Genomic DNA, 114,280 nt, shown 5'->3' with positions numbered 1-114,280 from the left:
CCAGGGCACGTGGAACAACCACGCTCCCCGGCGCAAGCGCAAACTTTTGATGCACAAACAAGAGATCCTTAAGTTACACAGCAAGGTTAAAGAGGGCGGCTTGACGCTTGTCCCTTTGCAGCTCTACTTCTCCGATGGCAAGGCCAAGGTTGAGTTGGCACTGGCGAAGGGCAAGAAAGAGTATGACAAGCGTCAGACTCTGCGAGAGCGTCAAGACAAGCGTGAGTCCGACCGCGCCATCTCCTCCCGCAAGCAACTGGGCGACTAGAGCGGGAATAGTTCTTGTCAGTGGAGCGTTGTACACTTCACTTGCGCTGAAAATTTGCGCGTGCACGGTTCGTTACGAATCGTCTGAGTAACTCAATAGCGTGTGATGTGACGTGCTTGTCACTTTCTTCCGGGGGATGATCGGTTTCGACATTGCCTGCGAGCGAGAGAGAAGCGGGTCGAGGATGCAGGGATATCTCGTTAACGACATCTGCAAACAATAAGTGCAAAAACAAACCGCACTGACTTCGCCCTCGCTGCCTAAGCGAGTCTGAAGTCCGTCAGACCGAGGTAGATCCCGACTCGTGTCCTGACGTCATTTAGGGAACTAGCTACAGTGTTACGCCTGAGGGCACTGTGGGACTCAAACTCTGGCTGGGCCCGTCGACTTAGGTGCTGGTAATAAAGGTCGGGGCCGAGAAAACGATTCAATCAGCTACACCCGTAGAAGACTCACAATTTCAGTAATGGACGGGGGTTCAATTCCCCCCATCTCCACCATTTGTGACGCGGGTCACATCACACGTTATGCGAGTGCACTTTCGATGGCTTCGATGACCTCGGGGGCGTCGGGCTTCGTCGTGGGACGGAAGCGCTTGATTTTGCCACTGGGCAACACCAAGAATTTCTCGAAGTTCCAGATGACGGGTCCGGCCTTGCCGCTCGCATCCTTGGCCTTGACGAGCTCCTTGTACAGGGGGTGGCGCGCGCGGCCGTTTACCTTGGCTTTCTCGAGCATGGGAAAAGTGACCCCCCATGTCGTGGAGCAATACTCGGCGATGTCGTCGCTGGTCTTCAGCTCCTGAAGAAACTGATTGGAGGGCACCCCCAGTACGGTGAAGCCGCGGTCGGCGTACTTCTTTTGCAGGGCTTCTAGGGCCTCGTACTGAGGTGAGAGCCCGCACCGCGAGGCAACGTTCACCACAAGGGTGGCCTTGCCGGAAAATTCTCCGAACGTTGTCGAGCGGCCATCCAGTGTTGTTACAGAAATCTCGTTCACAGTCATGCGCCGATGTTAGCGGAGCTGGCTGGGAGTAGAGCTAGATCGATTTGATTATGCGCTTGATGTGCGAGGCGACGATCGTCTTCTCGAGCACGCCGAGCCCACGAGTGTCTTCGTCCTTGCGTAGGCTTTGCCCGGCGACCCAGATCGCAACCCCCAACGTCGAGAAACCAACGCTGGCGGTCAAGTCAACCAGGTTGTGGTCTTTCAGGAGTTGAGCGCGGGGCAGTTCACCGATCTCATAAACGGTGTCGCTGACCTTCTTCTTCTTGACGTCGCTGATGAGGCTATAAAGTCGCGCCATGTTTATTTCGGTGAGGTCGGTCATGAGAGTGCCGTAGCGGGTCGTGACGAGCTCCGTCACCTCAAGAGATGCCGTGGGGAAGTTGAGGCAGCTACCCCACCCGCCCATAGTCTTGTAGGACTCAATGAATCCCTCCATCCAAGCACGAAGGCGGTCCTCGGGGGTACGCTTTGCGGCCTTGATGGTTTTCCACAGACCGACAATGTGGTGTTGATAGACAATGCCCGCGGCTTCTGCCAAAAGCTCATCGCGGCTACCGAAGTGGAAGTTCACGAGGCTGTACGAAACCTCCAGAACGTCGCAGACGGCAATGGCGTTGAAGCTTGACGTTCCTACTCGGCTGACGTCGTCGATGGTGACGTACACCATTTTCTGCCGATTTGACGGATTGGGATTATCGCTGAACTTCAGCCAAAAATCGGCATCGAGCTTGCGGTCTGCGGGCGCCTGAGCGTCAACGGCGGGCCGAGTTTTTGACAACCGCGATACGTTTTTTTCCCCATTGATATCCATTTAGCCCACCCTATGGCTTATTCCGTCGAACGTCTTGGAGGTTATCGGTGGGGGGCAGATCGTTATCCGTTTTAGTTATTCGGGAACATAAAGTGTTCCAAAATCCACAAAGGGGGAAACGGGAGTGCGCGCTCGAGGCTTAGTCTTCGGTAATGAGCACGTTTGCAAGCAGTATCCGGTCGCACCTTCTCGAGACGTTTTCTGGCGACAGTAAAGGTACGCCGTACTGGGTTGCCAATATTGAAAAAGGAAATGATGAGGGGTTCTTCGGCCCGGGCTCTGCCGCGTGGGCCGTTCATGGCGGAATGCCGACAATGGTCGCTGGAATCCGAGCGCTGCTCATGCAGACGCTTCATCCGGGCGCGATGGCCGGAGTTCACGACTGGTCTCGCTACAAAGAAGACCCCCTCGGGCGCCTGGCCGGCACAATTCAGTGGCTGATCACTGTTACGTTCGGCGACCGTGCGCTAGCCGAGTATGAGTCGGGACGGGTTTCAAAATTCCATGAAAGAGTTCACGGCATTTACACAGATTCATGGGGCAAAGAACGCCCATATTCCGCGGGGGACCCCGAACTGCTCGAATGGGTGCATGTGGTTTTCACGGATGCATTCCTCGGCTGTCACGAAGTGTGGGGTGATCCCATTCCCGGCGGTGCCGATCAATATGTGCGCGAATGGGCCAAGGCTGGGGATCTCGTTGGGGTGGCCAACCCTCCGCGGTCTGAAAACGAGTTGCGCGAAGCCCTGCACCGCTTCAACGCCGCGGGCATTCTGAAACACGACGAACGCGTGGAAGAAACTATTGCTTTCCTGCGCAATCCACCTTTACGCAAAACGATGATGCCGTTCTATCGCATCATGTTTGCCGGCGCCGTGGCGTCGATCCCGAAGGAGTATCGCGACATCCTGGGCCTAAAAAAATCGCGGTGGCCCGCCATCTGGGCCACGGGAGCAATTCTGCGTCTGCTGCGATGGCTACTCGGTCCGTCATCGACTTCGGAAGATGCCGCGCGGGTCCGACTTGCCCGCCTTGCTACGACGTCGGACTTGTAAAGGGGTCGTACGACTGGGCATTAGACGTTGCCCCACCATCGATGGACAGCACCGTTCCCAAAATGAAGGAAGCCTTATCCGAGGCAAGGAACAGGACTGCCTCCGCTACCTCTTCGGGCGTCCCAAAACGGTTCAGGGGCTGCGGGGCGATGAGACTGGCTTGAGCCTCCGGCGGCAGCGTGAGCACCATCGGCGTCGCAATGGCCCCGGGAGCAATGGCATTGATACGGATGCCCATGTTGGCATACTCGCCGGCCGCCGTCTTTGTGAGGCCCACGACGGCGTGCTTGGCAGCAACATAGGGGCCGGCCATCGGCGTTCCAACGAGCCCGGCTTCGGAAGCCGTGTTCACGATTGCGCCGCCCCCGTGCTCCTTCATGTACAAAATCTCGTATTTCATGGCGAGCCAGACGCCCTTGAGGTCAATGGAAATGATGCGATCGAAGGCAGATTCTTCAACGTCGGCTGTGAAGCCGGTGGTAAGGACGCCCGCGTTATTGAAGGCAAAGTCAAGACTGCCAAATGCAGCAACGGTGGCGGCAACGAGGGCTTCGGCATCGGAAGCCTGAGCCACGTCGGTCGGAACAAAGATCGCTGTTCCGCCGGCGGCCTCGATGAGGGCCACCGTTTCCAGCGCTTGCGAACGCATGGCCGCGATGTCGGCCACAACAACCTTGGCGCCTTCGCGCGCGAAGGCAATTGCGGTGGCGCGACCAATGCCGCCGGCTGCGCCTGAAACGAGGCCAGCTTTTCCGTCAAATGAACCCAAGATGAATGTCTTCCTATTTCTTGAGAGCGTCGAGAACGATGTGGTGGAGAATGCCGTTGGTGGCCAGCGCCGAACCATGCCAGCAGTCCGGGTGACCCTCAACGGAGGTGAAGGTGCCGCCCGCTTCGCGCACGATGGGCATCAGCGCCGCCATGTCATAGGGCTTGAGATCAAACTCGCCCGCAACATCCAGAATGCCTTCGGCCACCATCATGTACGACCACATGTCGCCGTAAGCGCGGGTGCGCCACACTCGGCGGGAGAACCCAACCAGTTCATCGAGGTAACCGGCCTGATCCCATTGCTGCAGGCTGTTGTAACTGATGGAGGCGTCGGCCAACTCGTTGACGGCCGAAACGTGTAGGCGGCGTGGTTCGGAATCCGCGGACATGGGTTCTCCTAACAGGCCTGCCAGCGCATCCGGAATCGCAACCTGGGAAAGGGCATCGCGCGACTCATCGACCCACGCACCATTCCCTTTGGTGGCCCACCAGCGCTTACCCAAGGCGGGAGCACTCACGACACCGACAACAGGCTCGCCATCCACTGCCAGGGCGATGAGCGTGGCCCACACGGGGACGCCGCGCAGAAAGTTTGAGGTGCCGTCAATGGGGTCAATGATCCACTGACGATGGGGGTGATCGGATGCTCCCACGGGATGGTCCGCGACGCGGCCTGGTTGCTCCCCGAACTCCTCACCCAACATGAAGTCATCGCCACGCTCGGCGGCCAACATGTCGATAATGACCTGTTCTACAGCGCGATCGGCATCGGTAACAGGGGTCTTGTCGGGCTTGGTCATCACCTCAAGGTCGAGGGAGAGAAAACGGTCACGCGTAATCGCATCGGCCGCATCAGCAAGCCGAAGGGCGAGCTCGAGATCGTCATTTAGAGAGAAGTTTGTTTGAGGCACGGTCTAACGATAGTCAGTTGCCGACCCCGGGGGTGGGGGTCGGCGTCGTTCGAGGAAAGAGGATCAGAACCAAGATCAGGCCCAAGGCCCCGCCCGCAATTTCAGCCGCGATGAAACCGGGAACGGATGCGGGGGAGATGCCGGCAAAAGTGTCGCTGAACATGCGGCCCACTGCAATTGCGGGGTTGGCAAACGCCGTGGAGCTGGTGAACCAGTAGGCGGCACCGATGTAGGAGCCGACGGCGATGGGGGCGATGTGTGAGCGCCCCGTGCGGGCCAACGAAAAGATGAGGAGCACGAGCCCGGCGGTAGCAACGACTTCGCCAATGAGGAAGGCTGGATCCTGGCGATCCTTGGTGCTGAAAATGATGGGATCTAGGCCAAACATGACGTTGGCGAGCATGGCCCCAGAAATGCAGCCCAGAAATTGCGCGGGAATGTACCCGGCGACATCGCGCCAAGATCGGTGCCCGAGAGTGGCATCCGCAATAGAGACGATTGGGTTGAAATGCGAGCCGCTCACGGTGGAAAACATGAGGATGAGAACAGCCAGGCCGAGGGCCGTCGCGATCGAGTTTTCGAGCAGTTGCAGACCCGTGTCGTTGGGCGATAGTTGGCCCGCCATGATACCGGATCCGACAACGACGAGGGTCAATAGCGCACTCCCCAGAAGCTCGGCAAGGAGTCGTCGGGGGTACTCCGGGGAGAGTCGGCTAGCGAGGGGGACCGGGGCAACGGATGTCATATGTATGAGAGTGCCACAACTTGGTTAACGATTCGCGTCGCACAAGGCCCGGATGCTATCGTTTCCTGTTGGTGAAAAAGAAGTTTTTGACCATTCGCACCTCTAGCTCAATCGGCAGAGCAACTGACTCTTAATCAGTGGGTTCCGGGTTCAAGTCCCGGGGGGTGCACACCAAAAAGTCTCGACCATTAGCGGAACTCGCCTTCTTGCAAAGTGGTCGGGGCTTTTTGCTTTTTCTCTTCGTGATGCCATGGTTTTCCCGAGGTTTTCCTTGAGGTTCGCCGGTCAAGCGAATGAATTGCGATAGCCGTAATACTGTAGAGCTACATGGGGGGAGACCGTGTGGCGCAACAGGAAAAATTGCTGACGGTTCAAGCGGCAGCAGGGCAACGCATCGAAGAGGTTTTTCGCGCGCTCGAGACCGAGGCAAAAGGGCTCACGGCCGCAGAAGCCTCGGGTCGACTTGCTCAGTGGGGGCCCAATTCCATTCGTTCCCATCACGCCAATGCGTGGAGTGTTCTTGCTCGGCAGCTCAAGAATCCGATCCTGCTGCTGCTATTTGTAACGGCGGGGGTCTCGCTCTTTTTCGGTGACGTTGGCAATTCCATTGTCATCGGCGTCATTCTGCTTCTCAGTGTGGGACTTGGTTTTTACAACGACTATCGGGCCGAGCGTGCGGCCGAAGACTTGCATTCGCGGGTGAGTCATCGGGCAACAGTTCTGCGCGACGGTGCTGCGTGTGACATCGATGTCGTAAACATCGTCGTGGGTGATGTTGTGCGGGTGGGCCTGGGGGCGGTCGTGCCGGCGGATCTGCGCCTCATCACGGCGACGAACCTACAGTGTGACGAAAGTATTCTGACCGGCGAGTCTCTTCCATCGGAGAAAGACCCCGCCGCGGTGGCGGCAACCGACCTCGCCGAACAAACGTCCTGCCTCTTTATGGGCACCGTCGTGCAAGCCGGCACCGGGGAGGGCGTCGTCATCGCCACGGGCACGCGAACCGTTTTCGGGGACATCGCCGTCGGCCTGGGAACTCGTCAGCCCGAAACGGATTTTCAACGGGGCCTTCGCCGGTTTTCATTTTTTCTCCTCCAGGTTGCTCTCGGGCTCACGACGCTGGTTTTTGTGGCCAATCTGCTCCTCCAACGCCCACTTCTCGATTCGCTATTGTTCTCACTGGCGATTGCCATCGGCATGACCCCGCAACTGTTGCCAGCGGTGGTCAGTACGGGTCTCGCCGCGGGATCCTCCCGACTGGCGCGCAAGCGAGTTCTGGTCAAGAGACTGGCCGCCATCGAAGACCTGGGTGACATGAACGTTTTGGTGACCGATAAGACGGGCACCTTGACCGAGGGACATATTGATTTTGTGCGGGCCGTGAGTTTCTCGGTCGGCACCCCAGGCGGCCTGAGCGAGGCCGAAATTATTCGTCTTGGCATGCTGGCGAGCGAAGCAGATTACGCACACAGTGGGAATCAACAGGCCGGTCTTAGTGTGTTGGATGCCGCCCTCTGGTCTTCGTTGGACGCCCAGAAACTGCTTCCTCTGGCAGCAACACGGCTGGGGCTCATCCCGTTCGATCATGACCGACGCCGAACCACCGTTCTCGTTCGGGATTCCCCCGGCGATGGCGTGATTATTTCCAAGGGCGCCCCCGAAGATGTTTTTACCGTCTGCACAGACCTCACGCCGGGCCAGCGGGCGGCCGTCGATGAACAGTTTTCCTTTGGGGCGAGGGTTATCGCGGTGGCAACGCGGCACGTTTCGCCGCAGACCCAAATGCTGTATCCCGTCGATGAGGCGGGCCTCACACTGCAGGGCATTTTGGTTTTCCACGATCCGCCCAAACTCTCGGCCAAGAAGTCCTTGGCGCGCTTGGCCGCGTTGGGCGTGACCGTCAAGATTGCCACGGGAGACAATCATCTGGTGGCCGAAAAGGTCTTCGCCGATCTAGGGTTGACGGCGACCGGCACCCTCCTGGGCCGGGACATTGATGCCCTGGACGACGACGCTCTTACGGCGGCCGCCGAGGAATCAAATATCTTTGCGCGGGTCTCGCCTGAACAAAAAGCTCGCATCATTCGACTCTTACGAAAAGATGGCCGGGCTGTGGGTTTTCTTGGCGATGGCGTGAACGATGCTCTCGCGCTTCATGCGGCTGACGTGGGAATCTCCGTGCATACCGCGGTGGATGTCGCCAAAGATGCCGCGGATGTCGTGTTGCTTGATAAGGACCTCGATGTCCTGGCCACCGGAGTCAACGAAGGCCGCCGCATCTTTGCCAACACCATGAAGTACGTGCTGATGGGCACTTCCGGGGACTTCGGGAACATGTTTAGCGCTGCCATCGGTTCGGTCGTTCTCAACTTCTTGCCGATGCTGCCGGGACAGATTCTTTTGAACGACCTGTTATATGACTCCAGCCAGCTCGCAATCCCCGGGGACAACGTCGACCCGGAGCAGCTGCATCGGCCCTCGCACTGGAACATTCAGTTCATTAGGCGATTTATGTTTGCCTTTGGCCCGTTGAGCTCCATTTTTGACTTTGCAACGTTTGCTCTCATGCTGTTTGTCTTTCATGCGGGGGAGAGCGAATTTCAGGCGGGTTGGTTTATGGAATCCCTCGCGACCGAGACCCTGATCATCTTTGCCGTTCGCACGCGGCGGGTCCCTTTCTTCAAGAGTCGTCCCTCCGCTGGGCTGACGGCAGCCGTCTTCGGCATCGTCGCCATTGGCTGCTACCTGCCGTATTCCCCGCTCGCGGGCGTCTTGGGTTTCAGCCCTGTGCCGGCGCCGTTCTTTCTCGCCTTGGTCGGCATGACGGTGCTCTATCTGCTCATTGTGGAGACTCTGAAGAAGCGTTTCTTTAGACGGAAGATTCCTGTGGTCCAGCCGCGCCATCGTGGGCGTGCGACGCGGGTGGCGCGCCGGGCATCGCGCTTCAGCGTTGGTGCGCCGGTGAAATGGCTAGAGCCCACCAACGCCCAGAAGTGATCCCACAAGATAGGTCGCGGCGACAGCGATGGCGCCAAAGATTAGCTGACGCAGGGCATTACGCCACCACGATTTGCGGGTAAAACGAGCCGCTAGTGCGCCGGCGACGAGGAGACCTACGCCACCAACGGCAAGGCCAATTGGGAGCGAGTCAAGACCGAGCGCATAGGGAATCAGTGGCACAGCGGCGCCAACGGCAAACATCGCGAAGGAAGACACTGCGGCAATCCATGGAGATGGTTGTGAGTTGGGGTCCAGTCCCAACTCGCGCGTGATGTGAATACGGGCGGCAAGTTCAACGTTTTGGTGCACCTCACGAGCAGCATAGCGGGCGGTAGCCTGCGTCATTCCCATTTCCATGAAGGACATGACGAGTTCGTTTTCTTCACCCTCAGGGTTACGGGCCAACGCAGCTCGCTCGACGGCAAGCTCCGAATCGACCTGCTCATTTTGGGTCTTGACTGACGTGTATTCACCCAGCGCCATCGAGAAGGCACCAGCAACAAGCCCAGCTACTCCGGTTATAACAATGGTCGGGCCCGAGGCTCCCGCAGCACCGATACCGGCAATCAGGGCAATGTTGGAGACGAGCCCATCCATTGCGCCAAAGACGGATGCTCGAAGCCATCCACCGGACACATCAGGGTGGGAATGGTCGTAATCATGGGGATCCGCGCCATTTTGGCTGGATTCAGTATTCTTCTTCGTCACGAGAAGTCGTCGTCGGCATTTTCGAGGCGTGCTTGTTCAGCTTCCTCATTGGCGCGTATGACAGCACCTACGGCCAGTGCTACCGAAATCGCCCAGCCAATCCACATCAAGATCACTCGCCAGTCACGCGGGCCACGAATGGTCTCTCGCAGAGCCGCGACGCCACCAAAAATAGCGCCGAGAACACTCGCGTTGAACAAAAACTTGCGCATGGGGCTCCTTCGGTCGACTCAACGTTACCGGAGGATCGTCACATTTAGGCCTCGGGGGTCAACTCGCCCCAGGGGAGCTCATCCAGCTCGTCGAATTCGCCAAAGTTGTGGGCCGCTGCTATCGGCGGAACGGCCAAGTGAAGGCGGGCAAACTCGAGCGTTTCCACCAGGAGCGCCAAACGTTCGGCCTCCGACTTCGCTTTGCGCGTGTTGACCTCCGCGACAACGTGGCCTTTCCAGCCGATAGCCGCGAGATGTTGCAAGACCTCAGCCACGGGCTGCTTGCCGTAGCCAGGGAGCAGGTGTTCGTCGAAAATGCGGTTGTCGCTGCCGGTAGCTGAGCCATCGCACAGGTGCACGTGGCGCAACCGCGCGCCATAGTCCAGCGCTAAGTCAAGCGCGTCGTGGCCCGAAAGAGCGGCATGCGAGAAGTCGAGTGTGATTGAATCGCAGTCCAACTCACGTGGGTCAGGCCCCGGAGCGTAAGCCTGCATCTGGGAGGAGCGAATCTTCCACGGGAACATGTTCTCCACCGCGATTTCGACGCCGGTAGCCGCCGTTGTTTGGCGCACGATGTCGAGAAAGCGCTCCGCGTAGCCTGACTGCCACCTAAAGGGTGGGTGTACCACAACGGTCGTGGCACCCACGTTGGCGGCGAGCTCGGCGGCACGCTCCAGTTTCACTTGGGGGTCGCGACCCCACACGAAGTGAGTCAGCAGAAGAACGGGGGCGTGAATCGAGAGGATAGGCATGCCATACGCCTCCGAGAGCTGACGCAACCCAGCGGCGCTTTGCGTCACGGACTCACGAGTGACCATGACCTCGACGCCGTCATAACCTGCTTTGGCCGCAAAACGAAACCCATCCTCACAGGAGAGGGGATATACGCATGAGGCGCTCATACCAATTCTTATCATTTGGGATTTATCGTAGTGACGATAACTGAACGTTGGGTGGAAGTGAGATGCACGTTCGGCAACGTCATAGACTTAGGTTTATGCCTGAATTCGACATGAAACCGCGCAGTCGCGACGTAACTGACGGTATTGAGAAGGCCGCCTCGCGCGGCATGTTGCGTGCCGTCGGAATGGGAGATGCCGACTGGGCAAAACCCCAGATTGGTGTCGCTTCCAGCTGGAACGAGATCACCCCCTGCAACTTGAGCCTGGATCGCCTCGCTCAAGCCTGCAAAGAGGGCGTGCACTCCGGTGGCGGATACCCCCTCCAATTCGGCACCGTCTCTGTGTCCGACGGCATCGCCATGGGCCACGAAGGAATGCACTTCTCTCTGGTTTCGCGGGAAGTCATTGCCGACTCCGTTGAGGTTGTCATGCAGGCCGAGCGTCTCGACGGTTCCGTTCTCTTGGCCGGTTGTGACAAGTCACTTCCCGGCATGTTGATGGCCGCGGCCCGTCTCGACCTCGCCTCCGTCTTTCTCTACGCCGGTTCGATTGCACCGGGCTGGGTTCGCCTGAGTGATGGCACCGAGAAGACCGTCACGATCATCGACGCGTTCGAAGCCATTGGTGCCTGCAAGGCCGGCACGATGAGCGAAGCCGATCTCGATCTCATTGAACGCGCTATTTGCCCCGGTGAGGGTGCCTGTGGCGGAATGTACACCGCCAACACCATGGCTTCTGTTGCCGAGGCACTCGGAATGAGCCTGCCCGGCTCGGCCGCTCCCGCTTCTGCTGACCGTCGCCGGGACTACTTCGCTCACCGTTCTGGTGAGGCTGTGGTCAATATGATCCGCCTCGGCATCACCGCGCGGGACATCATGACGAAGAAGGCTTTCGAGAACGCTATTGCGGTTGTTATGGCCTTCGGTGGTTCCACCAATGCCGTTCTTCACCTTCTGGCAATTGCCCGCGAGGCGGAAGTCGATTTAACCCTGGCGGACTTCAACCGCATCGCCGACAAGGTTCCCCACTTGGGTGACCTCAAGCCGTTCGGTCAGTTCGTCATGAGCGACGTTGACCGCGTCGGTGGCGTACCCGTAGTGATGAAGGCTCTGCTGGATGCCGGCCTGATGCACGGTGACGCGCTTACCGTCACCGGAAAGACGCTTGCTGAGAACCTCGCCGACTTAAGCCTTCCGGGGCTCGATGGAACGGTTATCCGCACAATGGATAACCCCATTCACGCCACCGGAGGTATCTCCGTTCTGCACGGATCTCTTGCTCCAGAGGGTGCCGTTGTGAAGACCGCTGGGTTCGATCTTGAGGTGTTTGAAGGCCCCGCGCGGGTCTTCGAACGCGAGCGTGCCGCCATGGACGCCCTCACCGAAGGCACAATTCTGGCCGGCGATGTCATCGTTATTCGCTACGAAGGCCCTAAAGGTGGTCCGGGAATGCGCGAGATGCTCGCCATCACGGCGGCCATCAAGGGCGCGGGACTGGGGAAAGATGTTCTACTATTAACTGATGGCCGTTTCTCAGGCGGCACAACCGGACTGTGTATTGGCCATCTAGCTCCCGAGGCTGTTGACGGTGGACCCGTCGCCCTCGTGCGCGATGGTGATCTCATACGGGTCGATATCGCAGCTCGAACTATTGACTTACTCGTTGATGATGCCGAGCTCGAAGCCCGCCGTGTTGGTTGGGCTCCGCTTCCTCCGCGCTACACCCGTGGCGTTCTAGCGAAGTACGCCAAGTTGGTGCACTCCGCTTCTGAGGGTGCGATTACGGGCTAACGCCCCCGCTCACTTTTCGCCTCCAGCAAGGGAATTCTTGTGGCTTCAGAATCAGTCCCCACGTCCACGTTGGCTTCGGCCACCCATGCCGACTCCGGCGCCCCCGAGGTTATCTCGGGTGCCGCCGCCGTGGTGCGCACGCTCGAACTTCTCGGGGTGACCGACGTGTTCGGCCTGCCCGGCGGCGCCATTTTGCCGGTCTATGACCCCCTGATGGACTCCAAGAAGCTGCGCCACATTTTGGTGCGCCACGAACAAGGCGCCGGTCACGCTGCTGAGGGGTACGCATCGGCCAGTGGTCGCGTTGGTGTCTGTATCGCCACAAGTGGCCCCGGGGCCACCAACTTGGTGACGGCTATTGCCGACGCCTACATGGACTCCGTACCGATCCTGGCCATCACCGGTCAGGTCTTCAGTCACCTGATGGGAACGGATGCTTTTCAGGAGGCGGACATCGTGGGAATCACGATGCCCATCACCAAGCACTCCTTTCTGGTGACAAAAGCCGAAGATATTCCTGCCACCATTGCGGCTGCGTACCACGTGTGCTCCACTGGTCGCCCCGGGCCCGTCCTGGTCGACATCACCAAAGACGCTCAGCAGGCGATGGCCCCGTTCATCTGGCCTCCCGTGATGGATCTGCCCGGCTATCGCCCCGTCACCAAGGCGCACGGCAAGCAGATTCAGGCCGCCGCCGAACTCATTATTGAAGCCAAGCAGCCCGTGTTCTACGTGGGCGGTGGCATCGTTCGGGCCGGAGCCTCGGCCGAGCTGCTCGCATTGGCCGAAGCCATCGGTGCTCCCGTTGTCACGACCTTGATGGCGCGCGGAGCTTTTCCCGACTCCCACATCCAGAATCTTGGTATGCCCGGTATGCACGGCACCGTTCCCGCCGTGTTGGCCCTGCAAGACGCCGACCTGCTCATCACACTCGGCGCGCGCTTCGATGACCGTGTGACCGGCAAGGCTGAACTCTTTGCCCCCAATGCCAAGGTCATTCACGTGGACATCGACCCCGCCGAGATCGGCAAGATTCGTCAGGTCGAAGTTCCCATCGTGGGCGACGCCAAAGATGTTCTGCCCGACCTGCTCGCCGCGTACGCGGAGCTGGCCAACGGTAAGAAGCTTGAGATCAGCGAATGGTGGGCCACGCTCAACGGTCTGCGCGAGGAATACCCTCTGGGTTACACCGAGCCGGCCGACGGATTGCTGTCGCCTCAGTACGTTATCTCGCGCATTGGTGAGATCAGTGGCCCCGAAGCGGTCTACGCCTCGGGCGTTGGTCAACACCAAATGTGGTCTGCTCAGTTCATCAAATACGAGCGCCCCAACGCGTGGCTGAACTCCGGTGGCGCGGGCACCATGGGCTACTCGGTTCCCGCCGCCATGGGTGCCAAGGTGTCGCAGCCAGATCGCACCGTATGGGCCATTGATGGTGACGGATGCTTCCAGATGACCAACCAGGAGTTGGCCACCTGCACGCTGAATAACATCCCCATTAAGGTCGCCATCATCAACAATTCCTCGCTGGGCATGGTTCGCCAGTGGCAGACCCTGTTCTACGACGGCCGCCACTCGAACACCGACCTGAACACCGGTCACGACACCGTTCGCGTGCCCGACTTCGTGAAGTTGGCCGATGCGTATGGTGCCCTAGGCATCCGTGTCACCAAAAAATCTGAAGTCGATGCCGCCATCAAGCTGGCCATTGAGACCAACGATCGTCCCGTCGTTATTGACTTCGTAGTCAGCGCGGATGCGATGGTGTGGCCCATGGTGCCGCAGGGTGTCAGCAACAGTTACGTTCAATATGCCAAGGACCACGCCCCCACGTGGGACACGGACGAGTAGAGGAGTCGCCATCATGAGCACACACGTTCTGAGCCTCCTCGTTGAGGACAAACCAGGCCTTTTGACCCGTGTTGCCGGGCTTTTTGCGCGCCGCGGATTCAACATTGAGTCCCTCGCCGTAGGCCACAGCGAAATTGACGGCCTCTCGCGCATCACCATCGTGGTCGATGTCGACATTCTTCCGCTCGAGCAGATCACCAAGCAGCTCAACAAGCTGATCAACGTGATCAAAATTGTCGAACTCGATCAGACGCAGTCCGTTCAGCGTGAGCACCTTCTGATCAAGGTGCGCGTGGATAACGCCTCGCGCTCGCAGGTACTCGAAGCGGTCACGTTGTTCCGCGCTCGCGTGGTCGATGTGGCCACGGATGCCGTAGTGATCGAGGTCACCGGCGACTCCGGCAAGGTCAACGCGTTGCTGCGCGTGCTCGAGCCCTACGGCATCAAAGAGATTGCCCAGTCGGGCCTTCTGGCCATCGGTCGTGGCAGCAAGTCCATCACCGAACGAGTTTTCAAGAACTAAGACCCTTCCGGCACCACCCATCACAAGGAGAAATACACAGTGACTGAAATTCACTACGACAAAGACGCCGACCTTTCCCTCATCCAGGGCAAGAAAGTTGCCGTTATCGGCTACGGCTCGCAGGGCCACGCCCACGCGCTGAACCTTCGCGACTCGGGTGTCGAGGTCGTTGTCGGCCTGAAGGCTGGCTCCACGTCCATCGCCAAGGCAGAAGAGGCCGGCTTTAAGGTTCTCTCCACCGCGGAGGCCGCAGCCTGGGGTGACGTCATCGTCATCTTGGCTCCCGACCAGTTCCAACGCCACCTATACGCCGACGATGTTGCCCCCAACCTGGCGGCCGGCAAGACGCTTGTCTTCGGACACGGCTTCAACATTCGCTTCGGCTACATCACGGCTCCCTCGGGCGTAGACGTTATTCTCGTTGCGCCCAAGGGCCCGGGTCACACCGTTCGTCGCGAGTTCGAGGCAGGCCGTGGCGTTCCCGTCATCGTTGCTGTCGAGCAGGATGCTTCCGGTCACGCGTGGGATCTCGCGTGGTCGTACTCCAAGGCAATCGGTGGCCTTCGCGCCGGCGGCATCAAGACCACGTTCACCGAGGAGACCGAGACCGACTTGTTCGGCGAGCAGGCCGTTCTTTGTGGTGGCACCTCGCAGCTCGTTCAGTACGGCTTCGAGACCCTTATCGAGGCTGGCTACCAGCCCGAGATCGCCTATTTCGAGGTTCTTCACGAGCTCAAGCTCATCGTTGACCTCATGTGGGAGGGTGGCATCGCCAAGCAGCGTTGGTCCGTCTCTGATACCGCTGAGTACGGAGACTACGTTTCTGGCCCCCGCGTCATCGACCCCAGTGTCAAAGAGAACATGAAGGCTGTTTTGGCTGACATCCAGTCGGGTGCCTTTGCCAAGCGTTTCATTGATGACCAGGATGCTGGTGGCCCCGAGTTCATCGCACTGCGCGAGAAGGGTGCCGCACACCCCATTGAGGAAACCGGCAAGAAGCTTCGCGCTCTCTTCGCTTGGAAGCAGCAGGACGCCGACTACACCGATGGTTCGGCTGCTCGCTAGCACCTCCGCAATTTAGATAACGACGAAGGGGATGCGCCAAGCGCGTTCGAATGATCGATAACGACGAAGAAGCCCTTGCCTGGGCAGGCGATAATGATGAGCGCCTGACCACAGGGTCAACGTCGAAATCTCCCGTTCGAAAGCGCCGCGCATCCCCTTCGGCGTCCCCTGACACCACCCCTACGTCCCCTGCCGCTGCTGAGACGGTAGCTGAGAGGCAAGCCGTCGAGCAATCGTGGTCGCCGAGTGAAAATGTCGCGGCGAAGATTGACGAAGATGGCCCGGGCGGGCTCTCTTCGCGCGAGGGAATCGTGCTGGGAGTGCTGGGCGGCATTTACCTGCTGTTCAGCGCCGCGTGGATCGTGACGGCGTTGCGCAACCCCGTGCAGATTGCCGACCCCCTCGGGTCGATCACGTTCATTGCGGGACTCTGGATGGCGGCCCTTGCCCCGGCAGCCTGGTTCGCGGCCACGCTTGTGTATGGCCGCCGCCGCTCGTTCCTGTGGCGCTTCATATTGCTGACTGTGGGAGCGATTCTCGTTATCCCTTGGCCGTACTTCTCGTGGGCATCGTGAAGCGCTCGGTGGGCGGCTGGGTTATCGTCACCGTCTTTGCCTTGCTCTTTGCCGATGATGTATGGGAAGCCCTCGGCAATTTCATTGGCATCAATTATCAACGCTTGGCCTTAGGGCTAGACCTGACCGGATGGGGGTGGGCGTTCCTTCTCTTCGGCATTTTCGTTCCCGTGATTCTGTTCTTCCTCGTGTTGTTCGTTACGAGAAAGATGCCAGCTTGGCGGTCCCTGCCCGTCTTTATCGTGGCTGTCATGATTTCGGCCGTGATCGCTTTAGACATCACTTTGGCGGTCCCGTACACCCTCATTCTGGGGTAAATGGGCCAAAGCCCTCCGGTAGACTGGGGTCTTCCCCCGTGCGCCAAGTTTGCCTTCGGCGCCTGCCTTTTAGCCCAAGAATGCCCACGAAGGATTCATTTCACGTGACCAAGCCTGTCGTCCTCATAGCTGAAGAGCTTTCACCCGCCACCGTAGATGCCCTGGGCCCTGATTTTGACGTTCGTATCGTCGATGGCACAGACCGGCCCGCACTGCTCGAAGCTCTCCACACCGCTCACGCCATTCTCGTTCGCAGTGCGACGAAGGTAGACGAAGAAGCCATTGCGGCAGCTCCTCACCTGAAGGTCATCGCCCGCGCGGGTGTGGGCCTCGACAACGTAGACATCAAGGCGGCTACGGCTGCCGGTGTCATGGTCGTGAACGCGCCCACCTCCAACATCATTTCGGCGGCGGAGTTGACTATCGGCCATATTTTGAGCTTGTCTCGTTACATTCCTCAGGCACATGCGGCGTTGGCCCAGGGACAATGGAAGCGGTCTTCCTTCACCGGGACCGAGATCTTCGAGAAGACCATCGGCATCATCGGTTTGGGGCGCATTGGCGCGCTCATTGCCGCCCGCATGCAGGCTTTCGACACCAAGATTGTCGCTTTCGATCCCTACGTAACGTCGGCACGCGCACAGCAGCTGGGCGTTCAGCTCTTGAGCCTCGACGAGTTACTCGAGCAAAGCGACTTCATCACCATTCACATGCCCAAGACGCCCGAAACCACGGGCATGATCAGCACCGAGCAACTTGCCAAGATGAAATCCACGGCATACATCGTCAACGTTGCTCGCGGTGGCCTCATTGACGAAGATGCTCTGCACCACGCACTCGTCAACAACGTCATCGCCGGCGCCGGTCTCGACGTGTTCGTCAACGAGCCTCCCACGGGTTCGCCGCTCTTGGGCCTGGCCAACATTGTGGTCACACCGCACCTCGGCGCCTCGACCGATGAGGCGCAGGAGAAGGCGGGGGTCTCGGTTGCCAAGTCGGTTCGCCTGGCTCTGGGGGGTGAGCTCGTTCCCGATGCGGTGAACGTTGCCGGTGGTGTCATTGATCCTTACGTGCGCCCCGCTATTCCCTTGTTCGAGAAGCTCGGTCAGGTGTTCTCCGGGCTTGCCCACGCGAGCCCCCTCACCTCCGTGGACGTTGAAGTTCGCGGCGAGATCACACAGTACGACGTAAAGGTTCTTCGCCTCGCTGCTCTCAAGGGCATCTTCACCAACATCGTGAGCGAGACGGTGTCCTACGTTAATGCGCCCCTGCTCGCCGAACAGCGCGGCATCGAAGTGCGCATGATTTCAGAGGAAGAGTCGCCCGAGTACCGCACGGTTCTCACTCTCCGCGGTGCATTGAGCGACGGCTCGCAGGTTTCGGTTTCGGGCACGCTGGTCGGAACAAAGCAGATCCAAAAGATCGTCGAGATCAACGGCTACGAAGTGGATGTGCCCATCGACGACCACCTCATTGTCATGCAGTACATCGACCGCCCGGGCATTGTCGCCATCTATGGCAAAGAGTTCGGCGACGCGAAGATCAACATTGCGGGAATGCAGATTTCACGCCAGGCAGAGGGCGGAAAGGCGTTGAGTGTCTTAACCGTTGACTCTCCCGTTCCTCCAGCACTGCTGGAGAAGTTGCGTGTGGCCATTGACGCCGACGTGATGCTCGAAGTGGACATTACGGAGCTTTAACGCCGGTTCGGGAGGGAATCGCCGTGAGGGTCTCCAAAAGGGCGATGATCCCCTCAAGGTCCGGTTGGTGCGCGGTGGCGGCGGTGTCAAAGGTGGCAGCCGGATGGGGGTCGTCAGTCGGGAAGAAGGCCGCACCATAGTAGAGGCCGTCGCTGATCAGCATTATCGTGCGTGTCAGCACCGGGTCGCCGACGGTCTCCAGCACCGCTTCATACCACGCCTCGTTCGCGGCGCGCAGTGCCTGTCGTGCCCGGGAGTTCGAGGCCTGCGCCAAGCGGGAGACGGCGACGAGCGCACGGTCCAAGGTGTTGCCGGTAGTGGGTGAAGTGCGAATGAGGTGGGCTACAGGCCCCGCCTCCGACGAGTGGATCTCTGCGACATCCAGTGCCACCATCATCTCGAGGCGGGCCAGGAGGCCGTCGATGAGCACCTCCTTTGAGCCGAAGTGGTAAAGCAAACCGCCCTTGGAGATTCCGGCTGAACCTGCCACAGCCTCGAGCGTCGCCGCACGTTCGCCGCTCTCGCCAAGGAGCGCCTCGAACGCGTCAAGAATGCGTTCACGTGTGCTGGTGGCTGGTGTCTTTTCGTTGTCAGTCATACGTATTAATCCGTCCCTCACGTCTCGTAGTCCGGAAGGCTATAGTATTACTGTACCAGCCGGACGGTATAGTGAGAAATGTGCGGTAGCTTCCGCGCTCCAACGCTGAACAAACATCGATAACAATGGCAATCCGTAAAACCGTGAACAACGACAACCAATCCGCCGGAACATCCCCGACGGTCGACGGGCGCGCCCGTGTCAAGCAGTGGCTTGCGCTCGTTATGCTGATGCTTCCCGTGCTCCTCGTCGCGGTGGACAACACCGTGCTGAGCTTTGCACTGCCCGTCATCTCCGAGTCCCTCACGCCCAACGCCGCCGCCCAGCTGTGGATCGTCGACGCCTACCCGCTCGTACTTGCGGGCCTCCTGGTCGCTATGGGGAGCTTTGGCGACCGCTGGGGGCGCAAACGGATGCTTCTGATCGGCGCGACCGGGTTCGGCCTCGTCTCCATCGGCGCGGCCTTCGTGCCCAATGCCGAGATGTTGATCTTGGCCCGCGTCGGACTCGGCTTCTTCGGTGCCATGTTGATGCCGTCTACCCTGTCGCTGCTGCGCTCAATCTTCCCCAATCGGGAGCAGCGCCGGCTTGCCATCGCGATCTGGGCTTCGGGCTTCTCGGCGGGCGCCGCCCTCGGCCCGATCGTCGGCGGTATTCTGCTCGAGCAATTCGGGTGGGGCTCCGTGTTTCTTATCGCTGTGCCTGTCCTGCTTCCATTGCTCATCTTCGCGCCGTTTCTGATTCCCGAGTCCAAGGACCCGAACCCCGGAAAGGTCGACCCGGTGAGCATCGTGCTCTCGATGGTGACCCTGGTTCCGCTCGTCTTTGCGATAAAGCAGTTCGCTACTGAGGGATTCCAGCCAGTCGAGCTCGTGCTCGTGGCCACCGGAGTTGTTGCTGGTGTGGTCTTCGTGCGCCGTCAGCTGAGTCGGGATAACCCGATGCTCGACATGCGGTTGTTCGAGAACAGCGTCTTTAGTGGTGCGGTCCTGATCAACCTCGTCAGCGTGTTCTCGCTCGTCGGCTTCCTGTTTTTTGCCTCTCAGCACTTGCAACTCGTGCTTGATCTGAGTCCGATTGACGCCGCGTTCGCTCTGGTTCCCGGCCTGATCGTGATGGTCATCTCCGGACTTGGCGTGGTGCGCGTCGTACGTTACATTCGACCCGGCTTTGTCGTCGCCACGGGCTTGGCCTTCGGCGGCACGGGATATTTCATCGTCATGATCACCGGGCAAAATGCTTCTGCTCTCACCCTGGCGATAGCGTTCGCCGTTCTCGGACTTGGCATTGGAGCGGCGGAGACCATCTCGAACGACCTCATCATTGCGGCCGTGCCTCCTGCCAAGGCCGGGGCCGCATCCGGGGTGTCGGAAACCTCGTACGAACTCGGTGCGGTGCTCGGTACCGCGGTGCTGGGCTCGATTCTCACGGCGAGCTACTCGTCGCACATTCGGATCCCGGACGGCATCAGCGCCGAACAGGCGGATGCCGCTTCCCAAACCCTTGGCGGCGCAGTATCCGTCGCACGCAGCCTGGGAGAGCCTCTTGGAACGGAGCTGCTCGAGTCGGCACGTCATGCGTTCGACAGCGGGGTGGTGCTGACCAGTGGCATTGGCTTCATCCTGATGGTGTTGGCTGTGGGCTTGGCTCTGTTCACGCTTCGCCGGGAACGCCCTTAAAATCAACGCGCAAGCGCACTGCTGGTTCGCCGGTAACCTAGAAGCATTGCCATAACCTTCCAACGCAGGAGCGCCATGTCACGCACGATCACACTTGCTGTTATTCCCGGAGACGGGATTGGCCCTGAGGTTGTCACCGAGGCCATAAAGGTTCTTGATGCGGTCGCGGTGGGAGCGAATCTCACCGTCGCGAAGACCACATACCATTTAGGGGCTGCACGCTACCTCGAAACCGGTGATGTTCTGAGTGACGAAGACTTGGCGTCAATCTCCACCAACGACGCCATTCTGTTGGGTGCTGTCGGGGGAGCCCCGGGTGATTCTCGAATCCCTGCCGGCATTATTGAACGTGGGCTTCTGCTGAAACTGCGCTTCAGCCTCGATCAGTTCGTGAACCTGCGCCCGACGAGGGTTTTCCCTGGTGTCGTCAGCCCTCTGGCCCATCCTGGTGATGTCGACTTCATTGTGGTGCGTGAAGGTACTGAGGGTCCTTACGTTGGTAACGGCGGTGTACTTCGTCAGGGAACATCTGCTGAAATTGCCAACGAGCTTTCGATTAACACGGCTTATGGCGTCGAGCGTGTAGTGCGTTATGCCTTCGAGTTGGCAGCCAAGCGCGACCGCAAGCTCCTCACCCTCGTGCACAAGACCAACGTTCTGGTCAACGCGGGATCCCTTTGGAGTCGCATCGTTGACGCCGTGGCTGCTGAGTATCCCCAGGTCACGGTCAATTACTTGCACGTGGATGCCGCGACGATCTTCTTCGTGACGAATCCTTCTCGTTTCGATGTGATCGTGACAGACAACCTCTTTGGTGACATCCTCACCGACCTGGCTGCCGCGATCAGTGGTGGTATTGGCCTCGCTGCCAGCGGCAACATCAACCCGACAAACACGTTTCCTTCAATGTTTGAGCCGGTCCACGGATCGGCGCCTGACATTGCCGGACAACAAAAAGCTGACCCTACGGCGGCCATTTTGTCGGTCGCGCTATTGCTGGAACACTTTGGCTACACGGAGGCAGCAGCGGTTGTCAACGCGGCTGTGACGGAAGACCTCGCCGCGCGGGGGGCTTCGGTTCGTAGCACGAGCCAGATTGGTGATGCGATTGTCGCCCGCCTCTCCTCGTTCGGCCAATAGCCGTGATAGTGCCCGCCAGGGATACTGCGAACCGCCCACTTCGCGACAGAATAGACCTACCGTTTTTCTTTTGTAAGGATTGCTCATGACCGTCACGGAAACCACGTCTTACCCCCTGCGCTTCTCGCTGACCCCGTCGCCTGCGGCGCGGGCCGAAGCCGAGCGCGAGGAGATTCTTGCCGACCCCGGTTTTGGCAAGCATTTCACTGACCACATGGTCTCCATCGACTGGACCACGGCCGCCGGCTGGCACGATGCGCAGGTCATTCCGTATGGTCCGTTGATGCTCGATCCCGCGGCATCCGTGTTGCACTACGCACAAGAAATCTTTGAGGGTCTCAAGGTCTACCGTCACGCCGACGGCTCCCTTCACACCTTTCGTCCCGAAGCTAATGCGCGCCGCTTGCAGCGTTCCGCCCAGCGTTTGGCGTTGCCTGAGCTTTCGGTTGAGGACTTCATCGAGTCGCTTCGTCGCCTCGTCGCTGTGGATGGCCAGTGGGTGCCCTCGGCCCCCGAGACGAGCTTGTATATTCGCCCGTTCATGATCGCCAATGAGAGTTTCTTAGGGGTACGCGCGGCCCACAAGGTGGGGTACTACGTCATCGCGAGCCCCGCCGGAGCGTACTTCGCCGCGGGTGTTGCTCCCGTGAAAATCTGGCTCTCCACGGAGTATTCCCGTGCCGGACGCGGCGGAACAGGTGCCGCCAAATGTGGCGGAAACTATGCTTCCTCGCTCCTTCCCCAGGTTGAAGCATACGAAAACGGCTGCGCCCAGGTGCTCTTTCTTGATGCTGAGACAGGTTCGCACGTTGACGAGCTTGGTGGCATGAATATCTTCTTCGTGCACAAAGACGGACATCTCTCTACGCCTGCACTCACGGGAACAATTCTTGAAGGCATCACGCGTCAATCCATCATTACGTTGGCGAAAGACCGCGGCCTCACGGTTGACGAAACGACCATCACGATGGACGACTGGCGCGACGGTATTGAGTCTGGCGACATCACCGAGGTCTTTGCCTGCGGCACGGCCGCCGTCATCACCCCTATCAGCCAACTGCTCGGTTCTGAGATCAGCATTGGCAACCCCGACGCTCCGGCCGGAGAGCTCACCATGAGCCTGCGTCGCGAGCTCACCGACATTCAGTACGGCCGCACCCCCGACCGTCACGGATGGCTAACGAGACTGGACGCATGACGACGATCTACCCCTATTCCACGGCAACCGGAACCGACGTTCGCGTTCGCTTCTGCCCTTCGCCTACCGGAACCCCCCACGTAGGACTCGTGCGCACCGCCTTGTTCAACTGGGCGTATGCGCGTCACACAGGCGGGAAGTTCATCTTCCGCATCGAAGACACTGATCAGGCGAGGGACTCTGAAGAGAGCTTTTTGCAGCTTGTGGACGCCATGGACTGGCTCGGCCTGGACTGGGACGAGGGCATCAACGTGGGCGGCCCCCACGAGCCCTACCGTCAGTCACAGCGCCTCGACATCTACGCCGGCATTGTTACAAGGTTGAAGGAGAGCGGCCACCTCTACGAGAGCTTCTCGACAGGTGACGAGATCGAAGCCCGCAATGTTGCCGCCGGGCGCGACCCCAAGGTCGGGTACGACAACTTCGATCGTGACTTGAGCGAGGAACAGAAGGTCGCGTACCGCGCCGAGGGCCGCGAGCCTGCCTTGCGCCTGCGCGTGCTCGATGAGGACATCACGTTTGATGACCTCGTTCGGGGCGAAATCACTTTTCCTGCCGGTTCCTTTCCGGACTTCGTGGTTGTGCGCCCCAACGGTCAACCGCTGTACACGCTGGTGAACCCCATCGATGACGCGATCATGCAGGTCACCCACGTCTTGCGTGGCGAAGACCTGTTGTCGTCGACGCCCCGCCAGATTGCGCTCTATCACGCGATGATTGACGTGGGAATTGCCACCCACATCCCGCGCTTCGGGCACCTGCCCTACGTCATGGGGGAGGGAAACAAGAAGCTCTCGAAGCGTGACCCCGAGTCGAACCTGTTCCTGCATCGCGAGCGCGGTTTCATCCCCGAGGGACTCATCAACTACCTCTCGCTGCTCGGCTGGTCGCTCACCCACGACCGGGATATCTTCACGGTGGCCGAGATGATCGAAGCTTTCGACGTGGTCGACGTGAACCCCAACCCCGCGCGCTTTGACCTCAAAAAAGCTGAGGCACTCAACGGTGACCACATTCGCATGCTCACCCCCGAGGATTTGGTCTCGCGCCTCACGCCGCAGCTGGCCACAGCCGGTTTGGTGTCGTCTCCGATAACGGATGCCCAGCTTGCCATTTTGGTGCAGGCCGCCCCCCTCGTGCAGACCCGCATGCAGGTTCTCGGCGAGGCCCCTGCCCTGCTCGAGTTCTTGTTTACGCCTATCGATGCAATTACCTATGCGGATGATGCCCTCAAGACGCTCCCCGAGAACGCGGGCGAGATTGTCGCGGCTGGTGTTGCGGCCCTCGAGCTCGTGCCTGTGGCGGAGTTTACGCACGACGTCATTCAAGAGGCTTTGAACTACGCCCTTGTCGAGGTTCTCGAGCTCAAGCCCCGCATCGCCTTTGGGCCTTTGCGCGTCGCTCTCTCCGGGCGCCGCATCTCCCCACCGCTCTTTGAGTCGATGGAGATTTTGGGCAAGGCCGAGACGATTGCTCGTCTCGTTCGCTTCGCTCAGCGGCCGTAAGCAGTGCATCATTGGCTCGGTTTGTTTAGGCCGTCTCTCGTGCGTTAAGCTTGGGAGTCGGTCAGGGCTGCGTTTTTGACCTGTGGGGTATGGTGTAATTGGCAACACGGATGATTCTGGTTCATTTGTTCTTGGTTCGAGTCCAGGTACCCCAGCAAAATAAAAACCCCCGGTTTACCGGGGGTTTTTGCTGTCTCGGTAGACTGTATCGATGATGTTTAGCAACAGATTTCATTCGAGCACCGCGATTGTCATCGCCGTCGCGGCCTCGCTCGCCCTCACGTCATGCGATTCCTCCCCGAAGACAAAGTATGTTGCCGCCAGTGGCGAGCAGGTCACGGTCGACTGGGTTGACTACCCGGGACAGGCCGGAGTCTCCGCCGCCGAAGTGCTCTTGGCACCCTCCGTGGAGGCAACCCGGACTCAATCTGCGGCCATTCTAGGTGAAATCGAGTCCAGACTGACGGCCGAGTTTGGTCTGGTTTGGGAAAATGGCCCCCGCGGGGACGGCCAGCGCATCGAGGGCGATTTCTATCCCGGTGGCGGCAACGGTTACGGTGGAAAATCCCTTTATGTCACTTTCAACTCGGTGCCCCGGGAGAGTCTCACTATCCCTACGAGCGCGGCAGACTGGCATCGCATCATGGAGGTCATTGGTGATGTCACTCGTGCATATGGAATGGGCGCACTGAAGGTTGATGGCCTCGACACCGAGCTCACCGCGGAGGATATTCAGCTCTACGGTACTGATAACCATGACGAATTCTGGCAATGGTCGGGAACGGCCTACGGGCAATCGCAGTGGGTTTCTGCGGGCCTGATCGATGTGGAGCGCGACGCGTCGAGGAAAGCACTCAGCGACATGGGCGGCAGCGTGGATTACGGGTGGAACACTCGTTCCATCACTATCTCCTATGGTGCGACAGTCCTGCCGGCCGCCGATCGGGCATCCTTCATCGAACGCGTGACGCCCTTTGCCGGGCTCTCGCAGCCCAAACCAACGGACTCCGATTGAGAGTTACCCTTCGGGTGCACCCACAGGGAGAAAATCGACCCTGGACAGATGTCAGCTCCTGATGACGCATCGTAAATCCATTCGCCTCTACTGTGGACACATGAGGATTAACGCATTTTCGGATGTCTGCTTGCGTGTGGTTATGCTGTTGGCGGCATCCCCCACAGGTGCACTGATGACGTCCCGAGCGATATCCGATGCCATCGCGACGCCCTATAACCACGTGAGTAAGGCCATCATTCGACTGCGCGAGCTCGGGCTCATTGAGGTTGCGCGCGGCCGCCTCGGAGGGGTGTGGATCAGTGCCGAGGGGCGCCGGGCCACGGTCGGCTGGCTCCTGCGTCAACTGGACACTCGCCTCGATCTTGCCGCCTGCGAAACTCCTACCGGCCCGTGCCCGCTGCTTGAGGGATGCGGGGTGCGGGGTGCTTTGCGTCGGGCACGAGAAGCGTTTTATACCGAACTTGACAACGTCGTGATTGCTGACCAGCTGCATACCCAGCTAGCGACACGGATCTTTGACTAGGCGCAAAGATTTAACTTGCATATGAAATGCTAGTATAAAGAGATCACACGACACCACTAAGGAGTCAGCATGCTCTCGACCCAATCCCTCCCGCTCATTGAAGCCACACTTCCTCTCATGGTGGAGCGTATGCCCGCGATTGCACGGAACTTCTACCGCCGAATGTTCGCAGCCCACCCCGAACTCTTCGACGGGCTATTCAGCCGCTCAAACCAGAAGAACGGCTCCCAGCAGCAGGCGCTTGCCGGCAGCATCGTCGCCTTCGCGACGCACCTAGCGGCCAACGTGGAGACGATCCCGGAGGCCATGCTCTCCCGCATTGCGCACAAGCACGTCTCCCTCGCCATCCGCCCCGAGCAGTATGACGTCGTTTACAAGTACCTCTTCGAGGCGATCGCGGACGAGCTCAGCGACGTGATTACGACGGAGATTGCCGGGGCCTGGACTGAGGTCTATTGGCTCATGGCACACGCGTTGATTAAGCTTGAGAGTGGACTATATTCTGCCGCGGCAAGCGATCGCCCATTAGCACCTTGGATCGTGGTGGGCAAAGACGCCGCAGGAACAGACGCGGTGACCTTCACTCTAGAGCCGGCAGATGACACCCCCGTTACGCCTTCTCTGCCGGGCCAATATGTGAGCGTCACAGTAGAGATGCCGGACGGTGTTCATCAGGTGCGGCAGTACTCCTTGTCCGCTGGCGCCGGAACTGGCACACGCGTGTTTACGACAAGGCTCGATGTGGACGGCGAGGTTTCTCCTGCCCTGCACCGCGACGTGCAGATCGGCGACCAGCTCATTCTCTCCAACCCGTGTGGGGATGTCATTCTCAGCGCGGGCGACCACCCCCTCGTGCTGGCTTCGGCTGGCATCGGGTGCACACCGAGTGCCTCGATTCTGCGGTCTCTTGTTGACCAGGGTTCCACACGCGAGGTGCTCGTACTGCATGCCGAGAGCACCCTCGAACGTTGGGCGCTGCGGGACCAGATGCGCGAGGATATCGCCCAGCTCGAGGCAGCCGAACTCGAACTGTGGCTCGAAGCGCCAAGCGACGGCGACGAGGCACATGACGGCTTCATGTCGCTTGCCGCCGTGACAATCCCTGACAACGCGTCGGTTTATCTCTGTGGTCCATTGCCGTTCATGCGCAGCCTCAGGTCTCAGGCGCTGGAATCCGGGGTACCTGCCGACCGCATCCACTACGAGGTGTTCGGACCCGACCTCTGGCTTGCCAGCGCTTAAGCATATCGACAGCCCTTCCGGAGGTATACGCAGGATCCACGCCATAATCGACACGTGACCTTATATCGGCGCCACATTGTCGTGGCCATCAACCCCCACGCTGCCTTTGGCAAGAATCAGGCGTTCGGTGACCGTGTTGTAACCGTCCTGCGCGAAGCGGGCTACGACGTGACGGCCCTGCGAGAGAAAGACTATGACGACCTCGTTCACGTGACGAAACGCGCCATCGCGGGGTTGCCAACGGCGGGGGAGCGGGCACCGAATCCCGCCAACGCCCTCGTTGTGGTGGGCGGTGACGGCATGGTGAGCCTCGGGGTGAACCTGATCGCCCAGACGAGCATCCCGTTGGCGATTGTGCCCAGCGGCACGGGTAACGACGTGGCCCGCGGACTGGGGATTCCGGTGGGGGATCTTGAGGCAAGCCTCCGTCATCTACTGGCCTCCTTGATGGCGCCAGCTCGTGCCATCGATCTCGGCCGCATAACGTGCGGGGAGAAGACGACATTCTTTGCGTCGATTCTTTCGGCGGGGTTCGATGCCACCGTGAACGAGCGCGCGAACCAGATGACCTGGCCGCGAGGCAAGAGTCGCTACACGCTGGCCCTCCTGCTGGAGCTTGTCGGTTTGCAACCGGTTAAATATTCTCTCGTCGTGGACGGCGTTGCCTCTACCGTGAGCGCCAATCTCATTTCGGTTGCCAATAACACGTCCATGGGCGGCGGCATGTTGGTAGCTCCGGATGCGAGCCTCACCGATGGTCTGCTCGATGTCTTCGTGCTGCAACCCGTCAGTTGGCTTCGATTTTTGAGGCTGTTCCCTCGTGTCTTCGCGGGAACGCATGTGAGCGAGCCCGAAGTTCGTTTCACGCGTGGAAAACGAATCCGCCTGGAGGCTCTCGGTATTGTGACCTATGCCGACGGGGAGCGCGTAGGCCCTCTGCCGGTCGAAGTTGAGGTTGTTCCTGGGGCTGCCCTTATTTTGTACTGACGCCGAATTTTGCTGCGGCAGAATTTCTTTTTTCACGCATCGAGGCGCGCTCGATTAGGTCACCTATCTGAGCCTGTGGCATAGTAGATAAGTCGCAGACGGCCCCATCGTATAGCGGCCTAGTACCTCGCCCTCTCACGGCGGTAACACGGGTTCGAATCCCGTTGGGGTCACCACAAATATCAAAAACCCTCAGCTTTTGCCGGGGGTTTTTGCTTTAGGCTAAAACGATATGGATAACGCGCTCCCCCTCTGGTTCGAGGTCACCTCCCTCATCGTCCTCACGCTCATTCTGGTGGTGGATATCCTCATCATTTTCAAGCGTCCTCACATTCCTTCAATGCTGGAATCTGGGCTCTGGGTGGGCTTCTACGCGGCCCTCGCGCTCGTCTTCGGTGGGTTGATGTTCGCCATTGGCGACGCCCAACACGCCGCAGAATTCTATGCCGGCTGGCTCACCGAATACAGCCTGAGCATCGACAACCTGTTCGTTTTCGTCATCATCATGGCGCGGTTCTCGGTTCCTCGTAAGTACCAGCAGGAGGTGCTCATGGTGGGCATTATCATGGCACTCATTTTGCGCGGAATCTTCATTTTGCTGGGTGCCGCTCTCATCGAGAACTTCAGCTGGGTCTTCTACATCTTCGGCGCATTCCTTCTCTACACCGCCTGGCATCAGGCCTTCCGGTCGCACGAAGACGAAGAAGAGACCGAAGGCAAACTCATTGCCTGGCTCCGCGGTCGCGTCACCATGTCACCCGAGTTCGATGGGGCAAAGATCCGCACGACGCATAACGGCAAGCGCATGTTCACCCCCATGCTCGTTGTCTTCGTGGCTATCGCGGTCACGGATGTCATCTTTGCCTTCGACTCCATTCCTGCCATCTTTGGCATCACGCAGAGCCCGTTCATAGTGTTCGCGGCCAATATTTTTGCTTTGATGGGCTTGCGACAGCTGTACTTCTTACTCGGCGGCCTTCTGCAACGCCTCGAGTATCTCAAGTATGGAATCGCGTTTATTCTGGCGTTCATCGGCGTGAAGCTTGTGGCTCATGCCATGCATGAAAACGAGCTGCCCTTCATCAACGGCGGTCAGCACATCGAGTGGGCTCCCGACATCAGCACCGTGGCCTCATTGATTGTCATCGTTGCCTCGATGGCGGTGGCGACCATTGCGAGCCTGATCAAGGCAAAGGTCACTCCTGTCGTTGCAACCCCCGCCGAAGATGAGTTCATCTCCGAAACGGACGACACCTCCACGAAGTAGAATGACGGATACGCTTTCGTCGATATTGAGGTTTACGCATGGGATCATCCACGCAACCGGTGCCCGCACCGCGCACGCTGGCCGAGAAAGTTTGGGACGACCATCTGGTCGTCAAAGGTGAAGACGGTTCACCCGATCTGCTCTACATTGACCTGCACCTTGTGCACGAGGTCACCAGTCCACAAGCCTTTGACGGTCTGCGCGTTGCCGGGCGCCCCGTGCGTCGCCTTGACCTGACGATTGCAACAGAAGACCACAACACGCCGACGCAAAACATTGATCGGCCCATTGCTGACCCCACCAGTCGCATTCAGATTGAAACGTTGCGCACCAACGCGGCCGAGTTCGGTATGCGCCTGCACTCCCTCGGTGATCTCGAGCAGGGCATCGTGCACGTCGTGGGCCCGCAGCTGGGACTAACCATGCCGGGGATCACGGTTGTCTGCGGCGACTCGCACACCTCGACGCACGGTGCGTTTGGCGCCATGGCGTTCGGCATTGGCACCAGTGAGGTCGAGCACGTTCTCGCCACGCAGACCTTGCCGCTGAAGGCGTTCAAGACCATGGCTATCACCGTTGACGGAACGCTGCGTTCCGGCGTCACGGCCAAAGACATTATCTTGGCCGTCATCGCCCAGATTGGTGCCAGTGGCGGCCAAGGTTACGTGCTCGAGTTCCGCGGTTCGGCCATTCGCGCTCTTTCCATGGAGGGGCGCATGACGGTCTGCAACATGTCGATCGAGGCTGGTGCGCGTGCGGGCATGATTGCCCCGGATGAGACGACCTACGCGTACCTGAAGGGTCGCGATCACGCGCCCGAAGGTGTCGATTGGGATGACGCTGTTGCCTACTGGAACACGCTGCCCACCGACGAGGGTGCTGTCTTTGACGCCGAGGTATTCCTCGACGCGAATACGCTGGATCCCTTCGTTACCTGGGGTACGAACCCGGGCCAGGGTGTCTCGCTGAGCGATTCTGTTCCCAACCCCGCGGAAATTGCTGATGCGAACGATCGGGCCGCCGCTGAGCGTGCCTTGCAATACATGGACCTCGTTGCCGGAACCCCGATGAAAGAGATTCCCGTGGACGCGGTCTTCATGGGATCGTGCACCAACAGCCGCATCGAAGACTTGCGCGCGTTCGCATCCGTTATCAAGGGACACACAAAAGCCGAGGGCGTTCGCGTCATGGTGGTGCCCGGTTCTGCGCGCGTGCGTATCGAGGCTGAGGCCGAGGGGCTTCACACCATCATCGAGGAGTTCGGTGCCGAATGGCGCTTCGCCGGATGCTCGATGTGCTTAGGAATGAACCCCGACCAGTTGGCCCCGGGCGAGCGTTGTGCCTCCACCAGCAACCGCAATTTCGAAGGGCGCCAAGGCAAAGGTGGTCGCACCCACTTGGTTTCGCCGCTCGTCGCCGCCGCCACCGCCATTCGGGGCACGCTGTCGAGCCCGGCAGATTTGGAAGGCTAGAACCATGGAAAAATTTACGACGGTCACGGGCGTTGGCGTGCCTCTGCGCCGCAGTGCTGTTGATACCGACCAGATCATTCCCGCGGTGTTTTTGAAGCGCGTTACCAAGACCGGTTTCGAGGATGCGTTGTTCGCCAATTGGCGCCAGGATCCCACTTTTGTCTTGAACGATGACGCCTATGCAGGCGCTCGCGTCTTGGTTGCCGGCCCGAACTTTGGTACGGGCTCCTCGCGGGAACACGCCGTGTGGGCGCTGCGGGACTACGGTTTCGACGCTGTATTGTCGCCCAAATTTGGGGACATATTTCGGGGCAACTCGGGAAAACAGGGCCTGGTAACCGGTCAGATCTCTGAGGCCGACTGCGAGTTGTTGTGGAGCGCCATGGAGTCGCAGCCGGGCATCGAACTCACGGTTGATCTGATTGAGCGTCACGCCGTTCTGGGCGACCTCGTCGTGCCTTTTGACATTGATGACTACGTGCGCTGGCGCCTCCTTGAGGGTCTTGATGACATTGCCCTCACCCTGCGCAACGAGCAGGCTATTACCGACTTTGAGGCAAGCCGCGCATCCTGGCTGCCCAAGACATTACCCGTGAGGCACGCATGAACCCGCTCGCCCAGGACGCCCGCGCCGCCGGAGCCCGCGTTGGGCTTACCGGCGACACCATCACGATCAACGGCGGTCAGCCGCTCAAGGGGCGAATCGAGGTTAAAGGGGCCAAGAATTTGGTCACTAAGGCCATGGTTGCCGCACTGCTAGGCGAAACCCCGAGCATTTTGCGGGATGTCCCCGACATCAGCGATGTTCGCGTTGTGCGCGGCCTTCTTGAGGTTCACGGTGTCAAGGTCGCCCTGGGCGCCGAACCCGGTGAACTGATTCTCGACCCGAAAGACGTCGAGTCGGCTCACATGGTCGACATTGATGCGCACGCAGGTTCCAGCCGCATCCCGATTCTGTTTTGTGGCCCTCTGCTGCATCGTCTCGGCGAAGCATTCATCCCTGATTTGGGCGGATGCCGCATCGGCGATCGCCCCATCGATTTTCACCTCGAGGTCTTAGCCAAGTTCGGTGCCGTCATCGAGAAGCTCCCGTCGGGGATTCGCATGACCGCTCCCGAAGGACTGGTTGGCACCAAGATTGAGCTTCCCTATCCCAGCGTCGGCGCCACGGAGCAGGTTCTGCTCACCGCTGTACGCGCGACGGGCAAGACCGAGCTGACCGGCGCCGCCATTGAGCCCGAGATCATGGATCTTATTAACATCCTGCAAAAAATGGGTGCCATCATTTCGGTGGATACCGACCGGGTTATTCGCATTGAGGGTGTGGACAGCCTCACGGGGTACACCCACCGCGCCCTCTTCGACCGCAATGAAGCCGCCAGCTGGGCTGCTGCGGCTTTGGCCACGAACGGCGATATCTTCGTCGGGGGAGCCCGTCAACCTGAAATGTTGACGTTCCTCAACGTTTTCCGCAAGGTGGGGGGCGCCTTTGATATTCATGACGATGGCATTCGGTTCTATCATCCTGGTGGCGAGTTGAGTCCGGTTGTTATCGAGACGGATGTTCACCCCGGCTTCATGACGGACTGGCAACAGCCCCTCGTGGTCGCGCTCACCCAGGCGCACGGTGTTTCGATCGTTCACGAGACGGTGTACGAGCAGCGCTTCGGTTTTGTCGAGGCATTGATCGACATGGGGGCCAACATTCAGTTGCAGAGTGACTGCCTGGGATCGCATCCGTGCCGTTTCGGTCAACGTAACTTTGTTCATTCGGCCATCATCTCGGGGCCAACAACGTTGCATGCCGCCGACATCGTCGTGCCGGATCTGCGCGGGGGCTTCAGCCACCTCATTGCCGCGCTGTCGGCCGAAGGCACGTCTCGCGTAAGCAACGTGGGCATCATCAGCCGTGGCTACGGTGACTTCATCACCAAGTTGCGCCAGTTGGGCGCCAACTTCGTGGTCGAGGGCGAGTAACCCAACGTGACAGAACGGAGTCGGCCCTCCGTCTTTTGGATCCTCGCCGGCATTGCTCTCCCGCTCGTGGCGGTTATCGCGAAGTTTCGTTTCTACGACCCCGAAAAGATGCCACGTACGGGCTCCGTGATTATTGCGCCCAACCACTTTTCCAACATTGACCCTGTGCTGGTCGGCTCGGCCGTCTGGTATCTCGGACGCCTGCCGCGTTTTTTGGCGAAGGCGAGCATTCTGCGTGTGCCGATCCTCGGTTGGCTTTTGCGCAGATCGGGACAGATTCCGGTGGAACGTGGCGGTGTTTCTCGCAGCGTCGAGTCGTTGAAGGCGGCGGCCGAGATGGTTTCTCACGGGCGCGCGCTCATCGTGTATCCGGAGGGGTCCCTTACGCGTGACCCCGACCTGTGGCCCATGCGGGGAAAGACGGGCGCGGTGCGCTTGGCGCTGGAATACGATCTTCCTGTCGTTCCCGTGGCGCACTGGGGGACCCAAGATGTGATGCCCCGGTATTCCAACAAGATCTCATTTTTTCCGCGTCACACCATTCATATCAAGATCGGTGACCCGGTCGACCTTTCGGCTTTTACTGGCAGGCCGTTGACAAATGCAATTTTGGTGGGTGCTACGGCGGTCGTGATGGACGCGATCACGCATTTACTGGAAGACTTACGTGGTGAGAAGGCTCCGGAGATTCGCTGGAATCCTGCCGACCATAATCAAAATGAAACGGGAAAATTTTGAGTAGGAAAGTGGTCGCACCGGCGGCCCGCCGTGTTGCCGTGATCGGCGCGGGTAGCTGGGGCACCACGTTTGCGAAGATTCTGGCCGACGGTGGCAGCAACGTCACCCTGTGGGCCAGACGCGAAGAGCTCACCAACGAGATCAACGCCACGCACCGTAACAGCGATTACTTGCGCGGTATCGCGTTGCCCAAGAATGTAAAAGCGACCTCCAACATGGCGGATGCCATCGTGGGCGCCGAACAGATTTACTTTTGCGTTCCCGCCCAAACCCTTCGCGAGAACCTCGTCACCGCAGCGCCGTTCGTCACCGATGGGCAGATTGTCGTCAGCTTGATGAAGGGTGTCGAGAAACGAACTGGCCAGCGCATGAGCGAGGTCATTGCCGAAGAGCTCCCCATTGACCCCCAGTACATTGCTGTGGTGAGTGGACCCAACTTGGCACTCGAGATTGCGAAGGAGCAACCCACGGCTGCTGTCGTCTCCAGCGAGAGCCTCGAAACGGCGAGCCTCGTGGCCACGGCGGCGACCAACCGGTATTTTCGGTGCTTCGTCAACACCGATGTTCCCGGGACCGAGTTTGGCGGAGTTCTGAAGAACCTCATTGCCGTAGCCGTCGGCATTGTCGATGGTGTGGGCTACGGGCACAACACCAAAGCATCCATCATTACGCGCGGCCTCGCCGAAATGACCGACTTTGCAGTGGCCTACGGTGCGCAGCCCGAAACTCTCGCGGGTCTTGCTGGCCTCGGGGACCTGATTGCGACGTGTGAGTCACCGCTCTCGCGCAACAACACGGCCGGTCGGCTTCTGGGCCAGGGCTACACATTGACCGACGTCATCAAGCAAATGAAACAGACGGCGGAGGGGCTCGCTTCGGTGGCACCCATTTTGTCGCTGGCTCACGCTCGGGGCGTCGACATGCCCATCGTGGAGCAAGTCAGCCAAGTGCTCGCCGGTACGCTCGATCCCAAAGACATTGCTCCGCACCTCACTACTGACTCCGACGAGCCGCAAGGCGAAAGGGCACTCGATGACAGCCAAACTTACGGTCGCGGTGCTTTTTGGGGGTCGTTCAAGCGAGCATTCCATCAGCTGCGCGACGGCTCGGGGAGTCCTTCAGGCAATTGATTCCAACGTCTATCACGTGATTCCCATCGGAATTACGCGCGACGGTGCTTTCACGCTTGCCAGCGCCAACCCCGATGATTACGTGTTGACCGCCGGCCAGCTGCCCGAGGTTGACGATAACGGCACGCGCATTCACTGGCCGGAGTCTGTGTCGTCTCGGGAGTTATGGGTTTCTGGCGATGGTGTCGACCGGTCACTTGGCTCGGTTGACATCGTATTCCCGATTTTGCATGGACCCTTTGGCGAAGATGGCACCATTCAGGGAATGCTTGAATTGTGTGGGTTGCCCTACGTTGGGTCGGGTGTTTTGGCCTCGAGCCTTGGCATGGACAAGCACTTCACAAAGCTCGTTCTGCAAGCCGCCGGTATTGCGGTTGCCCCCTGGCGCACCGTCAACCGGTTTGACTGGGGAAAGCGCCCTCAGGCCATCCGGGCGATGGCCGAGCAGATGACACTGCCGGTCTTCATCAAACCGGCCCGCGCGGGTTCCAGCGTTGGGGTCAGCAAAGTATCGCGCTGGGATAACTTTGCGGCGGCCATGGATGTTGCTTTCGCCGAGGATGACCACGTCCTCATCGAGGGCGGAGTAGTCGGCCGGGAGGTCGAGTGCGCCGTGCTGCAAGGGCGTCCGGGGGAGCCGACCCGCGCATCCGTTGCCGGAGAAATTGTTATTACGGGCCGCGAGTTCTATGACTTCGAGGCGAAGTACCTCGACGCCCCCGGTATCGAACTTGTCTGCCCCGCACCGCTTACTGTGGACGAGCTCGCCGAATTGCAACGCCTCTCGATTCGGGCGTTCGAGGCCATCGACGGGGCTGGCCTAGCCCGCGTCGACTTCTTTCTCACCGAGACCGGTTTTGTGTTGAACGAAATCAACACCATGCCCGGGTTCACCACGATTTCGATGTTCCCGAGGTGCTGGCAGGAATCAGGGCTGAACTACTCAGCGCTGATTGACGAACTCATCCAGGTTGCCCTGGCGCATCGAGGCTCTTAGGCGTCATGTAGGTGTGGGAGATCTTGTCGATCCACGCCAAGGCAACGGCGGAGATGATGAAGACCAGGTGAATCATGACCTGCCAGAACACACCTAAGGCCGTGTAGTTCGCGCCATCTTCCGAGGTTGATCCCTCGGCGGGCAAGTCATTTACCGCGATGAACGTTTTCAGCAAGTGGATCGAAGAGATCCCAATGATGGCCATCGCCAGCTTGACCTTGAGCACGTTGGCGTTCACGTGGGAGAGCCATTCCGGCTGATCCGGGTGTCCCTTGAGGTTGATTCTCGAAACGAAGGTTTCGTATCCGCCAATGATGACCATGATCAGCAAGTTTGAGATCATAACGACATCGATAAGCCCCAAGACCGAGAGCATGATGTCGATTTCGTTGACCTGAAGCCCGTGACCGGAGAAGAGTCCCCCGAGGACACCCTCGCCGAGGTGCCACAGTTCGGTCATAAAGACGACAACGTAGACAACCTGAGCAATGATAAGCCCGAGATAGAGGGGAGCCTGCAGCCAGCGGCTGAAGAAGATCATGAAACCCACGCCCTGAACCCACTTTGATTGTGAGCGGAAAATGCGGGTGGTGGGCTGGACGGGTGGCTCGGAAGTTAGGGTCACCTAACTTACGTTAGTGGCATTACACGCCGCGAAGCTGAGGAAATGCCCGGCTGCATTGCAGAGGGTTTTCCCTAGTCGGGGATATTAGCCGCTGTAGACGTCGATAGGGCTGAGGCACTGGCCAGAGACGGGCACGGTGGAAACCGCACCGCTCAGGTCAACGAGGGCCGTACTGCCGCTCACGGTATTCGAATCGATGGCGATCTGCACGGCGGGGTCGCGCCCAAATGTTGTGTAAGTGTAGAGCGGCTTGAGGGAGTCATCTTCGATCCAGTCAACATTGTTGATGGTGACGCAGGGCATGGTCGTGGGACCAGGTTTTGCGAGCCCGCAGGTGAGGAGAACGGCGGCGGGATCGCCCCACGCTCCGGTGGCTTGAGCATGCGTTTCCCGTTTCGCCTGATCGGCAACCTTATCCGGAAGGCGCACTGTGACGGCCGCGCAGGCGGGGCTATTCGCTTCGGGGGCCGGATCCATGGGAACAGCGGCAACGCAACCGGAGAGAGCGAAAACGGCAACAACGACGGAGGACATCAGGCCGGTTCGAGTGCGAAGTTTCATCGAGTTCAGGATACCGTGAGTGGGTGAGTGAACGAAGCGAGCCCGAGCTAACGCTGGCCGATCTGGGCGAATCGGAGATTCTCGCCCGCATTTTTCCCCGACTGCCGGAATCGTCGGCGACTCTGGTCGGGCCCGGTGACGACTCCGCCGTGATGAAAGCCCCCGATGGTCGGTTCGTCATCACCACCGACATGATGATTCAGGGTCCGGATTTTCGCCTCGAGTGGTCCTCCGGTCACGACCTCGGGGTAAAGGCAGCCGCCACGAACCTTGCGGATGTTGCCGCAATGGGCGCACGTCCCACCGGCATGGTGGTGTCGATTGCGGCGCCGGCCACCACATCCGTGACCTTTATGGAAGATATTGCCGATGGCCTGCGCGACGCGTGTCTCGAGTTAGCTCCAGGATGCGGGGTTGTCGGGGGAGACCTCAGCGTGTCGACCGTTCTCACCTTGAGTGTCACTGCTTTTGGCGATCTTGGCGGCCGTGAGCCCCTGCTGCGCTCCACGGCTCAGGTCGGCGACGTTATCGCCGTGGTGGGGCGCCTAGGGCTCGCCGGCATGGGTCTGGCCGCGCTGTTTGCGGGGGAACGGGCCAAGGCACGCGCCTCGGCACTGCAAGCTCAGCTGGCGCCGCTTCCACCGATTTCCCAGGGGGTCATTGGAGCGCTAGCGGGGGCTCATGCCGCCATGGACATTTCTGACTCTTTGGTCATGGATGCCGGGCGTATCGCGCGCGCGAGCAACGTAGTACTCAACCTCGACGAGCATGTGATTGATGATCTTTCGGGGCAACTCGCCATCGAGTTAGGAATCGACGCTGCGCGGGCGCGCCAAGCAATCCTGTTCGCCGGCGAGGACCACGCGCTGCTCATGACCTTTCCGGCATCCGTCACCCTGCCCGAGGGGTTCTTGGCAATCGGTTTCGTCGATGCGTGCGAGGAGGGTGAGAGCCCGCATGTCGCCCTCGGCGGAACCTCCATTTCAGAGAACGGCTGGAACCCCTACGCCGGGTGGAATGGCGAAACTTCGTAGATCGTCAGATGACGTCGGCAATGACGTTCTCGAGCCACCAGATGGTGGTCTCGCCGTGCTTCTTCTTGCGGTCAAGCTTGAGGCCGGCGGGCAGTGCTGGCGCGGGGGAGCGCGTGCTTCGTTCCAGGATGACGATTGCCTCGTCGTTGAGGGCGGGCACGAGGGCGGTGAGCGCCGTGGCGACTTCTTCCTCAGGCATGTCATAGGGCGGGTCGACGAACACGAGATCAAATCCGGAACTTGAAGAACCGCGGACCGACAGTGACGCGAGGTAGGAGCTCACAGCAATCACAGAGACGCCAATGGCCGCGGGGGTTAGGTTGCCGACCGTGCGCACCATCTCGGCATTGATGCGCAGGAGCTTTCCGGCTTGAATGCCTTTTTCGACCAGCACCACGCTGGAGGCACCGCGACTCAGTGCCTCGAGCCCCAAAGCTCCGGAACCGGCGTACAGGTCAAGAACGCGGGCGCCCTCGCACACGTCGCGGGAATCCAGCCCCGAGAAAATCGCTTCGCGCACCATGTCGCTGGTGGGCCGAGTGCCTTCGCGGGCAACCTTGAGTTCTCTGGAGCCGGCGAAGCCCGAAATGATGCGTGTCACAGTCGACCAGCCTACGCCGTGAGGGCTTAGGTAAACTTGCCTCATGCCTGCGACTGCTTCCGTTGCCTTCTCCGAAAAGCGTCCAGCCATCACTTTGGATTCTCCGCTGGAGGCCGTTCTGGGGTCGCGCTCGGCCGTATCCTTCAAGAAAGCTTTTGGCATGCTCACGGTGGGCGACCTGCTCGCGCATTACCCCCGCCGTTATGCCAGTCGGGGTGAGTTGACCGCCATCACCGACGTTCCCATCGACGAAAATGTCACTATCGTCGCCGAGGTTCTGGATGTGCGCGAACGCCCGATGCGCGCCCGCAAGGGGTCTCTGCTCGAAGTTCGCATTACGGATGGTCGTTCCGGCGGCATCATGACACTCACGTTCTTCAACCAGGCGTGGCGGGCAAAAGACCTCCGGCCCGGCGTGCGTGGAATCTTCGCGGGCAAAGTGGGGGCGTATCGGGGGGCGCTGCAGCTGGCGCATCCCGACTATGAACTGTTTGAAGATAACGGCGAGACCGGCGATCAGGATGCCCGCAAGTGGGCCTTGACCCCGATCGCCATTTACCCGGCCACGAGCACTCTCGCGAGTTGGCAAATAGGCAAGGCGGTGGCATTGGCGCTTGCCGCCCTCGCGGAGTTGCCTGAAGGATTGCCGGACCCCGTTCCCCAATCGGTGCGCACCAAACGCAAACTCCTCGGCTGGCTCGACGCGCTCACCAAGATTCACCAGCCCGAGACCGACGGCGACTGGCAAAAAGCGCAGGACACCCTCCGCTTTCACGAGGCCTTCGTCTTGCAGGTTGCTCTTCTTGACCAACGCGCGAAGTCTCAAATGCGGGACTCCACCCCTCGACCGCCCAAGACCGGCGGATATCTAGATCGTCTCGATGCCTCTCTGCCCTTCACTCTCACCCCCGACCAAGTCACCGTTGGTACCGAGATTGCGACGGATATTGCCCGTTCCGCACCCATGAATCGCCTCGTACAGGGAGAGGTTGGCAGTGGCAAGACGCTCGTTGCCCTGCGCGCGATGCTGCAGGTTGCCGACTCCGGTGGTCAGGCCGTTCTGCTGGCTCCCACCGAGGTGTTGGCCTCCCAGCACCTGCGTTCGATTACCAAGGCCCTCGGCCCCGACCTCGCGGCCACCCTCATGCCCACGCTCATCACCGGCCAGTTGCCCGTTGCCGCCAAACGTCAGGCCTTGCTGCGCACCGTTTCGGGGCAGTCCCGCATCATCATTGGCACTCATGCCTTGCTGAGCGCCAACGTTGAGTTCTTCGACCTGGGGCTCGTCGTCGTGGACGAGCAACATCGCTTCGGAGTTGAGCAACGTCAGTCGCTGCGCCTGAAGGGGAACAACATCACCCCGCACGTTCTCGTGCTCACCGCTACTCCCATCCCGCGCACGGTAGCCATGACGGTGTTTGGGGACCTCGACATCTCCACGATTGTCGGGCTGCCCGAGGGACGTGCGGGCATCACTTCGCACGCGGTGGCGCTCGCCGCGCATCCGGCCTGGTTATCAAGGGTTTGGGAACGGGTCGGCGAAGAGGTCGCGCTGGGGCGCCAAGTCTTCGTGGTGTGCCCGGCTATCGATTCTGCGGGTGTTCCCGAAGATGATGCTGAAGCGCTTCTCGACGACGCAAAAATGGTTGCCTCGGTGGAGTCGATCACGGTGCTGTTGCGCGAGCATCCGGTACTGGGGTCCAAGCGCATCGAGGCCCTCCACGGTCGCATGTCCAGTGAGGACAAGGAATCCGTGATGCAGGCCTTTGCCGCGGGCACCGTCGACATTGTCGTCGCGACCACGGTCATCGAAGTAGGCGTAGACGTTCCCAATGCTTCCACCATGGTGGTCATGGATGCCGATCGGTTCGGCGTCTCGCAGCTCCACCAGTTGCGCGGGCGGGTCGGTCGCGGATCTGTGCCGGGGCTTGCGCTCTTCGTGACCTACGCCGAAGAAGACACCCTCGCCCGCGAGCGGGTTGAGGCCGTGGCCGCGACCACGGACGGGTTTGAGCTGGCCCGCATCGACCTAGAACTGCGCCACGAGGGGGATGTCCTCGGCGTGAGTCAATCCGGTGCGCGCTCCTCGCTACGACTCCTGCGGGCTGCCCGCGATGGTGACCTGATCGCTGATGCGCGTGAGCTCGCCGCCGAAGTGTTGACGGACGACCCGCAACTTACAACGCACTCCGCGCTCGCCGAGGCTCTTCACCGCCGACTGAGCGAAGCCGAGCGTGACTTTCTCGATAAGAACTAACACGCCCCGCATGGTCGGATGAGAATTAACCTTTTTGGGCATCCGTTCGGCTCGTCATGTCCTGCTGGAAACAAACTTTGCGTAGTCTGGTGCCATGAACAGGATCGCCGTTGTCCCTGGATCGTTTGACCCCATCACGCTGGGCCATATCGATGTAATTGCCCGTGCCGCGCGACTGTTCGATGTGGTTCACGTCGTTGTCGTGCACAACCCCGGTAAGTCGGCGTTGTTGCCGATTGCGCAGCGAGTCACGCTGATTGAGAAAGCCATTGAGGACGCGGGACTCTCCAGCAACATCGTGGTCGCATCCTGGAGTATGGGCCTTCTCGTGGATTACTGCACGGAGGTCGGTTCCCACATTCTGGTTAAAGGGGTGCGCAGCCAGCTGGACCTCACCTATGAGACTCCGATGGCGTTGGTGAACCGCAATCTCACGGGTCTCGAGACACTTTTCATGCTGCCGGACCCCGGTCAGGCCCACGTTTCGAGTTCGCTCGTTCGTCAGGTTGCCGCTTTGGGCGGGGATGTTCGACCCTACGTTCCGCACGTGGTTGCCGAGTATCTGCAAGCCAACCAATAGTTTTTTTCACCAACGCGTGCGGCCCGTACACTTGATAAGTGGTTAAATTTGTCAACACTGTTTATAAGGTCCCCATTTTCGACCTCATGCACCGTCCCGGTGAGCACCGCGAACTGTCGTTAGAAATCGCCGTTCCCGAACGCCTTGGGGAGAGTCTTGTGGCCGTTATGCCCGGTGCCGACATGGACGTTGAGGTGCGTCTTGAAGTTCTTCACGATGGCATCCTGGTCAGTGGATCCGTGGATGTTGTGGCCGAAGGGGAGTGCGGAAGGTGCCTCACCGAGATGACGCTGCCGCTTCAAGTCGAATTTGCCGAGCTTTTCGCGTACTCTGTAGACGAAGCTTTTGATTATGAAGTTCACGATGACCACGTGGATCTTGAACCTCTGATTAGAGATGCGGTTGTGCTTGCACTTCCGTTCCAGCCGGTTTGCCGGCCAGACTGCGCCGGACTTGATCCTGAGAACGGCGAGCGTTTGGCTGAACGGTCGGATTCCGAGCTCGAAGAGCGCCTGGACCCCCGTTGGTCTGCGCTTGGACAGTTCCAAGCTTCCACAGACACCGGTGACGACGTCACCGCCAAGAAGTAGATAAGCACAGAGAAGAGATAGCCATGGCTGTTCCCAAACGCAAAATGTCGCGGGCCTCAACCCGCATGCGCCGCGCCCAGTGGAAGGCCACGCCTCCCACCCTCGTGAAGGCCATTGACTCCAACGGCAAAGTAACCTACAGCCTGCCTCACCGCGCCAAGGTTGTCGAAGATTCCGCTGGCACGCCATTGTTCATGGAATACAAGGGCCGTAAGGTTGCTGACGTTTAGTCCTTTGACTATTCGTTACCCCCTCCCTTTTTTCAGTTACTGACGGTTATTCGTCGTGTCTGGTTCTCCCTCCGCGTCGCCTTCGGCTTCGCAACGCCCATCGGCTTCGCAAACGTCGACGCATTCTTCTTCTGCTGTCGATATCGCCGCAATGCTGGGCGTCACGATTGGTGAAAAGTTGTGTGAGCTCGCGCTCACTCACCGCTCGTTCGCGTACGAAAATGGAGGGATCGCCCACAACGAGCGCCTCGAGTTTCTCGGGGACTCCATCTTGGGGCAGGCCGTCACGGTCATGCTTTTCACCGAGAATCCAACCCTCGAAGAGGGTGAGCTGGCCAAGCGCCGCGCCGCCCTCGTCTCCACGACGGCCCTAGCCGAAATTGCCCGCCGTATTGGATTGGGGCAGTTCATTCGGCTCGGCAACGGTGAAGTACTGACCGGTGGCCGCGACAAAGATTCCATTCTGGCCGACACGATGGAGGCACTGATCGGGGCTACTTACGTCTCCAACGGTGCCGATGCTGCGACCGAGCTCGTCTTAAGGCTCGTTCGCCCGCTGCTCGCCGATGCTCACCGCTTTGGTGCCGCTATGGACCCGAAGACGAGTCTTCAGGAACGTGTCGCAAAACTGGGACCAGATGCTCCTACTTATGCCGTTGTCGCCGATGGTCCCGATCACGCGCGTGTCTTCACCGCCACGGTAACCGTGGGCACCCTTGTTTCGGCCGAAGGTGTCGGCACGAGCAAAAAGCACGCCGAGATGGCCGCGGCACTGACCGCCTGGACCATGCTCGACAATGCCTGAACTCCCCGAAGTCGAAGTCGTTCGCTTAGGGCTAGAGCCGGCCCTGGTGGGGTCGACCATTCAATCGGTCTCTGTTTTTGAGCCACGTTCGTTAAAGCGTCACGATGCACGCCGGGGTGACTTCGTCGCCATGCTGGAGGGTCGAACTGTTCTCTCGGCAGAGCGCCGCGGAAAGTTTTTGTGGTTTCCGCTCGATTCGGCGGGTTCAGCGGGTTCGGCGGGTTCAGCGCTTGGCCAGCACTCAGGTGACGCTCTCGTGGCCCACCTCGGCATGAGCGGCCAGGTGCTGTTGCGCGCTCCGGATGCCGCTCCAGACCGGCATTTGCGCATTCAATATCAGGTGAAGCATCCGGTTCTGGGCGAGCTGGCCATCAACTTTGTGGACCAGCGCATCTTTGGGTCAATGGCGGTCGATGAACTCGTCACCCAAGGCATTGGGATAGGTAACGTGCAGGTTCTCGTTCCGTCGCAGGCCGCTCACATTGCCCTCGATCCGGTCGATCCTACCTTTGACGACGACGCTTTCATCGCGCGCCTGCGCACAAAATCCACAGGAATCAAGCGAGCCCTGCTCGACCAAACTCTGCTCAGCGGAATTGGCAATATTTACGCCGATGAAGCGTTGTGGGCGGCGCGGCTGCACTTTGACCGGGCATCCGACACGCTTTCGGTGAAGCAAGCGCGAACTCTACTGGCTGAGGTTCGCCAGGTGCTGATGAAAGCTCTTGCTGAGGGGGGAACGAGCTTCGATGCCCAATATGTGAATGTCAACGGCGAATCTGGATACTTCTCCCATAGCCTGAACGCCTACGGACAGCAGGGGAAGCCGTGCCCGCGGTGCGGAACGGAAATGCGGCGCGTCAGCTTCATGAACCGCGGATCGCACTTCTGCACCCGCTGCCAAAAGCCCTAGTTTCAGGGTTTGAGAGAGCGGGTACTCCAGCGGCCGTGCGCGTAGTCGACGGCGATGGGGCGCTTGAAGGTGGTGGAAATGTTCTCCGTGGTCAAGACGGTAGCCGCCGGGCCGCTGGCGATGATGCGTCCGTGAAACATGAGAGCGGCATGGGTTGTCGATGTTGGCAGTTCCCCGAGGTGGTGCGTGATCATCACGGTCGCCAGGAGTGGGTTCTCTGCCGTGAGACCGGCGAGGAGGTCGAGCACCTGCTCACGGGCTCCGAGGTCAAGGCCGGCAGCCGGCTCATCCAGAAGCAACAACGCGGGCGGTATCAATAGTGCCCGTGCCAACAGAAGCCGAGCGAGTTCGCCCTGCGAGAGTTTCATCCACTTCGTGTCGGCCATCTCGCGCAGCCCAAACCTCTCCAATTGACTCTTTGCCTGCGCTAACTCGACGGCAGTGGGCACCCAGCGCATAGGCGTCTCGAGGGAATTTGTGAACCCCGTCAACACAATTTCCAGGGCGGTCAGGGGCCACTCAAGCTGGTGATGGTTCGTGACGTACCCGATTTTGCGACGCAGCTCAGCCTTGTCGACCGCGCCGAGGCGTTGACCAAAGACGTAGGCTTCACCGCGGGTGGGCATGGTGACCGTGGCGCAGATGCTGAGCAGTGTGGATTTTCCCGCACCATTTGGGCCGATCACCGCCCACTGCTCGCCCGGTTGAACCGCGAAGTTGACGCCGTCGAGGGTGGGGCGTCCTTGACGAATAATGCTGACATCTTCCAGGGTAATCACGGCGGGGTCCTTGTCTTAGCGTGATGCTTCGGGCGGGATGCTACGAGCGGGACGATTCGGCGCGCAGCTTGCGGGTCACGATGTGGGCTTGTTCGACGAGGAGCTGGCCGAGCTCGGACTGACGCTCGGGCTTGAAACGGGAGTCGATTCCCGTGAGACTCAAGGCCCAGGCGGGGCGGCCAGCGGCATCAAAGATAGCGGCGCCCATTCCCCAACTGCCTTCGACCAAGAGTCCCGGGTTGAGGGCGTAACCATTTTTTCGGGTGTGACGGATGCGTTCCCACACCTTTTCACGGCTGTGCTCTTCACCGAATCGAGGCACCAGTGAGTTCCCGGCCCGGTCTTCGGCGATGCCATTGCGATCACCCATATTGCGCAGGTGCGCCTCGATTTCGTCGTCGGGGAGGAAAGCCAAGATGGCCAGACCTGCCGAGGCCACGCCCAAGGGGAACCGGATGCCCTCGGTGAGCACGTGAGAACGAACGGGAAAACTTCCTTCTTCGCGGAGGAGACAGACCGTCTCATTGCCGCGACGAACGGAAAGAAAGGCGCTTTCTCCGGTGAGCTCGGCGAGCGTGGCGACACTCTGACGGGCGATATCGGTGACGTCGAATCGCTGGGCCGCCAGTGAGCCGAGCAGGTAAATTTCGGGTCCTAAGAACCATCGCGAGGTAACGGTGTCGAAATCCAGCAGGCCCTCCTGGGTGAGAGCGGTCAACAGGCGGTGGGCGGTGGGGCGAGTCAGCCCTGCGGCTCGTGCCACTTCCGTTGCCCCCACGCCGTCACTTTTTTTGCCCACGATACGCAAGAGTTTCGCGACCCGCGAGACGACTTGTGTGCCGGGCACAGTTACGGCGTTCATATTTTGTCCATATGTTGAGCATATGGGGCAGGGGCGTCCACGCTGTGTATTTCTGACGTGAATTTACGAATTTCCTTTGTGGCCAATTATTTACAGCGTTAGATTCAAAGAAATTCTCCGGGGTACCGCGCGAAGGAGGTCATTTCGAATGCTGACAAAGGAATCCGATGTCCAAAATATGGTCAACAGCCGCAGAAGCTCTGCGTGACATTGTTTTTGATGGTGCAACGATTGCCGTGGGCGGTTTTGGCCTGAGTGGTAATCCCAGCGACCTCATCGAGGCATTACGCGATTCGGGCGCGAAAGATTTGACGATTGTCTCGAACAACATGGGCGTTGACGGCAAAGGTCTCGGCATCCTGCTGGAGAATCGTCAGGTCAGCAAGGTTCTGGCGTCCTACGTCGGCGAAAATAAGCTCTTCGCGCGTCAGTATCTTGATAAGGAACTTGAAGTCGAGTTCGTTCCGCAAGGAACCCTCGCTGAGCGGATGCGTGCTGGTGGTTCGGGGATCCCGGGCTTCTACACAAAGACCGGGGTCGGTACGCCCATTGCCGAGGGCAAAGAACACATGGACTTTGACGGCGAAACCTACGTTTTGGAGCGCGGAATTGTGGCCGATATTGCTCTCGTGCATGCCTACCAGGGCGACTCCGCCGGTAACTTGATCTACCGCCACACGGCCCGAAATTTTAATCCGCTGGTCGCTCAGTGTGGCCGCCTGACGATTGCCGAGGCCGAGCACATAGTGGAGAGTGCCTTCATCGACCCCAACATCATCGTCACCCCCGGAATTTTCATCCAGCGCCTCATCCCGGCCAAGGCTCGGGAAAAAGAAATCGAACAGCGCACCGTTCGCTCCCGCACCGTTTTTTCCGACGCATTGACTGACTCTCCGCTCGTAGCGGCAAACTAGGAAGGGACTCATCATGCCTTGGACTCGCGATCAGATGGCCGCCATTGCGGCATCCGAAATCAAAGACGGCGAATACGTCAACCTCGGAATTGGTATTCCCACGCTCGTGGCAAATCACATTCCCGAAGGCGTCAACGTTACGTTGCAGAGTGAAAATGGACTTCTCGGTATGGGCCCATTTCCTTTCGACGGTGACGAAGACGCGGATCTCATCAACGCCGGCAAACAGACCGTCACGTTGATGCCGGGCGGAAGCTTCTTTGACTCCGCAATGTCATTTGGCATGATTCGTGGGGGCCACGTTGCGCTGGCCGTTTTGGGCGCCATGCAGGTCTCCGCCAAGGGGGACCTCGCCAACTGGACGATTCCCGGCAAGCTCGTAAAAGGGATGGGAGGCGCCATGGACTTGGTGGCGGGAACGCCGCGCGTCATCGTTCTCACCGAGCATGTTGCCAAGGACGAGAGCCACAAAATCGTGATGGAGTGCGACCTGCCGTTGACTGGTGCCCGCGTCGTGGACCGCATTATCAGTGACCTGGCCGTCTTCGATGTCAGCGAGAATGGTCTTGTCCTGCGCGCCCTCGCCCCCGGGGTCACCGAGGCCGAAATTGCCGCAAAAACGGGAGCACCCTTTTCCATTGACCTTGATTCAGCCATCGTAGGAGCAAATTCATGAGCGCCGCCGCCACGTCCACTCTGATCGTGGGTTATGCCCGCACGCCGTTCGTGAAGTTCAACGGCTCACTGTCGGGCGTTCCGGCAACGGCACTGGGAGCGCACGCCATCACGGCGGCTCTCGCCCGCGCAGGGGTTGCCCCTGAAGAGGTCGACAACGTCTATGCCGGTCAAGTGCTGCAGGGCGGTGCAGGGCAAAACCCCGCCCGTCAGTCCGCGGTGGGTGCCGGAATTCCACTGAAGGTGCCCGCTCTCACACTGAACGCCGTATGCCTGTCGGGCATTGAAGCTATCGTGGCGGGGGTGCGCCTCATCGAATCCGGTGAGGCCGATATCGTCGTTGTCGTGGGGCAAGAGTCGATGTCGCTTGCACCTCACGTGTGGTCGGGCTCGCGTGTTGGCAAGAAGTATGGCGCCATCGAGTTTCTCGACACGGTCGAACATGACGGCCTGACGGATGCCTTCGAGAAGCGTTCCATGGGTGCCTCCACGGAGGACTACATCGTGCCTCTCGGGATTAGCCGGATCGACCAAGACGAGGTCGCGGCCGCTTCTCACGCTCGTCTTGCAGCTTCGCAAGCTTTTCTCGAAGACGAAATTGAGCCGTACGTCCTGACGACCCGTTCGGGCTCGGTTTCCATCGCGACTGATGACGGTGTACGGCCGGAAACTACCGTGGAATCTCTCGCAAAGTTGCGCCCGGCCTTTAGCCCCGACGGCACCATCACGGCGGGTAATGCGTCGCAAATAACAGATGGCGCTGCTGCCGTCGTGCTCATGAGCGATGCCGCGGCTACCGCCCGCGGCATCAGCGGAATTGCCCGCGTGCTGTCGCACGCTTTCGTGGCTGGCCCCGATTACTCCCTTCACGCGCAGCCGGCCAACGCCATCAACGCGGCTTTGGCGAAGACCACTGTGACCGTTGGCGAGCTTGCCGCCGTCGAAATCAATGAGGCGTTTGCTGCCGTGGCCGTGCAGTCGACTCGGATTTTGGGCGTAGACCCCGCCATCGTCAATGCGCACGGGGGTGCCATTGCCATGGGACATCCCATTGGCGCCTCGGGCGCTCGTATCGTGGGCCACCTTGCGCGGCGACTCGCGGCCGCGGGATCGGGTTCGATCGGTGCTGCCGGAATCTGCGGTGGTGGTGGGCAGGGCTCTGCCGTCGTGCTTCAGGCCCTTTAGCTCTCCCGCATTCACGCTAATAGACGGGGGGCAAAGCCGTTGCATTTTTGTTGATGCTGACGGGGTCGACGTGAGGGGGTATCCTCAAACACACGAAGGAGACCAACAATGTCGTACGTCTGCAACGCAATTTGGATTGCTAAGCCCGGAAGCGAACACATTGTTGCCGAGGCCCTCGCTCACCTTTCTGAACTGTCTCGTGCCGAGGAGGGCAACCTCTACTTTCAGGTCTATCAAGACCCAGCCGAACACGGCACCTTCAGAATCTTCGAAATTTACACGGATCAAGACGCATTTCGTGTTCACGGTGAATCGAAACATTTTGCCACGTGGGGGAAGAACTACGGTATTCCGGCCTTGTTAGATCGCCACCGTGACTTTTACGAGACGCTTGATTTTTAGGCTGCCTGTGCCTTCGTGCCCTTGAAGAATGCATGGGGTCAAGGTCATTGACCGGGTAATCACCGTTGGCGCTGAAGACTTTCAAACAGGTCGGCTCCGCGCACGTCGAGGCGCACGCCCCCTCGACGAACACCGAGTCGCAAAAACACGATACCGAGGGCGATACCCACGAGAAGCGCGAGCCACCCCCAAAACAGTTGGCCGGTAATGAGCTGGGTGACGAGGAGGGCGATTTCGGGCAGTACGAGCAGCGACAAAATGCCCCACGTGGCGAACGTCGAGACCATTGCGGAGAAACCCCCGCCCGGCCGCGAAGCGAATGGGTTCTCTCCCGGCGCAGGCACGGGCATGACGATGGTGGCGGAGGTCACGCTCGAGAGCCCGAAGCCACTCAGTAACAGGCCGATCGAGAGCCCCAGAATGGCCGGCAGGAGAGCCCACGTTCCGGCAAACGCGATGGGCACGATCACGCTGAGGAGTGTGATCGGCACCGCGAACACACTAATGGCGACAATACGGCCTCTGCGATCGTCGATCCCGCGAATGCCTGAGGCGAGGTGAGCGGCGAATGCAGTGCTGTCGTAGGACACGTCGCTGAAGATTGCGAGCGAGAGGGTGAGAGCCAGGAACGGGCCGATCGCGATTAAAAAGTTGGTTGAATCGAAGAGGATGCTGTAGAACACCATGAGTGCCGGCGCGATGAGCAGCGAGGTGAGTTGTCGCCCGTAGCGAGGGTCACGCATCCAATAGGTGAGGCAACGGGCGGCGACAGCGCCTGCCGGAGTGCCAGGCATTCGGGCAAAGAGGCCAAGTTTGCCTGCTCTTGCTCCTGCGCCTGTGTGCCGATTAGTCGAGTGTGGGGGAGTAACCAGCACGGCTGCGAGGTTGTGGCGCCACAGCAAAGTCGCCGCGACGAGGGTCGCGACGGCGATGAGAAATTTCGCTCCGGCTGTAATTCCGTTACCAGCCGCGAGTTCGGCGGGCACTGCCCATACGGCGCCAAGCGGAGTCCACGACAAAACCTCGGCATAGCTTGCGAGCGTTGAAAAAGAGGCGGTGCCGAACCCGGTCGTGAGGGTGCCAATAATCGGGCCAGACAGCAACAACAACACGAGGGCGACGAGGCCGATCACTTCGCGGAACCGGCGGCCAGAGAAGAACACCGTGGCGAGGCTGACAACCATCCGCGATCCTACGACGCAGGTCGCCGCGGCGACAACCGCGCAAGCCATCGCGGCGAGGGCGAGAAGCGGATACTGCCACCAGGTCCCGATCGTGGCGAGCGACAGCAGTAACGTCATGATTCCCGGCACCCCGAGCACGCCGCTGACAAACAGTCCAAGCAAAAGCTGATTCAAAGGAATCGGGAACGTGCGAAGCTTATCCGGAGCGAGGGTCACATCGATGCCTGAGGCGAGCAGCGGTATGAGAATCCAGCCGAGCACGAGGATCGATCCACCAAGGACGGTGACCGTGCGGATGAGGTCGACGGGCGCCCGACTCAAGAAAAAGAGTCCGGCACCCCCGGAGGCAAGTAGGCCAAGGCCATAGACGCCACCAAAGATCACGGCGACGAGCTGCCACGGGCTACGCAACAGGGTGTTCTTGAGAACGAGCAGACGAAGTTTTAGGAGATGCGCAACCATTCCGGGCCCTCCGAATGGTGGCGCCCGCCAACCAGTTCTACGAAACGGTCTTCTAAGGACGCGCCTGCGCGCACTTCGTCGATGGTGCCCGCGGCCAGCACTCGTCCGGCCGCTATCACTGCGACGTGATCACACATCCGTTGCACGAGGTCCATGGCGTGGCTGGAAACGATCACCGTACCGCCGCTCTTCACATAGCCGGCGAGGATATCGCGAATGTTTGCCGCTGACACGGGATCAACGGATTCGAAGGGTTCGTCGAGTACAAGTAGCCGCGGGGCGTGCACGAGCGCACAAGCGAGGGCGATTTTCTTGGTCATGCCAGCCGAATAGTCCACCACAAGGGTTCCTGCAGCTACCTCGAGGTCGAGCAGCCGCAGTAGGTCGGCAACGCGCACTGCCACAGTGGGGCGATCCATGCCAGACAGCAGGCCTGAATAGGTGACAAGCTGTTCCCCGGTGAGGCGATCAAAAAGACGCACACCGTCGGCGAGGACGCCTACGAGGCGTTTAGCCTCGAGCGGGTGCTCCCACACGTCGACGCCCTGAATGCGGATCGTACCGGAGTCGGGGCGCATGAGTCCGGTGGACATCGAAAGCGTCGTCGTTTTGCCCGCACCGTTGGGGCCCACGAGGCCGTAAAACGAGCCAACGGGAACGTCGAGGTCAATGCTGTCGACAGCCACGAGGTCACCGAAACGCTTGCTGAGGCCGCGGATGGACAACGCAGGCTGACGTGGCCAAGCCTCATCCGACTTGAGCCCCGTCCAAGACGATTCCGGCTCGATTCCGGTAAAATCTGGAATCGACATTAGCCTCCGAGGGGTCTGTATTACCGTAGTGTGCCCGCCTACAACTGGACTGCGAGCACCATTTCACCCTACTCCCGGGATGCCGGTTCACTCAACCTCTGGGTGGACAGCTGACCGAAAGGGTTCACACGAGTACTGTGTAAATCATGGGTGAGAGCACCAAGATAACGGGGAGCACGGAGGGCGCGAGCGAAGCCGCAGGCGGGCCCAGCGTCACGTCGCGTGCGCTGTCGGTGTTGGCTGCCTTTGAGGATGCCCCCGGGTCGCTTTCTGTTTCACGCATTGCCCAGAAGTCAGGACTTCCCCTTTCTACCGCCTATCGCCTAGTTGGCGAACTAGAAGAATGGGGTGGCCTGCGCAAGGGGTCCGACGGCAAGTATCAGATCGGGTTTCGCATTTGGGAGCTCGGGCAACTTGCAGGTCGCAGGTTGCGCGATCGCGCGCATCCGTTTTTGCAAGATCTCTTTGACTTGACCCGCGAAAACGTGCACCTTGCCATTCGAGAAGGTACGCAATCCCTCTACGTTGACAAGCTCTATGGCTCACGAAAGTTGCCCGTGGTCTCCCGCGTCGGTGGACGCTTGCCTTTGCACGCCACCGCTGTTGGTCGCGTTATGTTGGCCGCCCAACCTGGGTGGTTCATCGATGCGTATCTCGAGGGCGAGCTGGAGAAGCCGACACCGATGACGGTCACGAACCCCGTCATTTTGCGACAACTCTTCGAAGAAATTGGGCAACAGGGATACGCCGTCACGATTGAACAAATGCGTCCCGGCGCCCTCTCGGTGGCTGTTCCGATTGTGTTTAACGAGACGACGGTCGCCTCTGTTGGTTTGGTCTTCGAATCGAATCGGTACCGAGAGGTCAGCCGTTTCTTGCCGATGCTCACCGGAACAGCGCACCGCATCGAGGGCGCCATGGTAGGGCTCTCGGCACGAATGTTGCTCTAGCTCGCCAGAATTGGACCCGACGTTCCCGGGCGCAAGACGTCATTTCCGCAGGCTAAAAAATCGTGACTAAAGTCGTTCTCATTGAATGAGAAAACTATTTTGGCTTCGAACGTAGCGGGATGAAACTAAGAGAACTCGATCTCGTTCAAGGAGGAACTCGATGAGTTCTACAACGCAACAGGCCCCGGCAACCCCCGACTATCACGGCTTTGAGCCCTTCAAGCTCACTGACCCTTTTGGCGCGTACCAGGAGCTTCGAGAAGAAGCCCCCGTCATGTTCGATGACCGGATTGGCTACTTCGTCGTCTCGCGCTACGCAGACATCAAGGAGACGTTCGACAACTGGGAGGCCTTTTCCTCGGCTAACGCTCAGGCGCCCGTCAAGCCACTGTGTGCAGCAGCCAAGAAGGTCATGGATGACGGTGGTTTCACCACTTACTCCGGTCTGTCGGCTCGCGTTCCACCCGAGCACACTCGCATTCGCGCCGTGGCCACGAAGGCCTTCACGCCCCGTCGATACAAGGTCCTCGAGCCTTTTATCCGTGAAAACACGAACATTCTTTTGGATGCCATGATTGCCAAGGGTTCACCAGCCGACATCTTGAGTGATGTCGCTTATGACCTCCCCACCATCACGATTTTCACCCTCATCGGGGTCCCAACCGACATGATCGGCGAAGTCAAAGAATGGGGCGGAAGCCGCGCCACCCTGACGTGGGGTGACCTCACCGATGACGAGCAGATTCCGCACGCTCACAACATGGTCAACTACTGGAACTACTGCGTGAAGCTCGTCACCGACGCCAAGATCACGCCGGGAGACAATCTCGTTACCGACTTGGTGAACCTGCAAGCGGCCGGCGATGAGATCACGGATCACGAGATTGCCTCGTTCCTCTACAGCCTTCTTTTTGCGGGCCACGAGACCACGACCACGCTGATCTCCAACGCGGTTCGGGTTCTGCTGGAAAACCCTGCCTCCTACGCAGCCATCACCGAAGACCCCACGAAGATCAACGGGGCGATTGACGAGATTCTGCGCGTCAGTGGCAGCATTTTTGCGTGGCGCCGCACCGCCGTCGTCGATGCCGAAATCGCTGGCGTTGCCATTCCTCAAGGGTCAAACGTGCTGCTTCTTATGGGCTCGGCCAACCGCGATGCTTCGATCTTTCCCGATCCTGACACCTTCGACATTGCGCGAGAGAATGCCCGCAACCACCTCTCGTTCGGCTTCGGTATCCACTACTGCATCGGAAACATGCTCGGCAAGCTGCAGACCCGCGTTGCCTTGGAAGAAATCACCAAGCGCCTTCCTCAGTTGCAGCTCGCTCCCGGGGCCCCCATCACCTTTGGTGACAATCTTTCTTTCCGCGTCCCGACCGCTGTGCCGGTCCAGTGGAACAACTAGGAGTAATTGATATGACAACATCTCTCTTCACGTTTGCCTTTGACAGCGCTGAAAAACCGGAGCACGATCGCCTCGGCGGCAAGTGCACTTCTCTGGCCATCATGACCAGCGCGGGCGCTCCTGTCCCTCCCGGTTTTGCCGTGACCACGGATGCCTTTAACGCTGTCATGAACCAGACCACGCTGCGCGAGCACATCATTACGATCCTCGATGGTCTCGACATGGATGACGTGGACGAGGTTGATAAGCGGGCCACCCACATCCGGGAATTGATTCTGACGCAGTCGGTACCCGATGACGTTCGGGAGGCCACGGCCGCCGCGTACCAAGCTTTGATGAGCCTGTGCGGGGGAGAAGTTCCCGTAGCCGTTCGCTCCAGCGCAACAGCTGAGGACCTTCCTGACGCCAGCTTCGCCGGTCAGCAGGACACCTACCTTTGGATCACGGGCGAGCACAACGTTCACGAGAAGATTCGTGAGTGCTGGGCCAGCCTGTACACGGCCCGCGCCATCACTTATCGCATGGCCAACAACATCTCCGACGAAGGCCTCTCCATGGCCGTCGCCGTGCAGAAGATGGTTAACTCCCGCACCTCGGGGGTCGCCATGACAATCGATCCCGGCAACGGCGACCGTTCGAAGATTGTCATTGACTCCAGCTGGGGCTTGGGCGAACTCGTGGTTTCCGGCGAGGTCACCCCCGACAACTTCGTGGTCGACAAGATCATGCTGTCGGTCGTCAACCGCATCATCTCCGACAAGCACGAGGAACTGGTTCCCACCACCCACGGCACGGTCGAACGCCGCGAGATCGAAGCCGAGCGCCGCAACTCCTCGAGCCTGAGTGACGACGAAATCATCGCCGTAGCCAAGCTCGCCAAGAGTGCTGAGAAGCACTACGGCTGCGTTCAGGATGTCGAGTGGGCTATCGACGCCGACTTGCCCGATGGGCACAACGTTCTCCTCCTGCAGAGCCGTCCCGAGACGGTCTGGTCGCAGAAGGCCTCGGCCGTCAGTTTCGTTTCCGCAGGTTCTGGCATTGAGGCCATCACGAAATCTTTGATGACTCAGGTCAACCGCTAAATCTCCCCCGCACAACCCGTTCTACAACCTGCACAACAACTTGCACGACAACCTGCAACATTAATCGCACAACAACTCACATCCAACCAATGAAAGGCTCTGCAATGACGCAAAGCGTTGTAAAGAAAAGTTTCCCTTCGCCCTATGACACGACTGCTCCGAAAGGCGCCGAAGGTTGGCAGGATCTCTACCCTTATAACCTGGTCTTCCAGGACAACCTTCGGGAGAAGGAAGATGAGAAGTTCTGGTTCTGCGACAGCCAGCACTGGCCCAACGTCTTCAAGCCCTTCGAGGTGATTGGTGTCGAGTTCGCGAGCCGTTGCCTCGGCGCGTACAACACGCGTCACTACATCATTCCTCCCGCCAACGGCATCGACTTCCGTATCCACAACGGGTACAACTACTTCAGCCCCGTTGCTGTTTCTCCCGAGCTGATCGGTGACCGCGTTCCTCACTTCATGGAGCGCGCCGGTTATTATTTCCAGAACTGGACCACTCTGCTGGAGAACTGGAAGAAGAAAGTTCTCGCCAACATCGAAGAGATGGATGCCATCAACTTTGAGGTTCTGCCCGACATGGTGTCGATGGATGACATCACCGGCGGTGTCGGCATGGACCCCAGCGTCAAGATGTTCGAAGACTATGACCGCCTCATCCAGCTCGCGTACCGCAACTGGGAGCACCACTTCGAGTTCTTGAACCTCGGCTACGTTGCCTACCTTGACTTCTTTGGTTTCTGCAAGGAGGCCTTCCCCGGCATCCCCGACCTCGCCATCGCCAAGATGGTCACCGGCGTTGACTCGGTCCTCTTCCGTCCCGACGACGAGCTCAAGCACCTCGCCGAGTTAGCTGTCAAGCTCGATCTCACGGCAATCTTTGCCGCTAAGACCAGTGCCGCTGGCGTTCTCGGTTCGCTCGCGGGCACGACGGCCGGAGCCCAGTGGATCGCCGCATGGGAGACCGCTCAGGAGCCGTGGTTCAACTACACCTCCGGCAACGGATTCTACGGAACTGACGTTTACTGGCGTGACAGCCTGGACCTGCCTATGGGCTACATCCAGGACTATGTTGTTCGTGCCGCTCGCGGTGAGCAACTGCACCGCCCCAAGGATGCCCTCATCGTGGAGCGTGACCGGATCGTCGGCGAATATTCCGAGATCCTCGAAGGCGAAGCACTGGAAACCTTCCAGGGCAAGCTCGGCTTGGCTCGTGTGGTCTACCCCTACGTTGAAGACCACAACTTCTACATTGAGCACTGGACCATGGGCGTCTTCTGGCGCAAGATCCGTCAGCTCTCCCACCTCTTGCACAACGAGGGCTTCTGGGAAAACGCCGATGACATCTTGTACCTGTCGCGCGACGAGGTTCGCCCGGTTCTCTTCGACTATGCCAACGCCTGGGGTGTCGGCACCGACCCCATTGGTCCCACGTACTGGCCCAAGGAGATTGCCCGTCGTACGGCAATCGTGACGGCACTCGAGACGGCTCGTCCGGCTCCTGCGTTCAACACACCTCCCGAGGTCATCAGTGAGCCCTTCACCCTCATGCTCTGGGGAATCACCACCGAGCAGGTTCAGCAGTGGTTGGGTGTCGATGGCGGAGATGACACGCTTCTCAAGGGAATGGCTGCGTCGGGCGGTGTGGTCGAGGGTCTGGCCCGCGTCATCACGCATGCCAGTCAGTTGAGCGAGTTGCAGCAGGGTGAAATCTTGGTCGCCACCGTCACGGCTCCCAGCTGGGGTCCCGTCTTTGGCAAGATTGTCGCTACGGTCACCGACATCGGTGGAATGATGAGCCATGCGGCCATCGTCTGCCGTGAGTACGGCCTCCCCGCCGTTACCGGAACCGGTAAAGCATCCACCGTTATCAAGACCGGCATGAAGCTGCGTGTTGACGGCACCCAAGGAACCGTGAAGATCCTCGACTAGAGGATTTCTCACCAGGAGAAACCACAATGAGTAACGCATCCCGCTCCCCGCTGAACTATCTTGGCCGCGACGTCACCGACCGTATTCCGGCCCGTGACAAGGTGCCTGGAATGATCACGATGGGGGAGCGGGATGCGCTCATTTGGCAACTCGCCACACCGTACCTGCAAACCCGCGACAACGATGCGCACACCCTCTACTCCTATGGAATCGCTCGGTCGCTTTTGACCCGTATTCCGGGAGCCGACGAGAACATCGTGTTACCGGCCATTATTTTGCATGACACCGGATGGTCGACCATCGATGAGAACGAGGCCTTCCAGGCCATCGCTCCCGACCGCGATGGAAGCCTGCACCATGTGGTCATCAAGCACGAAAAAGAGGGCGCACGCATCGCTCGCGAGGTGCTGACGGAGGCCGGAATCCCCGAGGAAGACATCGTGGAAATCTGCGCCATCATCGACGGTCACGACACCCGCCTCACCTCCATCAGTCTGAATGATTCGTTGGTGAAAGATTCCGACAAGATTTGGCGTGTCTCGCCCCACGGCGTCGACGTGGCTATGCCGCGCTTTGGTCTGGACCGTGAAGAGTCCGTGCGCATCAATGGCTTTCGCGCCTATGAGGACCTGTTCACCGACGAGGGCAAGGCGATGTCGTTGGCCCTGATGTCGATTGAATGCATGAACATGAGTAGCCAGATGGCTCATTGCTACGTACGAGAGGAGATCTAAATGTCACCCAACACTCTTGATGACAAGGTCGTTATTGTCACCGGCGCGGCGGGTGGCCTTGGTCGCGCGTTCGCCCTCGGCTTTGGCCAAGCTGGCGCCAAGGTGGTCGTTGCCGACATTGACTCGGTGGGGGCCCAAGAAACGGTGGCTATTTTGACCAATCATGACATCCCGGCTATTGCCGTCACGGTCAATGTGACAGATCCCACCTCGACTCAGGCTATGGCAAATGCTGCTCTGGTTGAGTTTGGGCGAATTGACGTACTGGTAAACAATGCGGCTATCTATGCCACTCTCAAGCGCACTGCATTCACGGAGATTGACCCCAACGAGTGGGATAGGGTCATGGCCGTCAACGTGAAGGGGGCGTGGCTCTGCTCCGCTGCCGTCTACCCGAAAATGACCGAGGGTGGGCGCGTCATCAACATCGCCTCCGCCACCGTTTTCAGCGGTTCACCGCTGTGGATGCACTACGTTGCCTCCAAAGGCGCCGTCATCGCGATGACGCGGGTGATGGCCCGCGAAATGGGGGCGAAGAATGTCACTGTCAACGTGATTGCTCCCGGATTCACCCTCACCGAAGCGAGCCTCGCCTTGATGGATGACGCGGCTAGCTACGGCGTTGACCGCGGTGCCCTCAAGCGTGCGAGCCAGCCCGAAGACATCGTCGGAACAGCACTTTTCCTCGCGGGTGATGGCGCCGGCTACATGACCGGCCAGACACTCGTCGTCGACGGCGGCAAACAGTTCATCTAGTTCCTCGATCCGAACCCCCGCACGCTTCACTGAGAACGCATTATTCGCAAGGAGACATCGCATGCCTGAAATCACGTATATCTCACCCGATGGCACGACCACGACCCTGGACGCCCGCGTGGGCGACTCCGTCATGGAAACGGCCGTCAAGAACGGTGTCACCGGCATTGTTGCCGAGTGTGGTGGCGCGTGCGCCTGCGCGACGTGCCATGTCTACGTTGACGGTGCCTTCATGGATGCCGTGGGTGAGGCCGGAGACCTCGAAGACGACATGCTCGATGGAACGGCCTCGGAGCGCACGCCCCACAGCCGACTCTCGTGCCAGATCAAGATGCGCGATGACCTCAATGGTTTGACCGTCCGTATCGCACCCAAGCAGGTCTGATTATGAGTCACGAGAGCATCCTCATCGTTGGTGCCGGCCAAGCCGGTATGCAGATTGCCGTAACGCTTCGGGAAGATGGCTACGAGGGGGAGCTCACCATCGTCGGTGAGGAACCCCACGGTCCTTACCAACGTCCACCCCTGTCCAAGGCCTACCTTGCCGGCGACGCCGACGTGGAGTCTCTGGAACTTCGTTCGCCCTCGTTCTACGTCGAGCGTGGCATTGTTGTCATTACCGACGAAAAAGTCGAAGAGATCTCTTTTGAAGGTCCGTCTGCCGACGACCGCGGAGTAGCGGTCACCTCCACCGGTCGCGAACTGCACTTCACCGGTCTGGCCTTGGCCCCCGGTTCGACTCCCCGACGCTTGCCACTCCCCGGCGCCGACTTCGGTGGCGTGTTGTACCTGCGCGACTTGGCCGATGCCGACGAGCTGAAGAGCCGATGGTCCACTGCCCAGAACGTGGTGGTTGTCGGCGGTGGCTTTATCGGTCTTGAGGTTGCTGCCGGTGCCCGCAAGGCCGGCAAGACGGTTACCGTTCTCGAAGCCGCCGATCGCCTCATTGCCCGCGCGGTCTCCACCGAGACCAGCGAGTTCTTCCGTCAGGCGCATGAACGTCGGGGTACCTCGGTTCGCCTTGCTGCCCAGCTCTCGCAGTTTGTGGGCGATGGGGATCAGGTCACCGGTGTTCAGCTGGCGGATGGCGAGGTGATTCCGGCCGACATCGTTCTCGTGGGAATCGGTGTCATCGCCCGCGGCGAACTGGCCGAAAAATTGGGCCTTGAGGTCATCAACGGCGCCATCGTGGTCGATGAATTCGCTCGCACGAGCGACCACCGCGTCGTCGCCTCCGGCGATGCTGTCCTGTTGCCTCATCCTCTCGGCGGGGGCACTCAGGTTCGCCTCGAATCCGTACAGAACGCGGTTGATCAGTCGCGCATCGCGGCCGCCAGCCTGCTCGGAAAATCCGAGCGGTACCGCGCGGTACCGTGGTTCTGGTCTGACCAAGCTGACCTGAAGCTCCAAATCGCGGGGCTCTCAACGGGCTACGACCAGACCGTTGTGCGTGGTAACCCCGATGACGAGAAGTTCTCCGTTCTGTATTTTCGGGAGGGCCGCTTGATTGCCATTGACACGGTCAATGACGCTCCCGACTATATGGCCGTGCGCCGTGCGCTGGGGGATGGCCAGACCATCGATCCCGCTACCGCTGCCGACACATCCGTGAAGCTCAAATCCCTCGTTATCGACGCCTAGGAGAAATCCATGAAGTACGAATACTCCATCGCCGACGTTCCCACTATCGGTAACGGCCAGCTGGCCAAGGGCACCTGGGAAAACCTCGATGCCCTCTGGCGCGCCGCCGAGCCCTATACGCGCGTGCGGGCCAACGACGTTCACCTGCCCCTGTCACTGCATTACGCGGAGTTGTTGCTCGATCAGCACCCCGAGGCCGACCCCCTCGTGACCCGCATTGCCATCCTGTTGCATGACACCGGATGGGCGCGCGTCGACGAGAAAAAGATCATGACCGAGGGGTTTCAGAGTGTGGATTGGCGCGTGAGTGACATTCGCGTGCAGCACGAGATTGAGGGCTGCAACATTGCCCGCGAGCTGCTGCCGACACTCGGCTACGACGATGCGCTGATCACCAAAGTGACGGACATCATCGACGGACATGACACCGATCCGAACCACAACAGCATCGAGGATGCGCTCGTGCGCGATGCCGACCGTCTGTGGCGGTTTGCGCCCACCGGTCTGGCGTTCTCGGCGCTCTGGTTCAACAAGACACCCAACCAGATTCGCCACCAGCTCGAGGACCAGGTCTACCCCGAGCTCATCACGGAGGCCGCTCAGAAGATGGCTCAGGCCGAGCTCGGCTTCAGCATCAAGCTGCTGCAACTCGACGTTCTCTTAACGCCGCATCTTTTTCGTCAGACATCTTTACTTTAAACACCTCGTTCAACCCGCCCGGAGGCAACGTTATGACCGCACTTGAGGCATATCACGACGACATATTTGTTGGCGGCGAATGGATCCGTTCCACTTCGGGTACGTTCATTGATGTCGTCAATCCAGCTACGGAGGAGATCTGGGGTCGCGTTCCCGAGGCGAACGAACGCGACGTAGATGTTGCCGTCCAGGCCGCCCATCGCGCCTTCCGCGGCAACGGCTGGAGCGATATTGGTGCCGCAGGGCGCGCCGCCATCATGCTGCGCTTTGCCGATGAGCTCACCGCCCGTGGCGAGGAGATGGCCCGCTACATCACGACCGAAAACGGAACCCCGATCACGGAGACGTCCTCGGCTGCCTCTCACTCGGCCGGTATCCTGCGGTATTTCGCCAGCTTGGCCGACTACGTTGACCAAGAAGATCACCGCCCGTTCCCCGGCAACTCAGGCAACTACACGATTGTGCGCCGAGAACCCCGCGGTGTGGCCGCGCTGATTGCGCCGTGGAACTTTCCGCTGACCCTCGTGATGGTCAAGCTCGCGCCCGCGCTTATCGCCGGCTGCACGGTCGTCATCAAGCCGGCCTCGGAGACGCCGCTAGACCTTCGCGTTCTCATGGATGCCGCCAACGCTGCCGGGATTCCGCCGGGGGTCATCAACTTGATCACGGGATCGCGCATCGCTGGAGGGCTACTGGTGACGCATCCGTTGGTCGCCAAGGTAGCTTTCACCGGCTCAACCGAAGCTGGCCAGATCATTGCCGAACAGTGTGGACGCCTCTTGCGTCCGGTCACCCTCGAGCTCGGGGGCAAGTCCGCCAGCATCATCTTGCCCGATGCCAACCTCGCCGACTTTGCTGCCATCCTGAACCGCACGTGCTTGCGTAACACTGGCCAAACCTGTTACAACTCGACCCGCATTCTGGCACCGCACTCGATCTATCAGGATGTTGTGGATGCCGTTGCTGCCACGGTGTCGATGACCAACATTGGTGATCCCTTCGATCCGAGTACCGTCTATGGGCCGTCGGCATCCGCTCGCCAGCGAGACACCGTGGAGCGTTATATTCAGATTGGCAAAGACGAGGGCGCCCTCGTTGCTGCCGGGGGTGGCGGTCGCCCCGCGCACCTCGACCGCGGATTCTTCGTGACGCCAACCGTCTTCGCGAACGTAGACAACACCATGCGGATCGCTCAGGAGGAGATCTTCGGCCCCGTGCTCGTCGTCATTCCCTTCGAGGACGAAGAGGATGCCATCCGCATCGCCAACGAATCACGTTTCGGCTTGGGCGGCTCGATCTTCACCGCCAATCCCGACCACGGGGTGGAGGTTGCCGCGCGCATCGAAACCGGATCGGTCGGAATCAACTTCTACGGCTCCAACCTCACGGCGCCGTTTGGTGGCTGGAAGGACAGTGGCATCGGAATGGAATACGGCCCTGAGGGTGTCGCGGCCTACCTTCGATTGAAGTCCATCCACCGCACGGCTTAGCTCCAGTCGACCTTAATGTCGAGCTCACCCGCGAATTTGCGCAGGTGACGTTCTAGGACATCCTTGATGCGTTCCAGGGAGGCGTCATCGACACCCTCGGCGACGAGGTCAAGGGTTGATGCTTGGGGTGTGATGGAGCCGAGGCCACCCGCAATGTGAGCGATCCATCCGTTATCCACCGTATCAACGGTCACCTTGTGCCCAATGTGTGACGCCAGTTGCTTGCCATAGCGAGCGGGGCGATCGATCGTGACGTTCGCGGTTTGACGAAACGATTGCTGAGTCATGGCCTGAACCTCCGTAGGGGAACCGTTTCGGTTCTGAAGGCTAGCTTGCCGCATGAGGGCCGAGAGAAGGAAATCCCCGCTGCCGGCCCCGTTCGCGAACTAGCTGTTGATGACCTGAGGGATGCCGAGGGCTTTGAGGCCTTCGACGCCGAACTCCAGCCCGTAACCAGACTGCTTGGCACCACCGAAAGGAACCATGGGATTCACGCCACCGTGGGAGTTGATCCACACCGTTCCCGCTTCAATGCGTGCAGCGACTTCGAGCGCCTTCGAGCGGTCCGCCGACCACACTGAGGCACCGAGGCCAACGTCGACACCATTCGCCATGGCGATCGCATCTTCGATGTTGCTGTACCGAATGATGGGCAGAGCGGGGCCAAATTGTTCCTCTTGAACGAGAGGGTTGTCGTTCGGCACATCAGCGACCAACGTGGTGGGGTAGAAGTAGCCGGGCTGGCTGGTGTCGGGGTTTCCGCCGAGAACAACACGGCCGCCCCCCTTGCGAGCCGATTCCACGAGGCGGGCGACGACGTCATACTGCTGCTTGTTCTGCAAGGGGCCGAGAACGTTATCTTCGTTCGTTCCCTCGCCCATCGGCATGGCGCCGGCGATTGCGGTCAGCTCGGCAACGACCTCGTCGAACACGGAATCGTGAACGTAGAGACGCTTGAGGCACGCGCAAGTCTGGCCCGTGTTAATGAAGGCACCCCAGAACAGTCCCTCGGCGATGGCTTTGGGGTCAACATCGGGAAGCACGATGCCGGCATCATTCCCGCCGAGTTCGAGGGTGAGGCGTTTGACGGTATCCGCAGAGTTGCGGATGATTGCCTTGCCCGTGGCGGTCGACCCCGTAAACATAACCTTGCCAATGGACGGATGTGACGACAGCGCAGCCCCGATTTCGCGGTCACCGGAGATAACCGTGACCAGCCCTGCGGGGAGGACGGTGTTCATGACGGCGACCAGCGCGAGAACGCTCAGGGGCGTGTATTCCGAAGGCTTTGCAACAACAGCGTTGCCCATGCGAATCGAGGGAGCAATCTGCCACATGGCAATCATCATGGGCCAGTTCCAGGGACTGATGGCACCAACGACCCCAATCGGGCGGTAGGTCATCTCGGAACGACCGTTCTCATCTTCGACGAGCAGCTCTGTTTCGAGCGGCGTCGAGGCGGCGACCCGAAGCCAGGCGCTGGCACCTCCGACCTCAAAGCGAGCATTGGGACCATTGAGTGGCTTTCCCTGTTCGCGGCTGAGCAGCTGAGCGAGGGCTTCGGCGTTGGCATCGATCGCGTCGGCGACCTTCAGCATGACCTCGCTGCGGGCAACGTGGCCCAGTGCAGCCCAGCCCTGTTGGGCTTCCTGGGCAGCCGAAACGGCCTTCTCCAGATCATCGACGGTGTGCACGGGGGCAAGCCCGACAACGGCGCCGGTTGCGGGGTTGAGAATTTCGCGTGATTTGCCCGTGGGCGCAATCGCGGCAAGCAAGCTCTCTAGGGTGTCCATTGGTTCTCCTCATTGAGTTAACGCGTTGTAAAAAAATATCCCAACACGCCTGCTGCCGTGCCGAACGTGCGCGCACGGGGCTTGCATCGTGGCGCATAGTTTTGGGGACCAGCGACGGGGGTCAAAAGGCTCGTCAGCCCTCGTTGCTGGAGGTGGCTGTGGTCCCGCCGTCCACGGCAATCAGAGCACCGGTGACGAAACTTGACTCGTCTGACAAAAGGAAGCGAACCACTTGCGCCACTTCTTCGGGCGTGCCCAGACGACGCATAGGAGAGGAGCCAGCAGCTGCAATTCGAGCAGCCTCGTGCTTTTCAACGCCGGGCATCAGGGTGGCCGCGATGTCCTGCAACATGCGGGTATTAATCATTCCTGGTGTAACAGCATTCACGCGGATGTTGTTCTTAGCTTCCTCCGCTGCGGCCGTGCGAACCAGACCGGCGACACCGTGCTTGGAGGCGTTATAGGCAATTGTGTTGGCCAGCCCCAGGGAGCTGGCGATAGAGCCGGTGCACACGATCGAACCGCCTGTGGGCTGCGAGCGCATGGCTGTGATGACGTGCCGAAGTCCCAAGAAGACACCGGTGAGGTTCACGGCGATGACGGTGGCCCAGTCCTCGTCGGAAAGATCTGCCGCGGGACCAATTTTGCCCTCGATGCCGGCGTTATTAAAAAAGCCGTCGATGGTGCCGAATTCCGTGATTGCGGCATCCACGTACTTCTGAACATCGGCAGATTTTGTCACATCTGCGAGCACGACGAGACCCTTGCCTCCGGCAGCCTCGACGCGATCCAAGGTGGCGTGAGCGCTGGCTTCATGGAAGTCGACGATCACGACGTTGGCGCCGGCTTCAGCCACCTTCACGGCGGTAGCGCCACCGATGCCGCCTCCGCCACCAGTGATGACGATGTTCTTGCCTGACAGGTCAACAGTCATGAGTCTCTCTTTTCTTGTGTTCGGCGCAGTGTTAGTTGGCGTGCAGGTTCAGCATGCCGGCATCGACAATCGTCGTGCCGCCATCGACGACAAGAGTGGCGCCATTTACGTAAGCGGCCTCTTCGGAGAGCAGCCACGCAATGGGCTTAGCCTGCTCGTCGGGGGTTGAGGCCCGCTGTTGGGGCACGAACTTGAGCAGTTCACTGAAGACACCCTCGACTGTCGTGTTCTTGGCCTTCGCCGCCTCAGCGAATTCTTGCTGGGCCATCTCCGTCAGAATCCATCCAGGACACACGACGTTGGCTCGCACACCATCTGCGGCGTAGTCGAAGGCAATGTTCTGGATGAGGGCGATGAGGGCGGCCTTTGAGGAGCCGTAGGCCGCCAAGCCATGACCGCTCCGCAGGCCGGCGATCGAACTCACGCCAACGATGTTTCCCTTGGTTGTGACAACGTGAGGGAGGGCGAACTTAGCGAGCATAAAGTTGGCCGTGAGGTTAATGTTGACGGTTTGGTTCCAGTCGTCGATGCTCAGATCGGCCACTTTGCCGTTGGTGACAATGCCGGCATTGAGAACCAGGTTGTCAATCTTTCCAAACTTCGCCACCGTGGCATCGATGAGGTTGCGGGCGCCTTCTTCGGTGGCGACATCACCCACGACCACGAGAGCATTCGTGTCGGCGGCCACCTCGGCGAGGGGCGCTTCTCGTCTTCCGGCAATCACAACGTTGTGACCCCGTTCGGCGAGGAGTCGGGCCAGTGCAGCACCGACACCGGTGCCGCCGCCCGTAATGATTGTTACTTTTTTGTCAATGCTTGTCATGGTGAATCCCTTGCTATTTTGTGAGAGTAAAGCCGGGGTAGCCGCGGGTTGCGATGTCCATAAGTTCTTCCTCGTACGGAGCAACGCCGCCCATGTAGACAACATTGCTGCGGGGTTTACCGGCGATATTGGCACCGGAGTACCATGCCGTGGAATACCTCATGAGGGTTGAATCGGAAAGCTCAGCGACGTGGTCGTCCCAACGTTTTTCAGCCTCAGGTGTTGCCTCGAAAACGGTGACACCTTCCTTGTCCAGGAAGGCCAGCATGTTCGTGATCCATTCCACGTGCTGCTCGATCGATAGCACAACGTTGCTCAGAGGACCGGGACTACCGGGGCCCGCGACGACAAAGCTGTTGGGAAAACCAGAAACGGCCAGGCCCAAATAACACGACGGCGCAGCGCCCCACTTGTCGGAGAGTGTGATGCCGTTTCTTCCCGTAATGTCGATTCGACGAAGCGCCCCCGTTACGGCGTCGAAGCCGGTGGCCAGAATCACGGTGTCAACCTCATACGTGCCTGCCGTTGTCTCGAATCCATCGACGGTAAACCGAATAAGGTTCTCTTCCCGCATGTCGATCAGCGTCACGTTCTTACGGTTATAGGCCTCGTAATAGTCGGTATCGATGCACAGGCGCCGTGTCGTGATGTAGTGATCGGGCATGAGCTTTTCGGCCAGTTTTGGGTCGCTGACGCGTTCCCGAATCTTCTCGCGCGCAAAGTCTGCGGCCGCCTTGTTGGCCGACGGGTCGGCAACGATGTCGTTGAACGTCGAAGCGAACCTCATGGGACTGCCGTAGGTGTAGGTTCTTTCCAGCTCGGCCCGCGCTTGTTCCGGCGTCAAATCGGAGAAATTCTTGTTGATGCTCTCGGTGACACAGCCCAGCATGGATGCCCGCGCATCCGCCCGATATTGGGAATAGTTCTGTTTAATCCAGGCCATGCGCGTTGGTTCAAGGGGCTTATTGTGGGCCGGCAGCGAGAAACTTGGAGTGCGCTGGAGCACATACAGCTGCTCTGCCTGCTTTGCCACGACAGAAATTACCTGAATTCCGGAGGAGCCCGTACCAACGACAGCAACCCGCTTCCCGGCGAAATCCACGTCCTCGTGAGGCCACGTCGCAGTATTGAGCACCCGCCCAGTGAAGTCTTCAAGCCCGGGAAAATCGGGAATCTTGGGAGCCGAAAGTATGCCTGTGGCCCACACGATGTATCGGGTTTCGACGACAGTGCCCGACTCTGTCGTGACGATCCACCGTGATGTCTTATCGTTCCACGTGGCCGCAGAAACAGTCGTGTTGAATCGATAAAGCTTCGTCACGTCCAGCTTGTCGGCGGCCCAATCGAGGTATCGCAGAATCTCTGGCTGGGAGGGGAACTTTTCGGTCCACGTCCACTCTTGCTGGAGGGCGGGGGAGAAAGAGTAGGAGTAGTCAACGCTTTCGACATCGCACCGCAGGCCGGGGTAGCGATTCCAGTACCACGTTCCTCCGACGCCGCCACCGCGTTCCATCGCGATGAGAGACAACCCCAGTTCGCGGACTTTGTAAGCCACGTAGAGGCCCGCAAAGCCTGCGCCCACCACGACAACGTCTGTTTGCTCGGTTTGCGTGATGTGCGGAGCCATAGGCCAAAATCCCCTTATCGCATCTAAAAGATGACTACCGCCACGACATTGTGGGGTGAGAAAATCATGACATTTTGTCTTGCGTGTGCCTTGCCGTGCCGTGCACGGTGATAGTGACTTTGTGCAAAGTTTGTGGGCCAGAAGTCCCGCAGCCGCGACAGCCGTTACAGAACGACTCCCGCGCTAGCTGAGCTCAAGCCGAGCAACCGCACGGCGTTGTCCTTCAGAATCTTGGGACGAACCTCATCCTTGATGTCGAGTTCGACGAAGTCCTTGAGCCAACGATCGGGCGTCAGAAGGGGGTAGTCGGAGCCGAACATGACCTTGTCTTGCAAGATGGAGTTGGCCTGACGCACCAGCGCCGGTGCGAAGTACTTGGGGCTCCAGCCGGAGAGGTCCATCCACACGTTTGCCTTGTGGGTGGCGACAGCGAGACCCTCCTCTTGCCAGGGCACGGAGGGGTGCGCGAGCACGATCTGCAGAGCGGGGAAGGCCGCGGCGACGTCATCGAGCAACATGGGGTTGGAGAGGCGCAAGCGCATGCCGTACCCCCCGGGCAGCCCGGAGCCGATGCCAGTTTGACCGGTGTGGAAGATGGCCGGGAAGCTCAGCTCTTCAAGTGCAGCCCACAGTGGCCAGAACTCTTGCGAGCTCGGGTCAAAGTTTTGCACCGTCGGGTGGAACTTGAACCCGCGAACGCCGTGGTCAGCGACGAGCATGCGTGCCCGAGTGACGGCGGCCGCTCCGGTGAGGGGGTCGACCGAGCCAAACGGAATGAGCACATCGTTGTTGCGGGCCGCTCCAGCCGCGATGAACTCGCTCGAGACGCCGACGTGCTTGAGCGCCGTTCCCGCCTCAACGGTGAATACCACCGCGGCCATCTTGTGCTCTCGGTAGAGGTCTGCAATCGCATCGAGGCTGGGGCGCTCGTGCCCGGACTTGAAGTATTTGCTGGCCGCATCCGCGAGCGTCGGCGGCAACGAATGTGTGCCGTCATCATCAATTTCGATATGCACGTGGGTGTCAATGGCCACCAGCGCACCGACGTCAATCGCAAGTTCGTAAACCAAGGTTGGACCCTACTGCTCTCTTGATGACGGCATTCATCCCCTGCTAACGCAGTGCAAAAAAACTACCAGACGATACCGGTGTAGTTCTCCGCCAGGAACGCCATACCGTGCCTGGAGTTGACAACGGTTCGGAGCTGACCCAGCTGCGAGCGGTAGTCGAAGTCATCCTGAGCGGGGTTATCGCTGTAGAAGCGGTGCAACATGTTGGTCATGTACATCGAGAAGTTTTGCGTGCGCCAGATGCGGTCGAGTGAGTCCTTGCTGTACGCGTCGATACCCTTTTCGTTACCGGTCGTGAAGAAGTCGAGTAGCGAAGGCGTCAAAACGGCGATGTCGCCGAAGGCGGAGTTGAGCCCCTTGGCTCCAGTGGGTGGCACAATGTGAGCCGAGTCGCCCACGAGGAAGAGGTTGCCGTAACGCATGGGCGAGGAGACCCAGCTGCGCATGGGGGTGATGCTCTTCTCGGTGATGGGACCTTCCTTGAGCGTGAAACCGGGGTGGCCCAGACGCGTCTGCAACGCTTCCCAAATGCGCTCATCTGACCAGTTCGCGATGTCGTCCTCAGGATCAACCTGCAGGTACAGGCGCGAGACCGTGTTGGAACGCATGGAATGCATGGCGAAGCCATCGTCGTGAATTGCGTATATGAGCTCGTCTGTCGAGGGCTCAACATCGGCCAAGATGCCGAGCCAGCCGAAGGGGTAGACGCGCTCGTGGTGCGTGATTTCAGATTCCGGGATGCTGGGACGGCTGATGCCGTGGAATCCGTCGGCCCCGATGATAAAGCGAGCGGTGATGCGAACATCCTGACCATTTTGCGTGTACGTCACGCTGGGGGCGTCGGTCAGCAGGTTGTGGAGAGCCACGTTGTCACACTCGTAGTGAGCGGAGAAACCTTGCTTGTCGTGAGCGACGAGGAGGTCCTTCATGACCTCTTGCTGGCCATAGACCCAGACGCTGCGGTTGATGAGGTCGGCGAAGGGAACGCGGTGCTTTTCTCCGTCGAACTGCAGATAAATACCATCGTGCTTCTGGCCTTCCGTGTGAAGGCGCTCGCCGAGGCCCGCCTTCGTGAGGAGCTCGACAGCGCTCTGCTCAAGTACCCCGGCACGCACGCGATCAACGGTGTAAGGACGACTGCGGTTCTCCACCACCTCAACATCGATGCCTGCTTGGCGAAGAAGATACGCCATTGTCAGTCCGGAGGGGCCGCCGCCGACGACGGCAACTTGGGTGGTGATTTCAATGGTGGACATGGCGCCTCACATCTTTGTTGGGTGCGTGAAAGTGAACGAGCAGCGTCGTTGCACAAACGAACCGCATTGCATAATTCCATCAATCGTGAGATGCTCTGACAAGGGCCTAGTTCCGCTGAATGGAACGGGGGCTTTTACCCTACTTTTTTGGAAGGTTCTTCTGCCCACATGAGCCCCGCTCGCACCACCTCCGGCGCCCCAATATCCTCTATTGGCCGCGGCATCGCCGTCTTAGCGTGCTTCAGTGCACGCTTTCGCTCTCTCACTCTTTCGGAGCTGTCCGCCAAGTCCAAGCTCCCCATGTCTAGCACCCACCGTGTCGTGGCAGAACTTGTCACTGGTGGGTTTCTCGTGCGTGGCAATGACAAGCGATATCGCATCGGTACGCGCCTCTGGTCGATCGCCCAGTTGGCTCCTGTCAGTGAGCAACTTCGCGAGCGTGCCCTCCCGACTCTTGCACGGCTCTACGAGGAGACAGGCGAAAACATCACCTTGGCTGTTCTTGACCGCGGGCAGGCCCTCTATGTCGACCGTCTTGTGGGTGAGCGCAGCATTCCCAGCGTGGCCCGCGCCGGCGGGCACCTCCCGCTACACACGACGGGCGTGGGCAAAGTGCTTTTGGCATACCAGTCCAAAGAGAACATCGAGAAGTACCTCTCTCGCCCTCTTCAGCGCCCGACGCCGTACTCGATTGCCGACCCTGTTCGTCTCCTCGTCGAGCTCACGGAGGTGCGCGCTCAGGGGTACTCGGTGACGAGGCAGGAAATGACAGCCGGAAGCGGTTCGGTTGCTGTTCCAATTCTGCGCGGCGGTCGTGCCATTGCCGCCGTCGGCGTTGTTGCCCACCTTGCCAAGCTGGATGTCAACAGGCTCGTTGCAACGCTCAATGCGGCGGCAACGACCATCGCTCACGAACTAGAAGACGAGCACTAGGAATAGTTGGTCTTCTCTTGGCGAGAGTGCACCTGAGACTTCCCAACGAAAGGCTCTGACATGACCGTCCCGCTCTTAACAGGAACAACGGAACTGGATGCGGCAGATCTGGCCGGGCGCAGTGACGTAGTGATTTTGGGGCCGTCGTTGGGGGCGGATGTTCATCTCTGGGAGCTTGCGTTGCCCGCGATCTCTGCTCACCACGCGATACTGCGCTGGGACTTGCCGGGGCACGGAGTTTCGGTTCCGGTAACGAAAGGGTTCAGCTTGGCGGAACTTGCTGACAGTGTCATCGCCCTGGCCGATTCCCGTGGCATCGACCGCTTCGACTATGCCGGCGTCTCCGTGGGAGGTGCCGTCGGGCTCGAGCTCGCCCGGTTGTATCCCGATCGAGTAAAGAGCGCCGCTGTCGTCTGTTCGGCGGCCAAGATTGGCGAGACCTCCGCCTGGGCAGAGCGAGCTACGCTCGTTCGCGCGAAGGGAACGTCCGTCCTGCTGGAGGCAACCCCTGCCCGCTGGTTCTCCGAAGCGTTTCGCCTAAACCACCCCGATGTCGTTGATTGCTTGCTGGCAATGATCGCGGCGGCCGACAACGAGTCGTATGCTCGCGTATGTGAGGCACTCGGTGCTTTCGACGCTCGACCGACACTGTCATCCATTCAAGTGCCGATGCTGGTTATTTCGGGGCAACTGGACCCTGGCACTCCGCCCGAGTTGGGGGCCGTGATCGCTGAGACGGTGCCAGGGGCACGCCAGGTCGTGATTACGGGGGTCTCACACCAAGCCGTGGTCGAGAAGCCCGCCCTTGTTGCCCAAATTCTCGTCGACTTTTTTGCCGAGAAACACTGAACGCTCATTACCCCTATCGTTAATAACGATGATGATTACACGACGCGAGGCCGCGATTCGGCTCGATATTCCTCTGGAGATGGCGACGCGAAACGGTATGGGAAAGCGTGTTTCCGAGGAATCCATAGCGGAAATGGATGCTCAGCCCCCAGCGTGGCTGGCCCAATCTCGCGCGAACCGTCGCCCCGGATCAAAACCGGTATGGGTGCAGCTCAAGTGTCATGTCTGCGGCTTTAGCGAGGACGCGCGTCCCAAAAAATGGTGGCCATCCTTCACATACGTGACGTGCGACTACCACGACGTCGATGAACTGCCGTACCCCGCAGAAGGCCTTCGTCGCGTTGAATACGACGGCGTCGGGAGCCGATTCATTGGAATCGTGGACGAAGCGCTCTAAAGAAACTCGAGGGTGGCCCCCGTATTTACACGGGGGTGGACGTGCGTGCTAGTGTCAAAAAATGACTGGTTCTTGGGGGATGTCCAGAGTCTTTAGGCTCACCATTGTTGTTGCGCTCACGGGCGTGTTGACCGCTTGCGGACCGGGAGGTGTTACGGCGCCGACAGCGTCAGTGCCGACCAATCCGATCTGGACGGGGTTGACGAAGCCCGATCCGGTCCCTGAGAAGAACGTCGTCCTGAGCATGCCGAAAGACATGTATCGGCATGACGGCGCTCCAACGGAGTGGTGGTGGCACATCGGCACGCTGCGCGCCGGAGACCGGATGTTCGGATTCGAGTTGAACGCCGCATCGTTCACGGGGCAATCATTTGCGATGACGCAGCTGGCGCTCAGTGACGTGCAAGCGGGTCGTCATTACCAGCGCACGCAAGTGTATGGACCCTCGCCCGTTGGCGTCTTTGACGTTGCAAACTGGGCTGAGGGCGACCCGAGCAAAGACTGGTATGCCCGCCTCGGAGACCCGAGCTGGGCGGTTGGCGGATTCTCTGTGACCGCCGCTGGTTCGGGATACACGAAGGCACCCGACGTCAAGATCGAGGGTGACGGTTCGGGAGCATCCGCCATTGCCGTGCTCGACGACAAGGGTGGCCTCAGCCAAATTGTGCTGTTGAAGCCTGGCAGCGGATACTCCGCCACACCCACGGTCACCCTGAGTGGTGGCGATGGCAGTGGCGCGACGGCGGTTGCTGTGCGCAACTACGTCACCATGGAGGCACCACAGGCTGACCCCACGAAAAACATTCACGTGCAGGCGCTTCTGGTGGATGCCAACACTCTCGACGAGGTCACATTTGATCTGACGTTCTCACAGGAGGGTCGTCCGTTCTACGTGTGGGGAACGGGAATCGAGCCGAGTTCGACAGTAGAAAACTTAGCGAAGGACAACTACTACTACTCCTTCACCCGTCTTGCGGCCACGGGCACGATAACCGTTGAGGGGGTCTCCTACGAGGTTCAAGGCACAACATGGATGGATCACGAGTATGGCTTCTTCGGGGGCAGCTCGGCGGATTCCCGCGTGCGCTGGCTCCTTCAGGACATGCAACTCGATAACGGCTACACCATTTCGAATGCTGGCATCATCGGCGAGGGGTTCAAGCCCGAGATAGGCGTCTCGGTGGATGCCTACGCGACTCTGCAGGATGCCGACGGCAATCTCTATTACGTTGCCAGCAAGATCACCCCCGTGGGGGAACTGTGGACCAGTCCCAGTTCCGGTAATGGTTACGCGCAGCAGTTCCGCGTCGAGATACCCTCCTTCAACGCCGACGTGACGGTCAGCGTTCGGCTCCAGGATCAAGAGTTTGCTGTGAGCGGCGCCCCTGTTTATGAAGGCACCGCGGGTGCTACGGGCACGTTCCTAGGGGAGACCGTGACCGGGGACGCCTGGATTGAGCAGGCGTTCTAAAGACGGGAAAATCTCCGGCGGTTAGGCGGGGCGACTCGCAAGGTCACACGAGATATCGGTCGCGGTTTGCTGGAGCCTGTCTCGAATGAGGGATGTGGTTTCTTCTACTGTTCCGCCGGCAACCGTCGAGACGTTGACGGCGGCGACGACGTTTCCGTGAGAATCGTGCACCGGAACCGCGAGCGAGCGCAGGCCCAACTCCAGTTCTTGATCGAGAAGCGCGTAGCCATTGTGGCGAATGGAAGCGAGCTCGGCCAGGATGTCATCGATGCTCGTTTTTGTGAAGGGAGTGAGAGCTTCACGCGGTGAGGACTCGAGGACGTGACGGGCATCGGATTCCGGTAGTGCGGCGAGCAAGACCCGCCCCATGGAGGTGGCGTAGGCGGGAAAGCGCGTACCCACCGTGATTTGCACCCGCATGATTTTGCGGCCAGCCACGCGGGCAATGTAGACGATGTCGCCACCGTCCAGCACTGCGGCCGACGCGGACTCCTGAATGTCGTGAGCCAGAGTCTCGAGGTGCGGCGCGATGATCTCGGGCAGCCCGAGGCTGGAGAGGTAGCTATAGCCGAGTTCCAGCACGCGCGGTGTGAGCGAGAACAATTTGCCGTCCGTGCGCACGTAGCCGAGCTGCTCGAGCGTGAGGAGAAAGCGGCGGGCCGTTGCCCGGCTGAGCTGTGTCGCATCCGCAACATCGGTCAATGTCAACGCGGGACGGTCCCCAGAAAATGCGCGAATAACCGTGAGTCCCCGGGCAAGGGACTGCACGAATTCCCCGCTGGGTTCCATCTCGTTCTCAGGAGGAGTCACGTAAAAAAGACTAGCGCTCAAGAACGACGGCGAGTCCCTGGCCGACGCCGATGCAGATGGCTGCGACGCCGATCCCGCCGCCGTTGTCTTCGAGCTTGCGTGCGAGTTGACCGATGATGCGGGCCCCGGATGCACCGAGCGGGTGACCCAGCGCAATCGCTCCGCCATCTACGTTGACCTTCGCGGGGTCCAGGCCGTCCCAGAGGCGAACACACGAGATGGCTTGCGAGGCAAACGCCTCGTTGATTTCAACGAAGTCGACGTCGGCCCACGTCTTGCCAGCCCGAGCCAGGGCGATGTTGGCTGCCTCCACGGGCGCGATGCCAAAAATGTTGGGATCGTTAGCGGCGACACCGCGCGAGAGAATTCGGGCGATCGGGTCACCGAGTCCGGCACGCGCGGCGCCGCTTTCGCTGGCAATGAGCAGGGCTGCCGCGCCATCACTGAGGGGGCTCGAGTTGCCGGCGGTGACGCTCCCGTCCTTGCGGAACGCGGGCTTCAGGCCTCCGAGTGAGGTGGCAGTCGTATCGGCCCGGATACTCTCGTCTTGGGTGAGCTCGGCTCCGGGCACCTGAACAATCTGGTTGGCGAAGGTTCCGTTGGCCCAGGCGGCCACGGCACGTTCGTGGCTGGCGGCGGCGAATGCATCCTGTTCATCACGCGTTATGCCATAGCGATCGGCCAAGATCTCGGCCGTTTCGCCGAGGGGAATCGTCCAGGCGGCATCCATGCCGGGGTTCACCATGCGCCAGCCGAGGGTGGTGGAGTGCATGGTTTCGGACGTGGAAGGGTAGCCGGCCTTGGGCTTGAGCATCACCCAGGGGGCGCGACTCATCGATTCGACACCTCCGGAAAGGATGAGGGAAGCGTCGCCGGTTTCAATGGCGCGACTGGCTTGAATGGTGGCTTCCATGCCGGATCCGCAGAGACGGTTCACTGTCACCCCCGGAATGGAGGTGGGGAAACCAGCCAAGATGGCGGCCATACGGGCCACGTTGCGGTTGTCTTCACCGGCGGCGTTGGCATCGCCCAACATGATGTCGTCAATCCTGTTGACGTCCACGCTGGGGTTGCGCCGAGCGATTTCTCCCAGGACGAGGGCGGCTAAGTCGTCGGGACGCGAAGCGGCAAGGGTCTTGCCATAACGGCCAAAGGGAGTGCGAACGTAGTCGTAAATAAAGGCGGACGTCGTCATGAGATTCCTGTCGTGGGGGTCGTCGTTGTGCCATCCACGAGGGGGAGGCCGGTGAGAGTGATGAGCGAGTCAATCGTCGTGTCGCCGAAGATCGCGGTGACGGTGACGCCGGTGGTTTTGCTGATGTCGAAGACGGCAACCTCGGTGTACACGCGGGTCACACACGCGAGCCCCGTGACGGGATAGGTGAGGTGATCGACCAGCTTGGACTCGCCTTTTTTGGTGGTGAGCTCCATCATGACGAACACATTTTTGGCTCCCACGGCCAAGTCCATGGCGCCACCGACGGCGGGAATGGCATCTGCAGCACCGGTATGCCAATTGGCCAGATCGCCTGCGGCCGACACCTGAAATGCCCCGAGCACCGCAATATCGAGGTGACCTCCCCGCATCATGGCAAAGGAGTCGGCGTGGTGAAAGTAGCTGGCGCCGGGCAGCTCTGTGACGGGAATCTTGCCCGCGTTGATGAGGTCGTTGTCGATCTCTTCGCCGTGCGCCTCAGGCCCCATTCCGAGCATGCCATTCTCGGTGTGCAAAATGACATCTTGTTCGGCCGTGAGGTAGTTCGAAACGCTGGTGGGAATGCCGATGCCGAGGTTCACAACCGAACCAGAGGGAATGTCGGCGGCAACGCGCTGTGCCATTTCGGCGCGGGTAAGGGTGTGGTCAATGCGCCGTGGGTTGGTCCTGTCGGCGGCGTCAGTGTGGGCCGTGCTCATGCGCATGCTTCCTGCGAAATCTGAACGATGCGATTGACGTAGATGCCGGGGGTGATGATGTTTTCGGGGTCAAGGGCGCCGAGATCGACGACATCCGTTACTTGAACGATGGTGGTCTTCGCCGCGGTCGCCATGATGGGCCCAAAGTTGCGCGCCGTCTTGCGGTAGACGAGGTTTCCCATCGGATCGGACTGGTGTGCCTTGATGAGGGAGAAGTCGGCGTGGATGGGAGACTCCAGCACGTAATTCTTGCCATCGATAGTGCGGGTCTCCTTGCCTTCGGCCAGCAAGGTGCCAAAGCCTGTGGGGGAGAAGAAACTGCCAATACCGGCACCGGCGGCACGGATGCGCTCCGCCAGGTTTCCTTGAGGCACGACTTCCAGTTCAATGAGGCCAGCACGATAGCGCGCGTCGAAAATCTGCGAGTCAGATTGGCGAGGGAAGGAGCAGATGATCTTGCGCACGAACCCGCTCTTGATCAGCAGTGCGAGACCGACTTCGCCGTTGCCCGCGTTGTTATTAACAATCGTGAGATCGGTTGCTCCATGGCGAATGAGACCGTCAATCAGTTCAACCGGCTGACCAGCCTGACCGAATCCGCCAATCATGACGGTCGCCCCATCGCGGATATCGGCGAGCGCCTCGTCGACGCTGTCGTGAAGTTTGGAGATCATGGCGCCTTACATCTTGTTCGTATCGTGAACACTCGTTCGCATTATCGAATCTACCATCCTGGGCCTTGATATATCTATGATTCATCTCGACTAGGTTCCGCTGGTCGGCGCTCAACATCCGCTACCGTAGTAAAGCGCCGCCGAGCGCTGGGACAGGAGCCTGACGACGTGTATTTGAAGAGCCTTACCCTCAAGGGCTTCAAGTCGTTTGCTCAGCCCACGACGTTTGTCTTCGAACCCGGGGTGACGTGTGTCGTCGGGCCCAACGGTTCGGGTAAATCCAACGTGGTCGATGCGCTCGCCTGGGTGATGGGGGAGCAAGGTGCCAAGACGCTTCGTGGCGGCAAGATGGAAGACGTTATCTTCGCGGGAACCTCGACCCGTGGGCCCCTCGGTCGTGCCGAGGTCATCCTTACCATTGACAACGCTGATGGCGCGCTCCCGATCGACTACAGCGAAGTCACGATCAGCCGGACCCTTTTTCGCAATGGTTCGAGCGACTATGCCATCAACGGGGACAGCTGTCGATTGCTCGATGTTCAGGAGTTGCTGAGCGACTCGGGCCTCGGCCGTGAAATGCACGTCATCGTGGGGCAGGGTCGGCTCGATAACGTGCTACAGGCCAGCCCCGAGGATCGTCGCGGGTTCATCGAGGAGGCCGCGGGAATCCTTAAGCATCGTCGCCGCAAAGAGAAGACACTGCGCAAGCTCGATGCGATGGCCGCCAACCTCACCCGCCTCTCGGACCTGGCAACCGAGGTGCGTCGTCAGCTCAAGCCACTGGGGCACCAGGCTGAGATTGCGCGCGAAGCCCAAAGCATTCAGGCCGAGGTTCGGGATGCCCGAGCACGCCTGCTCGCCGATGATGTCACCACGCTGCGCCTCGCGCTGACGCAACATAACCTCAGCGAAAGCGAACGCCACAGCGAACGCATCGTCGTGCAGGAGCAGTTGGAGCGCACCATGCTGCGCGTGCGCCGGCTCGAAACCGATCAAAGTGCGGATGAAGTGGAGGCCGCCCGCAAGACCGCGTTCGGTCTCGAATCCATTCAGGAGCGCCTGCGCGGGCTGTACAACCTGGCCAACCAGCGGCTCGCTCTCTTGGGCGCTGACACTGACCAGACGGTCATGGGGTCCGGGGTCACGGCCGAGTTGATTGTGTCGGCCGAGGCCGAGATCAAACTTTTGCACGGGCTGGTCTTGGCCGCTGAGCAGGCGTGGAACACTGCGCAGCGTTTGACGCTTGAGGCGCGCGCGCACCTGGATTCCGTCGACGAACAGATCTCAGCCCAGAGCGCCCTCGTCTCGCAACATGACCTTGAGCTGTCCTCTCTTCGTGGTCGCAAAGATGCGGCTGACTCCCGCCTGACTGCCGTGCGCGGGGAGGTGCTGCGTCAGACCAATGCTCTCGAAGCGGCGAATGAGCGCAAGGCAGTGACCGACGCCACTCTGGTAGAGGTCGAAGCTGCCACAGTTGCCACAGACTCGGGGGAGTCTGGGCTGAACGACACGTACGAGTCCACGCAACGACTCGTGCAGGAAGCGGAGGCTCTCATCGAGGGGCTGCGCGATTTCCTGCACACCCTCGAACGTGAGCGCGATGGGCTCGTCGCCCGCACCGGTGCCCTCTCGATGGCCCTCGAGACGAAGGACGGTTCCTCCGCTCTGGTCGCGGCGAAGCTGACCGGCATCCGTGGTCTGGTTGCTGAACACGTTCGCGTTACCCCGGGATACGAGACCGCTATTGCTGCCGCCCTTGGATCGCTGGCCGATGCCGTGCTGGCCGATGACGTGGATGCCGCCGTTGCGGCTCTCGGAACCGTCAACCGCGGTGAGATGGGCCGCGTCGAAATTGTCATGGCGTCGACCCCGGGTACTTCGCCGGTCGCACTTCCCGCGATGGTGGGCATCGTCTCGGCGGCCTCCGTGGTGACCGCCCCCGATGGAATTCTGGCACTGCTGGCGTCGACTGTGATTGCCGATGACCTGGATGCCGCGCGTGCCGCGTGGAAAGCGGGGCTCGGATCAGCCAATGCCGCAAGCGGCGCTGGTTCCGGGGGTGGCGTCTCGATCATCACTCGTGCCGGTGAGGTTCTGACCCGTTTCGTTTTGCGCGGCGGAAGCGGCGCCAAGCAGAGCCGTCTGGAGTTGGTGGCCGACCGCGACCTGGCTGCCGCCCGCCTCGAAGAAGTGCTCGTTGCCATCGACACCGCCCGCGCTGAGCTGTCCGAGCAGCGAGCCGTGGCCGTGGTGGCCAAGGAGCGTGCCACGGCGGCGCTCGCCGCCTTGCGTCAATTCGACTCGCAACTTGCTGCCCGTTCCGAGGCGCTCAACCGTGCGCGTGTGCAAGCCGAGGCTGCCGCCGCCGAGTGCGAGCGTGTCAGTAGCGGTGTGACGTTGGCGAGTGCCTCCGTGGACGAAGCCGAGGCAAATGCCCACCGTGCTGCATCCGAACTTGAATCTGTCCAAACGCGCCCGCGCCCCATCCTCGATGTCTCCGCCCGCGACGAAATGTATGGCGAGCTGGAACGCGTGCGCGAGGCTGAGGTTCAGGCGCGTCTCGAGCTCGAGACCGCTCGTGAGCGCGTTCGCGCCGAAGAACTCCGGGTCGATGGCCTGCGCTCTCAACTCGAGGCCGACCGGGCCGCCGCAGATGCGGCCGCCCGTCGCGCCGTCGCTCGACGCCGCCAAATCGATGCCGCCTCCCACGTTGTTGAAGCCCTGCCCGCGGTGTTGGATTCCGTGGATCGTTCCGTCATCGAGGCTCGCGTGGTGCTAGCCCAGCGCGAAGCCGATCGTGCCACGCAAAACAGCGAACTCATTACTTTGCGCACCGATGAAGCTGCTCTCCGCGAGCGCCTCGCCTCGATCACCGAGAACGTGCACGGCCTCGAACTTCAGATCTACGAGAAGAAACTGCAGCTCTCCAGCTTCCTCGAGCGTGCCGGCAACGAGCTCGGACTCGTCGAAGATGTTCTGGTCGCCGAGTATGGTCCCGACCAGCTGATCCCCGCTACCGACAAGTCTGACGGCATCCCCTATGTGCGTGCCGAGCAACAGCGCCGCCTCGAAGTCGCCGAACGCAAGCTTGGCCAACTGGGCCGCGTGAACCCGCTGGCCCTCGAGGAGTTCGCCGCGCTCGAGCAGCGCCATACCTTCCTCAGCGAGCAGCTCACCGACCTCGCCAACACGCGTAAAGACCTGCTCACCATCATCGATGAGGTCGACCTGACCATGCAGTCGGTGTTCCAAGCGGCCTTCGAAGACACGCAGGCGGCCTTCGCGGCTGTGTTCCCCATCCTGTTCCCTGGCGGCACCGGAAGCATCACCCTCACCAACCCCGACGACCTGCTCAACACCGGCATCGAGGTCATGGTGCGCCCCGCGGGTAAGAAGATTGACCGCCTCAGCCTGCTCTCGGGCGGCGAGCGATCCCTGGCCGCTGTCGCCCTTCTCGTCGCGATCTTCAAGGCTCGCCCCAGCCCTTTTTACATCATGGATGAGGTCGAGGCCGCTCTCGACGATGCCAACCTTGGCCGACTTCTTTCTATTTTCGAAGACCTGCGCCTCAGCAGTCAGCTCATCGTGATCACCCACCAAAAGCGCACCATGGAGATAGCGGATGCCCTCTACGGCGTCTCCATGCGCCAAGATGGAGTCTCCGCGGTCGTCGGTCAGCGCGTCAGCGCTACCCCAGACCCCATAGCCTTGACTCATGGCTGAACGCACTCCGTGGTCCCTCGCTGGCGCCCTTCGCGGCCTCCGCGGGCGCAAGACGATTGACGACTCCACGTGGGAAGACCTCGAGGAGGCCCTCCTCGTCGCGGACTTCGGCCCCGACATCACCGAAGCTCTCATGGCTCAGATGCGCGCCCAGGTTGCCAAGTACTCCACGACCGATCCCGAAGACCTGAACCGCATGCTGCGCGAGGCTCTCGAAGAGCGTCTTGCCAAGCACGACACCACGCTGAAACTCTCCGATCGCCCCGCCGTCGTGCTCGTCGTCGGCGTCAACGGCGTGGGCAAGACCACCACGATTGGCAAGCTCGCCAAGTTCGTTGCCAACTCCGGTCGTTCCGTCGTTGTGGGTGCCGCCGACACCTTCCGTGCCGCCGCCGTCGACCAGCTCGCCACCTGGGCTGAGCGGGCCGGGGTCGATATCGTGCGCCCGCAGATGGAGGGCCAAGACCCCTCCGCCGTGGCCTACCAAACTGTGGAATGGGCCATCGCCCATGGAACCGAAATCGTCATCATCGACACGGCCGGCCGCCTGCAAACCAAGAGTGGTCTGATGGACGAGCTCAGCAAGATCCGTCGTGTGATCGAAAAGCAGGCTCCCATTGCTGAGGTGCTGCTGGTTCTGGATGCCACCACCGGCCAAAACGGTCTCGCTCAGGCCGAAGCATTTCTGGAGCATGCCGGTGTCACCGGGCTTGTGCTCACCAAGCTCGACGGTTCAGCCAAGGGTGGCTTCGTGTTGGCCGTGCAGGAACGCACGGGCATCCCGGTCAAGCTGGTTGGCAACGGAGAGGGCATCGGCGACCTTGCCGGATTCACCCCGCACGCCTTCGCCGCCGCTCTCATTGGCTAGAATTAGCAGGCTATGGCAACCTTTGGAACTCTCTCTTCTCGGCTGACCGAGACCTTCAAAAACCTTCGCACGAAGGGAAAACTGAGCCCCGCCGACATTGACGGCACGGTTCGCGAGATTCGTCGCGCCCTCCTCGAGGCCGACGTGTCGCTGAACGTCGTCAAAGCCTTCACCGGTGCGGTGCGCGAGCGCGCTCTGGGTGACGAGGTCAACCGCGCGTTGAACCCCGCCCAGCAGGTCGTTCAGATCGTGAACGAGGAACTCGTTGCCATCCTCGGTGGCAACCAGCGTCGTCTGCAGTTCGCGAAGAAGCCCCCCACGGTCATCATGCTCGCGGGCCTGCAGGGTGCCGGAAAGACCACCCTGGCCGGCAAGCTCGCCAAATACCTGGCCAAAGACAAGCACACCCCACTTCTCGTGGCGTGTGACCTCCAGCGTCCCAATGCGGTCACTCAGCTCGAGGTTGTCGCAAAGAATGCTGGTGTTGCCGTCTTCTCGCCCGAGCCCGGGAACGGCGTGGGAGATCCTGTCAAGGTCGCCAAGGCATCCATCAAGTACGCCATCGATAAGCAGCATGACATTGTCATCATTGACACCGCCGGTCGCTTGGGTGTCGACGCCGAGCTCATGAAGCAGGCCTCGGATATTCGCAAGGCCACCAACCCCGACGAGGTGCTCTTCGTCATCGATGCCATGACCGGCCAGGATGCGGTGGCCACGGCCCTTGCCTTCCAAGAAGGTGTCGACTTCACCGGTGTCGTGCTCTCGAAGCTCGATGGTGACGCCCGCGGTGGTGCCGCCCTCTCCGTGGTGTCCGAGACGCACCGCCCCATTCTCTTTGCCTCCACCGGTGAGAACCTCGACGATTTCGAGCCCTTCTACCCGGATCGCATGGCGAGCCGCATCCTTGATTTGGGTGACATTCTTACCCTCATTGAGCAGGCTCAAGAGGCGTTTGACGAAGATGAAGCGGCGAAGGTTGCCCAAAAGTTCGCAACCGATACCTTCACCCTCGAAGATTTCTTGTCGCAGATGCAGCAGCTGCGAAATATGGGTTCCATCAAGAAGATGATGAGCATGTTGCCCGGCGCTGGCGCGATGAAGGCGCAGCTGGATAACTTCGACGAGCGCGAGATTGTGCGCACCGAGGCCATCATCCAGTCGATGACCATCGCCGAGCGTCGCACCCCCAAACTGCTGAACGGCTCTCGCCGCCTGCGCATCGCCAAAGGTTCGGGCATGAGCGTCACCGAGGTGAACGCGCTCGTCAACCGCTTCGAGCAGGCGGCCAAGATGATGAAGACGGTCGCCAAGGGTGGCGTTCCGCAAATTCCGGGTATGGGCCCCATTCCCGGTGCCGGATACGGTGGCAAGGGCAAAGTGCCCCTCAAGAAAAAGGGTTCCAAGTCGGGCAACCCCGCTAAGCGTGCGGCCGAAAATGCGGCCCTTGCTTCGGGTGTTCCTCTTGGTGGTGCGGCTGCCGGTGGCTCGGGTTCGGGCTTCGGTCTCGGCTCAGCCGCTGGGGGAGCAACGGTGGCGACCGGCGCGAAAGCACCGCCCACCGCTGAGGAACTCTCGGCCCTGCAAAAGATGCTGGGTCGCGGCTAACATTTCCTCCGCATCGAGCATGCCGAAGGAATCGGACGCCCCCACACGGTGGTTCGATGCGCTGGCCCTGCTCGCGGGTAACCTGCTGGCCTTGATTCCGCTCGTTGCCTGGGCGGCTCTTACGCCGAGTCGCTCTCAACCGGTCCTCGATTTGGTAGCGATGTATCTTGCCCTCGCAACCGTGTTTGTTGTCCCGCTAACGTTGCTTGTTGAGCGACCACTTGTACGGCGAATGAACGCGCGAGTTCAACCTTTTTCACTGCTGGAGGAGCTTGCAATTCTCGGTGGGGTAGGTGCCGCCCTCGCAATTCCCGGAGGAATCGTCTTCGGCTTCATTGGCATGTTCCAGAATTTTGACGGCTACAACTCCACTTTCGGTTCATCCTTTGGCCTGGGTGCCATCGTGTGTGGAATCATCGGCTCGTGGGTCGCCCTGATGGGCCGCTGGGTGTATCAGGCCACCAAGCGGAGCAAAGTCGTCACCCTCGTGATCTTCGCGGTCGTTGCCTCTGCCGTCATCTGGACCCTCCTCCTTCTCGTTGGGCGCTCGTTCTAGCCGCATGTGTGTCAGGAACTGAAACCAATCGGTGTCTGGCGAAGACAAATTTCCGACACGAGTTGCGAGAAAGAAAACCCCAGGAATTCAGGACCTGAATTCGTGAAGCTCAGAGCTGTCCGCAAATGATCGTTTTCTGTACCGCAGAGGACGTTTGCAATTCAGTCATCATGAGGCGAAGCCCGCTTGCCCAAACATGCCCTCGAGTACTGTGACGCCAATTGCATGACAACGGTATCCCGATTTTCGTTTTGCCCAATCACGAACTTCAAATAGTTGAGTCTCAGCCATGAAAACTCAATCTATTTGACCAAAGCTACCCAATGAAAAGTGGGCAAGAAGCCAAAGTTAGCTCCGATCGAAACACTTTTGACCGACAGTATTGCTTGCGGCGACCTGAATCTACTGCTAGCGTCTCACCAGAACTGAACTGCAGTTCATGTATATGAAACAGGAACACATTCACTACACCCCAGGAGGTACCATGAAGTTCCGTTCACCAATCTCGATTGCCGCAGGCGTCGCGTTAGCTGTGAGTCTCGTCGGCTGTTCCACCGCCGGAGGGCCTACCAAGCCTGACGCCAGCGAGGGCCTCTGCACTTCAACTCCGGTAGCAGGTGGGTCGATCACCGTAGCTAAGCAGACCGAGACACTCTCGCTCAGCCCCTACTCAACACCGGGCGGATTCGGCGACACTGAAGCGCTCAACATGATCTTCGAGACCCTCATCCGCATGGATCCAACGGGTAATTCTCAAGACCTCGTAAGCGGCGTCGCGGACACATGGAGCACTTCAGCAGATGGTCTTGCTTATACCTTTCATATCCGCGATGGTGCGACGTTCTCGAACGGGCGCCATGTAATGGCGGATGACGTGAAGTACTCGCTCGACAGCTGGTCAGACCCTGATGTGAGCCAGTGGGCTTCCTTTGCACGCGGCTACGACTCGACAACTGTCGTCGACGACTCCACAGTTAAGATCAACATGACCGAGCCCATCGGTGGTTTTCTTTACTCCCTCGCAATGGTGAGCGCTGGAATTCTTCCTCAAGAGGAAGCTAAAGCAGCAGGTGATTCATTCTTTGACTCTCCCATTGGAAGCGGTCCGTTCGCGGTAGACAAGTGGGTCAAGGGCTCTTCGATCAGCTTCGTCAAAAACGATTGGTATTGGGATACCTCAGGTCCACTGCTCGACAGCGTCGAGTTCCGCTTCGTGTCCGATGACAACAACCGTACCCTTGCCTTGCGTTCTGGCGATGTGCAGATGGTTGACAACGTTCCGTGGTCTCAGGTGAAGACGTTACAGTCCGAGGCGTCTCTGACTATCGAAGAGTTCGCGATTCCATCCTGGATCCTCCTTTCACTCAACAACCAAAAAGGTCCGTTCGCCGATCAGAACGTGCGCCAGGCACTCTCGCTCGCAATCGACCGCGAGGGAGTCAACGAAAAGATCTACTTCGGCATGGGTGAGGCGCCCAACAGCATTCTTCCGCGACTGCGGCTCGATGCGGACGCCTCAACGATTGCCCCGACCGCGTTCGATCTGAATAAGGCGAAAGAGCTCATTGCGGCCTCTAAGTACCCGAATGGCTTCGAAGCTACGCTCGAATACCCGAGTGGCAACGCTGCCTTCGACAGCCTTGCCGTTGTGCTTCAGGCATATTGGGCAGAGCTTGGCGTAACCATCGAGCTTCTCCCCGAGGACCAAGGAACGCTGAGTAAGAACTTTACTGGGGGCACGTATGACATCATGTTGCCTTATTCCTTCGCGGCAAGCGATGTGCCCGTCCCGGACGAGTTCGCTGAGTTCTACGCAGTGCAAGGAGGAACCAACGGTTTCTTCACGTGGTGGAATGACCCCGAGATTGAAGCGTTGGTTCTTGATTTCACGGGAACCGTAGGCGATGAGGAGCGCGCGGCCAAGTGGCCGGCCATCCAGGCAGCAATGCTCGAGGCCCAGCCTGCCATCAACGTGCTCAACCTGCCGCTCGTCAATGGACACCTTAACAACGTTTGCGGATTCAGCACTAACCCGATCGGTCAAAGCACCTTCACGACGACGTGGATCGCCGGTTAGGTTGTCCGAATCGTGAAATTCGATCACACACTTCAGGAGAGGTAGGAAGGCATGCTTACCTACCTCTTCCGGAGGCTTCTTCTTAGTGTCGCCCAGCTTCTTGGCCTAGCTATCGTAGTGTTTCTAATTCTTCAGGCTGTGCCTGGTGACCCGGTGCGGATCATGCTCGGGGAACGAGTACCGGCCGAGCTTGTCGAGACAGTGCGAGAACGTTTGGGCCTCAACGAACCGATGCTAACGCAACTGTGGATGTACCTCACGAGGTTTGCCACGGGTGACCTTGGCGATTCTGTAACCTTCGGTCAGTCGATCCAGACCCTCGTCGCCTCGCGCATCGAGCCCAGCGCTTATCTCATCACCTATGGATTGATTCTCGCGATTATCTTTGGTGGGGTGCTCGGTGTCTTCGCCGCAATCCGCAGCGGAACAGTTGCCGACTTCACCATCCGAATTCTCGCCACTGCGCTTCTCGCGATGCCCGCATTCTGGGTGGGTCTCGTGCTGGCACTCGTGTTCGGCATCGCCTGGGGCCTGTTTCCAGTATCGGGTTACCAGCCCGGTCTTGTGGGAGCTTTTCGGACGCTCACGCTTCCCGCTATCGCCATCGCTCTGTCTCTCGTCGCCGTCGTGCTTCGCACTCTGCGGTCGAGTATGAAGCGCGTGCTCGACAGTGAGTACGTCGAGGCAGCGAGAGCACGCGGGTATTCCGAAGGCCGGGTGCTCGCTCGCCACGCATTGCGAAACGCCGTAACGCCAACAATCTCGATCGTCGCAGTTGTCGTCGGATTTCTCATCGGCGGCACCGCTGTCATCGAGCAGGTCTTCAGTATCCCCGGTCTAGGGTCTCTGCTCGTCCAAGCGGTCGAGCGTCGCGACTACCCTGTCGTTCAGGCGATTGCCCTACTAGCGGGAGCGGTCGTAATTGCCGCCGGTCTCGTCGCCGACCTTCTTCAGGCGGCGCTCGACCCCCGAGTTAGGAACACAATTAGTAATGGTTGACGTCAAGTTCCGCTCCCGCGTTGTTGCCAATTGGTCGACTCAAACTAGAGTCGGTGCATGCATCGTTGGTGCAGTCATCGCCGCCGCACTCATCGGACCGATTCTGTCACCGTGGGATCCCAACGCTCCTGACGTACTCGCGTCACTCGAGCACCCCTCATTCGCGCATTGGATGGGCACGGATTCCGCGGGTCGCGATGTTCTCACGAGGACACTTGTTGGCACCCAGATTTCTCTCCTCGCTGGAGTCCTGATCACAATAGCGACAGTCACAATCGGTACGATCGTCGGATCTCTTGTGGCCTATGCCGGAGGCTGGGTCGACGCCTTCCTTTCGCGAGTTGTCGACACCGCGATAGCCATACCCTTCATTGTCGTGGTTCTAGCGACTGTCGCAATCCTTGGGGTGGGGACGGTCAGTGTTGGCCTTGGCATGGTCCTGGTTGGATGGGCGGTCTATGCGCGACTCGCAAGAGCTGAAGTCCTGTCTCTGAGAGAGCACGAGTTCATCATGGCCACAAAGTCCCTCGGATACTCGCCCGCGCGCATCCTTTTCCGCCACGTCATCCCTAATGTCATCCGTCCTAGCCTGACTTTCGCGACGATGGATGTCGTTGCCGCCATGGTTTTGCTCGCCGCGATGTCATATTTGGGCTTCGGCACACAACCTCCCGTTGCCGACCTCGGCTCAATTATCGCGGGAGGTCAACCCTTCCTGCTCACTGCCTGGTGGATTTCGACCCTGCCAGCTGTGGTGCTAATTGCCCTCGGCGTCGGAGTCGGAATGATCGACGACGGTTTCTCGACCGGAAGAAAGGGCAAGCGGTGAACGAGCATATGAATGAGAATCAGCTGCTACAGATCTACAACCTACGCATCGGCTTCGGGACGAAGTTGAACGATGTTAATCCAATTGTTCATGGTCTCAACCTCAGCATTAGTCGGGGCAGGATACTAGGTCTCGTCGGCGAGTCGGGATCAGGAAAGAGCCTCACCTGTCGATCGGTCATGCGGCTGTTACCGGATGGTGGTCATGTTCTGTCTGGAGATGTAATTTTTGACGGGCACGACGTACTTGGCATGAGCAAGAGTGAGCTACTCGCGTTTCGCTCTACCCAGGTGGGCATGATCTTCCAGGATCCGTTCTCGTCGCTCAATCCCACGCGTCGCATTGGCTCTCAGATGATTGAGGCGCTTCGCACGGCACTCAGCTTGTCGAAAAAGGATGCCCAACTGCGCGCGCTGTCGTTGCTTGAGCAGGTAGACATCTCCAACCCATCCGCGAAACTCAGGATGTATCCAAACGAGCTGAGCGGCGGCATGCGCCAGCGTGTAATGCTCGCGATAGCTTTAGGTGCTCGACCCAGCCTACTCATTGCCGACGAGCCGACGACGGCCCTAGATACGACCACCCAAGCGCAGATCCTCTCTTTGTTGAGACGGGTCAGGGACGACGACGGAACCTCGATTCTGCTCGTGTCTCATGATTTTGGCGTCATTGCCGAAATGTGTGACGACGTGGCGGTCATGTACGGCGGATTTATCGTCGAGTCTGGGCCCATCGAAGAGGTCTACCTGCGGCCGAGGCATCCATACACTCAAGCGCTCATTGCCTCGGTACCGACCCTTGCGATCCCCGAGCGAGGATACCGCAGGCCGACCATTCCTGGCCCACCTCTGGGAACGTTGCCGTACACGAGTGGGTGCCCTTTTGCTTCGCGGTGCACATTTTCCCGAGCGGAATGCGAGGACGTGTCTATGACGCTTTTGCCTGTCGGCCCGAGTCACACCAGCGCGTGCCCTTTCGGAGGTGAGTGACGCTTGAGCGACAGCGGTCCCGTGCTCTCGGTCAGTGGGTTGACGAAAATTTATCGTCGCCGCGGGTTGCGACTTCCAGGCCAACCACGTCCCGCGGATCTGGTCGCCGTCGATAGCGTGTCCTTCGATCTCGCTGCCGGCGAGATTATCGGCATCGCCGGGGAGTCTGGCAGTGGCAAGTCGACGGTAGTCAAATGTGTTGCGCGACTCATCGCGGCGGACGAGGGCGAAGTGGTGCTGGGTGGTGTTAATCTCATGTCGCTCAAGGGATCGGAGCTTCGCGCGGCTCGAAAGAGCCTTCAGGTCGTGTTCCAGGATCCATACTCTTCTCTCAATCCGCGTTTACAAATCGGAGCAGCGATAAGGGAAGCCGGTCTCGCTCACGGGATTGACGGCGCCCGTGAACCGCGATTCGTAAACGATCTTCTAGACAGAGTCCGCCTGCCTTCGTCATATGCGGCCAGGGTGCCGCGTGATTTGAGTGGTGGTCAGCGTCAACGCGTAGCCATCGCCCGAGCCCTGGCGCCGAACCCGCAGATTGTCATTGCAGACGAGGCAGTGAGCGCACTTGATGTGTCAGTGCAGACCGAGATCGTGAACCTGTTTCTTGACCTACGGGATCAGACAGGCGTCTCGATAATCTTTGTCTCCCACCAGTTACCGGTGCTTTCGGCACTCGCCGACCGGCTGATTGTGATGAAAAGCGGTCGGATTGTCGAATCGGGAGAAACGAAAAAGGTGCTAAGGGCCCCCGAAGACGACTACACGCGAGCACTGCTCGCAGCGTATCCCGATCCCCACAAGGCTCTTCGTCGTCGAGGCTTAAGTGCCGAAGGGGCCAACGATGAGTGATGTGCAGCTTGCGGTGTGGGGTGCTGGAGCGATGGGGGGACGAGTTGCCCGGGCAGCCACGAAACTCTCTGGTGTGGCAGTAACGGCGATTATTGATAGCAATTACGAACGCGCCGTCGCCGTCGCTTCGGCCGTTGGTGCCGCACCATTTCGTTCGCTGGCTGAAGCGGAGGAAGTGGAAGCAATTTACATCGGCCTCCCCAACGCCGCACACTACGAGGCGTGTCTCGAGGCGGCGAGCCGAGGGCTCCATGTGCTCATCGACAAACCCTTAACGGTGACCCTCGGGGAAGCCGACCAGGTCGTGACCGCCGCAATTGAGTCCCGGCGGTATTGGATGATGGGCTTCAGCTATCGATTCCGCGGCGAGTGGCGTCGAGCGCGCGACATCGTCAAAACCGGCGGGATTGGTGAGCCGTACTTCGTGTCAGACAACGTGATCGAGGCATATGAAAGCACGCCGGACTGGTACTGGAACGCCGAAGCCGGTGGGGGCATTCTCCGCTTGCAAAGTCATCACGTTTTCGATCGCTGGGAATGGGTGCTCGGGCGGTCTGTAAAAGCTGTCTCTGCTCGTACGTTCGTTCCGGCCGATCGTGACACCGACCTTGCGGCCACGCTTAGCGTTGAGTTCAATTCAGGCATGATTGGCGCTTCCGCACTCTCCTTTGGAGTGGGCTACAACGCTCCTCCGCGCGTGGCTTTCACCATTCAAGGAACACACGGGTCGATCGAGCTCGATGAGTCGAGGCGGCTCCTGGTCTCCACACAGAGCGGCACGACACACGAGTTATTCGACGACGACTGGCTGTTGACCGAGATAGCAGACTTCGTCGCAGGGCTGCGCGGGGAAGACCGAGGTCAGCCGTCGATCGAGGCAGGGAGGCGGTCCGTCCAGCTCGCCGAGGCCGCCGGTCGCTCTGCGAGTGAAAGCCATTGGGTTGAGATTGGAGATTTAGATGAGTGACGAGTACGTGATCAGGGCGGAGCTAGCCGGGGTCTTGCCCACACCCGGCTGGGCCGTGATGTTGGGTGAGGATGACCCCTCTCTTCAGGACTTGTATTTCTATGTTTGGGTGATCAGCAACGGGACGACTACGGGACTCATCGATGCTGGCCTCCCGCTGGATGACACGGAAACAGCTGCCCTCGGGGCGACTAATCAGGCCTTTGGCGATGACGGTGGATTCCGTTCAGTGCGCACACTGCCACAGATCCTGGACGAGGTGGGTGTTCGTGCCGAGGATGTATCGTTCGTGGCGATCACTCAGACTGTCACTTACCACTCTGGAGGCATAGATTCTGCCCTACTGCCCAACGCTCACTTTTATCTTGCCCGCGCGGGGGTTGAAGAATTCCTCTCGGGAGGTTCCGGTCATCCGGCACCCGAGTTCTATTTCACTGCGTCGTCGTGGGCAAGTTTGCGCACGCTCGCGATCGAGGGGCGGCTGCACCTCATTGACTCATCGGCGCCCGTCGCGCCCGGCATCCAGTTCGAAGTGACTGGTGGCCATCACCCCGGATCCGCTGCTCTGATTGTGAATACTCCTGAAGGTCTCGTTGGTGTCCTCGAGACGGCATTCGTCAAGCGAAACCTCGAAACAGGACGACCGATCGGCATCGCCGAGGACATCGCGGCTGCGCGCGCGGCAATGCTTTCATTCCAAGGGCGCTTCGCTAAAGTCGTGGCGATTCACGACCCTGACAACGTTCGAGATTTCGGGGGTAAGCGCAATGACTGAGCCGAACTACGATTCTGTCGTCTTGCGTGGAGGGACGGTCTTCGAGGGCGAGGGCTCCGAAGGCGTCGTGCGTGATGTGCGCATCGAAAACGGAAAAATCTCCGGGCAAGACCATGGGGTGGGAGACGTGGTAATTGACGTAAGCGGTCTCGTGGTTGCGCCGGGACTCGTCGACATGCACACCCATGTTTTCGCTGGACAGGATCTCGGCGTCGCCGCAGACGAGGTGGCGTTCCGATCAGGTACTACGACCGTCTTGGACGCAGGAAGCGTCGGTGCTCACCTCATCGGCGCGTTTCGCGCATCGACCATCGATCGCTCCAGCGTTCGGGTTCGCGCGATGCTCAATATCTCCTCCATCGGTGCGACGAGCATCATGCTCGGGGGGGAGCTTCTCTCCCCGTGGTATGTGTCCGAGGGTGCCGCAATCGACGCCATTGAGGCCAACCGCGACTTCGTCGTCGGAGTTAAGGTGCGCGCATCCGTCGATGTCGGTGGAGAGCACACAAGCGCAGCTCTCGCATCAGCGCGGCGAGTGGCGGACCACGTGGGTCTTCCACTTATGGTGCACTTGGGCCCGTCACCCGCGAGCATTGATGAGATTGCAGAGTCGCTTCGTGCGGGAGACATTATTACTCATGCCTTCACGGGGTGGCCAGGCAACGGGATCCTCAACGAGACCTTTGGGCTGCGCAACACTGTGCGCGCAGCACGAGAGCGGGGTGTACTTCTGGACATTGGGCACGGCATGTCCGGATTCAGTCTCGAAGTTGCCAGACATATGCTCGCCGGCGGTGAACCCCCAGACACCATCAGCACAGATATCCACTCTTACTCTCGGGAGTCCGTGATCGACTTGACTACCGTGCTTTCAAAGTTCCTTGCGCTCGGGATGACTCTCCCCGAGGTGCTACGCTGCGCCTCGTCCGCACCAGCCAAAGCTCTCGGTCTCGTCGTGGGAACTCTCGCAACGGATTCAGTGGCCGATGTCGCGGTGCTAGAACGGGAAATGGGGACCTTTCATTTCCGTGACGGCTTCGGCGGCGCGGTTTCTGGCGGCGAGCGGCTACGGTGTGTCATGACATTCTCGGGCGGGCGGCTCGTGCACGACAGGAGACGGGAATGAACCAACAAGTTTCCCGCATCCATGAAAACCTGAAACATCAATTGAGAGGAACGTTGACATGCGTGCGTTGAGGCTCGTAGAAATAGGAAAACTGAGTCTGGTCGAACTCGCGGATCCATCCGCGGCACCGAACGAGATTATCATCGAGACAATTGCCACAGGAGTCTGTGGCTCAGATGTGCACGGCTATACGGGCGAGAACGGTCGCCGGTTTCCTGGTCAGGTTATGGGACACGAGACTGTCGGGCGTATCTCGTCGCTGGGTTCAGACATCGATAGCAATCTCTACCCCGTCGGAGCGCTCGCGACCGTGAACCCGGTTATCCTCCCCGCCAGTGAGAAGCAAGAGTACGAGGGACGGGAACAGCATGCTCCAAGACGCCGGGTCCTAGGCGTTGACCCGACAATCGTTTCGGCCTTTGCTGAGCGTTTCGCAGTGCCTGCAACCAACGTCGTTTTGCTACCTGAGCTCCTAAATCCTCTGCATGGTGCGCTCATCGAGCCGCTCGCTGTCGCTTTGCAAGCCGTTCGCCGCATCGGAATCGTGCGAGGGCAGGTCGTGCTGGTTGTCGGCGGTGGGCCAATCGGGCAGTCGTGCATTCTCGCGGCGAAACGAGCTGGCGCGGCGCGGCTCATCGTATCTGAGCCTAACGATGCTCGTCGCGGTCTGTGTGCCGCCCTCGGTGCCGAGGTAATCGATCCAGGCCAATCTGTGGTGCCGGATGCGGTCCACGCACTTACAGGCGGTGTGGGCGTCGACGTCGCTATCGATGCGGTTGGGGCAACTTCGACGATTGCGGATGCCTTGCTGTCGACCGTGCTCGGCGGACGTGTGTGCCTAGTGGGAATGGCCCAGCCCAACGTCTCGCTCGCTGCCTATCGCATTAGCACTGACGAAAAATCTCTCGTCGGAAGCTTTACCTACCCAGCGGAGACCTTCAACGAAGCAGCAAAGTGGGTGGCTGAGGGCGACTCGGCATTAGACCTGCTCGTGAGTCAGGTTGTCGAACCGGATGAAGGTGACATGGTGTTTAAACGTTTGGCTAGCAGCTTGGATGTGCCCGCCAAGGTTCTTGTCAGGTTTGCACCTGATCGCCCCATCGACAAAATTGCGCTCACCGTCGATACTTTGAAGGCATCATGACCCAATTAAATCAGTCTCTATTTGAGCGTATAGGTGTTTGTCGAGCCATCAACGGAGTTGGGCCGTCAACCAGACTGGGTGGCTTGCCGCTACATCCCACCGTTCTGGAGGCGATGGCCGAGTCAACAAAGTACTCAGTGCGCATGGATGACCTCGAGGACCGTGCTGGCAGAGAGATTGCTCGGCTGCTTGGGGTGGAAGCCGCATACGTCACTTCGGGAGCGGCGGCGGCTCTCGCTCTCGCAACGGCTGCAATAATCGCAGGCAACGACCCAGCGCTTGTCGACTCGCTCCCGCGAATTGAAACGGCACCGCATCAGGTGATCGTTCTTGCCGCTCATCGTGACCCATACGATAGGGCACTGGAGTCCGCTGGCGCAGAGCTTGTTGTCGTGGGGTACCCCACGACAACGCATCTCGGAGAGATTGAACGAGCTATCGACGCGGGGACCGTGGCAGTGCTGTACCGTCCCGGTCGAGACGGTAATCACCCGAGCCTTGCGGCCATCTGCGAACTAGCATCAAGAAAGGGCGTACCAGTGCTCATTGATGGTGCACTTTTCGCGCCGCCATTAGAGAACCTGCTCCAATGGTTCGACGACGGTGCTGCATTAGTGGCGCTGAGCGGTGGTAAGAATTTTCGGGGTCCGCAAGCGAGCGGTATTCTTTGCGGCCGCACCGATCTCGTCGCGCTCGTTGGTGCGCAGCATCAAGACATGGATGAGCGTGAAGCAACTTGGGTGCGGGGTGGCGACCGCATCACGCCACCCCGTCACGGGATCGGTAGGGCTATGAAAGTTGGGCGTGAGCAAATTTCCGGCCTGCTCGCCGCGGTTGAGAACTACGTCGCGGCACCGGGCGCGGGCGACGCCGAGGGGATCGCCGAGCTTGTGAAGCTCCGCGAACTGCTCTATGGGTGCAGCATCCCCGCTGTTTGGCACGAGACTTCCGCGCTTGGCGTGCCCGTGATCGAGCTGGAATTTGCGATTGCGGGCATCGACGTCGACGACGTTGTGAAGGCACTGGCCGCCAGAGAGGTGCCCGTTTACTTGGAGGAGGCAGAAGCCTGGCGTGGTGCCCTCGTCGTACATCCCATGGCGCTCTTGGCCGGGGACGCCGAGGATTTAGCTACTGCGATTGCTGAGCTGGCTGGTCTGCGCGGATTCGCGAATGAAAGGAACATTCGATGAAACTCACGCGGGTGCGAAAAGCGGGTGAAGCACGCTCTGGCACAGGCGTAACTGTGCTGTGTTTCGATTCGAGCATCGTGAAACTCGAATTCGCCGCAGATTTCGTTCCAATCGTTGACCTAGTGCCGATCGCCATCCACGGACTTGGTGAGTTTGAGCAGTACTTAGACCTATTACCGAATGAGGAGATGGAATGACAATCGACATCGTTGGGCGCACGACCGATGCGCCCAACCCAGCAGGCCCCTATTCCCAGAGCCGTCGTCGCGGAGCGCTTGTCGCGTGCTCCGGCCAAGCCGGTATCTGTATCGACGGATCTGTCGAAGAGGGCTTCGGCCCGCAACTGAGACGCACCTTCGAGAATCTGAAGGCGACTCTGGATGCAACTGGTGTGAGCTTCGCCGATGCAATCCAGGTGCGGATTTTTCTCACAGATCCCAGGCAGTTTTCGGAGATGAATGAAATTTACACTGAGTACTTTGTCGAACCTTACCCTGCAAGAACGACGGTGACTGTCCAGCTTCCGTCTCCACTGCTTGTTGAGGTAGACCTCATTGCCGTCGCATCCGATTCATGACGTCCTCGGTTCGGATGATGGTGCCACAACGTATCAAGCAACCCCAATCGAGCCTAGGAAGTGAGGTGTCATGACCGGTGAATCGCCAAGTGTTAAGTCGGCTAAGCGCACGCTGGAACTACTTGAGATTGTCGCGCAATACCCTCACGGCATTACTTTTGTCGAGCTCGCCGACCATCTGTCCTATCCAAAGAGCAGCCTACACGGGCTGCTGCAGACCGTCGTTGCGATGAAATGGCTCACACTTGACTCCGTGGATAGGCGTTACTCCATCGGCGTGCGGCCTTGGGAAGTTGGACAAGCGTTCCGGCGCAGCCGTGACATCGTCATCAAGGCTCGGCGATATCTCCGGGAGGCAAACGAATCTCTTGATGAGACAGTACAACTTGGCATTCTCGACGATCTCGATGTCGTCTACCTAGACAAGGTGGAAGGAACGCAACCGCTCCGCCTCGTCTCTCGTGAAGGAAGTCGGCTGCCCGCATACGTTACGGGCATCGGGAAGGCACTGCTCAGTGGACTTCCCGCCCACGTGCTTCGCGACCGATTTGCCGGACAGGCTCTCACCGGATACACCTCGCTCACGATCACCTCGGGAGACCATCTCATTGAGGTGCTCGGCGGTGTGCGCACCCGAGGCTACGCGACCGATGATGGCGAGTACTCTCACGGGGTCTTCTGCGTGGCCGTCCCGATCACCAACCGCGGCGGGCAGGTGGTCGCGGCGCTCAGCTTCTCTGTGCCCTCTGCTCGGATCGAAAGCGGGGATGTCACGACTGATCGAATGATTGAGGTCTTGCTTGCTGCCTCTGGAGCGATCTCTGCCGCGATAGATGCTGACCCTCAATCAAGGAGATCTTAATGACACATGGCCATATAGTAACCGTCCTCGGCGAGTTGGCGCCTGAAGAACTTGGATTCACACTGAGTCACGACCACATTTTGGTTGACGGCTGGGGAATCCGACAGCTCTACGAGGCCATTCTCGATGACGAGCAGGTCGCTCTCGCAGAACTTGTTCGCTATCGCGAAGCTGGTGGCCGCACGATTTGTGACCCGACCAACAACGGACTCGCCCGCAATCCGGTGGCGTTGGCTCGGCTAAGTCGTGCCTCCGGGGTCAACATCGTGATGGGAGCTGGCTGGTATCGCGAGATGGTCTATCCCGAGCTCATCACTTCGACCTCCACTGCTGATCTTGCAGCGCTGCTCGTGCGTGAGATCACAGGCGGGGTGGGGGATACCGGCATTCGACCTGGGTTCATCGGAGAGATTGGCACCGAGCGAGGCCACATCCCTCCCGCTGTGGAGAGAGTGTTTCGAGCGGCCGGGCGCGCCCACGTCGAGACCGGTGTGCCAATCCTCACTCATACAACCCACTGGGGCGAGCTCGCCCTCGAGCAGCTTAATCTACTCGCCGAGGAGGGCGTTTCCCCTGAAGTTGTCATCATCTCGCACCTCGGAGACCGCAAGGGGGTCGAGCATATGCTACCTATCGCCGATCGCGGAGCATGGATCAATATCGACAACCTTGCATTCGTCCAAGGATATGCTCCGCTGCAATTTCGCATAGAGAACATAGTGGAGATGTGTCGACGTGGATTTGCGGAGCGGATGATGCTATCCAATGACATCTGCGAGCTCGGACAACTCGCGACTTATGGCGGCGTTGGTTACGATAATGTCATTTCGAACGTGATTCCGCTACTCAAAGAGCAGGGAGTATCAGATGCAGACATCCACCAGATGACCGTCATCAATCCTTCGAAGGCCTTTGCTTTCCGGTAGCAGGTTGGATGATCTTCTCGATTCCGAACTGTCAAGACGGATCGAGCCGACAGAGGGTAGGAACATTTAAATTCTGCACCCATTCGTGGTTGTCCCGTACTTATTCTCTCCCCCAATAAATCTCATTAACTTTAAGGAAAAACATGGAATTTCTTCGTCTTGGAATAGCTGGCAGTGAAATTCCCGTCGTCAGGGAATCAGGGGTTGACTTCGATCTGAGGCCGATTGCGCGCGAGATTGACGGTTTTTTTCTAGCCAACGATGGTATCCAACGAACCCGAGAAGCCCTTGCAGCAGGGACGTTGCCAAAATCGCCCATGTCCTCGGATGCCAGAGTCGGCTCACCGATTGCCAGGCCGGAAGCTATCCTCTGTATCGGACAAAACTACGCCGCGCACGCGGCTGAGACGGGCGATCCCCCACCAGTTCAGCCAATTCTTTTCCACAAGCATCCCAACACGATCGTTGGCGCCTATGACAATATCCATCGTCCCCGAGATTCCCAGGCTTTGGATTGGGAAGTGGAACTGGGCGTTGTCATTGGCAAGAGGGCCCGTTTCCTCGGGACGGTGGAGGACGCTCTTGCGTGTGTGGCGGGATACGTCGTCAGCAACGATGTTAGCGAGCGAGATTTTCAGATATCCCAGTCCGGCGGCCAATGGTCCAAGGGAAAAAACTCTGAAACATTCAATCCCCTCGGACCCGTTCTCGTGCCTGCCGATGAGGTGGATCCACATAACTTGCGAATGTGGTCACGTGTGAATGGCGAAATCAGGCAAGATTCCAACACGGCCGACATGATCTTCAATGTTGCGTTTATCGTTCACCACTTATCGCAATACATGGTGCTGGAACCGGGAGATCTCGTCAATACGGGGACACCCCAGGGCGTCGCGCTTTCTGGAAAATTTCCTTATTTGAAGGATGGGGACGTTGTTGAGGTTGGGATTGATGGACTGGGCACTCAAAGACAGGTCGTTGTCGCGGCGCCCCGCTAAGTTTTTTACGGCGCAATGCTAACGATTTCATACCCCCCCGACCCAAGGAACTGTCATGGTACAACGCCGTTTTCCTAACCCCCGCGATCTTGCTCCCTTAATGCAGTTCAAGAAGCCGACACTGAACGCTAAGAAGCGTCGCCTAAATAAGGCATTCACTATTGAGGACTTGCGCACCATTGCGCAGCATCGCACTCCGAAGGCTGCTTTCGATTACACCGAGGGTGCTGCTGAAGCTGAGATTAGCTTGGCTCGTGCACGCCAAGCCTTTGAAGACATTGAGTTCCACCCGTCTATCTTGCGTGACGTTTCTAAGGTCGACACATCGTCCGTGGTTTTGGGCGCTCCCGTCTCGTTACCGTTCGGTATTGCCCCCACTGGGTTTACGCGCATGATGCAGACCGAGGGGGAGATTGCCGGTGCCGGCGCTGCTGCCGCCGCGGGCATTCCCTTCGCACTGTCGACGATGGGCACCGCGTCTATTGAGGATGTGAAGGCGGCGAACCCGGATGGCCGCAACTGGTTCCAGTTATACATGTGGAAGGACCGCGAGCGGTCCATGGCTTTGGTAGAGCGTGCGGCGAAAGCTGGCTTTGACACCCTGCTGGTGACGGTGGATGTCCCCGTCGCCGGGGCACGTCTGCGCGATAAGCGCAACGGTTTCTCTATTCCCCCGCAGCTTTCCATCGGCACTGTCATCAACGCTTTGCCGCGCCCGGAGTGGTGGATCAACTTCTTGACCACCGAGCCGTTGGCTTTCGCGTCATTGAGTCGTTGGTCAGGCACCGTCGGCGAACTGCTTGACACTATGTTTGACCCCACCGTCACCTATGAAGACTTGGCGTGGATCAAGGCCCAGTGGCCGGGCAAGCTTGTGGTCAAGGGCGTTCAAACCGTTGATGACGCTAAGAAGCTCACAGCGTTGGGCGTTGACGGCATCACACTCTCCAACCACGGTGGTCGCCAGCTAGACCGAGCACCGATCCCGTTTCACTTGCTTCCCGAGGTGGTGCGCGAAGTGGGCAAAGACACCGAAGTTCACGTGGATACAGGCATCATGTCCGGCGCCGACATTGTGGCCTCGATTGCTTTGGGCGCCAAGTTCACCATGATTGGCCGCGCGTACCTTTACGGTCTTATGGCTGGCGGCCGCGAAGGTGTTGACAAGACCATCAGTATTTTGGGTGAGCAAGTCGAACGCACGATGCGCCTTTTGGGTGTCACAGAGCTGGCCGAACTTCAAACCAAACACGTGACTCAACTTGAACGACTTACCCCTCGAAAAAAGTAACTGCATCCTTATTGATACCCCGACGAAGTTCACCGACAGAAGGGTCGGGTAACACCTACACAAGAGGTCTTGACGACACTTTGCTTGCAATTTTTCTGCCCTGGCTCACCGCTTCCTCCGCGTCAGCGATGCTCGGTGGTAAGAGGCCACCGTGGCAGAGAAAACCGCGCTCGGCCGCACAGAATAGTAGCTAGCTGTAGAGTTCCTTATTCGTTGCGGTTACGCCGTGATGGAGCGCAATTGGTGTTGTCGTCTGGGTGAAATTGACATCGTCGCCCGCGATGGCGACACTAACGTTTTCCTGGAAGTAAAGACGAGCTCCGATATTGGCGCCGGTGATCCTTCGCAGTGCTCTTACTTACCAAACTTGACCGATTACGGCGTTTGGCCGGTGCGTGGGGTGAGGCGGATTCAGGGATTCATGGAAACATCCGCATTGATGCCATCGCTGTGCTATCCCTCCGCGTGAAGCGCCGCAAATCGATCAGCCCACGATCTTCATCGAGTACCAGTCGATGACAGTGGTGAGATAGATGAATCCCTGCCAGGTGTGGATGTAACTGATGTCGCCGACGAACTTCACCTCGGGGCGCTCCGCGTTGAAATCACGCCTCACACGATCGGGCATACCCTTTGCGGCATCCACGTCGGCCTCGCGGGCGTGATCCGAAACGAGCGCGGCTGAGACACAATCAAAGACTCGACCCGCATGATCTGCTGGACGAGCTCGGGCGAGAACTCGTTTTTCTCGGCCTGCAGATCGGCATGGATGCGCGGAGAACCTTACGTACCGTGGGACTCAGCGAAGAGGTGCGGGATCTCTGCCGTGCGGGCCTTCCGGCGGTCCATGGTCGCCGATTCCGGCCTCGCGCTCCAGTAGTAGAACCCCGACTTCGATACGTCCAGCCAGTGACACATCCTTGCGACAAAATTCAGGTTCCCGGAGACAAGTTTGTGATAGTCGATTCATTCGTACGTGCTCACTATCGCTGCTCCGGCACGAAACAAGCGGCCGCATTTTTTCAGGAAGATGGCCTCGACTTTCAGGTCCTGGTTCTCGCGCTTGAGTTGCTTCAGGCTGGAACGTTCCTTGACGATGAGCTCGGCCTCGGTGCCGCCGGTGGGCTCGCGGTATTTTTTTTGAGCCGGTTCCGGAGAGTCTCGCCGCCCACGCCGTAGGCGGCAGCGACGTCCTTGATGGGTTTTGACGTGACTATGACCTTGCGGCAAAGCTCGTCTTTGAATTCCTGAGTGAATCATCGACCCGATTGGGGCATGCTGTTCCAACTTTCGAATGAACCCTCATTTTAAGAGGGCCCACTGTCCGAGTTTTTCGTAGCATCTCACTCCTCCTCAGGGCGATGGGGTGCGTTCATTCTCATAAGAGTGGTCGAGACGGGCCGCTGGGCCCGTCCACCGCCCGATGGCACGTCAGGGGTTGGATCGGTTTTATGCAGGGCCGATAGTACCGATCTTGCTGCGATCGGCACGGCCTGGATTGTCCACGGCGCCTCCCGACGCCGCGGATCCCCGAACTCGAGCACATCCCAGTCGACCAGCCCATGAAGAATCACCGCCCCGTCGAGGGCGTCGGGGGGCATCAGATCCGGACCGTTCCGCCAGCCCAGCCCTCTCGATTAGCAGTTACGGAGCGCCTCGGAGATCGAATGGGCCTGACGGCGCAGGACCGAGATTATCTGTTCGGAGGTCAACTCGCCCAACTCGATGTGGGCCTTCGGAACCGAGCAACTCATCGCGGCGACAACGTCGCCCGCGTGGTCCACGATGGGGACTGCTACGCAGAATACTCCGTGAGTGTACTCACCATCATCTATTGCATAACCGACGCTGCGCACACCTTTTAGTACCTCAATAAGCAAGTCGCCTGAGGTGATCGTCGCTCTCGTGTACCTCTTGAGGGTGGTGCCAGCGAAACGACTCACCAGCACATCATCGCCGAGCCCCGCCAGCAACGCCTTGCCGATGCCCGTCACGTATGCCGGCAGTCGGCTGCCGATATTCGAGACGAGTCGCAGGGGCCGAGTGCCTTCAATCTTATCGATGTAGATAATGTCAAGGTCGTCGAGGATTCCCAGCTGGATCGTCTCGCCGAGCTCATCGATAGCCGCGCGCAGGAACCGTCGAGACCGAACTATTAGCTCGCGGCTGCGTAGGAACGACTGCCCAACCTCCCAGGGCTTCACACCGATGGAGTAAAGGCGCCGGTCAGGATCGAAGATTAGCCATCGCATCCCTATGGTGGTCTGGAGCAGCCCGTGAAGACTACTCTTCGGGTACGGTAACTGCGACGACAACTCGACGAAGCTAACCCCCTCTCTGTAGCGGGCGACCACCTCGAGGATCTCGAGGGTACGCTGCGCGGACTTCACGCTCTGCATATCTTTCGTCATGGTGCCTTTGTTCTCCGGTCTCCCACTGAAACACTACAGCGAACTATTGTTTCGTTGGCCCGAGCGATCCAGTCGATGGCGAGGAAAACGGAATCAATATCGGCGGTAATACTCTCAAGCGACTAAGGAAGCCCTTCGCTGGCGAGCGACACGGGTGTCTCCGACCCGCTCTAGCCCACTCGTATTAATCTCATGGTGTCTGCTTTGTGCCAATTGCGGCGATGACCCGTCGCAGAGTGGTGTCGCGGTAGGCGATCAGTTCGGCCGCGCGTTCCGGGTCGTAGCTCGAGATTCCGGCGCCGCTCTTCACACCGTGTCGCCCCTCTTCGACGAGACGCTCGAGCACGTCTGGTATGGAGAAGCGCTCGCCCAGCTGAGATGAGAGGTACTCAAGAATCGACCGGTAGGTATCAAGGCCCCCCAGATCGGCATTCGTGAGCGGCCCGAGAACAGCCAGGCGAGGGCCGAACGACGAGCTCACGATCGCGTCGATGTCGTCTGCACTCGCAAGGCCCTCCTCGTAGCACAGCAGCGCCTCACGCACGAGTGCGAACTGGATACGATTACCTACGAATCCGGGTGAGTTGCGCACGAGGACGGGCAACTTCCCGGCACCTGAGAGCAACTCATGGACCCAGGTGATGGAGTCATCCGACGTGGCGGCACCGCGAACGATCTCAACGCACGGCACGACCTGCGCCGGGTTGAACCAGTGCGTACCAAGTACCCGTTCCGGCCGCGGGACGAGGGCCGCCAACGCATCGATGTCGAGCGCGGAGGTGTTCGAGGCGAGGAACGCGCTGAGTGGCGCGATCTCGCCCATGCGAGTCCACACGGGCAATTTAACGGCCATCTCCTCGGGCACGGCCTCAATAACGAGGTCAGCGTCGACCAAGGCAGAGTCCAAATCTGCGGTTACGACCACCCCGTCAAGAGAAACTTCGACATTCGGCTCGACGACCGTAAGCCGGTGACCGGCTGCAGTGAGCGCGGCGGCGATACCCCGTCCCATGATGCCCCCACCGATGACCGCCACGGTGCTCATCGCGTGGCCTCCATCACCTTCACGATGGCCTCGCCGAGCAGCCCCCCTCACCCGCGGCGGCGAGTGCCATGTTGTCGACGGTGAGCACGTTGCGCCAGGCCTCCGATTCCCCCCGATAAGCGGGTCGATCGAGCGCGAAGATGTCAGCGGTAGAGCCGGTGTTGCTTACGGCGAGTCGCAAGAATTCGACGTGAAGGGCGGGGTCGAGCAGTCGTTCCACGCCGATGGCGCCGTTGTCGCGCACAATCTGCTCCACTAGATCGAGTTCTATCAATCCAGTTTGCTCGTCGACGCAGGGGTGATCGACGTATCGTTCGATAGTGGTTAGGAGACCGACGATCTGTTCTCGCCCCACCTTCATCGGGCGACCGATGCCATGGCATGGCGGTGTGGTCGGGTTCGTCAATCCGTAGTGCCGCGGCCACGTGACTTCGCTCTCGTCCACGTCTTGATGCTGCAGCACGATGACGTCAAGGAACTCAGGGGTGCCGCTCAACAGGCCACTCGCTTGCGGTCTGCGGAACCTCTCGTCGAGCACACACTCCAACTCACCCGCATAGATCGAATCAGGGTAGCCGATGGGCACGAGGGTCGCGTCTGAAGCGACAGCGGTACGATCGTAGGGGTCGCGGTGCGGACTCTGGATGATCACCTTATGTTTCATACCCTTCGTGTTTGGCAACTGTTCCTTGAGGTCTGCGCGCCCGCGCGCCATCGTCGCGGCGGTCGCCAAGAAGAGGGCAGCAAAGGCCCCAGTGGTGAAGTAGATACTCGTCACGCGGAGCAGCTCGGAGAGGCGCTTGCCTGCAGCCCGCTCGAGGACATCCATACTCACCCAGCTTGTGAGCGCCTCCGGCACGGCCGACGACCCGTCCGGGTGCAGTGACATTCCGTCACGTCGTGTGGCTGGCCGCACACCGTTGAGCACCCGGGCCGCTCCAAGGGGTTCGTAGACGTTCATGCCTTGTGCTTCTTTCGTGGTTCCTTCATCGCCCTAGCACCATTCCCCCGTTGACTCCCAGAAGCTGGCCGGTGATGTAGCCCGCATCTGCTGATGCGAGAAAGCCGATGGATGCCGCAATCTCCGCCGATGTTCCGGCGCGGCCGATGAGCGAGCGCTGGACCCGTACCTCGTCGAACTCGGCCGTTACGCGGTCTCCGAAGAATTCAGTGTTCGGTATATAGCCGGGAACGACGAGGTTAGCGGTGATACCGTCGCGTCCAAGATCTTGGGCTAGCCAGTAGATCCAAGCGTGAAGAGCCGCCTTCGCAGCACCATACGATCCACCGTAACCACTCCCGAGCTGCGCACCGATAGACCCGAGGCCGATCACGCGCCCGCCGGGCCTGCGGAGGTAGGGGCGAAGGGACTCTACCAGCATCACAGCGGTCAGTAGATTCTGTTGCAGATCGGCATTCCATTTGCGAGCGATACCGGCGAGATCTTCGGGTAGCGCCGCCGCCGTTCCGCCCGCCGAGGCCACGACGACATCGACATCGATGCCATCCAGCTCCGCACGCACCGTTTCAGCCCCTTCAACCCTTGAAAGGTCGGCGACAACCGGATGCACGCCCGCTCCCAGCTCGCTGGCGACGCGCTCGAGCACTTCCCGTCGTCGCCCCACGATCCACACACTGTCGCCAGCCGCGCTGAACCACTCGGCTGCGGCCCGGCCGATCCCGCTCCCGCCGCCACTGATCACCACAGCGCGGCTCGACAGGTTCGACATGTTTACCTCCTGGGTGGGAAAGTCAGTGATGGGGGTCTGCCGTCAGACTATCGAAATTGTCCTGATATACAAACTTAAGTTCAACTATGTGAACCAATTGGTTTTTGTCCGTCTCGCCGCCAGAAGCCATCTCGGCACAGGAGATGCGCGTGCGGCGACCCCGAAAAATGGCGATCGACTCGTAACGCGGTTGAGAGATATACCCGGGACTGCTCCGTCAAAGCCTTCAATGACCCGGGAAGTTGGTGGCGTGCCAGCCGATGGCTGGCCCCGAGTGCTAAGCCCTGGGAACCGAGGAGCCCTCGCCCAAGCCCGGACAAGCCATCGATGACTTCAAGAGTCGTATGCCAAAACACGGGCCAGCCAGCAGTTGCTGTCCCTTCGAGTAAGTGACTACCGGTAGATCCCTTTTACTCTTTGGCGCCCTGCTGGGCTCTTTTGTCTTCGATGTTGCAGATGGGAAACCAAAGCAATTTCACTGCTGCAACATCGTTGGGGAAGTGTCCAGGTTTTTTTGATGACCTTCCGTAGCTGATAATTTGAGCGACTCGAACGCGACGGGTGTTCATGCTCCCAAGGATCGTGTGACTTACATCCCCACACGCGGTCAAGACGACGAGTTCTATGAGAAGTTAACGCTTGACTTCATCAGAAAATGGGGGGAGTGCAAGCCGCAAAGACAGCGACAACTTGCTCCTGGGGAAGCTAAGTGACAGCTTGGACGAGACCCAGCGAACGAACAAGGTCAGCAACTTGCTTACAGGAATGCGGAGACGCAACCTCATCGTGAACACAAGTGCACGCAAGACGCCCCGAGGGGAATTGCAGGATAAAAAGAATAAAACTAAAGATCAAAGAGCGATTGGTCAGAATGAGCTGCTACGGAGATCTCGGACAGTGGGTCCCCAGGGATTGATGGTGTCAGACGTGTGTAGCTTTATTTATTTATTTATTTATTTTGTTGTGCTTTCATCTTTGTTCTCCGTAAGTTTCTCTCTTACGTTTCCTCTTTTAGATTTCATCACTTCGTCACTCATTCCTTATTGAATCCGGCTGACCAATTTGGTTATGAGCTGCCACCTTCCGGCCCACCTTTCACTTTCATTTCTTTGCCAACACCCAGGATTCTTTCGGAGGTTCTCTCGTTTACGTATAACCATTGTCAGCGGCCACCAATAAGCTGAAGGAATCAAGGCAATGCACTCGGGGGAGCTCATCAACCCTTCGAGCAATCGAGTTCTGGCAGGAGGAGCATCCCCCGTGCTTGCCTGTGAACTGAAGTCATAAATCGACAAAGTCTGGAACGTATTCTGGACGGGCGGCATCGCCAACCCGATCGAAATTGTCGGGCAGATCGCCACCGCGCGGGTTCACATGTCGAACCGCTGCGAGACCGACTGAACTATTCGTGTATGCCGGAATTGTCAGAGCTTTTCAGAAGGATGAACTAATGACAGAACCCATGCTGAACGAGCCTCGAGAGTGGACCGGTAAGTGGTGGCTCCAGGGCGACCCAGACAATAAGGTGCCTGGTGTGCTGGCCTATAGCCCGAACGACGGGCTCAGGCTGCGTCTCGTGGGCGGATGGGAGTACGTCGTCAAGCAGCCTGGAGAGAACGACTCGACCATCATCACGAATGAGCTCCGGCACTGGCCTTCCGTGCTCGGAATCGGCGACGGCAAGTTCGTGACACTACTCGACGTCTGCGTAACGAGCGCGAACACATTCAACATCGCTCGGATGTTTGGCGTTCCTGACAAGCTCGAGCTAAGCGCCACGACGGCGCTTATTGGCTTTCATCTCGCTGATCCTGATGATGCAGTCTTCGTCGCAGGCATCGGCCAGGTTGAGAACCTCACCACTTGGTCGCGCAGATCAGGAATCGAAGAGAAGCACTACTTCGGCGCGAAGGTCGGTGAGCTGAGCGGGCAGATAGACCTGACTCGCCTCGACCCACTCAGCGTGGACATTGGGCCTCTCACCGCTACGCTGCATCATGTTGCTTGGCAGCCCTTCTCAGGAGAGAGTCGAGGAGGCGCGGTCGTTCGCGTTCGAGAGCAGGCATCGATCGAGTTCTCCTCCGAGGAAGCGAAGCCGCTCCAGCACTGGCTCGATCTTCTTGGTGGCATCGCAGACCTCATGTCGCTGTCGACCTTGCGTGCGTGCGGCCTCATAACTATGCGTGTTTACCTCCCGCCTACCCCGGACCGTTTTCCTGAAGACCATCCCTTGCGCAACGAGCGTCACGAGATTGAGGTCTACCAGCAGCTCTTAGTGACGCCAAAGCCCGACGAGAAAGCGCTAAACCAGCGGAACCTTGTGCTCACGCTCGATGATCTGAGCTTCGAGGAGCTTTTGCCGAAATGGCTCGAAGTTCGTGGCACTTTCGCAGCCGCCCGCGGCATGATCCTCGGACTCCAATACGTGACCGGCGGATATATCGAAACGAGGGTAGTGACAGCAGTTGCCGCAGCGGAATCGATGCACCGTGCGCTCGCTCCCGATCCGCCGATCCCTTCCGAGGAGTTTAAGCAGATCCGTGAAACACTGCTAGCCGCAGTGCCCGCCGACAGGAAGTCGTGGCTGGCGGAGCGTCTCACCGAGCAGTCCAACGTGCCGACTCTCAAGCAGCGCCTCTTGAGCTTGGTAGATCGCCTTGGAGCCGCCGGAGAGGCGCTCGTGCTGAACCGCGAGAAGTGGGCCAACGCTGCCAAGAACGCCCGCAACAACCTTGTTCACAAGGGTTCATCGGAGCATGACCTCGAAGTTCTTCACGCTGTCGTCGAGGTCACTGCTGGCATTGTGATCCTGAACTTGCTGAAGGAACTGGGTGTGCCAGAGGAGCGTCTGACTCTGGCGGTTCAGGAGCAGGACGTTCTTTCCCAAGCGGCGAAGCTCGCGCGCACCCTTCTCAACAGAGTGTAGGAGGATGGTCTTTCTTGCCCGATATGAGTGAAGCTGACGGAAGCAGCATGCTTGCCGTCGTCGTCGCAGGGTGTTACGGGGTGCAGTATGCAGGGCAACAAGTTGGCGGCGGGACTTCGCTGAGCGACTCAAGTGTTTTCGCCGCTGGCATCCAACATGTGCTTGATGTCCCGTTTGGGCATGCGCTTGCGGTCAACCGACGCTTTTTCTAATCCGACGTGGTGTTTCGCAACCTAAGTGCTTATTAGCCCATGGGGTGCGAAACGCTGAGTCTGCAACTGAGGCGACATATCGCGACATCAACCCAGGTCGTTGCAGTGGGGGATTTGCCGTCGGCGGCTGCCGAGGAGCAGCATCTTGAAGATTACGAGTATTGCTAACGCTTACCTCTAACGTATTACGCCCCATCAGGGGGCTTTATATCGAAATGGGCAAACGCGTTATTGAGGCCCGCCGGAGAGCGCGAGTGCTGAAGTACCGGGGGGGGGTGTCCGGTTTACGGCCAACAATGCGTCAGGTTTGTGCCGACGGGCGCGCGTGGCTATCACCCCGGGATATCGGCTCAACTCTTCCTTGAGCAGTTCGTACTGCGTGGTGCGCTCATCCGCCAGGAGATTCCCGCATTCCTCAAACTCGTCCGTAGTCATGAAGGAACGTTAGCGTAGGGAATTGGTGCGTCTGCGTTCGCATCAAGTCTGAGCTTGCGTGCCAGCAAGCTGCGTGAGAATATGTTTACACACATCCACTATATGTAAACAATTTGCCACGATGGGGGACAGAGGAGAAATGACCGATCGTAAACTGCCGCCGGAGGCGATCCTTCGCAACGCAGACCTCTCGGCATCAAAACTCTCTTGGCGAGACGTGGATGAGGGGATCAGACGTGGAGATGTTGAGCGCATTGCTCCTGGGACATACGCGCGGACGGGGCTGATCGATGATGACGCTGCCTCGCTCGCGTCAATTGCGCTGCGCAAGCCAAGCGCAACGATTTGCCTCCTGAGTGCTCTGGACCGTCATGACTTAACTGACACGATCCCGTCTCGGATCGATATTGCAGTTCCGCGAGGCTCGCGTCCACTGAAAACGCCGTATTCGAGGATCGCATGGCATCACTTCGACACCAGCACATTCACCGTCGGCAGAAAGCAAGTCGAAATTGTGGATGGCATCTTCATCGGGTTATATGGGGCGGAGCGCACGATCATCGACACATTCCGACTTCGGCATCTGATGGGCTCTGACATAGCCAACGAGGCCTTGAAGCGGTGGTTGCGCATTCCCGGATCCCAGCCATCTGAACTTCTGAAGATGGCGTTGAGCTTTCCGAAGGCGTTGCCCCAACTGCGCAACTCTCTGGAGGTCTTGTTGTGACTAACGGAGCGTCGAGGTTTGCACACATCCAGAACCAGGCGCGAGCCAGCGGACAGAACGTCAGTGAACTGGCCCGGCTCTACACGCTGGAGGGGATGCTCGCACGAATTGCCGCATCTGACTATGCGGATGACTTTGTGCTCAAGGGAGGTGTGCTTCTCGCCGCGTTCGCTCTTCGCAGGCCGACAAAGGACATCGACTTGGAAGCAACGCGGGTCACCAATGATGCTCAGGATGTTGCGACTCGTGTCCGCGAGATCGCCGCAATTGGGCTGGACGACGGCATCAAGTTTGATCTTGACACAATTCGCGCCGAAACGATCCGTGAGGGTGACGACTATCAAGGAATTCGAGTGAAGCTGACCGGCATGATCGGGCGATCCGAGAACGTCATCGGTCTTGACATCAGCTTCGGCGACCCGATCTGGCCAGCTCCCCAACGAATCGATCTGCCGCGTGTCCTCGACAACGACCAGTCCGCACCCATCTCGATCCTCGGCTACCCGCTCGTGATGATTGTGGCTGAGAAAGTGGTTACGATGATCCAACGCGGTGAAGCTAACACGCGATGGCGTGACTTCGCCGATGTCATCGTTATCGCCGACCGTCACTCGGTGAATGAGGGCGAATTGCGGGCTGCTCTGAGCACTGTAGCCACACATCGGCGGGCCATTCTTGAGCCGCTGATTCCTGCGCTAACTCGCATGCCGACGATCGCCCAACCGAAGTGGACCATCTGGCGTAACCATCAAGCCCACAGACACTCGATCCCGGAAGTTTTCTCGGACGCCCTCAATCGAACGGCTGCGTTCATCGATCCTCTAATCGACGCCGTTGCTCTCGATCGGAGTTGGGATACGACGGCAGCACTGTGGAAATGATCTGCTCTTGTTGGTGCCCACATTTTGCCCACAATTGACGCGAATTGATGAGTATCACCGTGATTGATGAGCATCCACTTTTCAATCAAACAAGGGCCATGTGAGTCACGGGCATTGTACAAAGGGCATTCGGTAACGACTCATAATCATGCGGTCAAGATGCATCTTGGGCGATGACGCTAGTAACTTGTCCGAGATCAGTTCGAGGTGTGAAAAGGATCGACAGCAACTTTCTGGGCTTTACTGCTGAAAATGGACTCACTTAGCGCCCGCAATTCGGCTCCCGCAACGTAGTGCCGCCCCCGGCGCACGCGAATGTGTTCCAGTTCAGCCCAGTGCCCCCACAGACCTCGGCCAGCATTCTGTAGTAATCCTGAGTGTTATTGCCGAGGTATTCCTCCACACTCATGAAGACGGGGGAGAGGACGCCTTCGGCGGCCAAGATCAGGCTTTGGAGGCATCGGGCCATTCGCCCGTTGCCATCCCGAAAAGGATGAATCATAACGAGGTTGAGGTGCGCCATGAGGGCGGGCACTTCCTCAACGTTGGCACCTTCGTGAACCACCTCGCCCGATTCCTCATCACGAACGAAGATGGCTCCTGGTCGCCACTTGCCGGGGGGAGTTCTTGAGGTCATAGTGCGTCATCATGAAATGCAGACTCTTGATGAGGCTCTCGCTCGCCTCAACGCGAGGTTCTTGGGCAAGCTGGAGCACATAGGTCATCGCGTTGCGATAACACTCCAATGCCTGCTGAGTCTCTCGCGGAGCGTCGAGAGGCTCTTCTCCCAGAGCCACGGCGGCGGTGTCATCCAGAGTTGCGTCAAACCCTCGATACTGTTGGAGCCGCGAATGTTGCGGGCGAACGACAGGCGGAGAAGCGAACTCGTCCATCTTGGGGGCTCATCGATGCTCTACTGTCATTCTGGAAAAAGAATGCAAGTTAAATCACATTGAGTGTATCAAATGTCAGTATTATGGATTAAAATTGTATTGTGGACGTCAAAAAGTTTGGGAACAGCCCCATAGGACACCTTGTGCCTATCTCCGGTACCGACGGTCGTTTTGGGACCCCATATCAAGATTCGGCTTACGTTGCGCATCCGCTGGCCGCTGAGCCCCAACTGGAGCCAGCAACATGGCGCATGGTCAATTCGGCAAATCGCGCTCTGGCGCGTCTTGATCAAGCATCGCTCACCATCCTCGTACCGAGCCTGTTTCGGCGGTCAACGCTTCGAAGGGAGGCTCAGAGCACCTCCGCTTTGGAGGGGATATTCGCCCCGTTTGAGCAGGTACTGGCTGCTGAGGTAGCGGATAACCAGCTGAGCAAAGAACTTCTCGAGGTGATGAACTACGTTGAGGCGGCGGATGCGGCGTTCCAATTCGTGGGGGAGCGCGGTGCGATCACCGTCGGCCTTGTGGAATCCGTGCACTCTATTCTCGTTCGGGGCACCGATTCAGAAACGCGAGACGCAGGCCGAATTCGGAGCACCCTCGTTGCCATTGGAAGCCCCACAGGGGCGGTGACAGACGCTCGTTTCGTTCCCATGCCGTCGGGCATAGAGCTGAATATCGCGGTGCAAGATCTAGTTCGATGGATTGGGTCATCATCGACCGATCGAGAGCCACTCGTGGCTGCCGCGATGACTCACTATCAGTTCGAGACTCTTCACCCCTTCAACGATGGCAACGGGAGAATTGGCCGACTCCTGATTGTTTTGCAGTTCATGGTGGACGGGCTTCTTCACGAGCCGTTGTTGAGTGTTTCTCCTTGGTTTGAGGCGCGTCGAACGCAATACCAAGATGAGCTCGCTGCGGTTTCGGCCACAGGCAAATGGGATTCATGGATCCAGTTCTTTGCCGCAGGAATCGAGTCGTCGGCCGACGACATCGCGCGACGCATTGATCGTTTGCTGTCAGTTCAACAGCGTTATGTGCAGATTGTTCAGGATGCTTCAGGGCGAGGTGTCATTCGCGACATTGTTGACGTCTTGATTGGAGACCCTTTCGTTTCTGTTCCCAAGCTTGCGAAGCGATTCGATCGCACGTCATCCGCAGTGACTTCCGTGGTGACGAAGCTTGTTGAGCTCAATATCCTTAGTGGACCCTTTGGTACCTACAATCGTCAATACATGGCACGAGACGTGTGGATAGCACTAACGGCTCCGGTCGGAGCAGTTCCCTCCGCGCAGGCTCGCCTGCACTTCGAGGGTCGGGAGTAGCGGCCTCATCATTTGAGGGACCGTCAAAGTGAGCTCCTGTTCGCCTTGACGCTGATAGTCGATAAATTGTATTCAACCGATTGAAAACGGCAATCAGGGGCGTGCGGCCGTGATTTCCACGCGAACGATGTCCGCACCCGCCGTCAGCGCGCTCAGCTTCTCACGCGCGACGCTTCGGGGCATTGGTGCCATCCCGCAGTTCGTGCTCGGGATGAGCTTGTCGGCATCGACGAACTCTAGTGCGTTTCGGAGGGTGGCCGCGACCTCCTCCGGAGTCTCAATCGTGTCGCTCGCCACGTCAATTGCCCCAAGCATGACCTTCTTGCCACGGATGAGCTCTAAGAGGTCCATGGGGACATGGGAGTGGTGGCATTCCAGCGAGATGATGTCGATGGTGGACCGCTGCAAAAGCGGGAATGAATCCTCGTATTGTCGCCATTCAGACCCGAGGGTCTTCTTCCAGTCGTTGTTCGCCTTGATTCCGTAGCCATAGCAGATGTGCACAGCTGTTTCCGCATGCAGCCCTTCGGCTGCCCTTTCCAGAGTGGCTATTCCCCAGTCCTTCATTTCGTCGTGAAAGACGTTGAATGCGGGCTCGTCGAACTGGATGATGTCGATCCCTGCCGCCTCGAGTTCTCTGGCCTCCTGATTGAGGATCGTCGCGAACTCCCACGCCAATTTCTCTCGGTTTTTGTAGTGGCGGTCGTAGAGAGTGTCAATCATCGTCATTGGCCCCGGAAGCGCCCACTTGATCGGATGATCCGTTTGCTGGCGGAGGAACTTAGCGTCGTCGACGAACACGGGCTTCTCGCGGCTCACGGCACCGACGACAGTCGGCACGCTCGCGTCATATCGATTACGGATTCGAACCGTCTCGCGTTGCTCGAAATCGACGCCGCTGAGGTGCTCAATGAACGTCGTGACGAAGTGCTGGCGGGTTTGTTCCCCGTCGCTGATGATCTCGATGCCACGCTGGAGCTGGTCCTGCACAGCTATGCGCAGCGCATCCTGCTTGCCCTCAACCAACGCATCACTCTGCAATTTCCAAGGAGAAAAGATGGTTTCCGGCTCCGCGAGCCATGACGGCTTCGGCAGGCTGCCGACGATCGTGGTGGGGAGGATAGTGTTCATGATCGTCGATTCTCCGGTGGTCATCGGACGGGAGTGGGGTAGTGAGCTGACCAGCGCTCCAGCAATTCCCGGTGTGGTTTCACGAAGTGCTCCTCGGTGAACGCGCCTTGCTTGAGAGCGAGTTGATTGCGCTCGACGCGATCATAGGCGATCTCCGTCCGCGAGTAGTCCTGCTGCTCCAGAGTCGGTCGGTAGACGCTCGCGGCGGCGGAGTTCGCATTGTAGATCTCCGGTCGATAGATCTTCTGAAACGTCTCCATCGTACTGATGGTGCCAATGAGTTGCAGGTTGGAATAGTCATTGAGCAGGTCGCCGCGGAAGTAGAACGCGAGCGGTGCCACGGCTCCACGCGGCATGAAGTATCGCACCGTCAATCCCATTCGCCCGAAGTAGTCATCGGTCAGCGAGAAATCGCTCTGCCGATACTCGACGCCGAGAATCGGGTGATAATTCTCGGTCCGACGATAGGTCCTGTTCGCTGCGACGCTCAGGCAAATGACGGGCGGCATAGCGAAGCGCTCCTGGTATACGGCGGAGTCAAGAAAGTGCTGGAACAGCTTGCCGTGCAAAGCGCCGAAGTCGGCGGGGACGCTGAATTCTGAGGCACCTTCGTTGAACATCGGCAGACGCACGCTGAAATCGAAATCGCGGACATAGGACGAGAAGTTGTTTCCGACAATCCCCTGGTGACGTTTGCCGGTCTGCAGGTCGACAATCTGGATGTCGAGTATCTCGAGCAGGGGGAATTCCAGATCGTCGCTTCCTGCGGCGAACTGCAGCTGGGCGGTGACAATCTCGAGCTCGACGGTATAGCGGTCACCGGTCGGGTTGTCCCAGTGCACGAGGTCGTTAAATCGACGGTCAATCATTCTCAGGACGTTTCGGAGATTCTGCTGACGGTGCTCCCCCCGGGCAAGGTTGGCGAAGTTCGTGGTGGCCCGCGAGCTGTGGGACGGGGCGTAGTCCTCGTCGAAGCGCGTGGTGGTGATGCTGAACGTGAATTCGTTCGCCATAATCGGCCAATCCGATAGTTTTTCGGCCAGGAACGGCCTCGTTGAAGTTAGTACTCTCATCATGACGCTATTCCGGAGGTATCAGGTAATTCGACTGCCTGATGTTTTGCTATAGCCTTTTCCTATGGCCCGGCGAACGAGCGGCATAACGCTGCAACAGATCCAGTACTTCATCGAGGTTGCCGAGGAAGGGTCGATCACGGCGGCAGCCGATATGCTTTTCGTCGCCCAACCGACCATGTCCGCGGCGATGAAAGACCTTGAGTCCAAGTTGGGCCGCTCGTTACTCCTGCGCTCTGCCCGCGGGGTCACGCTTACGACCGACGGTGCGGAGTTCCTCGGATACGCCAGGCAGGTTATTGAGCAGGTAGCGCTCCTCGAGCAGCGCTACCTCGGTCGGCCGCCATCGCGACGCCTGCTCGGGGTCTCGACGCAGCACTACTCGTTTGCGGTCGACGCGTTCGTCGAGATGGTTAAGGGCACTGAGGCGGCCGAATACGAGTTCTCGCTGCGCGAAACTCGGACGTGGGACATCATCGAGGACGTCCGCACGCTCCGCAGCGAGCTGGGACTGCTCTACCGCAACGACTTCAATCGGAACGTTATCGACAAACTCCTCCGAGACTCCGGGCTCACATTCCACCCCCTCTTCCTCGCCGAGCCGCACATCTTTATCTCCCGCAAGAATCCACTCGCATCTCGAGATCGCGCAACCCTCGCCGATCTCGCCGACCTGCCGCGGCTCACCTTTGATCAGGGAACGAACAACTCCTTCTATTTCGCGGAGGAGATCCTCTC

The 114,280-nt window shown here is 59.4% G+C and carries 111 protein-coding genes, 3 tRNA genes, 1 other RNA gene and 2 pseudogenes (2 of these 117 only partly in view); 81 read left to right on the top strand and 36 right to left on the bottom strand.

Annotated elements, in window-relative coordinates; translation table 11 throughout:
• A protein-coding gene (gene smpB / locus FB555_RS05455) for an SsrA-binding protein SmpB (protein ID WP_182484449.1) crosses the window boundary here: on the top strand, positions 1-268 show its 3' portion. The gene continues 209 nt to the left of window position 1, outside the view; 268 of the gene's 477 nt are visible here — the last part of the coding sequence; the start codon falls outside the window, past its left edge; the stop codon is at positions 266-268.
• A gap of 132 nt (positions 269-400) precedes the next feature.
• Positions 401-768: a transfer-messenger RNA gene (gene ssrA, locus FB555_RS05450) on the top strand.
• A gap of 25 nt (positions 769-793) precedes the next feature.
• Here ssrA and FB555_RS05445 read toward each other — a convergent pair.
• Together FB555_RS05445 and FB555_RS05440 are read right to left on the bottom strand one after the other, a co-directional pair.
• Positions 794-1,273: a glutathione peroxidase gene (locus tag FB555_RS05445; RefSeq protein WP_182484448.1), complete on the bottom strand. Its 480-nt coding sequence runs from the start codon at positions 1,271-1,273 to the stop codon at positions 794-796.
• A 34-nt stretch (positions 1,274-1,307) separates the two neighbouring features.
• On the bottom strand, positions 1,308-2,087 hold the full coding sequence (locus tag FB555_RS05440) for a TetR/AcrR family transcriptional regulator (RefSeq protein ID WP_182484447.1): 780 nt from the start codon (positions 2,085-2,087) through the stop codon (positions 1,308-1,310).
• Positions 2,088-2,239: 152 nt separating this feature from the next.
• Between FB555_RS05440 and FB555_RS05435 the strand changes: the two genes are divergently transcribed.
• Positions 2,240-3,142: an oxygenase MpaB family protein gene (locus FB555_RS05435; RefSeq protein WP_182484446.1), complete on the top strand. Its 903-nt coding sequence runs from the start codon at positions 2,240-2,242 to the stop codon at positions 3,140-3,142.
• Here FB555_RS05435 and FB555_RS05430 read toward each other — a convergent pair.
• The 3 genes from FB555_RS05430 to FB555_RS05420 are packed head-to-tail and all read right to left on the bottom strand — an operon-like array spanning position 3,123 to position 5,569.
• Positions 3,123-3,911: a glucose 1-dehydrogenase gene (locus FB555_RS05430; protein ID WP_220475844.1), complete on the bottom strand. Its 789-nt coding sequence runs from the start codon at positions 3,909-3,911 to the stop codon at positions 3,123-3,125. The genes FB555_RS05435 and FB555_RS05430 overlap by 20 nt on opposite strands.
• 13 nt (positions 3,912-3,924) lie before the next feature.
• Entirely contained in the window at positions 3,925-4,824 is a 900-nt protein-coding gene (locus FB555_RS05425; protein ID WP_182484444.1) for an inositol monophosphatase family protein, read from the bottom strand.
• Positions 4,825-4,837: 13 nt separating this feature from the next.
• Positions 4,838-5,569, bottom strand: a complete 732-nt coding sequence (locus FB555_RS05420; RefSeq protein ID WP_182484443.1) for an MIP/aquaporin family protein — start codon at positions 5,567-5,569, stop codon at positions 4,838-4,840.
• A 96-nt stretch (positions 5,570-5,665) separates the two neighbouring features.
• Between FB555_RS05420 and FB555_RS05415 the strand changes: the two genes are divergently transcribed.
• Positions 5,666-5,738: transfer RNA gene (locus FB555_RS05415), tRNA-Lys, on the top strand.
• A gap of 173 nt (positions 5,739-5,911) precedes the next feature.
• Positions 5,912-8,566, top strand: coding sequence for a magnesium-translocating P-type ATPase (gene mgtA, locus FB555_RS05410; RefSeq protein ID WP_343046412.1), 2,655 nt, complete (start codon positions 5,912-5,914; stop codon positions 8,564-8,566).
• Here mgtA and FB555_RS05405 read toward each other — a convergent pair.
• Genes FB555_RS05405 through FB555_RS05395 form a run of 3 tightly spaced genes read right to left on the bottom strand, consistent with a single transcriptional unit; the run spans position 8,540 to position 10,406 of the window.
• On the bottom strand, positions 8,540-9,277 hold the full coding sequence (locus FB555_RS05405) for a VIT1/CCC1 transporter family protein (protein ID WP_343046411.1): 738 nt from the start codon (positions 9,275-9,277) through the stop codon (positions 8,540-8,542). The genes mgtA and FB555_RS05405 overlap by 27 nt on opposite strands.
• The gene (locus FB555_RS05400) at positions 9,274-9,489 is read right to left on the bottom strand and encodes a hypothetical protein (RefSeq protein WP_182484441.1); all 216 of its coding nucleotides are present in this window, start codon (positions 9,487-9,489) and stop codon (positions 9,274-9,276) included. The genes FB555_RS05405 and FB555_RS05400 overlap by 4 nt, the downstream gene beginning before the upstream one ends.
• Before the next feature lie 44 nt (positions 9,490-9,533).
• A complete protein-coding gene (locus tag FB555_RS05395) occupies positions 9,534-10,406 on the bottom strand; it encodes a sugar phosphate isomerase/epimerase family protein (RefSeq protein WP_182484440.1) in 873 nt (290 codons plus the stop codon).
• Positions 10,407-10,486: 80 nt separating this feature from the next.
• On the opposite strand from FB555_RS05395, the gene ilvD reads away from it, so the two are divergent.
• From ilvD to serA, 7 genes are all read left to right on the top strand, one after another.
• Complete coding sequence (ilvD, locus tag FB555_RS05390; RefSeq protein ID WP_182484439.1) at positions 10,487-12,181, top strand: dihydroxy-acid dehydratase; 1,695 nt, start codon at positions 10,487-10,489, stop codon at positions 12,179-12,181.
• Between the two features lie 69 nt (positions 12,182-12,250).
• A complete protein-coding gene (locus FB555_RS05385; protein WP_220475861.1) occupies positions 12,251-14,032 on the top strand; it encodes an acetolactate synthase large subunit in 1,782 nt (593 codons plus the stop codon).
• Between the two features lie 13 nt (positions 14,033-14,045).
• The gene (ilvN, locus tag FB555_RS05380) at positions 14,046-14,555 is read left to right on the top strand and encodes an acetolactate synthase small subunit (RefSeq protein ID WP_182484437.1); all 510 of its coding nucleotides are present in this window, start codon (positions 14,046-14,048) and stop codon (positions 14,553-14,555) included.
• Between the two features lie 39 nt (positions 14,556-14,594).
• Positions 14,595-15,620 (top strand): ketol-acid reductoisomerase, encoded by a 1,026-nt coding sequence (gene ilvC, locus FB555_RS05375; RefSeq protein ID WP_182484436.1) that lies wholly within the window; start codon positions 14,595-14,597, stop codon positions 15,618-15,620.
• A gap of 50 nt (positions 15,621-15,670) precedes the next feature.
• Complete coding sequence (locus tag FB555_RS05370) at positions 15,671-16,195, top strand: hypothetical protein (RefSeq protein WP_182484435.1); 525 nt, start codon at positions 15,671-15,673, stop codon at positions 16,193-16,195.
• On the top strand, positions 16,183-16,512 hold the full coding sequence (locus tag FB555_RS05365; protein ID WP_182484434.1) for a hypothetical protein: 330 nt from the start codon (positions 16,183-16,185) through the stop codon (positions 16,510-16,512). Before FB555_RS05370 ends, FB555_RS05365 begins: the two co-directional genes overlap by 13 nt.
• A gap of 104 nt (positions 16,513-16,616) precedes the next feature.
• On the top strand, positions 16,617-18,212 hold the full coding sequence (serA, locus tag FB555_RS05360; RefSeq protein WP_182484433.1) for a phosphoglycerate dehydrogenase: 1,596 nt from the start codon (positions 16,617-16,619) through the stop codon (positions 18,210-18,212).
• On the opposite strand, the gene FB555_RS05355 is transcribed toward serA, so the two are convergent.
• Entirely contained in the window at positions 18,199-18,810 is a 612-nt protein-coding gene (locus FB555_RS05355; RefSeq protein ID WP_182484432.1) for a TetR/AcrR family transcriptional regulator, read from the bottom strand. The two genes, serA and FB555_RS05355, sit on opposite strands and share 14 nt — an antisense overlap.
• A 125-nt stretch (positions 18,811-18,935) precedes the next feature.
• Between FB555_RS05355 and FB555_RS05350 the strand changes: the two genes are divergently transcribed.
• The 17 genes from FB555_RS05350 to FB555_RS05270 all read left to right on the top strand — a co-directional run bounded on the left by FB555_RS05350 (position 18,936) and on the right by FB555_RS05270 (position 35,683).
• A complete protein-coding gene (locus tag FB555_RS05350) occupies positions 18,936-20,489 on the top strand; it encodes an MFS transporter (protein WP_182484431.1) in 1,554 nt (517 codons plus the stop codon).
• A 75-nt stretch (positions 20,490-20,564) separates the two neighbouring features.
• The gene (locus FB555_RS05345; RefSeq protein ID WP_182484430.1) at positions 20,565-21,629 is read left to right on the top strand and encodes a 3-isopropylmalate dehydrogenase; all 1,065 of its coding nucleotides are present in this window, start codon (positions 20,565-20,567) and stop codon (positions 21,627-21,629) included.
• 85 nt (positions 21,630-21,714) lie between these two features.
• Positions 21,715-22,827 carry a branched-chain amino acid aminotransferase gene (locus FB555_RS05340; RefSeq protein ID WP_182484429.1) on the top strand — a complete coding sequence of 371 codons (1,113 nt, stop codon included), beginning with the start codon at positions 21,715-21,717 and terminating at the stop codon, positions 22,825-22,827.
• Complete coding sequence (gltX, locus tag FB555_RS05335; protein WP_182484428.1) at positions 22,824-24,332, top strand: glutamate--tRNA ligase; 1,509 nt, start codon at positions 22,824-22,826, stop codon at positions 24,330-24,332. The genes FB555_RS05340 and gltX overlap by 4 nt, the downstream gene beginning before the upstream one ends.
• Before the next feature lie 83 nt (positions 24,333-24,415).
• Positions 24,416-24,487: transfer RNA gene (locus FB555_RS05330), tRNA-Gln, on the top strand.
• A 56-nt stretch (positions 24,488-24,543) separates the two neighbouring features.
• Positions 24,544-25,347 carry a hypothetical protein gene (locus tag FB555_RS05325; RefSeq protein ID WP_182484427.1) on the top strand — a complete coding sequence of 268 codons (804 nt, stop codon included), beginning with the start codon at positions 24,544-24,546 and terminating at the stop codon, positions 25,345-25,347.
• Between the two features lie 100 nt (positions 25,348-25,447).
• On the top strand, positions 25,448-25,873 hold the full coding sequence (locus FB555_RS05320; protein ID WP_182484426.1) for an RrF2 family transcriptional regulator: 426 nt from the start codon (positions 25,448-25,450) through the stop codon (positions 25,871-25,873).
• A gap of 69 nt (positions 25,874-25,942) precedes the next feature.
• Positions 25,943-27,115, top strand: a complete 1,173-nt coding sequence (locus FB555_RS05315) for a globin domain-containing protein (protein ID WP_182484425.1) — start codon at positions 25,943-25,945, stop codon at positions 27,113-27,115.
• Between the two features lie 54 nt (positions 27,116-27,169).
• Positions 27,170-28,102: a diacylglycerol kinase family protein gene (locus FB555_RS11080; RefSeq protein ID WP_182484424.1), complete on the top strand. Its 933-nt coding sequence runs from the start codon at positions 27,170-27,172 to the stop codon at positions 28,100-28,102.
• Between the two features lie 100 nt (positions 28,103-28,202).
• Positions 28,203-28,278, top strand: a tRNA-Glu gene (locus FB555_RS05305).
• 56 nt (positions 28,279-28,334) lie between these two features.
• Positions 28,335-29,369 carry a TerC family protein gene (locus FB555_RS05300; protein ID WP_182484423.1) on the top strand — a complete coding sequence of 345 codons (1,035 nt, stop codon included), beginning with the start codon at positions 28,335-28,337 and terminating at the stop codon, positions 29,367-29,369.
• A gap of 38 nt (positions 29,370-29,407) precedes the next feature.
• On the top strand, positions 29,408-30,841 hold the full coding sequence (gene leuC, locus FB555_RS05295; protein ID WP_182484422.1) for a 3-isopropylmalate dehydratase large subunit: 1,434 nt from the start codon (positions 29,408-29,410) through the stop codon (positions 30,839-30,841).
• Between the two features lie 4 nt (positions 30,842-30,845).
• Complete coding sequence (gene leuD / locus FB555_RS05290) at positions 30,846-31,448, top strand: 3-isopropylmalate dehydratase small subunit (protein ID WP_182484421.1); 603 nt, start codon at positions 30,846-30,848, stop codon at positions 31,446-31,448.
• Complete coding sequence (gene murA, locus FB555_RS05285) at positions 31,445-32,818, top strand: UDP-N-acetylglucosamine 1-carboxyvinyltransferase (RefSeq protein WP_182484420.1); 1,374 nt, start codon at positions 31,445-31,447, stop codon at positions 32,816-32,818. The genes leuD and murA overlap by 4 nt, the downstream gene beginning before the upstream one ends.
• Before the next feature lie 6 nt (positions 32,819-32,824).
• Positions 32,825-33,556, top strand: a complete 732-nt coding sequence (locus FB555_RS05280; RefSeq protein ID WP_343046410.1) for a lysophospholipid acyltransferase family protein — start codon at positions 32,825-32,827, stop codon at positions 33,554-33,556.
• 8 nt (positions 33,557-33,564) lie between these two features.
• Positions 33,565-34,686: an NAD(P)H-dependent glycerol-3-phosphate dehydrogenase gene (locus FB555_RS05275; RefSeq protein WP_343046409.1), complete on the top strand. Its 1,122-nt coding sequence runs from the start codon at positions 33,565-33,567 to the stop codon at positions 34,684-34,686.
• Positions 34,589-35,683: a D-alanine--D-alanine ligase family protein gene (locus FB555_RS05270; protein ID WP_182484419.1), complete on the top strand. Its 1,095-nt coding sequence runs from the start codon at positions 34,589-34,591 to the stop codon at positions 35,681-35,683. The genes FB555_RS05275 and FB555_RS05270 overlap by 98 nt, the downstream gene beginning before the upstream one ends.
• Here the strand turns inward: FB555_RS05270 and FB555_RS05265 are convergent.
• Both FB555_RS05265 and FB555_RS05260 read right to left on the bottom strand, forming a co-directional pair.
• A complete protein-coding gene (locus FB555_RS05265; RefSeq protein WP_220475859.1) occupies positions 35,649-36,224 on the bottom strand; it encodes a TIGR00645 family protein in 576 nt (191 codons plus the stop codon). The two genes, FB555_RS05270 and FB555_RS05265, sit on opposite strands and share 35 nt — an antisense overlap.
• Positions 36,225-36,392: 168 nt before the next feature.
• Positions 36,393-36,869 (bottom strand): DUF3515 domain-containing protein, encoded by a 477-nt coding sequence (locus tag FB555_RS05260; RefSeq protein WP_182484417.1) that lies wholly within the window; start codon positions 36,867-36,869, stop codon positions 36,393-36,395.
• A gap of 23 nt (positions 36,870-36,892) precedes the next feature.
• On the opposite strand from FB555_RS05260, the gene thiL reads away from it, so the two are divergent.
• Positions 36,893-37,903 carry a thiamine-phosphate kinase gene (gene thiL / locus FB555_RS05255; protein WP_182484416.1) on the top strand — a complete coding sequence of 337 codons (1,011 nt, stop codon included), beginning with the start codon at positions 36,893-36,895 and terminating at the stop codon, positions 37,901-37,903.
• Between the two features lie 4 nt (positions 37,904-37,907).
• Here the strand turns inward: thiL and FB555_RS05250 are convergent, their stop codons facing one another.
• On the bottom strand, positions 37,908-38,504 hold the full coding sequence (locus tag FB555_RS05250) for an RsmD family RNA methyltransferase (protein WP_182484415.1): 597 nt from the start codon (positions 38,502-38,504) through the stop codon (positions 37,908-37,910).
• A gap of 43 nt (positions 38,505-38,547) precedes the next feature.
• Between FB555_RS05250 and FB555_RS05245 the strand changes: the two genes are divergently transcribed.
• The 6 genes from FB555_RS05245 to mutM all read left to right on the top strand — a co-directional run bounded on the left by FB555_RS05245 (position 38,548) and on the right by mutM (position 43,879).
• The gene (locus FB555_RS05245; protein WP_182484414.1) at positions 38,548-40,761 is read left to right on the top strand and encodes an ATP-dependent DNA helicase RecG; all 2,214 of its coding nucleotides are present in this window, start codon (positions 38,548-38,550) and stop codon (positions 40,759-40,761) included.
• Between the two features lie 94 nt (positions 40,762-40,855).
• Positions 40,856-41,341 carry a pantetheine-phosphate adenylyltransferase gene (coaD, locus tag FB555_RS05240; RefSeq protein WP_182484413.1) on the top strand — a complete coding sequence of 162 codons (486 nt, stop codon included), beginning with the start codon at positions 40,856-40,858 and terminating at the stop codon, positions 41,339-41,341.
• A gap of 38 nt (positions 41,342-41,379) precedes the next feature.
• On the top strand, positions 41,380-41,931 hold the full coding sequence (locus FB555_RS05235; RefSeq protein WP_343046408.1) for a YceD family protein: 552 nt from the start codon (positions 41,380-41,382) through the stop codon (positions 41,929-41,931).
• A 23-nt stretch (positions 41,932-41,954) separates the two neighbouring features.
• Positions 41,955-42,161: a 50S ribosomal protein L32 gene (rpmF, locus tag FB555_RS05230; RefSeq protein WP_182484412.1), complete on the top strand. Its 207-nt coding sequence runs from the start codon at positions 41,955-41,957 to the stop codon at positions 42,159-42,161.
• Between the two features lie 151 nt (positions 42,162-42,312).
• Positions 42,313-42,966 (top strand): ribonuclease III, encoded by a 654-nt coding sequence (gene rnc, locus FB555_RS05225; RefSeq protein ID WP_182484536.1) that lies wholly within the window; start codon positions 42,313-42,315, stop codon positions 42,964-42,966.
• Positions 42,959-43,879, top strand: coding sequence for a bifunctional DNA-formamidopyrimidine glycosylase/DNA-(apurinic or apyrimidinic site) lyase (gene mutM / locus FB555_RS05220; protein WP_182484411.1), 921 nt, complete (start codon positions 42,959-42,961; stop codon positions 43,877-43,879). The genes rnc and mutM overlap by 8 nt, the downstream gene beginning before the upstream one ends.
• Before the next feature lie 2 nt (positions 43,880-43,881).
• Here mutM and FB555_RS05215 read toward each other — a convergent pair whose 3' ends face one another.
• Positions 43,882-44,658, bottom strand: coding sequence for an ATP-binding cassette domain-containing protein (locus tag FB555_RS05215; RefSeq protein WP_182484410.1), 777 nt, complete (start codon positions 44,656-44,658; stop codon positions 43,882-43,884).
• Between the two features lie 40 nt (positions 44,659-44,698).
• Positions 44,699-45,520, bottom strand: a complete 822-nt coding sequence (locus tag FB555_RS05210; RefSeq protein WP_182484409.1) for an IclR family transcriptional regulator — start codon at positions 45,518-45,520, stop codon at positions 44,699-44,701.
• Between the two features lie 167 nt (positions 45,521-45,687).
• Between FB555_RS05210 and FB555_RS05205 the strand changes: the two genes are divergently transcribed.
• The 4 genes from FB555_RS05205 to FB555_RS05190 all read left to right on the top strand — a co-directional run bounded on the left by FB555_RS05205 (position 45,688) and on the right by FB555_RS05190 (position 48,696).
• Positions 45,688-46,434 (top strand): CoA transferase subunit A, encoded by a 747-nt coding sequence (locus tag FB555_RS05205; protein ID WP_182484408.1) that lies wholly within the window; start codon positions 45,688-45,690, stop codon positions 46,432-46,434.
• A 13-nt stretch (positions 46,435-46,447) separates the two neighbouring features.
• Positions 46,448-47,110, top strand: coding sequence for a CoA transferase subunit B (locus tag FB555_RS05200; protein WP_182484407.1), 663 nt, complete (start codon positions 46,448-46,450; stop codon positions 47,108-47,110).
• Positions 47,107-48,294, top strand: a complete 1,188-nt coding sequence (locus FB555_RS05195) for an acetyl-CoA C-acyltransferase (RefSeq protein WP_182484406.1) — start codon at positions 47,107-47,109, stop codon at positions 48,292-48,294. The genes FB555_RS05200 and FB555_RS05195 overlap by 4 nt, the downstream gene beginning before the upstream one ends.
• A gap of 108 nt (positions 48,295-48,402) precedes the next feature.
• Positions 48,403-48,696, top strand: coding sequence for a putative quinol monooxygenase (locus tag FB555_RS05190; RefSeq protein ID WP_182484405.1), 294 nt, complete (start codon positions 48,403-48,405; stop codon positions 48,694-48,696).
• 59 nt (positions 48,697-48,755) lie between these two features.
• On the opposite strand, the gene FB555_RS05185 is transcribed toward FB555_RS05190, so the two are convergent.
• Positions 48,756-50,342 (bottom strand): transporter, encoded by a 1,587-nt coding sequence (locus tag FB555_RS05185; RefSeq protein WP_182484404.1) that lies wholly within the window; start codon positions 50,340-50,342, stop codon positions 48,756-48,758.
• Positions 50,324-51,154: an ABC transporter ATP-binding protein gene (locus FB555_RS05180; protein ID WP_182484403.1), complete on the bottom strand. Its 831-nt coding sequence runs from the start codon at positions 51,152-51,154 to the stop codon at positions 50,324-50,326. Before FB555_RS05180 ends, FB555_RS05185 begins: the two co-directional genes overlap by 19 nt.
• Before the next feature lie 146 nt (positions 51,155-51,300).
• Here FB555_RS05180 and FB555_RS05175 point away from each other — a divergent pair, with 146 nt between their 5' ends.
• The 10 genes from FB555_RS05175 (at position 51,301) to FB555_RS05130 (ending at position 61,842) form a co-directional block, all read left to right on the top strand.
• Positions 51,301-52,104 carry an IclR family transcriptional regulator gene (locus FB555_RS05175; protein WP_182484402.1) on the top strand — a complete coding sequence of 268 codons (804 nt, stop codon included), beginning with the start codon at positions 51,301-51,303 and terminating at the stop codon, positions 52,102-52,104.
• Between the two features lie 160 nt (positions 52,105-52,264).
• Entirely contained in the window at positions 52,265-53,512 is a 1,248-nt protein-coding gene (locus FB555_RS05170; RefSeq protein WP_182484401.1) for a cytochrome P450, read from the top strand.
• An 11-nt stretch (positions 53,513-53,523) separates the two neighbouring features.
• Entirely contained in the window at positions 53,524-54,594 is a 1,071-nt protein-coding gene (locus FB555_RS05165) for a PEP/pyruvate-binding domain-containing protein (protein WP_182484400.1), read from the top strand.
• A gap of 104 nt (positions 54,595-54,698) precedes the next feature.
• Positions 54,699-56,522, top strand: a complete 1,824-nt coding sequence (locus FB555_RS05160; RefSeq protein WP_182484399.1) for a PEP-utilizing enzyme — start codon at positions 54,699-54,701, stop codon at positions 56,520-56,522.
• Positions 56,523-56,548: 26 nt separating this feature from the next.
• A complete protein-coding gene (locus FB555_RS05155; protein WP_182484398.1) occupies positions 56,549-57,256 on the top strand; it encodes an HD domain-containing protein in 708 nt (235 codons plus the stop codon).
• Entirely contained in the window at positions 57,257-58,012 is a 756-nt protein-coding gene (locus tag FB555_RS05150) for an SDR family NAD(P)-dependent oxidoreductase (RefSeq protein ID WP_182484397.1), read from the top strand.
• Positions 58,013-58,073: 61 nt separating this feature from the next.
• Positions 58,074-58,397, top strand: coding sequence for a 2Fe-2S iron-sulfur cluster-binding protein (locus FB555_RS05145; RefSeq protein WP_182484396.1), 324 nt, complete (start codon positions 58,074-58,076; stop codon positions 58,395-58,397).
• A gap of 2 nt (positions 58,398-58,399) precedes the next feature.
• The gene (locus FB555_RS05140; RefSeq protein ID WP_182484395.1) at positions 58,400-59,653 is read left to right on the top strand and encodes an NAD(P)/FAD-dependent oxidoreductase; all 1,254 of its coding nucleotides are present in this window, start codon (positions 58,400-58,402) and stop codon (positions 59,651-59,653) included.
• 9 nt (positions 59,654-59,662) lie between these two features.
• Positions 59,663-60,352: an HD domain-containing protein gene (locus tag FB555_RS05135; RefSeq protein ID WP_182484394.1), complete on the top strand. Its 690-nt coding sequence runs from the start codon at positions 59,663-59,665 to the stop codon at positions 60,350-60,352.
• A gap of 32 nt (positions 60,353-60,384) precedes the next feature.
• The gene (locus tag FB555_RS05130; RefSeq protein ID WP_182484393.1) at positions 60,385-61,842 is read left to right on the top strand and encodes an aldehyde dehydrogenase; all 1,458 of its coding nucleotides are present in this window, start codon (positions 60,385-60,387) and stop codon (positions 61,840-61,842) included.
• On the opposite strand, the gene FB555_RS05125 is transcribed toward FB555_RS05130, so the two are convergent.
• The 7 genes from FB555_RS05125 to FB555_RS05095 form a co-directional block, all read right to left on the bottom strand.
• Entirely contained in the window at positions 61,839-62,129 is a 291-nt protein-coding gene (locus FB555_RS05125; RefSeq protein WP_182484392.1) for a DUF2218 domain-containing protein, read from the bottom strand. The two genes, FB555_RS05130 and FB555_RS05125, sit on opposite strands and share 4 nt — an antisense overlap.
• Before the next feature lie 99 nt (positions 62,130-62,228).
• Positions 62,229-63,635, bottom strand: a complete 1,407-nt coding sequence (locus FB555_RS05120; RefSeq protein ID WP_182484391.1) for an aldehyde dehydrogenase family protein — start codon at positions 63,633-63,635, stop codon at positions 62,229-62,231.
• A 133-nt stretch (positions 63,636-63,768) separates the two neighbouring features.
• Complete coding sequence (locus FB555_RS05115; RefSeq protein WP_182484390.1) at positions 63,769-64,569, bottom strand: SDR family NAD(P)-dependent oxidoreductase; 801 nt, start codon at positions 64,567-64,569, stop codon at positions 63,769-63,771.
• Between the two features lie 31 nt (positions 64,570-64,600).
• Positions 64,601-65,392, bottom strand: coding sequence for an SDR family NAD(P)-dependent oxidoreductase (locus FB555_RS05110; protein WP_182484389.1), 792 nt, complete (start codon positions 65,390-65,392; stop codon positions 64,601-64,603).
• A 13-nt stretch (positions 65,393-65,405) separates the two neighbouring features.
• Positions 65,406-67,019, bottom strand: coding sequence for a flavin-containing monooxygenase (locus FB555_RS05105; protein ID WP_182484388.1), 1,614 nt, complete (start codon positions 67,017-67,019; stop codon positions 65,406-65,408).
• Positions 67,020-67,183: 164 nt separating this feature from the next.
• The gene (locus FB555_RS05100; protein WP_220475840.1) at positions 67,184-68,089 is read right to left on the bottom strand and encodes an amidohydrolase family protein; all 906 of its coding nucleotides are present in this window, start codon (positions 68,087-68,089) and stop codon (positions 67,184-67,186) included.
• Positions 68,090-68,151: 62 nt separating this feature from the next.
• Complete coding sequence (locus FB555_RS05095; protein WP_220475839.1) at positions 68,152-69,345, bottom strand: 4-hydroxybenzoate 3-monooxygenase; 1,194 nt, start codon at positions 69,343-69,345, stop codon at positions 68,152-68,154.
• A gap of 168 nt (positions 69,346-69,513) precedes the next feature.
• Between FB555_RS05095 and FB555_RS05090 the strand changes: the two genes are divergently transcribed.
• The 4 genes from FB555_RS05090 to FB555_RS05075 all read left to right on the top strand — a co-directional run bounded on the left by FB555_RS05090 (position 69,514) and on the right by FB555_RS05075 (position 72,995).
• On the top strand, positions 69,514-70,278 hold the full coding sequence (locus tag FB555_RS05090; protein ID WP_182484387.1) for an IclR family transcriptional regulator: 765 nt from the start codon (positions 69,514-69,516) through the stop codon (positions 70,276-70,278).
• 60 nt (positions 70,279-70,338) lie between these two features.
• Entirely contained in the window at positions 70,339-71,127 is a 789-nt protein-coding gene (locus FB555_RS05085; protein ID WP_182484386.1) for an alpha/beta fold hydrolase, read from the top strand.
• Positions 71,128-71,158: 31 nt separating this feature from the next.
• Positions 71,159-71,524, top strand: a complete 366-nt coding sequence (locus FB555_RS05080; protein ID WP_182484533.1) for a hypothetical protein — start codon at positions 71,159-71,161, stop codon at positions 71,522-71,524.
• Positions 71,525-71,585: 61 nt separating this feature from the next.
• Positions 71,586-72,995 (top strand): lipocalin-like domain-containing protein, encoded by a 1,410-nt coding sequence (locus tag FB555_RS05075; protein WP_182484385.1) that lies wholly within the window; start codon positions 71,586-71,588, stop codon positions 72,993-72,995.
• A gap of 21 nt (positions 72,996-73,016) precedes the next feature.
• Here the strand turns inward: FB555_RS05075 and FB555_RS05070 are convergent, their stop codons facing one another.
• The 4 genes from FB555_RS05070 to FB555_RS05055 are packed head-to-tail and all read right to left on the bottom strand — an operon-like array spanning position 73,017 to position 76,393.
• Entirely contained in the window at positions 73,017-73,784 is a 768-nt protein-coding gene (locus FB555_RS05070) for an IclR family transcriptional regulator domain-containing protein (RefSeq protein WP_182484532.1), read from the bottom strand.
• Between the two features lie 31 nt (positions 73,785-73,815).
• On the bottom strand, positions 73,816-75,000 hold the full coding sequence (locus tag FB555_RS05065) for a thiolase family protein (RefSeq protein WP_182484384.1): 1,185 nt from the start codon (positions 74,998-75,000) through the stop codon (positions 73,816-73,818).
• A complete protein-coding gene (locus FB555_RS05060; RefSeq protein ID WP_220475838.1) occupies positions 74,997-75,719 on the bottom strand; it encodes a 3-oxoacid CoA-transferase subunit B in 723 nt (240 codons plus the stop codon). The genes FB555_RS05065 and FB555_RS05060 overlap by 4 nt, the downstream gene beginning before the upstream one ends.
• Positions 75,716-76,393 (bottom strand): 3-oxoacid CoA-transferase subunit A, encoded by a 678-nt coding sequence (locus FB555_RS05055; protein WP_182484383.1) that lies wholly within the window; start codon positions 76,391-76,393, stop codon positions 75,716-75,718. The genes FB555_RS05060 and FB555_RS05055 overlap by 4 nt, the downstream gene beginning before the upstream one ends.
• A gap of 168 nt (positions 76,394-76,561) precedes the next feature.
• Here FB555_RS05055 and smc point away from each other — a divergent pair, with 168 nt between their 5' ends.
• The 21 genes and pseudogenes from smc to FB555_RS11140 form a co-directional block, all read left to right on the top strand.
• Positions 76,562-80,116, top strand: a complete 3,555-nt coding sequence (gene smc, locus FB555_RS05050) for a chromosome segregation protein SMC (RefSeq protein WP_182484382.1) — start codon at positions 76,562-76,564, stop codon at positions 80,114-80,116.
• Positions 80,109-80,984, top strand: coding sequence for a signal recognition particle-docking protein FtsY (ftsY, locus tag FB555_RS05045; protein WP_182484381.1), 876 nt, complete (start codon positions 80,109-80,111; stop codon positions 80,982-80,984). Before smc ends, ftsY begins: the two co-directional genes overlap by 8 nt.
• 12 nt (positions 80,985-80,996) lie before the next feature.
• Complete coding sequence (gene ffh / locus FB555_RS05040; RefSeq protein WP_182484380.1) at positions 80,997-82,592, top strand: signal recognition particle protein; 1,596 nt, start codon at positions 80,997-80,999, stop codon at positions 82,590-82,592.
• Positions 82,593-82,611: 19 nt separating this feature from the next.
• Entirely contained in the window at positions 82,612-83,148 is a 537-nt protein-coding gene (locus FB555_RS05035; protein WP_182484379.1) for a hypothetical protein, read from the top strand.
• Between the two features lie 484 nt (positions 83,149-83,632).
• Entirely contained in the window at positions 83,633-85,225 is a 1,593-nt protein-coding gene (locus FB555_RS05030; protein ID WP_182484378.1) for an ABC transporter substrate-binding protein, read from the top strand.
• A gap of 51 nt (positions 85,226-85,276) precedes the next feature.
• Entirely contained in the window at positions 85,277-86,224 is a 948-nt protein-coding gene (locus tag FB555_RS05025) for an ABC transporter permease (RefSeq protein ID WP_220475837.1), read from the top strand.
• Complete coding sequence (locus tag FB555_RS05020; protein ID WP_182484376.1) at positions 86,217-87,053, top strand: ABC transporter permease; 837 nt, start codon at positions 86,217-86,219, stop codon at positions 87,051-87,053. The genes FB555_RS05025 and FB555_RS05020 overlap by 8 nt, the downstream gene beginning before the upstream one ends.
• The gene (locus tag FB555_RS05015; protein WP_182484375.1) at positions 87,050-88,042 is read left to right on the top strand and encodes an oligopeptide/dipeptide ABC transporter ATP-binding protein; all 993 of its coding nucleotides are present in this window, start codon (positions 87,050-87,052) and stop codon (positions 88,040-88,042) included. The genes FB555_RS05020 and FB555_RS05015 overlap by 4 nt, the downstream gene beginning before the upstream one ends.
• 3 nt (positions 88,043-88,045) lie before the next feature.
• Positions 88,046-88,894, top strand: coding sequence for an ABC transporter ATP-binding protein (locus tag FB555_RS05010; protein WP_182484374.1), 849 nt, complete (start codon positions 88,046-88,048; stop codon positions 88,892-88,894).
• Complete coding sequence (locus tag FB555_RS05005) at positions 88,887-89,861, top strand: Gfo/Idh/MocA family protein (protein WP_182484373.1); 975 nt, start codon at positions 88,887-88,889, stop codon at positions 89,859-89,861. Before FB555_RS05010 ends, FB555_RS05005 begins: the two co-directional genes overlap by 8 nt.
• Positions 89,854-90,636, top strand: a complete 783-nt coding sequence (locus FB555_RS05000) for an MBL fold metallo-hydrolase (RefSeq protein WP_182484372.1) — start codon at positions 89,854-89,856, stop codon at positions 90,634-90,636. Before FB555_RS05005 ends, FB555_RS05000 begins: the two co-directional genes overlap by 8 nt.
• A complete protein-coding gene (locus FB555_RS04995) occupies positions 90,629-91,762 on the top strand; it encodes an amidohydrolase/deacetylase family metallohydrolase (protein WP_182484371.1) in 1,134 nt (377 codons plus the stop codon). Before FB555_RS05000 ends, FB555_RS04995 begins: the two co-directional genes overlap by 8 nt.
• 58 nt (positions 91,763-91,820) lie before the next feature.
• Complete coding sequence (locus FB555_RS04990) at positions 91,821-92,906, top strand: zinc-dependent alcohol dehydrogenase (protein WP_182484370.1); 1,086 nt, start codon at positions 91,821-91,823, stop codon at positions 92,904-92,906.
• Between the two features lie 113 nt (positions 92,907-93,019).
• The gene (locus FB555_RS04985) at positions 93,020-94,096 is read left to right on the top strand and encodes a hypothetical protein (protein WP_182484369.1); all 1,077 of its coding nucleotides are present in this window, start codon (positions 93,020-93,022) and stop codon (positions 94,094-94,096) included.
• On the top strand, positions 94,093-94,293 hold the full coding sequence (locus tag FB555_RS04980) for a hypothetical protein (protein ID WP_182484368.1): 201 nt from the start codon (positions 94,093-94,095) through the stop codon (positions 94,291-94,293). The genes FB555_RS04985 and FB555_RS04980 overlap by 4 nt, the downstream gene beginning before the upstream one ends.
• Positions 94,290-94,673, top strand: a complete 384-nt coding sequence (locus tag FB555_RS04975; RefSeq protein WP_182484367.1) for a RidA family protein — start codon at positions 94,290-94,292, stop codon at positions 94,671-94,673. The genes FB555_RS04980 and FB555_RS04975 overlap by 4 nt, the downstream gene beginning before the upstream one ends.
• 70 nt (positions 94,674-94,743) lie before the next feature.
• Positions 94,744-95,535 carry an IclR family transcriptional regulator gene (locus FB555_RS04970; RefSeq protein WP_182484366.1) on the top strand — a complete coding sequence of 264 codons (792 nt, stop codon included), beginning with the start codon at positions 94,744-94,746 and terminating at the stop codon, positions 95,533-95,535.
• On the top strand, positions 95,535-96,461 hold the full coding sequence (locus FB555_RS04965; RefSeq protein ID WP_182484365.1) for a phosphotriesterase family protein: 927 nt from the start codon (positions 95,535-95,537) through the stop codon (positions 96,459-96,461). The genes FB555_RS04970 and FB555_RS04965 overlap by 1 nt, the downstream gene beginning before the upstream one ends.
• A gap of 143 nt (positions 96,462-96,604) precedes the next feature.
• Positions 96,605-97,459, top strand: a complete 855-nt coding sequence (locus FB555_RS04960; RefSeq protein ID WP_182484364.1) for a fumarylacetoacetate hydrolase family protein — start codon at positions 96,605-96,607, stop codon at positions 97,457-97,459.
• A gap of 55 nt (positions 97,460-97,514) precedes the next feature.
• Positions 97,515-98,750 (top strand): alpha-hydroxy acid oxidase, encoded by a 1,236-nt coding sequence (locus FB555_RS04955; protein WP_182484363.1) that lies wholly within the window; start codon positions 97,515-97,517, stop codon positions 98,748-98,750.
• 202 nt (positions 98,751-98,952) lie between these two features.
• Positions 98,953-99,219, top strand: a pseudogene (locus tag FB555_RS11140) (YraN family protein); the annotation flags it as partial.
• 18 nt (positions 99,220-99,237) lie between these two features.
• Here the strand turns inward: FB555_RS11140 and FB555_RS10940 are convergent.
• The 5 genes and pseudogenes from FB555_RS10940 to FB555_RS04925 form a co-directional block, all read right to left on the bottom strand.
• Positions 99,238-99,967 (bottom strand): annotated as a pseudogene (locus FB555_RS10940) (IS3 family transposase); the annotation flags it as partial.
• A gap of 420 nt (positions 99,968-100,387) precedes the next feature.
• Positions 100,388-101,161 (bottom strand): IclR family transcriptional regulator, encoded by a 774-nt coding sequence (locus FB555_RS04940; protein ID WP_182484361.1) that lies wholly within the window; start codon positions 101,159-101,161, stop codon positions 100,388-100,390.
• Positions 101,162-101,351: 190 nt separating this feature from the next.
• Positions 101,352-102,206 (bottom strand): 3-hydroxyacyl-CoA dehydrogenase family protein, encoded by an 855-nt coding sequence (locus FB555_RS04935; RefSeq protein WP_182484360.1) that lies wholly within the window; start codon positions 102,204-102,206, stop codon positions 101,352-101,354.
• A 19-nt stretch (positions 102,207-102,225) separates the two neighbouring features.
• Positions 102,226-103,167, bottom strand: coding sequence for a hypothetical protein (locus FB555_RS04930; protein ID WP_182484359.1), 942 nt, complete (start codon positions 103,165-103,167; stop codon positions 102,226-102,228).
• A gap of 25 nt (positions 103,168-103,192) precedes the next feature.
• A complete protein-coding gene (locus FB555_RS04925) occupies positions 103,193-103,936 on the bottom strand; it encodes an SDR family NAD(P)-dependent oxidoreductase (RefSeq protein ID WP_182484358.1) in 744 nt (247 codons plus the stop codon).
• A 1,450-nt stretch (positions 103,937-105,386) separates the two neighbouring features.
• Between FB555_RS04925 and FB555_RS04920 the strand changes: the two genes are divergently transcribed.
• The 4 genes from FB555_RS04920 to FB555_RS04905 all read left to right on the top strand — a co-directional run bounded on the left by FB555_RS04920 (position 105,387) and on the right by FB555_RS04905 (position 109,117).
• Positions 105,387-106,862 carry an ApeA N-terminal domain 1-containing protein gene (locus tag FB555_RS04920; RefSeq protein WP_182484357.1) on the top strand — a complete coding sequence of 492 codons (1,476 nt, stop codon included), beginning with the start codon at positions 105,387-105,389 and terminating at the stop codon, positions 106,860-106,862.
• Between the two features lie 14 nt (positions 106,863-106,876).
• Positions 106,877-107,074, top strand: coding sequence for a hypothetical protein (locus FB555_RS04915; protein WP_182484356.1), 198 nt, complete (start codon positions 106,877-106,879; stop codon positions 107,072-107,074).
• A 574-nt stretch (positions 107,075-107,648) separates the two neighbouring features.
• The gene (locus FB555_RS04910) at positions 107,649-108,236 is read left to right on the top strand and encodes a type IV toxin-antitoxin system AbiEi family antitoxin domain-containing protein (RefSeq protein ID WP_182484355.1); all 588 of its coding nucleotides are present in this window, start codon (positions 107,649-107,651) and stop codon (positions 108,234-108,236) included.
• Positions 108,233-109,117, top strand: coding sequence for a nucleotidyl transferase AbiEii/AbiGii toxin family protein (locus FB555_RS04905; protein ID WP_220475835.1), 885 nt, complete (start codon positions 108,233-108,235; stop codon positions 109,115-109,117). Before FB555_RS04910 ends, FB555_RS04905 begins: the two co-directional genes overlap by 4 nt.
• Positions 109,118-109,379: 262 nt before the next feature.
• Here FB555_RS04905 and FB555_RS04900 read toward each other — a convergent pair whose 3' ends face one another.
• Both FB555_RS04900 and FB555_RS04895 read right to left on the bottom strand, forming a co-directional pair.
• A complete protein-coding gene (locus tag FB555_RS04900; protein WP_182484354.1) occupies positions 109,380-109,754 on the bottom strand; it encodes a Fic family protein in 375 nt (124 codons plus the stop codon).
• The gene (locus tag FB555_RS04895; protein ID WP_182484353.1) at positions 109,699-110,010 is read right to left on the bottom strand and encodes a hypothetical protein; all 312 of its coding nucleotides are present in this window, start codon (positions 110,008-110,010) and stop codon (positions 109,699-109,701) included. Before FB555_RS04895 ends, FB555_RS04900 begins: the two co-directional genes overlap by 56 nt.
• 101 nt (positions 110,011-110,111) lie before the next feature.
• Between FB555_RS04895 and FB555_RS04890 the strand changes: the two genes are divergently transcribed.
• The gene (locus FB555_RS04890; protein WP_182484352.1) at positions 110,112-111,338 is read left to right on the top strand and encodes a Fic/DOC family N-terminal domain-containing protein; all 1,227 of its coding nucleotides are present in this window, start codon (positions 110,112-110,114) and stop codon (positions 111,336-111,338) included.
• Between the two features lie 93 nt (positions 111,339-111,431).
• Here FB555_RS04890 and FB555_RS04885 read toward each other — a convergent pair whose 3' ends face one another.
• Positions 111,432-112,469: a methionine synthase gene (locus FB555_RS04885; protein WP_182484351.1), complete on the bottom strand. Its 1,038-nt coding sequence runs from the start codon at positions 112,467-112,469 to the stop codon at positions 111,432-111,434.
• Positions 112,470-112,489: 20 nt separating this feature from the next.
• Positions 112,490-113,482, bottom strand: a complete 993-nt coding sequence (locus FB555_RS04880) for a putative oxygenase MesX (RefSeq protein WP_182484350.1) — start codon at positions 113,480-113,482, stop codon at positions 112,490-112,492.
• Between the two features lie 124 nt (positions 113,483-113,606).
• Here FB555_RS04880 and FB555_RS04875 point away from each other — a divergent pair, with 124 nt between their 5' ends.
• Positions 113,607-114,280, top strand: partial view of a LysR family transcriptional regulator gene (locus tag FB555_RS04875; protein WP_182484349.1) — the 5' portion only. It continues 268 nt past the right edge of the window; only the first 674 of its 942 coding nucleotides appear in the window; it begins with the start codon at positions 113,607-113,609; the stop codon falls past the right edge of the window.

This window comes from Alpinimonas psychrophila (genome assembly GCF_014137865.1).
Lineage (GTDB): Bacteria > Actinomycetota > Actinomycetes > Actinomycetales > Microbacteriaceae > Alpinimonas > Alpinimonas psychrophila.
Note: the sequence above shows the minus strand (reverse complement) of the source record. Positions and strands in the feature narration are given on the sequence as shown.

Bases quoted from the DNA above. Each gene is read 5' to 3' on its own strand.
- FB555_RS05445 (WP_182484448.1), bottom strand. From the start codon at position 1,273: ATGACTGTGAACGAGATTTCTGTAACAACACTGGATGGCCGCTCGACA.
- FB555_RS05440 (WP_182484447.1), bottom strand. From the start codon at position 2,087: ATGGATATCAATGGGGAAAAAAACGTATCGCGGTTGTCAAAAACTCGG.
- FB555_RS05435 (WP_182484446.1), top strand. From the start codon at position 2,240: ATGAGCACGTTTGCAAGCAGTATCCGGTCGCACCTTCTCGAGACGTTT.
- FB555_RS05420 (WP_182484443.1), bottom strand. From the start codon at position 5,569: ATGACATCCGTTGCCCCGGTCCCCCTCGCTAGCCGACTCTCCCCGGAG.
- FB555_RS05400 (WP_182484441.1), bottom strand. From the start codon at position 9,489: ATGCGCAAGTTTTTGTTCAACGCGAGTGTTCTCGGCGCTATTTTTGGT.
- FB555_RS05395 (WP_182484440.1), bottom strand. From the start codon at position 10,406: ATGATAAGAATTGGTATGAGCGCCTCATGCGTATATCCCCTCTCCTGT.
- ilvD (WP_182484439.1), top strand. From the start codon at position 10,487: ATGCCTGAATTCGACATGAAACCGCGCAGTCGCGACGTAACTGACGGT.
- ilvN (WP_182484437.1), top strand. From the start codon at position 14,046: ATGAGCACACACGTTCTGAGCCTCCTCGTTGAGGACAAACCAGGCCTT.
- FB555_RS05370 (WP_182484435.1), top strand. From the start codon at position 15,671: ATGATCGATAACGACGAAGAAGCCCTTGCCTGGGCAGGCGATAATGAT.
- FB555_RS05355 (WP_182484432.1), bottom strand. From the start codon at position 18,810: ATGACTGACAACGAAAAGACACCAGCCACCAGCACACGTGAACGCATT.
- FB555_RS05350 (WP_182484431.1), top strand. From the start codon at position 18,936: ATGGCAATCCGTAAAACCGTGAACAACGACAACCAATCCGCCGGAACA.
- FB555_RS05345 (WP_182484430.1), top strand. From the start codon at position 20,565: ATGTCACGCACGATCACACTTGCTGTTATTCCCGGAGACGGGATTGGC.
- FB555_RS05340 (WP_182484429.1), top strand. From the start codon at position 21,715: ATGACCGTCACGGAAACCACGTCTTACCCCCTGCGCTTCTCGCTGACC.
- gltX (WP_182484428.1), top strand. From the start codon at position 22,824: ATGACGACGATCTACCCCTATTCCACGGCAACCGGAACCGACGTTCGC.
- FB555_RS05325 (WP_182484427.1), top strand. From the start codon at position 24,544: ATGATGTTTAGCAACAGATTTCATTCGAGCACCGCGATTGTCATCGCC.
- FB555_RS05320 (WP_182484426.1), top strand. From the start codon at position 25,448: ATGAGGATTAACGCATTTTCGGATGTCTGCTTGCGTGTGGTTATGCTG.
- FB555_RS05315 (WP_182484425.1), top strand. From the start codon at position 25,943: ATGCTCTCGACCCAATCCCTCCCGCTCATTGAAGCCACACTTCCTCTC.
- FB555_RS05300 (WP_182484423.1), top strand. From the start codon at position 28,335: ATGGATAACGCGCTCCCCCTCTGGTTCGAGGTCACCTCCCTCATCGTC.
- leuC (WP_182484422.1), top strand. From the start codon at position 29,408: ATGGGATCATCCACGCAACCGGTGCCCGCACCGCGCACGCTGGCCGAG.
- leuD (WP_182484421.1), top strand. From the start codon at position 30,846: ATGGAAAAATTTACGACGGTCACGGGCGTTGGCGTGCCTCTGCGCCGC.
- murA (WP_182484420.1), top strand. From the start codon at position 31,445: ATGAACCCGCTCGCCCAGGACGCCCGCGCCGCCGGAGCCCGCGTTGGG.
- FB555_RS05270 (WP_182484419.1), top strand. From the start codon at position 34,589: ATGACAGCCAAACTTACGGTCGCGGTGCTTTTTGGGGGTCGTTCAAGC.
- FB555_RS05265 (WP_220475859.1), bottom strand. From the start codon at position 36,224: ATGATCTTCTTCAGCCGCTGGCTGCAGGCTCCCCTCTATCTCGGGCTT.
- FB555_RS05260 (WP_182484417.1), bottom strand. From the start codon at position 36,869: ATGAAACTTCGCACTCGAACCGGCCTGATGTCCTCCGTCGTTGTTGCC.
- FB555_RS05245 (WP_182484414.1), top strand. From the start codon at position 38,548: ATGCCTGCGACTGCTTCCGTTGCCTTCTCCGAAAAGCGTCCAGCCATC.
- coaD (WP_182484413.1), top strand. From the start codon at position 40,856: ATGAACAGGATCGCCGTTGTCCCTGGATCGTTTGACCCCATCACGCTG.
- rpmF (WP_182484412.1), top strand. From the start codon at position 41,955: ATGGCTGTTCCCAAACGCAAAATGTCGCGGGCCTCAACCCGCATGCGC.
- rnc (WP_182484536.1), top strand. From the start codon at position 42,313: ATGCTGGGCGTCACGATTGGTGAAAAGTTGTGTGAGCTCGCGCTCACT.
- mutM (WP_182484411.1), top strand. From the start codon at position 42,959: ATGCCTGAACTCCCCGAAGTCGAAGTCGTTCGCTTAGGGCTAGAGCCG.
- FB555_RS05210 (WP_182484409.1), bottom strand. From the start codon at position 45,520: ATGAACGCCGTAACTGTGCCCGGCACACAAGTCGTCTCGCGGGTCGCG.
- FB555_RS05205 (WP_182484408.1), top strand. From the start codon at position 45,688: ATGTCCAAAATATGGTCAACAGCCGCAGAAGCTCTGCGTGACATTGTT.
- FB555_RS05200 (WP_182484407.1), top strand. From the start codon at position 46,448: ATGCCTTGGACTCGCGATCAGATGGCCGCCATTGCGGCATCCGAAATC.
- FB555_RS05195 (WP_182484406.1), top strand. From the start codon at position 47,107: ATGAGCGCCGCCGCCACGTCCACTCTGATCGTGGGTTATGCCCGCACG.
- FB555_RS05190 (WP_182484405.1), top strand. From the start codon at position 48,403: ATGTCGTACGTCTGCAACGCAATTTGGATTGCTAAGCCCGGAAGCGAA.
- FB555_RS05185 (WP_182484404.1), bottom strand. From the start codon at position 50,342: ATGGTTGCGCATCTCCTAAAACTTCGTCTGCTCGTTCTCAAGAACACC.
- FB555_RS05180 (WP_182484403.1), bottom strand. From the start codon at position 51,154: ATGTCGATTCCAGATTTTACCGGAATCGAGCCGGAATCGTCTTGGACG.
- FB555_RS05175 (WP_182484402.1), top strand. From the start codon at position 51,301: ATGGGTGAGAGCACCAAGATAACGGGGAGCACGGAGGGCGCGAGCGAA.
- FB555_RS05170 (WP_182484401.1), top strand. From the start codon at position 52,265: ATGAGTTCTACAACGCAACAGGCCCCGGCAACCCCCGACTATCACGGC.
- FB555_RS05165 (WP_182484400.1), top strand. From the start codon at position 53,524: ATGACAACATCTCTCTTCACGTTTGCCTTTGACAGCGCTGAAAAACCG.
- FB555_RS05160 (WP_182484399.1), top strand. From the start codon at position 54,699: ATGACGCAAAGCGTTGTAAAGAAAAGTTTCCCTTCGCCCTATGACACG.
- FB555_RS05155 (WP_182484398.1), top strand. From the start codon at position 56,549: ATGAGTAACGCATCCCGCTCCCCGCTGAACTATCTTGGCCGCGACGTC.
- FB555_RS05150 (WP_182484397.1), top strand. From the start codon at position 57,257: ATGTCACCCAACACTCTTGATGACAAGGTCGTTATTGTCACCGGCGCG.
- FB555_RS05145 (WP_182484396.1), top strand. From the start codon at position 58,074: ATGCCTGAAATCACGTATATCTCACCCGATGGCACGACCACGACCCTG.
- FB555_RS05140 (WP_182484395.1), top strand. From the start codon at position 58,400: ATGAGTCACGAGAGCATCCTCATCGTTGGTGCCGGCCAAGCCGGTATG.
- FB555_RS05135 (WP_182484394.1), top strand. From the start codon at position 59,663: ATGAAGTACGAATACTCCATCGCCGACGTTCCCACTATCGGTAACGGC.
- FB555_RS05130 (WP_182484393.1), top strand. From the start codon at position 60,385: ATGACCGCACTTGAGGCATATCACGACGACATATTTGTTGGCGGCGAA.
- FB555_RS05125 (WP_182484392.1), bottom strand. From the start codon at position 62,129: ATGACTCAGCAATCGTTTCGTCAAACCGCGAACGTCACGATCGATCGC.
- FB555_RS05120 (WP_182484391.1), bottom strand. From the start codon at position 63,635: ATGGACACCCTAGAGAGCTTGCTTGCCGCGATTGCGCCCACGGGCAAA.
- FB555_RS05115 (WP_182484390.1), bottom strand. From the start codon at position 64,569: ATGACTGTTGACCTGTCAGGCAAGAACATCGTCATCACTGGTGGCGGA.
- FB555_RS05110 (WP_182484389.1), bottom strand. From the start codon at position 65,392: ATGACAAGCATTGACAAAAAAGTAACAATCATTACGGGCGGCGGCACC.
- FB555_RS05105 (WP_182484388.1), bottom strand. From the start codon at position 67,019: ATGGCTCCGCACATCACGCAAACCGAGCAAACAGACGTTGTCGTGGTG.
- FB555_RS05095 (WP_220475839.1), bottom strand. From the start codon at position 69,345: ATGTCCACCATTGAAATCACCACCCAAGTTGCCGTCGTCGGCGGCGGC.
- FB555_RS05090 (WP_182484387.1), top strand. From the start codon at position 69,514: ATGAGCCCCGCTCGCACCACCTCCGGCGCCCCAATATCCTCTATTGGC.
- FB555_RS05085 (WP_182484386.1), top strand. From the start codon at position 70,339: ATGACCGTCCCGCTCTTAACAGGAACAACGGAACTGGATGCGGCAGAT.
- FB555_RS05080 (WP_182484533.1), top strand. From the start codon at position 71,159: ATGATTACACGACGCGAGGCCGCGATTCGGCTCGATATTCCTCTGGAG.
- FB555_RS05075 (WP_182484385.1), top strand. From the start codon at position 71,586: ATGACTGGTTCTTGGGGGATGTCCAGAGTCTTTAGGCTCACCATTGTT.
- FB555_RS05070 (WP_182484532.1), bottom strand. From the start codon at position 73,784: ATGGAACCCAGCGGGGAATTCGTGCAGTCCCTTGCCCGGGGACTCACG.
- FB555_RS05065 (WP_182484384.1), bottom strand. From the start codon at position 75,000: ATGACGACGTCCGCCTTTATTTACGACTACGTTCGCACTCCCTTTGGC.
- FB555_RS05060 (WP_220475838.1), bottom strand. From the start codon at position 75,719: ATGAGCACGGCCCACACTGACGCCGCCGACAGGACCAACCCACGGCGC.
- FB555_RS05055 (WP_182484383.1), bottom strand. From the start codon at position 76,393: ATGATCTCCAAACTTCACGACAGCGTCGACGAGGCGCTCGCCGATATC.
- ftsY (WP_182484381.1), top strand. From the start codon at position 80,109: ATGGCTGAACGCACTCCGTGGTCCCTCGCTGGCGCCCTTCGCGGCCTC.
- ffh (WP_182484380.1), top strand. From the start codon at position 80,997: ATGGCAACCTTTGGAACTCTCTCTTCTCGGCTGACCGAGACCTTCAAA.
- FB555_RS05035 (WP_182484379.1), top strand. From the start codon at position 82,612: ATGCCGAAGGAATCGGACGCCCCCACACGGTGGTTCGATGCGCTGGCC.
- FB555_RS05030 (WP_182484378.1), top strand. From the start codon at position 83,633: ATGAAGTTCCGTTCACCAATCTCGATTGCCGCAGGCGTCGCGTTAGCT.
- FB555_RS05025 (WP_220475837.1), top strand. From the start codon at position 85,277: ATGCTTACCTACCTCTTCCGGAGGCTTCTTCTTAGTGTCGCCCAGCTT.
- FB555_RS05020 (WP_182484376.1), top strand. From the start codon at position 86,217: ATGGTTGACGTCAAGTTCCGCTCCCGCGTTGTTGCCAATTGGTCGACT.
- FB555_RS05005 (WP_182484373.1), top strand. From the start codon at position 88,887: ATGAGTGATGTGCAGCTTGCGGTGTGGGGTGCTGGAGCGATGGGGGGA.
- FB555_RS05000 (WP_182484372.1), top strand. From the start codon at position 89,854: ATGAGTGACGAGTACGTGATCAGGGCGGAGCTAGCCGGGGTCTTGCCC.
- FB555_RS04995 (WP_182484371.1), top strand. From the start codon at position 90,629: ATGACTGAGCCGAACTACGATTCTGTCGTCTTGCGTGGAGGGACGGTC.
- FB555_RS04990 (WP_182484370.1), top strand. From the start codon at position 91,821: ATGCGTGCGTTGAGGCTCGTAGAAATAGGAAAACTGAGTCTGGTCGAA.
- FB555_RS04985 (WP_182484369.1), top strand. From the start codon at position 93,020: ATGGCCGAGTCAACAAAGTACTCAGTGCGCATGGATGACCTCGAGGAC.
- FB555_RS04980 (WP_182484368.1), top strand. From the start codon at position 94,093: ATGAAACTCACGCGGGTGCGAAAAGCGGGTGAAGCACGCTCTGGCACA.
- FB555_RS04975 (WP_182484367.1), top strand. From the start codon at position 94,290: ATGACAATCGACATCGTTGGGCGCACGACCGATGCGCCCAACCCAGCA.
- FB555_RS04970 (WP_182484366.1), top strand. From the start codon at position 94,744: ATGACCGGTGAATCGCCAAGTGTTAAGTCGGCTAAGCGCACGCTGGAA.
- FB555_RS04965 (WP_182484365.1), top strand. From the start codon at position 95,535: ATGACACATGGCCATATAGTAACCGTCCTCGGCGAGTTGGCGCCTGAA.
- FB555_RS04960 (WP_182484364.1), top strand. From the start codon at position 96,605: ATGGAATTTCTTCGTCTTGGAATAGCTGGCAGTGAAATTCCCGTCGTC.
- FB555_RS04955 (WP_182484363.1), top strand. From the start codon at position 97,515: ATGGTACAACGCCGTTTTCCTAACCCCCGCGATCTTGCTCCCTTAATG.
- FB555_RS04940 (WP_182484361.1), bottom strand. From the start codon at position 101,161: ATGACGAAAGATATGCAGAGCGTGAAGTCCGCGCAGCGTACCCTCGAG.
- FB555_RS04935 (WP_182484360.1), bottom strand. From the start codon at position 102,206: ATGAGCACCGTGGCGGTCATCGGTGGGGGCATCATGGGACGGGGTATC.
- FB555_RS04930 (WP_182484359.1), bottom strand. From the start codon at position 103,167: ATGAACGTCTACGAACCCCTTGGAGCGGCCCGGGTGCTCAACGGTGTG.
- FB555_RS04925 (WP_182484358.1), bottom strand. From the start codon at position 103,936: ATGTCGAACCTGTCGAGCCGCGCTGTGGTGATCAGTGGCGGCGGGAGC.
- FB555_RS04920 (WP_182484357.1), top strand. From the start codon at position 105,387: ATGACAGAACCCATGCTGAACGAGCCTCGAGAGTGGACCGGTAAGTGG.
- FB555_RS04910 (WP_182484355.1), top strand. From the start codon at position 107,649: ATGACCGATCGTAAACTGCCGCCGGAGGCGATCCTTCGCAACGCAGAC.
- FB555_RS04900 (WP_182484354.1), bottom strand. From the start codon at position 109,754: ATGACCTCAAGAACTCCCCCCGGCAAGTGGCGACCAGGAGCCATCTTC.
- FB555_RS04895 (WP_182484353.1), bottom strand. From the start codon at position 110,010: ATGGACGAGTTCGCTTCTCCGCCTGTCGTTCGCCCGCAACATTCGCGG.
- FB555_RS04885 (WP_182484351.1), bottom strand. From the start codon at position 112,469: ATGAACACTATCCTCCCCACCACGATCGTCGGCAGCCTGCCGAAGCCG.
- FB555_RS04880 (WP_182484350.1), bottom strand. From the start codon at position 113,482: ATGGCGAACGAATTCACGTTCAGCATCACCACCACGCGCTTCGACGAG.